The organism is Streptomyces sp. NPDC006012 (assembly GCF_042871185.1).
Classification (GTDB): Bacteria; Actinomycetota; Actinomycetes; order Streptomycetales; family Streptomycetaceae; genus Streptomyces.
The window spans coordinates 1-115343 of sequence record NZ_JBIAIE010000017.1; the positions used below are offsets into that span (position 1 = coordinate 1).

Sequence of the window (115343 nt, forward strand, 5' to 3'; positions counted from 1 at the left end):
AAAAGGCTCCCACTTCCTCGCCTTCCTCGGCCTCGCAGCCGCCCTCACCTGCTACAAGAAGCTCGCGAAACTCACCACATGAGACATCCTCTAAGCTCGAATTCAAAGGGTTCCCCTCGGTTCTTTGGCCGGGGGTTTCCTATTTGTGCCGGCGTTTGAGCGTGCAGTATTCGCTGACGCCCGCACTGACGACGAATCCATGATTCGTACAGATCGGGGACTCATCGTCCTCTGGTCAATTGAGGAGTCAGCAAGTCGGTGGGGGCCGCAGCGGGCGGCGCTGAGTCGGCGTACGGTCCGGTGCCGCTTCGTGCGTTACACGTCAGGTCGTCTGCAGTGTCACCCATCTGGTGGTCGAGCCGGTAGGCGTATTCATCGGACGGGAAGTACCAGACGGTCACTTGCTCGCGAACCCTTTTCCGGTCCTCCCTCGGGCGGCCCGGTAACCGTCCGACGGGCCGAGGCGCCGTATCGACGCAGTGGACGAGGTCGGCTGGTCTCCGAGTTTCCGCCGCCGTCCAGTAGGTCACCGCACAGGCGAGGCCGAACAGGCCCTCGCAGAAGCGCTGGCACGGCTCGTGCGTGGATAGTCAACTGCTCGGCGCGGAAAGACAAGGACGTGCCGCGGGCCTGCGGGCACATTTCGTGGTGCGGTCACCATCGTGCGGGGTGGGCTTTCGGACGGCTCGGTGGCAGTGCCGCAACCAGCATCCCGGTGGCTTGAGCCGATACGCACGTAACGGAGGGGAAGCGTGAGATATCCAGGGAAGTTCTTCAGCATCATGGCGCTGTGTCTGGTCACGGTGCTCACCGGTGCCACAGGTGCATTCGCCGATCCAGGCCCCACACCACCACCACGTACCAACAGCACCAACGAGACGCTCTACATGGTCAAGGGATACGACCCGCCGGAACTCAACGACGACGGCCCCGGGGTCAGCTGCGCGTCCCGCTGGAACACCGCCGAACGGGCCATGAAGCGCTGGGGGTGGAGAAAGTTCGTCCAAGTGGGGTTCTACAACGGCGATACGCGCTGTGACCTCACCTTGGTCAGGAAGCACGGCGGCACCCGTGACGGCACCCGTGACGGCACCCGCGACCTCCCTCTCATGGAGTTGGGGCGTCGCCTGGCGTGGAAAATCCACAACAGGGATTCCCGGTACGGACGGAGCGTCGACCTCGTAGGCCACTCCATGGGCGGCCTCATCATCCGGGCGGCTCTGACGGGCACCGAGCGCCACATGCGAGGGTGGCCGCCCTACATCTATGTCGAAGACGCGGTCACCCTCGGCACCCCCCACCACGGTGCCTGGATCTCAGATCTCATCTGTTCAGCCGTTCCGGTCAACCGTCAGTGCGAAGACATGCGCTCCGAGTCCGCCTTCATGCGCTGGCTGCATGCCACTGCACTACCGAAATCCGCACAGGGCACTGACTGGACGCTCATCGGTTCGGAAGCCGACAGCGATGTGGGCATCGGTAGCACAACCCCGGTCGTCGACAAGGCACAGCATCTGGTGCGCTATGCCAGTTCGACCAACATCGGGCACAGCCAGTTGCGGACAATCGCCTACGGTTGGTGGCCCCTGCGGTACTCCCATGACAGCGGCAGAACATGGACGGGTACGCGCAGTGGAGCGGCACCACTCCGCGCCACGTTCAACTCGCTGTACTGGCAGTCCCGATGGTGACACACCAGCGATAGCAGCACGGTTCAGCGGTGTCCGGGCAATCCTCACTCCGGACACCGCCACAGCCGTCCAGGAGCATTACCACGAGTTCAGGATGGGCACTGTCCACAGGGACGGCGGTGGGACCGCAGCAAACTCTACGCAATCACAGCAGGTACGGGCCATGTGGATTCGATGATGTGCTCATGAGTGACATGGCGCGCCATGGCGCTGCGCGGTCAACAGACGGTCGGCGTACGCCCGGGGAGAGCTGAACGTCAGCCGGCGCCGGCAGCCGTCGACGGCCAGGCAGGTGCACCAGGGGCGAGCTGGGTTGTGGCCCTCGCGCTCAACAGCCCGGGCCGCCATGGCGGTGGGTACTCAGGAGGTCCGGAGTGGGGCAAGTCGCCATTCCCCGGAATGGCCGGGTGGAAGCGCCAGGTCACGGCGGACGGCCGCGTAGTACCTTTCACGTGCGGCACGTTGGCGCTTGAGCATGGTTGACCAGGCTTGCGGGCCATGCGTCTGGTCTCGCAGGAATCCTTCCATCTCCATCACCACGACGACCCACTCACGGGCTTTCTCTACCACGTCCGGGGTGCCAAGCATCAGCAGTGCCTCCCCGGCCGGGTCCCGGGCCTCAGTGGCATCGGCCAGGTGCGGCGCCGCTTCCTCGGGCGACAGGGGGTACGGGTGAGGGTCGTTGCCGAGGTGTGCCGCGATCCGGTATGCCAGGGTGACACTCTTCTTCAGCGACCTGGCGTAGTCGGCGTAGGCCGTCAGCCGCTTCTCGTCCCAACGGGCCGCCTGCTCGCGGCGGAAGCGGGCTTGGTCGCCTCGCGTGCTCGCCAGGTACGATCCGAGGGCACCGATGACCACGCCGATCAGGGCGGGTAGCTGTTGCATGAACACCGACATGGCCACACGGTATATCGCCGTGGGAGCCCTCATGTCGCTCGGATGCTGAACACTGGATCGGCTCGTGGAATCCGCCCAGGCTCGGCGGAGCTGGGGTGTGCCGTCGACGCACTCGCCGCGTCGCCCTCGTCCGCTCCGGAGCCCGCCTCGAACGCGGCCTGCCGGCCGAGGGCCGGGACCACGTGGCGTACGGCAGCACTCGGCGTGCCGGACGGACTCGGAACGCCCGCCACGCTGCCGAAGTCGACGGGTAGGGTCCGTGCCGACAGTCACGGTTCGGCGAAGGGCAGGAGCTGGGGTGGGCGCGTCATCGTGGCGGTACATCGAGCCCTATGGCGGAGATGTCGCGGCGGCTTTGGCCACCGTGCGGCAGCGCGAGTTCGAAAAGCTGTTCGACTACGGAACCTATGGGGACGGGATGCAGCCCGCAGGCAAGCCGTTCACCTCCGTCGGAGATCTCGATGGCCTCTGGGAAGACGAGACCTTCGGCAGCGAAGGAACACACACCGTCATCGACGTGTGGGACGTGATCGACGCCGAGGCGTACGACGATTCCCACACCGTGCGCCCACTGACAGACGAGGAATCCATCGAGTTCTTCGGAACCGTGGAGCCGGCCCGAGGAGATTTCGAACGAGCCCAGGAGCGCTACGCCGCACGGCACCCCGGCTCCGAGGGACTGTGGGACATACCGCGTTGGTCGGCATGGTGCAGGCCGTTGAAGGACGCCGATGGAGCGAACACCCTGATCGCCTTCTGGGGCAGGTCTGGCGACTGACGGCCAAGACTTGCTCGTCACAGAACGAACCGCAGACGGATAAGCCGGACAACGGTCGTTCGACGCCGCTGCCACGGTGGACGGCTGCCGCCCTCCGGTCCGGCCAAAGGGTGAACTCTGCCGCCCACGTCCGCCTGGCCCCGGACCGGCCGCGGCCCGCAGTGCCTAGGCTGGCACCGTTACGGAAGGACGGTGCCATGGATGCTGACTCCCGGACCAGGGCCGCGATCGAGGAGCACTGGCGGGCCTCGGAACGCGGGAACACCGAAGCCGAACATGCCATCTACGCCACGGACGCGATTTTGGACTACCCACAGTCAGGTGAGCGGTTCCGGGGCCGCGCGGCGATCTCGGCACAGCGCGGCGAGCACCCTGCCGAGCGGCACTTCGCCGTCCGGCGGATCACCGGCCGTGCGCATCTGTGGGTGAGCGAATGCATCATCACCTACGACGGTGCGCCTTCGTACTCGGTGAGCATCATGGAATTCGCTGACCAGCACGTGGTGCACGAGACGCAGTACTTCGCCGACCCCTTCCGCGCGCCGGCCCGGCGTGCCGCGCTCGCCGAGCCGATGCCGGGCCGGACCGTTGCGGGAGGGTGATTCTTGGCCTCGCTCGAGTCAGCCCAGATGACCCGAACGAGGTCGGGCAGGGCCCGCGCGGCATGTCGCTGTCCTCGGCGCGGCGCCGTTCGACTGCCTGGTCGGCTGCCGGACACCGCACCGCGTGTGGACTCAGGTGCGGTCGGCGGCCCAGGCCGGCAGGTACTCGATGCGGACCACGGCACAGGTGATCGAGACACCGCCCCCGTGCGCCACGATGAGGATGTGGTCGTCCGCGCTCACCTGGTTCGTCTCGACGAGATGGTTGAGGCCGACGATCTGATCGTTGACCGTCATGTGCCCCAACTGTCGTCCGAAATCCAGCAGTCCCTGCTCAGCGCGGAGGCCCATGGGGGCGAGGATGCCTTTGAGGTAGCTCTCCCGACCGGTGAAAATGTGGGCCACGCGAGTGATGTCGCCCATGTCGAGGTCGGCCTCGGCCACTGTGCGCAACGCGAGTTCCGTGCGCAGTTCCCCTTGGCGGCCCACGGCTTCCGAGATCGCCTCGTCCAGGGGCTGCGGGGCCGTCGCGGGCCGGTCCTCGGTGTCCGCGGGCCCGCCGTCGGTCACCGGAGGGAACTCTTCGTCGCGGTATCGCTCCTCGACCTCCGCGGTGGACCCGCTGTTGATCGACAGGATCCTGGCGAAACCCGGCTGCTTGGTGAGCAGGACCGCGCTTGCCCCGTCGGCGACGACACCGTTGTCCAGGGAGGCCCAGCGGTTGAAGTGAGGAGAGCCCACGTTGTCAGCGCCGGTGACGAGGACAGCCGTGCGTTCGGGGACGGCCTGGAGGTAGCAGGCGGCGAGTTCGATCGAGCCGATCAGCCCGTTGCATCCCTGTCCGACGAGGTAGGAGGGGATGTCCAGGTCCGTGAGGTGGCGCAGGATGTAGTGCTGCGACGACCAGGCTCCGGGCCCCTGTCTGTGCAGGCAGGCATGGAGGTGGAGGGCGAGATCGTGGGGGTGGGTGCCGGCGCGCTCGGTAGCCTGGCGCGCTGCGTACACCGCCATGTCCGGTGCCGACAGGTCGCCGGCGACGGCCGCACCGGTCCACCCCTGGAACTCGTAGTCCTCGGTGTCGTACAGGCCCAGTTCCACCGCTCTCCTGGCGTCGAAGACGTCGGGTATGTGGACGCCGAGTCCGGCGATGTACAGATCGGGGGTCTTCACTTCGAGGACGCTCCTTCGGCCGTGGCGTCGGTCGCCAGGGCGGTCTTCGTGTCGGCGATGGCCTCGGCGAGGGATCGGACGGAACTGTCCCGAAGGATCTTGACCATCGGCAGCTTGACCTTGAACTGGCCGTCGATGCTGTTCCTCAGCTGAACCGCCATCATCGAGTCCATGCCCATCTTGTTCAGCGGGCGGCTCGCGTTGAGACGCTCCGGCTTCAGCCCGAGGACGTCCGCCACCACCTTCTTCAGTGCCTCGACGACCCCCGTGTCCGCCCTCACGGCCTCGCGTTCGGGGACGGGGGGCCCGACCGGCCGGTCAGGCTGTTCCGGCCGGGGCGCACGAGGCTCCGTGCGGGCCGTGCCTGCCGGAGCAGGTAGCCGGGCAGGGGTGTCACCTGTGGTCAGGTCGCGCAGCAGCGGGACGCGCGCGGCTTCCGGGTGGCTGCGTGCCCATGACGGCCAGTCGGCGCGCACGACGACGGGGTGCGAGGTGCCTTCGGCAAGGATGTCACCCAGGACGGCGAGTCCTTCGTCGGGCGAGAAACTCGACATGCCGTGCGGAACGGGGCTCCGGCCGTCTTCCTCCTCCTTGCGGGCGATCATGCCGGCACTGTTCCAGTAGCCCCAGTTGACCGAAGTGGCCGGGGCGCCCTCGGCGAGACGGTGATGGGCAAGGGCGTCGAGAAACGCATTGCCGGCCGCATAGCCGCCGAGAAGGGGCGAGGACAGGACCGAGGATCCGGAGGAGAACAGGACGAACATGTCCAGGGGCATGCCGAGCGTGAGGCGGTGGAGGTTCCAGGCCCCGGAGACCTTGCTCCGGAGAAGGGACGCGAGTTGCGGTGCCGTCATGTCGCGCACCGGGACCGTTTCGTAGGTCCCAGCCGCATGGAAGACCCCACGCAGCGGTGCCTTGCCGTTGCGGCGCCGTTGCTCGACCAGAGCGCGTAGGGCCTGCTGATCGGCCACGTCGACGGCCGCGTACTGCACGTCGACGCCCCGTCGGGCCAGCTCGCGCAGCACGGCGAGCTGCGCGGCCCGCGGGTGGCCGGGAGCAGCGGTTGCCGGGTCGGGCAGCGGGGTGCGACCGGTCAGCAGGAGGGTGCGGGCGCCCTGGTCGACGAGCCAGGAGGCGAGCCGGGTGCCGATGCCCCCGGTGCCGCCGGTGATGAGATAGGTGCCGTCGGCGTGCACGGGCACGGTGGCCGTGGGCGTCCGGGGTGCCGGTGCGGCGGGAAGCACGTCGTCGGTGAAGGCGAGGACGGTCCCGCCGATGCGCGTCGGCCGGTCTGTCGGCCGCGGGAGTCGCCCGGCCTCCGCGGCGCTGAGCTCGTGCTGGGGCAGTACTGCCAGCGCCCCCGTGTCCACGAGGCCGGCCGTCGCCCGCAGCACGGCACCGGCTCGGCTCGGCCGATGCCGGATCATGTGGACGATGTCGATCGTGTGGAGGGTGAGATTGGGAACGAAGGGGTTCCGGTCCAGCGACGTGTCGCCGGTCGTGTCGGGCCCGGTGAGCTCCAGGTAGTGGCCGTACGGCGCCATCAGCGAGAGGCCGGCGCGGATGGCGTCGCCCGTGAGGGTGTTCACGATGGCGTGGAATCCGGCCTCGCCAGGAGTCTTGCGGAACACCGAGGAGAACGCCGGCGGACGGACGTCCGCGACGTGCCGGATTCCCTGTTCGGCCAGCCACTGCCGCTCGTCCACGCCGGCCGCGGTGGCGTGGACGTCGGCGCCCAGCCATCGGGCCACGTGGACGGCGGCCAGGCCGGTTTCGCGGGTCGCCTCGTGGACGAGTACGCGGTCGCCCTTCTCGATGCGGGCGAGGTCGTGAAGGACGTGGTAGGCGGTGAGGTAGGCCGCGGGCAGTATCGCGGCCTCGGCGAACGTGGTGCCGACGGGTTTCGGTGCCGTCAGGACCGCCTTGGTGACGACGTGCGTGGCCGTCGCGCTCTCGGCGAGGGCGATGACCTGGTCGCCGATGGCGACGTCGTGCACGCCGTGCCCGACGGCGATCACGGTTCCCGAGCACCCGATGCCCAGCGGCCGGTCGTCCTGGGCGGGACGGGAAGCGGCAGCGCCGTGAGCGTTCGGACGGTCGAGTCCGGCGTGCGAGACGCGGATGGTCACCTCGTCCGCGGCGGGCTCGGCAAGAGTCACCGGTTCCAGTCTCGGGCCGTCCGCGGTGCCCTGCCCCAAAGAGCACAGGCGCACGGCGGACTTGGGCCCTTCACCTGCGGAGGTCTTCCGGCGGGGCGCCAGGCGGGCGACGCGGCGTACGCCGTCGCGCAGCGCGAGCTGGTCCTCGCCATCGGGTACGAGCAGGTGCGCGACCAGGGCGTCGATGCTCTTGGGGTTGCGGTCCAGGTCCACGAGTCGGGTATGCAGCGCGGGCTGCTCGGCGGCAAGGGTGCGTCCCAGTCCCCACAGCAGCGCCTGGAAGGACGCGACGGGGCGGTCGTCGGCTGCGACGCGCTGCGCGTTCCGGCTGACGAGCCACAGTGCCGGGCTGCCGGGAAGCTCCCGCGCGTCCAGGGCGTGCGCGAGGTGGACGACACTGCCGCAGGACAGGAGTTGGGCTCGTTCGATCTCCTTTCCGGTGGCGTGGAGTCCTGCCTCGGCATCCAGGGACCACAGGTGGACGATGCCGCGGAGCCTGCCCCGGCCCGCCACGTCGTCCAGCACGGCGGCGTAGTGCGCGGGGTCGGCGGGATCGATACGGAACCGGTCGACGGCTGACTGGTAGCTCGCGGCAGCGGTGACGACGACGGTGTCCTGGCCCTCGGCGGCGAGCGCTCCGACCACGGCTCTGCCGCGCGGCCCGCTGTCGGTGAAGACCAGCCATGTCCCGTGCCCGGACGGTGTGCCCGGGGCGTCCGCGTGCGGCGATGCCTTCCACTGGACGTCGTACAGCCAGCCGTCCCGGTGGTCTGCGGGCTCCGGTGCGGGGGCGGGGGTCACGGGGACCTCCTCTGGGGCAGGGGTCACGGGGGCTTTCTCCAGGGAGGGGGGCACGGGGGCCTTCTCGGGGGCGGGGGCCTGGCCGGCCAGGTATTGCAGTCGCGCGCCGCGCATCTCGGCCAGGAGCCGTCCGGAGGCGTCGCGTATGTGGATGTCGGCGGCGAAGGAGTCCGTCCGCTCGGCCGGCACCAGGCGGGCGTGGCTGAACACCTCGGTGCCGGGCCGGTGGTACGAGCGGTACTCGTCGATGCCGCCGAAGACGAAGACACCTTCCTCGCCTGCCACGGTGCGGGGGCGGGCCGCTGCCATCACGTGGCAGCTCGCGTCCAGGAGAGCGGGATGGAAGTGGTGGTCTGCGAGAGTGAGATGCGCGTCCTTGGGGCATGCGACGCGGGCCAGCGCCTCGCCGTCGCGGCGCCACAGTTCCGCCATGCTTCGGAAGTCACCGTTCCACTGGTTGCCGCGTGCGGCGTGGTAGGGGTAGAAGTCGCCGGCGCTCTGGTGTTCGGGGAGGGTGTTCCGGACGGCGTTCAGGTCGGCCGGGGCTCCGTGTTCGGGTTCGGGGAGGATGTGTCCCCTCGCTTCGGCATGGAGGACCCACAGGGCGTCGTCGTCGGACCTGCTGTGCACCTGGAACGCCGCCTGCCTCCCGGCAAGCACGGCGCTCACTCGCAGGAGGGGAGCCGGCCCGTTCTCGTCGGGGTAGAGGGCCTGTCGGTAGCGGACGTCGGCCAGGGCCACCGGCCCGTCGCCCAGGACCTGACGGGTGGCTTCCGTCAGCAACTCCAGGTAGACGGTGCCGGGCACGACGACGGTGTCCTGGACGCGGTGATCGGCCAGATAGGCATGGCGGCGGAGGTCGAGGGGGGCCTCCCACACGTGTGTGTCGCCGGTGGTGGTCCTCCTTGTTCCCAGCAGCGGGTGTACGGGCGCGGTGACGTGCTCGGACACCGGTGCCGCCGGCTCCGCGGGGGGCGTATCCGTGGAGGCGGGATCGGGCAGCCAGTGCCGGGTGTGCTGCCAGGGGTAGCCGGGCAGCGGGAGGTAGCGGCCGCCGTCGACGAGGGCGGCGAAGTCCAGCGGCACCCCGGCGGTGTGCAGAGTCCCTGCCGTGGTCAGCAGGGCGGAGCGTTCGTCTTCGTCGCGGCGGAGCGAACCCACCGCGGCGGTGTCGTCCCGGCCGGCCGCGCGGGCGGTCTCCTTGATGCTGTTGACCAGCACGGGGTGCGGGCTCATCTCGATGAAGACCGTGTCGCCGGTGTCGAGCTGGTGCCGCACCGCGCCGACGAAGTCGACGGCTTCACGGATGTTCCGGGCCCAGTAGCGGGCGTTCATACCGGAGCCGTCGATGACCTCGCCGAGCAGCGTGGAGTGGATCGGAACAGTTGCCCGGCGGGGGGTCAGGTCCTTCAGTGCCGCCAGGAGGTCGTCGCGCAGCTCGTCCATGTACGGGGAGTGGGAGGCGAGGTCGGCCTTGACGGGCCGGTTGGGTATGCCCCGCTCGTCGAGTGCCGCGCGGACCTCTGCCAGAGCGTTCACCTCGCCGGAGAGCAGGGTGGACGTCGGGCTGTTGGCGGCCGCGACGGCGACGGTGTCCTCATGGCCGACGAGGGCCTTGGCCGCATCGGCGGCGGGCAGCGCGACGAGGGCCATGGCGCCGCGTCCGGCCAGGCGCTTCGCGGTCCGGCTGCGGCGGCAGATGACGGCCGCGGCGTCCCTGAGGCTGAGCGCTCCGGCGATGTACGCCGCCGCCGTTTCGCCCATGCTGTGGCCGATGACGACGTCGGGTTCGACGTTCCAGGAGCGCCATACCTCCGCCAGCGCGATTTCCACCGCCCACAGCGTGGGCTGGATCACGTCGAGTTCGGCGAAGCGTTCCTCGGGGCCGTTGCGCAGCACTTCGATGACCGACCAGCCGGTCTCGGCCCGGACGGCCGCGTCGCACGCTTTCATCACCCGGGCGAAGACTGGTTCGCCGTCGAGCAGTTCGCGGCCCATGCCGACCCATTGGGAGCCCTGGCCGGGGAAGACGAAGGCGACCCGGGGACGCCGTGCGGGGTCGGTGTACTCCGAGAAGGACAGCGTGGGTTCGGGGTCGTCCTGGGCGAACGCGGTCAGGGCGAGCGCGGCTTGTTCGCGGGAGACGACCGGCAGTGCCAGCCGGGCCTCCAGGTGGGAACGGTGCAGCGCCGCGCTGTGGCAGATGTCGCGCAGACGGTGCGAGCCGTTCCTCAGGAACCGTGCGAAGGACGTCGCGAGCTCGGTGAGTGCCTCGGGGGTCGCGGCGGAGAGGGTGAGCAGTTCCGCGCGGTCCGGTGTCCTGCCCTGTACGGGCAGCCGCTCGGGTACGTGTTCTTCGAGCACGACATGGGCGTTGGTGCCGGACAGCCCGAAACTGCTGACTCCCGCCACGGCCGGCCGGCCTCGGTCGGACAGCGGCGTGTTCCGGGTCGCGACCGTGAGCGGAAGGGTCTCCCAGGGCACGGCCGGGTTGGGGTCCTTCAGGTGCAGGCTTGCGGGAACCATGCGGTGTTCCAGGCAGAGCACCGCCTTGATGAAGCCGGCCATGCCGGCGGCCGCCTCGGCGTGCCCGATGTTCGTCTTCACCGAGCCCACGAGGGCGGGGCGACCGGCGGGCCGGTCGCTGCCGAGGACGTCGGCGAGTGCCTCAAGTTCGACGGGGTCGCCGACGACGGTCCCCGAGCCGTGCGTCTCCACGTAGTCCACGTCCGCCGGGTCCACTCCCGCGTCCGCGTAGGCGCGGGCGATCACGTCGCGCTGGCCGCCGACGCCTGGTGTGACCAGGTATCCGCTGGAGCGTCCGTCGTTGCCCACGGCGGAGCCGCGCAGCACGGCCCGGATCCGGTTCCCGTCGGCCAGCGCCTGTGAGAGGGGTTTGAGGATCACGCTGCCGATGCCCTCGGCGCGGACGAAGCCGTCCCCGGAGGCGTCAGCGAACTTGCAGCGGCCGTCCTCGGCGAGCAGGCCCGCGTTGGAGTACGCGAGCCCTTCTTCGGGCCGGAGGACGAGATTGACCGCGCCGGCGATGGCCATCCGGCATTCGCCCAGGCGGAGTGCCTGTACGGCGGTGTGCACCGCCACCAGTGAGGAGGAGCAGGCCGTGTCGACGGTGCAGCACGGGCCGCGCAGGTCGAAGGCGTAGGACAGCCGGCCCGAGGTCGTCGCGCGCAGCGCGGCTCCCGTCATGGCGTACAGGTCGAATCGGTCGGGTGCGGTGTACTGCGTGTGCCAGTAGTCGGCGCCTGTCTGCCCAATGTAGACACCGGTGTCGGAGCCGGCGAGGGCGGCCAGCGGGACGCCCGCGTCCTCCAGTGCCTCGTACGCGACTTCCAGGAGCAGGCGCTGCTGGGGGTCCATCTTCTCGGCCTCACGTGGAGTGATGCCGAAGAAGCCGGCGTCGAAGTCCGCCACCTGCTGGACGAATCCGCCCCACCGGCTGACGGTACGGCCGGGGGTGCGGGGGGTGGGGTCGTAGAGCGGGCCGACGTCGTAGCGGTCGGAGGGTGTCTCGGTGATCGCGTCGGTTCCGCTGCGCAGGAGCGTCCACAGTTCGTCGACGGTGTCGGCACCGGCGAAACGGCCGGCCATGCCGATGACGGCGATGGGTTCGGCCGGCTTCGTCGCGGGTGTGCGGCTGGGCTGGTCGTGCACGGGCACGGTGGGTTCCTCTGGGTGGGTGGGTGGCTTCGGGTCAGCCACGGGGAGTGCTGTTCGCCGGATCGTTCGCGCGCAGGGGCGCCCGGTCACGGGGGCGTTGCGTCCGCGCGGCGCCCTCCGGCCGGAGGGCGCGGAGGGCCGGGCCTCGGGGGCGGGGAACTCCCCGCCGCCCACCGGTCACTCCGCGGCGGCCCGCAGGGGTGGCGTGCACATGCATGGCCGGACCTCATCGCGTACGGCCCGCTGCGGTGAGCCGACGGTTCGCCTGCTCCTGGACGGCGTCCAGGTCGCGTTCGGTCTCGGCGTCGGGGGTCGCGTCGGGCAGGTCGTCCTCCAGCCGCCGCAGCGGCCGGTGCAGGAGGCCGAGGGCGCCCCAGGCGACGATGCAGAGGCCGCACACGATCATCAGGAGTGCCATGCCGCGTCCGGGGCCGCTGCCGATCACGGCGGCGAGTGCGGGATGCCCGTGCAGGACGGGAGCGAACACGCCGTCGGCGAGGGGGCCCGCGGCCAGGAATCCCACGGGCTGGGTGGCGAGCGCGAGCATGACGTTGGTCGCCAGGACCCGGCCTTGCAGTTCCTGCCCCACCTTGACCTGGATGAGGGACAGCCAGTGGGCGTTCATCACGGCCATTGCGCCCATCCGCAGGGCCAGTCCGGCCGCGACCACGGGCAGGGAGGCGTGCAGGCCCATCAGGACCGTGCCGGCGCCCACGCCGAGGGTGGCGGCGATCATGCCGGTGGCACGGCGCCGGGTCCCGCCCCACGGCACCATCAGCAGTCCCCCGGCCACTCCGCCGAGTCCGCCGACGGTCGTCACCAGGCCGAGCTGGGTGGTTCCGGCGAAGGACAGCACGAGCGGCTGCACCGCGACGAACACCACGGAGGCGAACAGGTTCAGCACCGCGGCGAAGCCGGTCAGCAGGAGCAGCGGTCTGCGCTGTGCGATGAAGCGCCAGCCGCCGGTGAGCGCTTGGACGAAGGGCTCGCGCTGCCGGCGGAACAGGCGGTCGGGGAAGCGGACGGCCAGCAGGGAGGCGATGCCCGCAGCGAAGGCGCACACGCCCAGGCCGACGACGCCGGACACGCCCACGAAGGCCACGAGCGCACCTCCGAGGAGCGGGCCGACGACGGTGGCGAAGCCGAGTCCGAGCCCCACGAGCGCGTTGGCCTGCGGCAGCCAGGGCTTGGGCACCAGCTGGGCGGTGGCGGCCAGGTAGGCGGGCCGGTGGAAAGCGGTCGCGAGCGATGTGATCGTCACGATGAGGCAGACCGCCGCCAGTGACATCCGGCCGGCGGCCAGGAGCGTCGCCAGTGCCGCCATGGCGAGCGCGCTGGTGCTGTCCGCCGCGAGCATGACGCGGCGGCGGTCCACCCGGTCGGCGACGGTTCCGCCGAGGGGGGTGACCAGTACCGCGGGGAGCGTGCTGAGCATGGTGACGAGGGCCAGGTCCAGTACGCGGCCGCTGCGCTGGTAGGCCCACACACCGAGGGCGAACATGCTGAGGCTGCTGCCCAGCATGGACAGGAACTGCCCGGAGGCGACGGTGTAGAACGCCCGGAGGCCCGCGGCCCGTACCGGGATGGTGGCGACCGGCTCGGGCAGTCGTCCCGCGGTCCAGTCCGTGATCCGTTGGCTGAGCAGTGTGGCGAGGGCGGTCGCCTGATGTCGCAGGAAGTAGTGACCCGCCTTGGGGATGGTGGCGAGTTCGACCCGGTCGGCGAAGATTCCCCATTCGCGGTACCGCTCCTGGTACAGCTCGGTGGAGTGGTCGGCCTCGCCCACCACGCACAGGATCGGTGCCGAGAGGCCGGCGCGCGGCGCGGCCAGTTCCCGGGCGTACCAGGCCCGGGCCCGGGTCGAGTCGTGGCGCATGGCGCGCAGCGCGGTCTCGGTGACGGTGTCGTCCATATCGTCGAGGATTCCGCCGGTCGTACGCAGGATGTCGCGGTAGTGGCGGTTGGAGGCCCACCGTTCCAGCGGCAGGACTCGGTTGGCCCAGGCGGCCGTCCGTCCCGGCAGTCGCGCGGAGGGAAAGTTACCCGCGACGACCACACCGAGCACGCCGCGTCCACCGGCCTCCAGCCGGCGGGCCAGGGCAACGGCTGCGGCCGATCCCACGGAGTGCCCGTAGACGAGGACCGGCCCGTCCACCGTCGCCTCGATCTCCAGGGCGAGGCGTTCGGTCAGTTCGTCGAGGGCCAGGAACCGCTCCGCGGGGCGCGCCGGGTCGTGCCCGGGCAACTCGACTGCGAGAACGGCGAGTTCGTCGGGAAGTGCCGCGGCTAGCGGCTGGTAGACGGCCGCGGACCCGCCGCCGTAGGGGACGCAGACCAGGGTCGCCGTGGCCTTCTCCGACCCGCTCAGGCGGTGGAGCAGACGGCCCTGGGCGGTGCCGGACGCGTCGAGGTGTGCGGCCAGTGCACGGATGGTGGGACGGGTGAACAGGTCGATCACCCGCAGGCCGGGGTCGCAGGCACGTACGGCACGGACCGCGGTGAACGAGTCCCCTCCGAGCGCGAAGAAGTCGTCGTCGATCCCGATGCCGGGCAGTCCGAGGAGTTGCGCCCACACCCGGGCCAGGCGGTGTTCGGTGGGAGTGCGCGGCGGAGCGGACTCCTCGCCGGCCCCTGCTGCGGGGCGTGGCAGGGCGGCTCGGTCGACCTTGCCGTTCGGTGTCAGGGGGAACCGGTCCAGCACGGTGAGGGTGGCGGGCACCATGTACTCGGGCAGCCGCTCCCGCAGCCCGGCCCGGACGTCCGCGGCGTCGAGCCTGCTTGCGGGCTCCGGCACGAGCCAGGCCGCGAGCCCCTGTCGCCGCCCCTCGCCGACGGGCAGAACGACCGCCTCGGCGACGTCCGGCAGTCGCCGCAGCGCTTCGGCGACATCGCCCGGCTCCACCCGGTAGCCGCGCACCTTGACCTGGTCGTCGACCCGTCCGCGGAACTCCACCCAGCCGTCCGGGCGCATCCGCAGTACGTCGCCCGAGCGGTAGAGGCGCTGCCCGTCCACGGTGACGAACCGCTGTGCGGTCAGTTCGGGCGCACCGATGTACCCGCGTGCGACTCCGGGTCCGCCCACGAGGAACTCTCCCGGTACGCCCGCGGGCAGCGGTCGGCCCTCGCGGTCGGCGAGGAAGCCGGTGGTATTTGCCACCGGGCGGCCGAGCGGGACGATGCCGTGGCGCAGTTCCTCGGGTACGTCGTCGACGTCGCACACCATGCGGACCATGGTGGATTCGGTGTGCCCGTAATGGTTCTGTACCCGCAGGCCGGGAAGGGCTGCGCGGGCACGTTCGACGATGGACCAGGGCAGGGCCTCGCCGGCGAACATCAGCAGCTTGCGTGGCAGGACGGCGCCCACGTCGCCGTGGGCGGCGAGGAGTTCGAAGTGGCTCGGGACGAACTTGATGACGTCCATGGGGTGCTCGGCCAGGTAGCCGGCCAGCGCGACGGGGTCCATGGCCGTCTCGCGCGCCACGAAGTGCACGGTGCCGCCGGTGGTGAGGGCCGCGTGGAAGCAGGTGTGCGCGAAGTCCGCGGCGATCGTCGACATCACGGCGAACACGCCGCCGTGGACGTCGTCGCCCAGGCGTTCGAGGACGCCGTCCAGATAGTCGGTCACGGAGGCGTGCTCGACGGCGACGCCCTTGGGTGTGCCGGTGGATCCGGAGGTGAAGATGACGTGCAGCAGGTGGTCGGGCCGCACCGGCACGTCGGGCCGGTGTTCCGGCTGGGCCCGCAGCGTGGCGGGGTCGTCCAGGAGGACGAGGCGTCTGCCGCCTCCTTCGACGACTGCGGCGAACTCTCGGACGGTGACGACCGTCCGCACACCGGCGGTTTCCAGGATTGCGGCGATCCGGCCGGCGGGATGCATGGCGTCCAGCGGCAGATAGCCCGCGCCTGCCTTGAGGACGCCGTGCAGGGCGGCAGGCAGGGCGACGGAGTGCTCCAGCAGCACACCGACGGGCTCGTCGCGGGAGACTCCGGCGGCGACCAGCGCATGGGCGATGCGGTTGGCCATGCGGTCGAGTTCTCCGTAGGTGAGCCGGCCGTCGGGCGCCACGACGGCGAGCGCGTCGGGGGTGCGGTCCGCCCACCGCTCGACGAACGGGTGCAGGGTGCGGGGAACGGCCTCGTGCGCGGGGCCGCGCAGTACCGACTCGGCGGCCGGCGCCAACGTCGCGGTGTGCACGGGGCTGTCCGGGTCGGCCAGCATCTGCGCCAGCAGGTTCTGGTACCAGGAGGCGATGGCCCGCACCGTCTCCTCGTCGAAGAGGTCGCTGCGGTAGTTGAGACTGCCGGTGTAGCCGGTCGGTCCTTCCGCGACGGTGAGGTGGAGATCGGACTTGGCCGACGCCACCGGTCTGCTCACCATCTCCGCCTGGAGTCCCGGGAAGGGCGGCGGGGCGTCGTCCAGGACGAGGTAGTTGAACAGCGTCTGGACGATGGGGGCGATGGTGGCGCTGCGGTCGGGCCGTACCCGGGACACGACCTGTTCGAAGGGCACGTCGGCGTGGGCGAAGGCGTCCAGCGCCACTTCGCGGGCCCGCTGTACCGCCTGTGTCCACGTCGGATCGCCAAAGAGGTCGGTCCGCATGACGACGGTGTTGACGAAGCAGCCCACCATGCCGTCCGTGCCGGGATGGTGGCGGCCCGACTCCACCACGCCCACCGGCACGTCGGTGGTGGCGCACATGCGCGACAGCAGGGCCTGCCAGGTGGCGAGGAACACCATGAACGGGGTGCAGCCGGTCCGCGCCGCCACGGCCCGGACCCGCTCGGTGTGCTCGGCGGCGATCTCCAGGGTGACCTCGCTGCCTTCGGGGCCCGCGACCGCGGGCCGGGGCCGGTCGACGGGCAGATCCAGCTGGGGCGCAAGTCCTGAAAGCTTCTCCTCCCACCAGTCCACGTCGTCGGGCCGCTCGGGGCGGGAGACCAGCCATGCGGCGTAGTCGGTGTGCTGCGCCGGTGGTGGCGGAGCCTCGCCGAGTCCGAGTCTGGCCGTGTACAGGACCGGCAGTTCCGCGTGGATGATTCCCATGGACGTGCCGTCGATGGCGATGTGATGGAACGTCAGGGACAGTACGGAAGTGTCACCGCTGTGGAACAGCGCGGCCCGCATGGGCGGGCGCCGCGCCAGGTCGAAGGGGCGGTCGGACTCCGCCGCCAGTGCTTCCTCCAGGTGCTCTGCCGCGACTTCCCGCACGAGTACCGGAACGTCCGCGGCGCTGCCGACGACGGTGACGGGTTCTCCTCCGTGCTCTCCGACGCGGCTGCGGAGTACTTCGTGGCGCTCCGCCAGGTCCCGGACGGCACCGAGCAGAGCCGGCTCGTCCAGGGAACCGCGCAGGCGCAGGACGACCCGGGAGTGGAAGGCGGACCCGCTGGTGCCGAGCTGCTCCAGGAACCACAGTCTGGTCTGTGCGGAGGTGAGCGGGATCGGTGCGGACGGATCGGGGCGGCGTGGCAGGGTGCCGGCGGTCTTGACGAGTGCGGCAGCGAGGCGCCGTTCCAGCAGCTCACGGGAGCGATCCCGTGCGTCGGTCGTGGTCAGGCGCGCGTCTTCTCCGAGAGCCCCGGCTCCCATGGCGTTCATCCTTTGGCAAACGTTTCTGCTACGGACATGTGGCGAGAGGTCCTTCCCGTCCGGGAAGCCGGACGGCCGCCCGGACGGGTTCATGGTCCGGGCGGGCCGGATGGCGGCCGGGTGGTGATCCGCAACCGGCCGATCGCCTCCTCGGCCCGCCGCACCGCTTCCTGGGGTGTCGCCGCACAACTGATGGCGAAGGCCGAGCGGTCCAGTGAACTCCGCAGTGGCCCGACGCTGGAGCCGGGCCGCACCAGGACCTCACAGCGGATCACATCCGGTACGGCATACGTCTGCTCCAGGCCGTCGATGCTTTCCACCACGCCAGGTGCCGCGTGGGTGAACCGGACCGCGGCGGCCCGCCGCGCGCGTCGTGGCAGCGGCCGTGTGAGGGGTTCGCCTTTGAGCAGGGTCCAGTAACTGCGTACGAGTTCGATGTCGTAGGCCCACTCGATCAGGTCGACGATGCTGTCACCGGGCGGCCGGCCGGCGCATTCGATCAGGTACGGCGTGCCGTCCTCGACGATCCACTCGCAGTGGACCATTCCCGTGTCGCAGCCCGTCGCGGCCACCACCCGCTCCGTCTGCTCGCGCAGGAGGGCGTCGAGTTCCGGCGGGATGTCGGCGGGGACGAGCTGCCCGCGCTCGACCGGCCGGGGTCCGGGGAACATCACTTCCTCGGTCACGTTGCCGAACAGCACCCGACCGGAGGAGACCAGCAGTTCCACGCTGAAGGGCCGGCCGCTGACGTGTCTCTCCGCCAGCATCCGCACCGGTGCCTCCCGGTCCGGTACCCAGACCCCGTCCCTCTGGGCCGCGCATTCCGCGAGGCTCGCCGCCCACGTGTCGGCCACCTCGTCGGCGGACCGGAGGATACGCGCACCGATGGACCCCTGCAGATCGGCCGGCTTGAGCACCACGGTCCCCGGGTGGGCCGCCATGAACGCCCGGACCTCCGCCGCACTGCCTACGGCCTGCGACTCGGGGTTCGGCAGGCCGGCCGCCCCGGCGACCTCGCGCAGCAGTGACTTGTCGCGCAGTACGCGTGCTGCCCGGTGGCCGATCCCGGGCAGCCCGAAGCGCTCGGCAAGGCGTGCGGCGAAGTATGTCGCGTACTCCCCCGTGGGGCCGATCGCCACGGGTCGAAGGTCGGGGTGTGCGTCGTGGAACTCGTCAGCCGCGCCGTCGAGTTGATACGGCCACTCGATCAGTTCGCGGATCACGGGCACGGCCCGCGCCTGGTCACGGAGTCCGCGTTTGCGCACCACATCGGGCTCCTCTATGACGATGACCGAACCGTCGGGCTGAAAGTCACCGACCGCGAGCAGGGACGCATAGGTGAATCCCACCAGGACCAGGACCAGGGGCGGTGAGGGTGTCCTGCCGGACGTACCGGAGGAGGTCATATCGATTCCCCGTCCGGCCCGGCCGCGAGGCGATCGAGCATCACGCGCTCCACGTGGGCGGCGAAGTCCGCGAGCACCGGCCGGTCGAACAGCGCCCGGACCGGCAGCCGCTGGCCGAGTGCCTCGCGCAGCCGGCCCATCGCCCGGGTCGCGGAGAACGAGTCCCCGCCCAGCCGGAAGAAGTCGTCCTCCCGTCCGACCCCGTCCGTGCCGAGCACGTCGCGCCAGACCTTCGACACCAGTTCCTCCATCAGTGACTGTGGAGCCGTGGCCGCCCGCTCCGTCTCGGCGGGCGCCGGCAGGGCGGCACGGTCGGTCTTGCCGTTCGGCGTGGTGGGGAAGGCGTCCATGACGACCCAGCGGCGCGGAACCATGTAGTCGGGCAGGCGCTCGACGAGATGGCTCTCGAACGAGGTGTGTCCGGGCGTCCGGGGCACGACATAGCCCACCAGGTGCCGTTCACCGTCCGGGCCGGCGGCCACGACGGTCGCGTCGGCGACGTCCGGATGCGCGCGCAGTACGGATTCGATCTCGCCGAGTTCGATGCGATGGCCCCGCACCTTCACCTGAAGGTCGGTCCGGCCCAGGAATTCGAGGTGCCCGCCGTGCCACCGGACGAAGTCGCCGGTGCGGTAGCACCGCTCGCCGTCGGGACCGTTGACGAACCGTTCGGCGGTCAGCTCGCGCCGGTCCAGGTAACCGCGCGCCACTCCCGCCCCCGCGATCCACAGCTCGCCGGCGCTTCCCGGCAGCGCCGGTCTCCCCCGGTGGTCGATCACATGGATCCGCGTGCCGGCGATCGGGCCTCCGATGGGCAGAGCGCGGTCGCCGGCCGTCCGCTCCACCCGGCCGATGGTCGAGTAGACGGTGGTCTCGGTGGGCCCGTAGGCGTTCCACAACGCCCCGATCCGCTGCGAGAGGCCGTGTGCCAGGGCCGGGTCGATGACCTCACCGATGCTGATCACCCGCATGCCGGGCCGGTCGGACCAGGCGGCGGCGTGCAGCAGGCGCAGCGCGGTCGGTGTCGCCGTCGCGACCGTCACGCCGGTGCGCTCGATCCAGTCGGCCAGTGCGTGGCCGTCCGTGATCGTGCCCTGGTCCGCGAGCGCGAGCCGCGCTCCGCGGGCAAGGGTCACCCATAGCTCGTAGCCGAACACGTCGAAGGTGAAGGGCACCACGCCGAGCGTGACGTCGTCCTCCGTCATCCCGGGGCTTGCCGAGAGGGCCGCGACGAACGCGGCCAGGTTCGCGTGAGTGACCTGTACCGCCTTGGGCCGTCCGGTCGAACCGGAAGTGAACAGGACATACGCCGCCTGCTGTGGATCCGGTTCCGGCAGGTCGACCGTACGAGCCCGGGACGCGGCCTCGTCCACGTCGATCACGGTCACCCCGGGCAGGGCGCGGGCGACCGTGAGGGCGGTGCCGCCGGCGAGGACCACACGGACTCCCGCGTCCTGGGCCAGGCCGGCCAGCCGGACGGACGGCTGCCCGGGGTCCAGCGGCAGGTAGGCCGCGCCCGCCCACACCACGGCGAGCAGTGCTCCGGGCAGTTGCCGGTCGCGGGGGACGCAGACGCCGACCGGCTCACCGGGGCGCAGGCCCAGCCCGGCGAGCACCGCCGCGACCCGGCCTGAGCGTTCGGCCAGTTCGGCGTAGCTCACCGTACCGTCGGCGGCGAGCACCGCGAGGGTGTCCGGCCTGCGGCGTGCCTGCTCCAGGACGGCGGCCACGACCGTGGCCGGCCGGTCCTGCGGCAGTTCCTCACCCGTGGCGGCCGAGCGGAGTTCCGCGCGTTCCCCCGCGGACAGCGGGTCGATGGCGAGGATCGGCCGGTCCGGCGCGCGCAGCGCCTCATGGAGCAGCGCGACGAACCAGGCCGCCCAGCGACGCACGGTGGCCTCGTCGAACAGGCCGGTCCGGTAGGTCAGCGTGCCGGTGAACCCGATGCCGTCGTCGACCAGGGCGAGCGACAGGTCCACTTGTGCCGCCGTCCGCGGTGTGTCGATCCGCGCCGCGGCGAGGTCGGCGAACCGGTCCACGGCCGCGGGCAGGCCGATGACGTTGAGCAGCGTCTGGAACAGCGGTGTGGAGTCAGGGTCGCGTTCCGGGCGCAGGTGCCGCACGACCTGCTCGAACGGCGTCTCGGCGTGGTCGAGTGCGGCCAGCACCCGGGTCCGGGTGCGCAGCAGCGCTTCTTCGACCGTGGGATCACCGGACAGGTCGCCGCGCAGCACCAGTGTGTTGGCGAAGCAGCCCACCATGTGCTCGGTGCCGGGATGCGTGCGCCCGGACACCGGTACCCCGACCGGTACGTCCTCGGTGCCGGCGAGCCGGGCCAGCAGCGCCTGCCAGGCGGTGAGCAGCACCATGAACGGCGTGCAGTCCAGTTCCGCCGCGACGTCCCGCAGCCGTGCGGCCAGACCGGCGGGGAACACCACCGGCTCGGACGCGCCGGACCAGCCGGTCACCGGGCCGCGCGGTCGGTCCAGCGGGAGTGCGAGCGAGGAAAGTCCGCTCAACTGCGCTGTCCACCAGTCCAGGTGCGCGTCGGCGGCTTCGCCGTCGCGCCGGCCGTGATCCCATTCGGTCACGTCGGCGTACTGGGCGGTGAGCGGCTCGGGCGCCGGGCCGGTACCGCGGTGCGCCTGGTACAGGGCCGCGAGGTCGTGCAGGATCGTCCTCCAGGACCAGGCGTCGACGGCGATGTGGTGCACCGTCAGTACAAGGACGTGCTCGGCCGCCGAGGTCCGCAGCAGCAGTGCCCGCATCGGGGGCTCGCGGTCCAGGGCGAACGGGCGTGAGGTCTCGGCGCGCACCGCGGCGGCTACGCCGTCCGCCTCGGCCGCCACGACGGGCATGGCGAGGGTCTCGGGGGCGACGGGTGCGGCCAGCGGTCCCGTCTCCGTCTCGGTCACGACGGCGCGCAGCACTTCGTGGCGGGCGGCGAGGCCGCACACCGCGACGCGCAGGGCCTCGATGTCGAGCGGGCCGTTCAGCCGAAGTGCCACACCTGTGTGGTAGGCATCGTTGTCCGGGCGGAGCCGCCAGAGGAAGTACAGGCGCTCCTGTGCCGGGGACAGGCGCACCGGCGCACCGGGGTCCCCGCGCCTGGGCACGGGGCCGGACGCGGCTGCTCCTGCCCTGCGGCGTTCGAGTTCGACGGCCAGGTCGCGCAGGACCGGCTGTTCGAAGACGACCCGCACGGGCAGCCTGCAGCCGGTGGCCTCGGCCAGCATGCCCACCATCCGGGTGGCTGCGAAGGAATGGCCGCCGAGCGCGAAGAAGTCGTCCGTGGCGCCGACCCGGGGCAGGTGGAGGAGTGTCGTCCACACCCGGGCCACCGCCTGCTCGGCGGGCGTGCTCGGCGCGGCCGGGGTGGACTCCGGCTCTCTGCGCCCCGGTGCCACCCGCAGGGCCGCCCGGTCGGGTTTGCCGTTCGCGGTGAGCGGGATGCGGGTCACCACGGCGATCCCGTCGGGCACCATGTAGTCGGCCAGCGACTCGCGCAGCCGCGCGCGGATGGCCTGCGCCCGCGGCGTGTGGCCGGGGGCGGGCACCACCCAGCAGGCCAGTCGCCGCTGGTCCCCGTCGCCTTCGGGCAGGACGACGGCGTCGGCCACCTCGGGCAGCGCCCGCAGGGCGCTGGTCACCTCACCGGGTTCGACCCGGTAGCCACGCACCTTGACCTGGTCGTCGGTGCGGCCGAGGAACTCCACCGCGCCGCCCTCGCGCAGCCGGACGAGATCGCCGGTGCGGTACCAGCGTCCGCCGTCCGGGGCGTCCACGAACCGCTCGGCGGTCAGGTCCGGGCGTCCCACATATCCTCGGGTCACGCCGGGGCCGCCGAGCAGCAGTTCACCGGGGACACCGGCTGGCTGGGGGCGGCCCGCACGGTCCACGACCAGGCCGGTCACGTCGGGCAGCGGCCGGCCCAGCGGCACCAGCCCGGTCCGCGTCCGCTCGGGAACCTCGTCCACGTCGCAGACCAGCGACATCATCGTCGCCTCGGTGGGGCCGTAGTGGGTGTGCACGGCGAGGTCGGGCCGTAGTCGGCGGACCTCCTGCACGAGGGACCACGGGCAGCCCTCGCCGCCGAGGATCAGCAGCTTGCCGGGCAGGACACCGGCCAGGTCGCCGTGGCGGGCGAGCATGCCGAGGTGACTCGGTACGAGCTTGACCACGTCCACCCGGTACCGGGCGAGGTAGTCGGCGAAGGCCCGCGGGTCGGTCGCCGTCTCCCGGTCCGGCAGGTGGAGGGTGCCGCCGGTGAGCCAGGCTCCGTAGAGGCAGGCGAGGCCCAGGTCTGCCGCGAGGGTGGACACGATCGCGAAGGACCCGCCGGCGACCTGGGGCATCCGGCCGGTCAGTCCGGTGACGCAGTGGGCCAGGTTGCCGTGCCGGACCGCGACGCCCTTGGGCGCCCCGGTCGAGCCGGAGGTGAAGATGACGTGCGCCAGGTGGTCCGGGCCGACCGGCACGGCCGGCCGCGACTCGGGGCCGTCGTCGTGGTCGGCGACCGGTTCGACGACGTCGGCGAATCCGCGGACGCGCTGTGCGGATTCCCCCGCGGTCACCACCAGGCGGGCGCCGGAGGAGCGAAGCATGTCGCGGATGCGGGAGGAGGGATAGGCCGTGTCCATCGGCAGGTAGGCGCCGCCCGCCTTGAGGATGCCGAACACCGCGGTGGCGAAGTCGACTCCTGGATCCAGCAGGATCCCGACCGGCTGGTCCGGGCCCACGCCCAGCGCGATCAGGCGGTGGGCCAGCCGGTTGGCACGGTGTTCCAGCTCGCGGTAGGTCAGGGAGCCGTCGGCGCCGGTCACGGCCGTCGTCTGGGGGCGCTCGTCCGCCCAGCGTTCGATCAGCGTGTGCACCAGGACCGCGGACGGTTGCGTGACCCGGCCCGCGAACGCAGGGCCCGCAGCCGCTTCCAGGGGTATCTCGCCGACCGGACGTCCCGGATCGGCCACCATCTCTTTCAGCAGCGCGAGGTACCACCGCACGAGGTTCTCCGCGGTCTGCGGGTCGAACAGGTCGTGCCGGTACTCCAGACGGCCGTTGAACCCCGAGTCCGGGCCGCCGTCGGCCAGTTCCATGCTCAGGTCGAACTTCGCCGTGCGGGGCGGCACCTGCTGCCACTCGGCGTGGACGCCGGGCAGGGCCGGCTCCGCCACCTCGTCGTACAGGTTGAGCATCACCTGGAAGACCGGAGTCGCGGCCAGGGTCCGCTCCGGGCTGAGCCGTTTGACGACGTGCTCGAACGGGACGCGGGAGTGGCCGAAGGCATCCAGTACGCCGGCCCGGACACGGGCGATCAGGGCCCGTCCGGACGGCTCACCGGCGAGATCGGTGCGCACCACGATCGTGTCCAGGAAACAGCCGACGACCGCCTCGCTCGCTTCAGTGTGCCGGCCCGCGTGCGGAACGCCCACCGCGACGTCGTCGGTGCCGGCGAGCCGTCCGAGGAGGGCCTGCCAGGCGGCCATGAGCACCATGAACGGAGAGGCCCCCGACTCTGCGGCGACCGCGCGTGTCCGGGCCGCGGTCGCGTGCGGCACCACGACCGGCGTGGCCGCGCCCGGCCAGGCCGATTCCAGGGTCCGTGGCCGGTCGGTGGGCAGGTCGAGCACGGGGGGCAGGCCCGCCAGGTATGCGGCCCACCAGTCGAGCCCGGCCGGATCCTCCACCTCCTCGTCCGCCACATCCGCGTACTGCGGGGCCGGGAGCAGCGGCTCGCCGGCACCGCACCGGGCGGCGTAGAGAGAGCCCAGGTCGGCGAGGAGGATCCGAAGTGACCAACCGTCGAAGGCGATGTGATGCAAGGTCAGGGCGAGCGTCCACGAACCCGCCGAGCGGAACACAACGGCCCGCATGGGCGGCTCGGCGGTCAACCGGAACGGACGGCCGGTCTCCTCGGTGAGCGCCGTGTCGATCTGCTCCGCTCCCACGTCCTTGACGGACAGCGGAACCTCGGCGGCCGGGCGGATGCGCAGCACGGGCCCGGCTCCGTCCGGGTCGATGACGCCGCACAGCACCTGATGCCGCTCCGCCAGGTCCCGTAGGGCGCCGAGCAGGGCCTCCTCGTCCAGCTGACCGCCGAGCCGCAGTACCACGGGCACGTTGTACGCAGGGCTGTGCGGTTCCAGTTGCGCGAGGAACCACAGTCTGCGCTGCGCGGGCGACAGCGGGACGGGGCCTTCCGCTGCGGTGGTCACGGGCCGCGGAGTTCCCGGGGCCAGGACCTCGCGGCCGGCTGAGAAACGCGCTTTGAGCTGTTCGCGCAGGCCGTCGCCTGTGTTGGTCATCTTCCCCTTCTTCGAGGTCGTTCGGTCCGCTTGCCGAGAGAGTGCGCGGCCTGGTCGGCACCGCGTGCGCCTGCGGTTGCCGTGCCGGAGGGCGGGCGCCGTCCGGGACCGGGCCGGGAACAGTCGTGGTGAGGGTCCAGTGCCGTCCCGGGGCCCCGCGACGATCGCCGGGATCCAGGATTTCGGGAACCGCGTCCGAAGGAGAGGCCAGGAGAACGGATACCGGCCGCGCGCTTTTCCACGTAATCCCTTCCTGATGCCGGGAAGGGCATGCCCGCCAATCCCGCGTGATGCGAGCGGAATTCGGCTGCCCAGGACTGTCCCGGGAATCATCATGGGTCGGCCCGTGACCGGCCACCAGGAGATTGACGTTTCCATGACGGTTGCCGCCCCCGTCTTGATGCGATCCACACGGCCCGCCCCCATACCATCGGGTTCGGCGGATCAGCTCCTTGTCGCCCGCGGGGCCGCCGGCCGATCAGGCCCGAATATCGGCACCCTCCTTCGGCAGTCGCGGGACACCGAGAAACGGCGATGTCGGCGAGTCCGTCGATGCGCTGCCATCTCCCCTTCCAGAAAGCCGAGAGACCGTCATGATGAGCCTTGAGCCAGTGGAAGAGCTGGTCTCCTCCACCGACTCGCGATACGTCTGGACCTACCCGGTCGACCGGCCCGTTCCAGAACCGCGGACGAAGAAGATACGCACGGTCTGGTACGTGGGGCTCCCTCTCACATCCGCCCATCGCGGCAGCCATTCCGGCGGTGGGGCGCTGATCACGGAAGCGGGCGACCAGTCCCGCTACGCGAACGAGGGAACGGTCTATCCGCATTCTTCGCTGGTCGAAATGATCACCTACCAGGACGTCTGCTTTCCCCACCTGGGATGGCAGTACCTGGACATGAGCCATCTCGACTGGGAGAACGTGCGCGCGAGGATCCAGGCGGATCCGCCCGACGTGGCCGCGTTCACCGTCTATTCCTCGACGGCGATGTGGGCGTACATCGTCGCCGCCGAGATCAAACGGGTGAATCCGGACGCCGTGATCGTGTTCGGAAACGATCATCCGGGGATCCTGCATCGTGAAGTGCTCTCGGGCACCTACGGGTCGAAGATCGTGGACTTCGTGTGCACGGGGAACAACGGGCCCTACACCATGATGGGACTGCTGTCGTGGCTGGAGGGGCGACTGGATCTCTCGCGGATACCGTCACTGGCGTACCGGGACGGCAGTGGGGAGATCCGCAACCAGTCGGCGCCCACATACCCGCTGTCCGGGCGAATGCTCCCGGACTACCGGCTCATCGAGGACCAGCTGGCAGCCCATTACGACGACGCGTTCAGGGTCTGGTACGCCTCGCACTACGAGTTGAAGCGCATGGTGACGCTGCCGCTGGACGGCGGCTGCAACTGGGGGCGGCGCCCGACGCGCCGGTGCCTGCACTGCTCCATCCAGGGACTGACTCCGAAGACGACCGACGTCAGCGCGGCGGTTTCCACGCTGGAGGTGCTGGTCGGGCAGTTGAAGTCGAATGTCTACGCGGCCGGCGACTCCACCCTGGGAATGTCGAAGGCCCAATGGGGCGGCCAGACCTCGTTCCTCGACGAACTCGCCGAAGCCTGCGCTGCGTCGGAGATCCTGCGGGGGCAGCGGTTCATGCTCGCCTACGGGCTGATCTACGAGTTCCTGCAGTCGGCGGAACTCTGCAAGGGATTCGTCAAGACCTGGAACGTGGGCATCGAGGCATTCGACCCGAAACTGCTGAAGGACAACTCGAAGGGCATCAACAAGGGGCCGGACAGGGTTCTGGACGCCCTTCAGCTGGCGCAGGACCTCGATTACAAGATGTACCTCTCGGGGATCCTCGGCCTTCCCGGAACCACGTTGCGGCAACTCAAGGAGGAAGTCGACAACTGGCTCTCCATAGCGGAGACCTACGCAGGATCCATCACGACGATTTCGGTCGCAGCACCTGCCATCATTCCCGGTTCCCGCATGTACCGTGACGCCTTCAAGCAGCATTCACGCGTCCGGGAATGGCACGGTGAAATGCTCCCCATCAGGAAGCTCTCCGAACTGTATGTGCGGGAGAACACCGAAGTGGAGCTGGCGGACGTCGAAGCCGCGCTCACCGATCTGGGGCGCGGGGTCATCGCCTTGGACAACGCCGGTGCCAACATCAAGTTCGGCGGCTACATGCTGGGCGGGGTCGACCAGGAGGAGACGTACGAACGTCGGCTGCTGCAGGAGATCTTCACCCAACTCGACTGAGAGATCGCCCTTTCGCTCTCCACCGTTGACGGCCCGCCGGTTCTTCCGGCGGGCCGTCAACGCGCTCGATGGGGCCGTCACTGCACTCGACGGGCCGTCAAAACGCTCGTCACAGGCGGTCAGACGTCCGACGCCCGGGACCGGGCCGCCACGTCGTCGAGCACCAGCGCCTCGACGGCGGCCGCGAAGTCGGCGAGGACGGGGTGGTCGAACAGCAGGGCCACCGCCACCGGAATGCGCAGAGCCTCGCGCAGCCGCCCGGCGACGCGGGTGGCGGCGAGAGAGTGACCTCCCAGGGCGAAGAAGTGGTCGTCCGCCCAGATACGGGAAACACCCAGCACGGTCGCCCACACCTCGGCGACGAACTCCTCTGCCTCACCGGCGGGCGGCACATGCGACCGGCCGGAGTCCGCCGACGGCTCCGGGAGCGTCGCACGGTCCACCTTGCCGCTGGTCAGGGTGGGCAGCGCCGGCATCCTCACCCAGCGGTCAGGGACCATGTGCGCGGGCAGGCGCAGGCGGAGCCGTGCCTGGACGGCCGCGGCGTCGACGCTGCCGGGCACCAGATACCCGACCAGATGGGCATCGCCGCCCGAGCCGAACACCGCCACCGCGGCTTCGGTCACCTGCGGGTCCGCGCGCAGCGCGGCCTCGATCTCGCCCGGTTCGATGCGGTATCCGCGCACCTTGACCTGATCGTCGCGTCGGCCGTGGTACTCCAGCGTGCCGTCACTGCGCCAGCGGGCCCTGTCGCCGGTCCGGTAGCAGCGCTCACCGGGCAGGAAGGGATCGTTCATGAACGCCGTCGACGGCATGTTCCGGTATCCGCGTGCCACCCCGCTGCCCGCCACCCACAGCTCACCGGTCACTCCTGGCGGCACCAGCCGGCCCAGCGGATCCACCACGTAACAGCGCGCACCGGCCACGGGGCGGCCGATCGGGACCGGGTCGTCCGCCGTGGTCACACGGTGCATGGTGGCGGTGACGGTCGTCTCGGTCGGCCCGTAGGAGTTCCATACCTGCCCGACCCTGCTCAGCAGGTCACGGGCGAGCTGCGGGTCCAGCACCTCTCCGCCGGTGACGACCGGCATCCGTGGGTGGCCGGGCCAGCCGGCGGCGAGCAGCATGCGCATCGATGTCGGAGTCAGGTTCAGCATGGTGACACCGCTGGTGGTGATCCGCTCGGCGAGGGCGTATCCGTCCGTCGCACAGGCCCGCTCGACGACGACGCAGCGGCCTCCGACCGCCAGCGGCGCCCAGACCTCTTCGGCCGACACGTCGAAGGACAGGGGAGCCGCCGCTGCCATCGAGTCGGTGGGAGCTATTCCCAGCGCGAGGCGGAAACCCTCGACGAAGGCGACCAGGTTGGCGTGGGTCACTTCGACGCCCTTCGGCCGCCCACTCGATCCTGAGGTGTACAGGACGTAGGCGAGGTCTTCGGGGCGGGCCCCGGGCAGGGTGCGCCCGGTGCGGCACGCCAACAGCTTCTCCACGTCCAGCGGGGCGGGCAGTCCGGGCGCGGCAGGTCCCCGCGCCAGAACGGCGCTGGCGCCGCCGTCCGCGGCGAGCTGTGCCAGTCGCTCGGGCGGATAGTCGGGGTCCAACGGCAGATACGCCGCTCCGGCCCGCCACACCGCCAGCAGGACTGCGGGAAACAGCCGGTCACGGGGCACGCTCACACCGACGACGTCGCCGGGGCCGATCCCCGCGTCAAGCAGTCCTGAGGCGGCCCGGGCGGACAGGTCGTCCAGTTCGGCATAGGTGAGGGATCCGTCGGGCCCGGTGACCGCGACCGACTCCGGCCAGGTACCGGCCGAGGTGAGAACGGCGTCCACCACCGTCGCCGGCAGGGACTTCGGCAACGCGGGGCCCTCAGCGAGGGACAGCACAGCGGCACGCTCCTGCCGGCTGACCAGCTCGATGCCGGCCAGCGGCAGATCGGGATCCGCGAGCCCGGTGCGCAGGGTGGTCAGCAGGCGTGCGGCGAACGCCTCCATTTCGGACCGCGCGAAACGCCTGGTGGCGTACTCGATCTGGAGCTCCGGACCGGTGGCCGTCCGCGAGACGAAGACCGAGAGTTCGTTGGCCGCGGCGCCACTGCCCCGGTCCGAACGCAGGTCCAGTTGGAAGGCACCGAGGGACAGCGTGGCCGGTTGGTCGAACGGCAGCATGGTGATGACGACCGGAGTGCGCGACGCACCGGCCGCCGCCCGGTGGGCCGGCAGCTGGTCGATCAGCTCGCGGGCCGGAAGTTCCTGGTGGGCGAGGGCGGCGACGGTGGTCGTGGCGCAGTGCCGGACGAGGTCCCGAAAGCTCAGTTCGCCGTCCATGCGCAACCGCAGCGGCAGCGTGTCCACCAGCGGGCCGAGGAGCTGCTCGGTTCCGGCCCGGAACCTGCGGGCGGCGGCAGCACCGATCACGAGATCGTCGTGCCCGCTGAGGCCGCCGGTCACCAGTCCCAGCGCGGCCAGGCAGGCGGCGAACGGGGTCGTCCCGGTCTCGGCCGCGAAACGGCCCAACCGGGTCACCAAGGACTCCTCCAGCGTGGTGGTCACCCGCTCCGTGTCCCACCCCGGTGCCTCGTGGCTGCCGGGAAGGTCGTCGGGGATGACAGCGCCTTCCAGGGCGGTCCGCCAGAACGCGTCCAACCGGTCGTGGTGCGACGGCTCAGCGTCGAGTGCCCGTTCGTGCAGCGCCGTGTCACTCACCTGCAGCGGAGGGTCGCCCACCGGTTCACCGGCGAGTTCTCCCGCGAGTTCGCGCAGGAAGACGGCGACGGAGGCACCGTCGAAAGCCAGGTGGTCGGCGGCCACGAACAGTTCGCCCGTGTCCTCGGCGGTGCGGGCGAACGCCGCTCGCAGCAGCGGGGCTTCGGCGGCATAGTCGAAGGTGTGCCGTGCCACTTCCCGCTGCAGCATGTCAAGCCGACGCCGCTGCTCGTCGGCCGGCAGAGCACGTAGATCCGCCTCCGGGACCGGGACGGGCACCGGCGGCCCGACCACCAGATACGGCTCCGTGTCGAACCGGACGGTGCCGCGCATCACTTCGTGACGTCGCACGATGGCGTCGAGCGCCTCGCGCACGGCAGGTCCGCTCACCGGCCCCCGTACGCCGATGTGCATCGTCAGAGTGGTGACAGGTACGTCAGGGGCGAGCTGGCGCAGCAGCCAGAATTCCCGCTGCATGGCGGTGAGCGGGTAGCGGGGCAGGCCCGGCGTGCGGCGCAGCGGCGGTTCGGCGGCGATGGTCTCCAGGGCCCGCGCGAGCGACGCCACGGTGGGGTGGTTCAGGAACGTCGCGAGCGGCACCGGGGTTCTGCGACGTCGCCCGAGCTCGCTGACCACCCGGGCCGCCGCCAGCGAGTCTCCGCCCAGGTCGGCGAAACGGTCATCGACGCCGACCGGGCCGATGCCCAGGATCTCGGCGACGACGTCCGCGACGAGCTGCTCGCTCTCGTTGCGCGGCGCTGTGTACGAGGCGTCGGGCCGGCGGCCTGCCGTGATGGCGGGCAGTGCCCCGCGGTCGACCTTGCCGGTGGGGTGGACGGGGATTCGGGAGAGCACGGCGATCCGCCATGGAACGGCGTGACGCGGCAGCCGGGCGGTCAGCCAGGCGCGCAGCTCCGCCTCGGTCGACGAGTCCGACTCGGCGTATCCGACGAGCCGGTCCCCGACGGCCAGGACGACGGCGTGCCGGACAGCAGGATGAGCGGCCAGCGCGGCTTCGACCTCGCCCGGTTCCAGCCGGACGCCGCCCACCTTCACCTGCTCGTCGGCGCGTGCGACGAAGTAGTAGGTGTCCCCCGTCCGGCGCACCAGGTCGCCCGTACGGTAGCCGAAGGAGCCGAACCGCTCGGCAGTCAGTGCCGGGCGGTTGAGGTATCCGCGGGAGACACCCGGACCGGCGATCCACAGCTCGCCGGTCTCCCCTTCCGGCAGGATGTCGCCTTCCGGGGACCGGACGGTCAGCTCCGCCCCGGCCATCGGCTGTCCGATCGGAGGGTTTTCGGTGCCGTGCCGGTCCACCTCGGCCATGGTGCAGCACACGGTGCACTCGGTGGGGCCGTAGAAGTTGAGTACCCGCCGGACCTGCGGATGCGCGTAGACCCGGTCGCACAGGGCACGGGTGACCAACTCGCCCCCGGTGATGACCGTTCGCACGTTGGGCGGCAGCGCGTCGCGCAGCAGCGCCGACAGCGCGGAAGCCGCGGCGACGAGCACCCTCGCCTCGGACCTGGCCGGCAGCGTCGGTACGGCGAACACGTTCTCCGCGAGGAGCACGGTGCCGCCGGCCACCAACGGAGCGCAGATCTCGACGGTCGACGGGTCGAAACACACCGACGACGTAGCCAGCATCCCGCGCAGTTCGTCCGTGCTGAGGTGGTCAGCGAACCAGCGGATCAGATTGTGCAGGCTGCGATGCTCGACGACCACGCCCTTCGGCATGCCGGTGGAGCCGGACGTGTAGATGACGTACGCAGGGCCGTGCGGATCGGACTCCAGTCCGAGGCTGCCCGCGGGTTGCGTGTCCTCGACGGACACGGACCTGGCACCGGCCGGCACCACGTGTTCCGTGCCCGCCGAGGTGAGGACCGCCGAAAGCGAGGCGTCCTCGGCGATGAACCGGATGCGCTCCTCCGGGTAGGCGGGGTCCAGAGGCACATAGGCGGCACCTGCCTTCATCACCCCCAGGAGGGCCGGTATCAGCCACCTGTCGCGCTGAACGCACAGACCGACCCGATCGCCGCCGCGCACTCCCGCGGCATGCAGTCGCTTGGCGATGCCGTTCGCCAGCCCGTCGATTTCTGCGTAGCTGAACCTGGTCTCGCCTACCACCACCGCAGTACTATCCGGAATTCGCTTCGCCTGTTGCTCGAATTCCTTGTGGACACACGACGCCGTCGCGAAATCATCAGTTGTCATTGAGCTCTCTGCCTACCGTACGCAATGCACAGGGGAACCGATCTCCGCCGCTGCCTCAAACGTCCGCAAGCCGGCGTCCAACACACGCTCCCAGTACGTCCCTCGCCTCAAGAAGGCTGCATGAGGCTCGTCAGGGCAAGTCCTCTGTCCACAGGACAGCCACCGCCGGAGATGCACGCGGCGGCGCGAAAAGGCCACGACCACACTTTGCCCGCTTGAAGGCACTCGGTTCTCACAAATTCGAACAGTAACACCGGACCGCACCTGGGAACGGGCGCTGGAAATCAAGGCGGCGTCAGGGCTCCGTATGAATCCCGTGGGTGCCATCCGGCGTCGAGGGGGGGGGTACGGCCGCGTAGCAGCCGCAGGAATAGGTGAGGGATGAGGGGTGAGGACTGGCCACCTGGCTGCGCGATCCCCGTTCGTCTCTGCCGGCCGCAGCTCCCCCAGTTCCTTCACCGCCCTGCGCGCGTACAACCGACCGTCCGGTCCTCCGCCGTAACTCGACCGTACGCGGACCTGACGCTGAACGCCGCGGTACCGCTGGACCTTGGGACCTGCGGCAACGTGTCTGAGCTGAAGCACCATAGTTATCGGCATCTGCTTGAGCCGCCCAGCAGTCCCGGTGTCGAATTGCATTCGAGTGTGCTTCCCGGCGAGTTGCGGGCTCCGCTCGCGGGATGGAGATGTCATTCGGAATGGGGGACGGGAACGTAGTCGATTGCGGACTCGACGATCGACTCAGGTCGGCGGTTCGGGCCGGGGACGCCGAGGTCGTGCGGGAACTGCTGAACAGGGGGGTGAATCCGGACGCGTTGGAGAGTAACGGGCTGCCGGTGCTGTGCGTGGCGGTGGCGGCGTACGACAAACCGGTCGCCGAGGCGTTGGTGAAGGCCGGCGCGGACCCCGACCGGGTACTGCCGGACGGGACCACGCCGCTGTGGCGTGCCATGGACGGAGGCTCCCCAGCGGTCTTCTCGGCGGTGCTGGGCAAAGATCCCCGGCTGCGGCTTCCGGAGGCCGCCCGTGACCGGTTGCTCGCCTTGGCCCGGAGCTGGTACGAGGCGGGCGCGGCCGAAGAACTACGGCGCAGGACGGGTGCGCCGGGTCCGGCCGCGACGGTCCGGGTTCAGGACGGCGAATACGACGGGGTCGATCAGGTCTCGGTCGGCGACCTCGTCGTGCGGGCTGGGCACGGCGCCATCCTGACCTCACTGGAGTGGGCCTTCCGTGTTCTGCCCCCCGTCGACGAACTGATCGCCCGCGCTGTTGAGCAGCCTGATGAGGAGCACGTGGACTGGTCCACGGCCTGCTGGATCCTCACCCAGCGCCGCAGCTTCGAGACCTGGTCTGCCGTGGTGGCCCGTCGTCACGACCCGAACCTGGCCCTATCGCCGATTCGCGCTGGATTACCTGTGGACCCGGGGGTTGCTCGATACCGGCCCCTATTACAAGAAGAAGGAGAGCGAACTCCTGGCTGCCTGGGCAGCCGAGGAAACGGATGGCGAGATACTCGCGAAGGTGCTCGACGCGTTCACCGCGCACGCCCATCCGGACCGGGAGGCCATCGGCCTTCGCTACACCGGCCATCCCGACCCGCGCGTACGCCGCGAGGTACCCCACGCCCTCTCCGTGGACTGCTGTCCCCGCACGCCCGCGGCCAGGGCCGCCTTGCTGACCCTCATGAGTGACCTGGACGCCGAGGTGCGGCTCAGGGCCTGCACGGCGAGCATGCAGGACGGCGAACTCCTCCCGGAGACAACCAGGGCGCTGCTGATGTTGGCCGAGGCACCGGATGCCGAGGTGCGAGGTACGGCCACGGCGACGCTGGCCAACTCCCCTGACCTTAGGCCCGTCGTCGCAGACGCCCTGACAGCGCTGCTCTACGACGACGACCAACTCGTACGCTTGGAGGCCGCCTACGGTCTCGCCCGGCGTGACGACCCGCGTACCAGGGAGGCGTACGAGCGGGTCGGGCCACTCGGTGACGGCTTCGAGGACGACCATCGAGCCGACGAGCTCTGGCGGTGGGCGTGGCGGCAGAAGAACACTGCCGGCGAGTGACGACGGGGCAGCGTGAGCACCCCGCTCTGGCTGACACAGCGTTGCCGACCCGGACTCGCCCCGTAAGGGCGCGGAACGCCCCTCCTCGAAGAACGCATCGGGCGAACGCATTCGCCGAATGGGGCTCACGAACACAGCGGACGAACGGTCCGCACGAACACTTTGGCAGAAGGCGTCGAACACCGCCCGAGCGCTTCGAAGCAGCACGGTCCGGCACCCCGGTTCCTCGACCTCCGGGCTCCGGGCCCGGCCCGTCAACGCCAGGCGGTGGCCTCGGTCGCCTGGATGCAGTACCGCTCGAATGTGCTGCCGCCACCAGGCTTGGGGATCACACAGGCCGAGACGTGGAATTCGCCGTCCGGAACGGCGGCCATGCTCGTGAACTGGTCGTCGCCGTACTCAATCTCGGCACTTCGCATGGTGCCTCCGGACACCTGCACCGTGACCATGTCCCCAGGGCGGCCGTGGTCGATCTTCGCCCACACGGCGTTGCAGTCCTCGCTGTAGCGGATCTGGAGGAGGGCCGGGTTGCTCACAGCAGGTTTGAAAGTACGGGCGCCCTCACCGCAGCCCTGATTCTGCGGGTTCTTGCCCTCACACGCCTTTCCCGGACAGGTCGGCTCCTCGAAGAACGACTTCATCACATGATCCCCGAGCGGAGTCGCCACGGCGGCCACCACCGCGCTGACGACCGCAACCGCATACGCCAGCGCGGCCGGGCCACTGAACCACCTTCTCGCTCCCCGTTGCGGTGAAGGGTCGGCTGCCGGGGCGGAGTTGTCGTCGGTGCTGTTGGAGGTCATTGAGGGTTCGCCTTGGTTGTCATCGGTGCTGCTCGTGGTCATGAAGGTTCACCTTGATTGACTGGTCCTGGAGTCATGGAACGCTTCCTGTTGCGGTAGAGGAAGGCGCAGCACGGGAGCAGAGAGGCATGACGGCCTTCCTCACGTGTGCCCCTCAGTCAGGCCAACGACGGCGCCAGTCGTGGGCAACGGGTGCTCGTTCCCCGATCCTCGACGACACTGAACCGCCCCGGGTTCGGTAGAGATCTCGGATTGTGGTTGCGGCCCGGGGGTTCGTGAGTTCCGTGTAGTAGCTGGCCTCGCACTCGACAGGCGGGATTTGGCCCATCTCATCGTGGAGTCGGCGATGGTTGTACCAGTCCACCCATTCGACGGTGGCCGGCTCGACCTGGGAAAGCGCCTTCCAGGGCTTGTTGGGGTGCCTCTATGTCTTTCGTCAAGGCGTCTGGGTTCGGTTTTGGGGTGGTTTGGCTTGTTGGGTCATGCAGCGAGTTCGACGTCCTCGGGCATGCGGGGTTCGTAGAAAGCGCCGTCTCGGAGCATGGCGAACAGGACGCTGATGCGTTGACGGGCCAGGCGGAGGAGGGCCTGGGTGTGGGTTTTGCCGCGGGCTCGTTGCTTGTCGTAGTAGGTGCGGGAGGCGGGGTCGGCGTTCATGCAGGCGAAGGCGGAGAGGAACATGGCGCGTTTGAGCTGGCGGTTTCCGCCTCGTGGTGCGTGTTCGCCGTGGATGGAGGTGCCGGAGGACTTGGTGGTGGGGGCGAGTCCGGCGTAGGAGGCGAGGTGGGCGGCGGTGGGGAAGCTGGTGCCGTCGCCGACGGTGACCAGCAGGACGGCGGCGGTCCTGACGCCGACGCCGGGCATCGACGTCAGGACCGGGGAAAGAGGGTGGTCCTCCAGCAGGGCGTTGATCTGGGCTTCCAGAGCCCGCCGCTGGGTGTGGACGGCGGCGAGCGAGGCGGCCAGGGAGGGGATCACGATGTCGAGGGTGCCGGTGCCGGGCACGACGACGGTCTGCTCGTCCAGCGCCTCGAAGAGGTCGTTGATGAGCCGCTGGGCCATGCGCGGGGCCTTGGGCCGGATCAGTTCGACGAGTCTGCGGCGGCCGGCTTTGCGCAGGGCGGCCGGGGAACCGTGACGCTCCAGGAGCCAGGTGACGGCCTGGTGGTCGAGGCGGGGGCCCAGGACCCGCTCCAGCGACGGGTGGAACTGGGTGAGCAGGCCGCGTATCCGGTTGGAGGTGCGGGGTGGCCTCGGCGGCAAGGTCCTGGTCGAAGCCGACGAGCACGGTCAGCTCGGCGGTGATCTCGTCGGTGAGTTCCAGCGAGCGCAGGGTGTGCGGCATGGTGCGGGCCGCGTCCGCGATCACCGCGGCGTCCTTCGCGTCGGTCTTCGCCTCGCCCGGGTAGAGATCGGCGATCCGCCGCATCGCCAGGCCGGGCAGGTAGGCGACCTCGCAGCCCGGGTCACGGGCCACGGTCAGCGGGAGGGCGCCGATCGAGGCAGGCTGGTCCACGATGACCAGGACGTTGCCGAACTTCGCGCCCAGCTTGTCGAAGACGGCCCTCAGTTTCGGCTCGCTGTTGGGAAGCTGCTTGTCGAAGACCTTCTTCCCGGCCGGGGTCAGCCCGTGGCCGTGATGGCTGGTCTTGCCGACATCCAGGCCGAGGAACACGCCCACGTCTTCGGTGTCGAACATCGTGCCCTTTCCGGGGTGTTGACGGGGCCGGCCTCGGCAGTGGTGTCGTACGCGCGCATCCACGTTATGCAGACCTGCCATCCGCGAACTGTCCGGCGTTGCGCCGGACCGGGTGGCGGCCGGACCTCTCATCAGCGTCTCCGACGGCACCTCCCGGGCCCGGTGACACCCCCCCCCAGGTCATCGACTTCGACAGGGGGCAAAAGCCATGCCGGGCCCGGAGGCCAGCGACCCCGTTGCAGGGCCACGGAAAACATAACGGGGGTAACGCCCTAGACCGGGGCCGTCGGCCCTTACCCTGGCCGACCGCCCAACACCAACTCGCGACCCTGCTGGGGCGGGACACCGCCGTCCAGCGCACCATGACTTGCACCGAACACGGCCGGTGCGAGTCACGTTCGATCAAGACCTCTGGCATCGCGGACGATCTCGGCGGGAGGGTGAACCGGCTACCCGCTCACGCACTCACGACCGCTGACGAATCGAGGTTAAGCGCGTGGTCACGCTGCCGCCGCGGCGGCGCAAACTCGCCCACATACGACTTGAGGCGGACACGGCGGAGACGGGTCGTCCGCCATCGGAGCGCATGGAGTCATCATGGGAAGTTTCACCAGAAGGATTTTCATCGGCAGACTCGCCCTGGTCGGCGCGGCCGTGGCAGCGGGACCGGCGGTGGCGGTCCCGGTGGCGGCGGCAACGCCCGCGCAGGAGGTCGAGACGTGGGAGTTCATCGGCAAGGACGTGTTCACCGGCGAGGCCGAGCGCTCGCGCGGCCAGGGCGTCACCACTGACGGCACCCACTGGTACTTCTCCAGCACCAACGGGTTGGAGATCACGGACATGCAGTACAACACCCTCTTCAAAAGCTCGCCGGCCATTCCGTCCGTATTGGCCGATCCCTCGCCGCTCGCCTATAAGGGCCTGAACCACATCGGTGACATCGACTACGCCGACGGCAAGCTCTACATCTCGCTCGACACCAGCACGCGCGACTCGGTTACCGGCAGCCGTTACGACACACCCGTGTTCGCCATCTACAACGCAGCCGATCTGAGCTTCACCGGCCAGGCCGCTGCGCTGCACCCACCGCATGGCGTGCAGGACATCGCGAGCTGGGTGGCCGTCGACGCACCCAAGGGTCTCGCCTACGGCATGGCCTATGACAACGCGACGGAAATCGCCGTCTACAACCTGCGCGACTGGACGTTCAAGAGTTACATCCCGCTGTCGCAGACGATCGACCAGGCTCAAGGCGGCAAGATCCACGGCGGCTGGATGTACTTCGCCTCGGACGACGCCGGGAAGAACATTTCCCGTGCCAGCCTGACGACCGGCGAGGTCCAGGTCCTCTTCAGTCTCAAGGTTCCCTACGACCAAGAGGTCGAAGGCCTGTCGTTCCTGGAGACGCGGGACGGTCTGACCCTCAACATCCTCAACCGGGAGCAGCCGGATCCGAATGGTCCCGGCAACGTCACCTTCCATCACTATCGGCTGAGGGTGACGGGCACGCCGATCATCAAGGGCTCGCCGAAGGTCGGCGGGTTCGTGACGGCCGACCCGGGCAAGTGGGTCCCGGAGGCGAAGTTCAGCTACCAGTGGCTCGTGAACGGCGAGCCGGTGCCAGGCGCGAACCGGTCTCGGTTCCACCTCGCGGGAAAGTACCTCCGCGACACGGTGACCGTCCGGGTGACCGGCACGTGGGCCGACGGGGCGTCGAGCACCGTCGAGTCCGGGCCGGTTACGGTCGTATCCGGCTCCGGAGGGCAGAGGTGAAGGGTCACGACGTAGGCTGACGCTCGTCATGACCACGGTGCGCGTTCTGCACAGGGCGTTCGCCGCGGTGGGAGAGTCCGTGGCCGCGTGCTTTCGGCACCAGCGGTTGGAAAAGGCGCGGCTCGCGCTGGCCTCGCCTTCCAACGGCGTGCACATCACGAAGCGCGCCGCCTACCGGCAGTTCGCGGACAGCAGCCATTTCACGCGGACCTGCAAAGAGCGCTACCGCGAGGCCCCGACGCACTACGCCCGCTCCACCGACCCGGTCGGCAGGCACCTGCGTCCGTAGCCGCGGGCCCTGGCCGAGCCTGCCGGCGGGCGTAGCCGAGGCCCTGCCGACTGCCGCGGGCCGGGCGGGTGGGCTCCGGGGTGCGGAAGTGCGGGGGTGCGGGCAACGAGGGTGGGGATTCGTGACCACACCCCGCAGCCGCGCGCCGAATTCCGGCAGAAGGGCCCAGGCCCAAGCAGGAGCGTCGACGGCTGCGAGCAGCAGGTCACCCTCGTCGAGGTAGGAGTCGAGCAGTGGCTCCTCGATCAGCATGGCCGGACGCCGCCGGCGGTGCTGCCACATGCGGCGACAATCCGCTGTCTGGTGCGGATCAGGCCGCCGCACTGCGGGCCGGACGGGGCGGCCGAAGGATGGACGGGACTGAGCATGGCCCTCCGCCGACTCGGTCGGCCGAGCGGCCCCGACGGCACGAACGCGAACGCGAACGCCCGCCGGTACAGCCACCCGAACCACTGCGACAACCCCATCACGGGCCCCTACGGTGGGTATGGTCATAAAGCGGACGCTCTGTCATTCACAAGACTTCAGGGAGACTTGTGGACAACTTCCCGCCGTCAACCACCAAGATTCCGCGCCGTCGACCGGTGGGCGTCACGTACGTGAGGGCCTTGCGCGACCGGGACTTCACCACGGTGTTCGCCTTGACGCACGGCGTGGGCCCTGCCTGCCTGACCGCCGACACCGCCATCGCCTACCTCCTCGACGACGCCCAGCCAGAGATCGAACCGGCCGCACCCGCTGAGCAACTGCACTGGCGGACCGGCCTCTTCCACCGTGCCCTGGAGTCCCGGCCCGTCATCCTCGCCGCCTGACGCCAAGGAGACCACATCGTGTCCGAGCAACCGATCCTCGTCCTCGACCCCACTGGCTCCAACCCCCACGCCGAACATCAGGCCCTGTACGCCAGGGGCCCGGCCACCCAGGTGGACATCCTCGGCGTATCCGCCTGGTCCGTGTCCGACCCCGCGTTCCTCAAGCAGCTCCTCACCAGCAACGCCGTGTCCAAAGACGGCCGTCGGCACTGGCCTGCGTTCGACGACACCGTGACCGTATGGCCGCTCGCCCTGTGGATCGCCGTACGCAACATGTTCACCGCTTACGGCGGCGACCACCGCCGGTTGCGCCGCATGATTGCGCCGGCCTTCAGCGCACGGCGCGTCCAGGCCATGCAGCCCGTCATCGAGCAGATCGTCAGCCGCCTCCTCGACGACCTCGCCCAACTGCCTGCCGGAATGGCCGTCGACCTGCGCGACCGCCTTGCCTACCCACTCCCGATCGCGGTGATCGGCCAGCTCATGGGGGTCCCCGAGCAACAGCGTGCCGGCTTCCGTGCTGGGGTCGACCCCGTCTTCGACAGCACCCTCACCACCCAGCAGGCCACCGCGAACACCGCGGCCCTTTACCAGGCCCTGGACGCGCTCATCACGGCCAAGCGCACCGCCCCGGGCGACGACATGACCTCCCTGCTCATCGACTCCCGCGACGACGAGGGCGACGGCACGGGCCTGACGAACGAGGAACTCCGCGACACCCTCGTGCTGATGATCAGCGCCGGGTACGAGACCACCGTCAACGTGATCGACCAGGCCGTCACCGCCCTGCTCACCGACCCCGACCAGCTCGCTCACCTCCGTGCCGGCCGAGCCGACTGGGACGACGTCGTGGAAGAGACCCTGCGCGCCCACCCCGCGGTCAAGCACCTCCCCCTGCGCTACGCCCTCACCGACATCCCCCTGCCCGACGGCCGGATCATCGGCGCAGGCGAAGCCATCCTCGCTTCCTACGCCGCCGCCAACCGGCACCCCGACTGGCACGACGACGCAGACCGGTTCGACATCACCCGCCCCTCCAAGGAACACCTCGCGTTCGGACACGGCGTGCACTTCTGTCTCGGGGCGCCTCTCGCCCGCCTCGAAGTCGCCACGGCCCTCCGGATGATCTTCGAGCGCTTCCCCCACATGGAACTCGCCGTCCCCGACAGCGACCTCAAACTGCTCCCCACCCTCATCAGCAACGGCCACCAGACCCTGCCCGTCCGCCTCCGGCCGGCCACCGACTGACCCGCTGGATCTCCCACGCAAGCCACCACTCCCTCTGGAACGTTCCTCCAGGCACGTTCCACGCAAGACCCTTCTCACTTTTCGGCCACGGCGCTCCTTTCCGCAGCCTGACATTGGTTCTGGCGAAGCGTCCGTAGCGGCCGTCACACACTCTCTGTAGCTGGGCTGTCCGCTGCTGCACGTCACCGGCCACGACGAAGCCACGGTGCTCGTCGTCGACGAAGCCGGCGACGTGAGAAGAGGACGTCACCACGCGCACCGGCGCTGACCCGCGCACCATGGCCGCGAGCACCCGGAAGCCATCGACGCACCCGGACCAACACCGCCCGGGGAGCAGTCACCCCCGGTCAGTTCACTCCGTACGGATCAACGACCCTCGTAGTACGGGTCTAGGGACCTCACGGGCGCCTCGTGCATCATTGAACCGACTGCTTCTTCACCTCCGATCGAAATCCTTCTGCCGCAACACCTCTTCCGACCGCGGAGGTTCGCGATGACGTCGATGCGCGTCCACCTGGTGCTCGTGCACGGTCTGTTCTCCTCCGCGAAGGTGTGGGACACGTTCGCCACGCTCATCCGAACCGATCCCGAACTGGCCGACCGGGTCGACGTCCACCCCTTCGAGTACGACTCCCCGCTCGTCCGGCTCCGGCCGGACCGCCGGGTCGCCGAGACCGACGACATCGCCGACCAGCTCGGGACCTTCCTGGAGACCCGGCTCCGGGACGCCGAGCGGATCGTGCTCGTCACCCACAGCCAGGGCGGCCTGGTCGTCCAGCGCTTCCTGGCACGCAAGCTGTGGCACGGCGAGGGCGCCGACCTGACCCGTATCAAACACTTCACCATGTTCGCCTGCCCCAACACCGGTTCGGGCTTCTTCCTCACCGTCCGCAAATGGCTCAAGATCTGGCACAACCCACAGGAGCAGCAGCTCAGGCCGTTCGACCGAGCGGTGACGGAGGCTCAGCGCACCGTCCTGAGCGCGGTCGTGCACGCCCGAGGCCACAGCGACCAGGAGTGCCCCATACCCGTGCGGGCCTACGGCGGGACCGCGGACGACATCGTGCCGCCCGTCGTGGCCCGCGGTGTCTTCCCCAAGGGCGGTGTGATCACCGCCGACCACTTCTCCATCGTGCAGCCCGCCGACCGTGCCTCCGCCTCCTACCTCGCCGTCCGCGCGGCCGTGCTGGAGGCCGGACGGGACGCCGCCGAGCCGGAGGACCACGCCACCGCGCCGGCGGACGCACGTCTCCTTGTCGTCCCCCGGCCGGGCACCGGCGCCGACGACATCCCGGGCGGGACCGGCACCCCTGCCGTCGAGGACCCGGACCTCGCCCCGTTCCCTCCGCCGCCGTACGCGCAACTGGAGGACGGCCAGCTCAAGGGCGAGGACCGGCGCAGGCTGGTCGCTCACCTCCTGTCCGGGCAGGCCCGCAGGAAAGTCCACGTCGTGGCGGGGCTGGGCGGGTCGGGCAAGAGCCGCATCGCCCTGGAGGCGGCCGACCGCGCCCGGCACGCCGGACACCGCGTCTGGTGGGTGTCCGCGCCCGAACTCAACCTGCGGATGCGCATGATCGCCCGTGATCTCGGTGCCCCGTCGATCACCGTGGAACGGGCCTGGCTGATGGGCACGGCCATGGACCTGGTCTGGACCCTGCTGGACGCCTGCCCCGACCCCTGGCTGCTGGTCTTCGACAACGCCGACGACCCCGAGCGGCTGGAGCCCCGCGGCGGTCCCGTCGTCGGCGGCACCGGCTGGCTGCGCACCCCGCGCAATGCGCAGGGCACCGTGATCGTCACCAGCCGGGTGCGCAGCAGGTCCGCCTGGGGTGACGCCGCGTACATCCATCAGGTGCTGCCGCTGGACGAGGACGACGGTGCTTCCATGCTGCTGGAGCGCACGGGCGGCCTCGGTGGCACCAACGAGGAAGCGCGGGGGCTGTCCCGGCAGCTCGGCGGGCTGCCGCTCGCCCTTCGCCAGGCCGCCGACGTGATCAAGGCGGTCCACCAGAGCAAGGTCTCCCTGGACAGTGACATCAGGGACTTCGAGGCGTTCCGCCGTACCGTCGCCCCGCGCGAGGACGCCGTAGCCGACCAGGACGGTCCGCACCTGAGCGAACTCCTCGGCAAGGAGATCGTGGAGAAGGTCTGCGGGGTCGGCCTGGACCTGCTCACCCAGCACGACCTGCCGCAGGCCCCCGCCCTGCTGAAGGTCCTCGCCTGCCTCAGCGTCGCCCCCGTCCCCTACCGCTGCCTGCTCACCGACACCGTGCTCGCCCAGTCCCCGCTCTTCCCCGGTGCCACCCCCGCGAGCATCAGCGCGGCCCTGGCCGGTCTGGAGGAGCTGGGCCTGGTCGACGCCTACGAACGCGAGGGTGTCACCGACCGCAGGCTGGCCGGCCTGCTGACGCTGCACCCCGTCGTGCACGGCGTCCTGCGCGAGGACGAGGAGGTGCAGCGGCGCCCGGCCGACCACTACGGCCTGGCCGTACGCATGCTCCGGTCCGTCACCCTGCACTGCAATCCCGACCACCCCGCCAACTGGCCCCTGTGGGAGGCACTCGGCCCGCACGCCCTTGAGGTGTCCCGGGCCTGCCTGCTCGGCGACCTCAAGCTCTCCGACCGCACCGTGCGCACCGAGGCCCTGGAACTGGCCCGGCTGACCGCCCGCTACCTCATCGCCACCGGACTGCTCGGCCCCGCCTACGACCTCGTCGTGCCGCTCGTCGAACGCTGCACCTCCTACGGCTTCGACGGCGACGACCGCGAGATCCTCGGCCTGCGCCACGAGCAGGGGCGCATTCACCTCGACCGGGAGCAGTTGCCCCAGGCCGAGGAGGTACTGGCCCTGGTGGTGCGGGCGCGGACCCGGATCCTCGGCGAGGACCACGCCGACACCCTGGCCAGCAGGCACAAGCTCGCCCGCGCCATCAACGAGCAGTCAGGCCGGGAGCACGAGGCCGAGGTCATGCTGCGCTCCATCGTCGAGGCGGAGAACGAGGTGCGCGGCCCCGAGCACTACGACACCCTCGTGGTGCGCCATACCCTGGCCCGCGCGATGCTGGCGCTCGGATCCCACCAGGAGGCCGAGACGGAGGCGCGGAAGATCCTCAGCATCAGCCGCCGCAACCACTGGCCGCCCGCCACCCCCGAGACCCTCCGCGTGCAGGAGACCCTGACCCACTCCCTGCTGGGCCAGGACCGCGCGGTCGAGGCCGAGCAGGTCATCCGCGAAGCGCTGCGGGACGCCTCCCAGCCGGTGGACTCCAACCTCGTGATGCGACTGCGTTTCACCTTCGTCCTCGTACTCCTGGGAATACGCGGTCGTACGCCCGAAGCGGTGAACGAATTGCGCACCCTGGTGCGCGATCTGGACCGGGTGGTGAACACCGAACACCCCTTGTTGGTGCAGGCCAGCGGGCTCCTGGAAAGGACCGTACGGGAGATGCCGACCTGAAACCCTTTTCCTTCAAAGAAGTTGGGACGAATTACCCCGTGGGCGGTGGGCTTGCGCGTAGCCTGACGGTGCCTCACCCTGTGTGACGCGTCCCCTACCGAAGCGCGCGGAGGTCCGCCGATGTCTTCTCTTCCCCCTGACACCCACGACGAGCAGGCCCTCACCTGGGGTCCGCCGGGCAGCGAGTTGGAGGAGATGCAGGCGGAGTTCGGGCGGCGTATCGCGATGGAGGCGCTGGAGGCCGGGCGCCAGGCACTCGAATTCGACGCGAAGACCGCGTTCCGCAGCACCAGCGGAGCGCATCCGGGATAGGCGCCGCGGTCCCGCCACCGTCGTCCACACATGCCAGGGGGCTCACGAATGGCATCAGGGAACTCCGTCCAGGATTTAGCGGCGACGCCGTCGCACGACCCCTTCTTCCGTGTCGCCAGCGCGTCCGCTTTTACCCACGAGTTGCTCGCCGGCCTCGCCGCAGGACGGCACGCGGCGATCCGGGTGCCTGGCTTCCTGCCTCGCGAGCGGTGCGATGAAGTCCTCTCCGCCCTGGAGGAGCGGGCCTTCGACTCCTATGGCAGCGCCCGTGTGCAGCCGCAGGTCATGCGATTCGGCGTGGGCGTCAGCGACCACATGGCGAACGGCGGGGTCGCCGACGCCTACTGGAAGGCCCTGGAGGAGCATCACGCCGCCTGGCGGGGGCTCGGCCTGTCCTTCGACCCGTTCCTCGTCTGCCGGGAGGGACTCGGTGCCGACTGGCCCGGTGGCGTGGCGGTCGGCCGCAGGGGCGGACGCGAGCTGGGCGACGGCGTCGCCCGGGAACCCAACCAGGGCTTCCTGGTCCACTTCGACGACGCGCTGCGCGAGTACGCCGACGACCTGCTGGACACCCCCCTGATCGGCCAGTTCGCCTTCAACCTCTACCTCACCGTGCCACCGTCGGGTGGCGAGACGGTCCTGTGGCGGCACCGGTGGCGCCCCGAGGACGAGGCCCACCGACGACCCGACTCCTACGGGTACGACGAGACGGTGGTCCGTGGGTCCGAGTCCCTGGAGATCACCCCGCGGGTCGGTGAGGCCCTGCTGATCGACCCGCGCTGGTTCCACGCGGTCCGGCCCAGCCGGGGCGGCCGCAGGATCGCACTAGGGTTCGCGGTGGGACTCACCTCCTCGGGCCGCCTGCTGACCTGGGCCTGACCACCGCGTCCGCCGGCGAGGGACTCGACGTGTCGTCGGCTGCTCACGACTTTTGACGTCTCAGTGACCGAGTGGATACGTTGTGTCGATGGACATCCTGCGGTACGTGGCGTTCAGCGCCGATCCGGCCGGCGGCAACCCGGCGGGCGTGGTATTGGACGCCTCGGGCATGGACGAGTCGACGATGGGCACCGTCGCGGCGGAGGTCGGGTACTCCGAGACGGCCTTCGCCACACCCCGCCCGGACGGCGCGCTCGACGTGCGCTACTTCAGCCCGAAAGCCGAAGTGCCCTTCTGCGGCCATGCCACCATCGCCACCGCCGTCGCCTACGCCGACCGGCACGGCGTAGGCGACCTGCTGCTGCACACCATGGCCGGACCGGTCCCGGTGACCACCTCGGCCCGCCCCGACGGCTCGCTGGTGGCCACCCTGGTGAGCGTCGAGCCCCGGACCGCGGAGATCGCCGACTCCGATCTGGCCGAACTGCTGGACGCGCTGCGCTGGTCCGCGACCGACCTCGCCCCGGCCCTGCCGCCGCGCGCCGCCTACGCGGGCGCCTGGCACCCGGTCGTCGCGGCGGCCGACCGCGCACGCCTCGCCGACCTCGACTACGACATGCCCGCGCTCGGCGCCCTCATGGCCCGCCGGGACTGGGCCACCGTCGCACTGGTGCACCGCGAGACGGACACCGTGTTCCACGCCCGCAACCCCTTCCCGCCCGGTGGCGTCGTAGAGGACCCGGCCACCGGCGCCGCCGCGGCGGCCCTCGGCGGATACCTTCGCGACCTGGGTCTCGTCGACCCGCCCACGGTGCTGACCATCCACCAGGGCGTCGACATGGGCCGGCCGAGTCTGCTCACGGTGGGCATCCCGGCGAACCCGGGTAGCGGCATCGAGGTGACCGGCACGGCCATCCCCATCGCCTGACCGGGAACGGACCGCTACCGTCCGCTCTCCTCGGCGATCTCCAGCACGACCTCGATCTCCACGGGTGCGTCCAGCGGCAGGACGTCCATGCCGACCGCGCTGCGCACCGGGCGGCCCGCCGCGCCGAACACCTCGACGAGCAGTTCGCAGGCCCCGTCCACCACCGTGGCCTGCCCGACGAAACCGGGCGCCGAGGCCACGTACCCGACCACCTTCACCGCCCGGACCACCGCCCCCAGCGGGGCGACCGAGTCCGCGGCGGCCAGTGCCGCCAGCACGCACTGCCTGCTCAGCTCCCTCGCCCGCTCCGGCGACACCTCCGCGCCGACTCTGCCGGTCGCCGTCAACTCCCCACCGGTCAGCGGAATCTGGCCGGCGACGAAGACGTACCTGCCGCTGCGCACGGCGGGCACGTAGGCGCCTTTGGGGGCACTCACCTCGGGCAGTCGCAGCCCCAACTCGGCGAGCCGTGCGCGGACGTCGGTCGGCATTGTCCCCTCCTGGCAAGCTGGACGAAGGAGGCCATAGTCCCACCGCCCGCGTCGCGCCGGGACGGACTCGCCGCTTGCGCCGACGGCGGCGGCGCGGCTCTGCTAAGCAGACCTCCGGTCCGGGTCAGTTGAATTCCTTTGGTTCGCGCGAGCCTGAGGAGAACGCGAGTGTCTGACCTGCTGCTGGCTCAGGCTGTCAGTCCAGGTCGGACATGTCGAGCACGAAGCGGTAGCGGACGTCGTTGCGTTCCAGGCGTTCAAGGGCCATGATCACCTGAGACGACGGCAGCAGTTCTTTGTCAGCGGTGATGCCGTGTTCGGCGCAGAAGCGCAAGACGGCGGCAGTGGACGGGCGACCGCCGCGGCCGGCGGAGCTGAGCTTGCGCGGCGCCCGATGGGGCATCTCGTCGCGGAGCACGAGCGCCACGACGATCACAAGATCCGCGCCATCACCGAGGCCCAGAGCGCTGGGCGCATCAGGCAGGACGACCCCTTCGACGTGATGGCCATGGTCATCACCATGTCCATGGACTGGTCGCCGGTGAGCCATGTCCACGCCGCTGCCGCAGCGGAGCCCCCGGAGGTACACGATCAGCGGCGCGCTCTGTTGCGGGACTGCGTTCGCCGCGCCGTCGCCCCGGGATGAGCAGCACTTGTCGCGCCGTGAGCCGTGAGCCGTGGCACCTTCCAGGCGAGATCAGCTCTTGTCATCGGTTCTTCGAGCGGCGAGTTGACGACCACGTCGAGAGTCGAGTTGAGGCTAGAGGTCGAGGACGACTTCGGTGGTCGGGGTGCTGCAGCAGACGAGGACGGTGCGGGGCTCGGGCAGTTCGAGGGGCGGGGTGGTGTAGGTGATGTCGCCTGTGACGAGGGGGGTGGTGCACGTGTGACAGACGCCGGTGCGGCAGGACCAGCGGGTGGGGATGTCGCAGGCTTCGGCGAGTTCGAGGAGTGAGGAGTGGTCGGGGGACCACGGGGTGGCGATACCGCTGCGGGCGAAGGTGACGAGAGGGCCGGTGCCGGTGGGGCCGGGTGGCTGGTGCGGCCGGACCGAGCCGGTGGGCGTGACGCCCGGGTTGATGGCGGGCAGGGCGCTGAACTGCTCGGTGTGGATCTGCTCGGGTCGCAGGCCGCGTTCGAGCAGGAAACCGCCGAGGTCGTCCATGAAGGCGGGCGGTCCGCACAGGTAGGCGTCGGCGTCGGCGGGAATGCCCAGAGCGGTCAGCGATCGGGCGGTCGGGCGGCCCCGGGTGATGTGGTGGTCCTCGGGAGGCGGTGTTTCGGACGTGTAGTAGATGTGCTCGTGGCCGTCGGGGAGGTGTGCGAGGAGGTTGTGGGCCTCGTCCGCGAAGACGTGGCCGGCGCGGCCGTGGGCGGTGTGTATCCACCAGACGGGGCGGGGGTCCCGCACCGCGGCGAGTCGGTGGAGCATGCCGAGCACCGGGGTGGCGCCGATCCCCGCGGAGATGAGGACGACGGGGCGGGTGCCTTCTTGGAGTACGAACGTTCCGCGGGGGCTGGCGATGTCCACGAGGTCTCCGGGGTGAAGCCGGTCGTGGATGTAGCCGCTGGCCTTCCCGTGCGGCTCGTGCTTCACGCTGATCCGGTAGGTGCCGGCCGCCGGCGCGGAGGACAGCGAGTAGGAGCGCACCGTGGGGGCGGTGTCGTCCACGGGGAGGCGAATCGACAGGTACTGGCCCGGGCGGGCCTCGGGCAGCGGCGTGCCGTCGGTGGTGTCCAGGTAGACCGACCGGACGCTGGGGGTCTCGGCGACGATGCGGGCGACGCGCAGGGTCCTGAAGCCCGGCCATCCCGGCTCCTCTCCGGGCTGTCGGCTGCCGGCCCGCTCGCCGGGCCATCCCGGTTCCTTACTGGGGTTCTGGGCGACTGCGAGTTCACGGAAGGATTGCTGCCAGCCGGGGCTGAGGGCGGGGATGTTCAGTGCTGTGCGCAGCTTCGCGGGATCGCGGCCGGGAAGGTAGAGCAGGGCGTCGATGTCGGCGACGCTGAGCCCCTCCGGCCCCCTCCGGGTGAGGGTGATCTCGTCACCGGCCTGGACACGGCCCTCGGTGATCACCCGTAGGTAGAAGCCTGGGCGGTGGTGGGCGACGAGGAGGGCGGCCATGGTGGGTTCGCCCAGGCGCATGCCGACGCGGTAGCAGGTGACGCGGGGCTGGGTGACCTCGAACTCGGCTCCGCCGATGCGGTACCGGTCGCCGATGCACACCTCGTCGTCGGGCAGTCCCTCGACGGTGAAGTTCTCCCCGAAGATCCCGAACGTCAGGTCGTCGCGGCCGAGGTGCTCTTTCCAGTACTGGTAGGACTCCAGCTGGTAGACGAGGACGGCGCGGATTTCGCCGCCGTGGCCGGCCAGGTCGCCCTGTCCGTCGCCGTCGACGTTCAGCCGCCGTACCATTCGCGGGCCGTCGACGGGGGATTTCCACGCCCCGGTGTGAACGGTCTTCCCCTGCCAGGGGACGTCCTCGGGCATTCCCACGTTGAGGGACAGCAGTGTCGCCATCATGGATCTCCCTGTGTGGTCGGCCGAACGCGGCCCCTCGGAGCGCCGTGATGCGCATGTGCGGGGGTGATCCTGTGCGGTTTCCGGTACCGGTGGAGTCCGTCACCATCAACGGTGGTGCATGTGCGGGGAATGTTCGAACGGAGGACCTGCGGGCCAGGTCGTCCGACCCGTTTCCGGACGCATCCGGGTACCGGCGGGTGCGCTCGGCAAGTGGCGGGAGACCGGGCACCGCTCTGCCCTGCCCGGGACCTGGCTGCTGAGGTGGCGGGCCCGGCGCCCGCCGACTGTGACCGTCTTGCCGCGTCGGCCTTCACCGTCGGAGAGTTCGGTGACTGCCTGTATCCCCTTACTCTCATTTGCCCCTTCGGTGAGCAGGGAATTTGTGTTACTCATGAGATGTGCGGTGCGGGATCTCGGGGCCTGACCGCACGGACTCGGGAGTGTCTTCCGGCATGTGCCGGAGCCAGCGAGCTGGGTGAGCTGCATGGACCCACACCCTCCTCTTCCTCTGCGTCGCCGTTCGAGATGGTCAGCGGCGCGCTGGCGCATTACATCCCGAGAGCCGGGACGACGGCCGCCCCCGGTCCTGCCGCCTCGCCGGGCGGGCACCACACCGGTCGGCCCACAGGTGCCGACCGGGAGACCGGAGGCCGGGAACAGATCCTCGGGGCGGTCAACCTCGACCGGGACCTGAGGATCACCAGCTGCAATCTGGACGCTGCTCCTTTCACGGGGGTGAGTGTCGGACCAGGGGCCGCCTTCGCCGATCTCCTGCCACCCGGGGACCAGCCGACGGTGATGCAGCGGGTTGCAGCGGGTCATCGAGACCCGAGAGGCGCATGTCGCCCGGGTCCAGCACCTGCGGCGGGACGACGGGGCCGAGGTGGTGGTCTCGATGAGCATCCTCCCGGCCGCACCACCGCGGGAAGGTCTGACGGTCTCCCTGATCGCCTTGGCCAAGCGGCTGCACCTGTACGCTGCCGCGACCGCGATCGGGACGTCATTGGACATCGGGGAGACCGCGCAGTCCCTGGCCCAGTCCCTGCTGGCCTGGGGGGCCTGGCCGCCGTCGACCCGCTGCCGGAAGCCGATAGATGGCACCGGCCGGCGTGTCACTCCTCGCCGCGCAACCGGGCCGCCAAGGAGACGAGCGCTTCGCTCTCCTCGGTGTGCCCCAGTGCGGTCAGGCGGGCCACCGCCGCATCCAGGCGGGTGAGAGCGGGGGCCGGGCGTTCCAGGTAGAGGCCCTCCACCGCACCGGCGAGGCGGGTGCACTCGGCCCACTCGCCGACTCGGTCGTCCTCCGCTTGCGGCTCGCCGAGCAGAGCGAGGGCCCGCTCCAGAGCGGCCAGTGCGTCCTCGTACTCGTCGGCGTAGGCGTTGACCCGCCCGTGTTCGTAGGCCAGTGCCGTCTCCAGGGAACGGCCGCGGGCCTCGTATTCGGCGGCGCGGGCCTCCTCGGCGATCCGGCCGGCGTCGGCGAGGAAGGCGCGGGCGCCGGCCAGGCCGTCGGGGCCCTGCTGCTGGGCCTGGAGGCGGGCGAGTTCGCGAAGGCAGTTGCTGAGCTGCTCGTAGCGCGGGGCCCGGTCGTGCACGGCGAGTGCCTGGTCCGCGGCCTCGCGGGCCCGGCCGAACTGGCCGGACTCTCCGAGGAGTACGGCCGTCTCCGCAGCGATCATGCCGTGGCCGGCCGGGTCGTCGTCCCAGCCGGCCGACTCGGCGGCGAGCGCGACGAACTCCGCCGTGGCGGCCTTGAGGTCCTCCCCCGCGTGCAGCGCCCGGGCGCGCGTCAGGCGCAACTGGGCGACGAGCCGGTCGTCCAGCTCTCCGGCGGCGACGTCCGGTTCGGCCAGCAGGGAGTCCAGCAGAGCGATGCAATCCTCGACACGGCCCAGGTCGAGACTGAGCTGGGCCGCGTTGCTGTAGGCGCAGAACGCGTCCGTCCGGCTGCCGTGGCGCAGGTCGAGCTCCGCCGAGCGGGTCAGGTGCCGCAGTGCCTCGTCGGGTCGGCCCAGGTGCATGCACACCTCGGCCAGATCACCGTGCAGGCGCGCGGTGCCGACCGTGCCGGCCGGCCACTCGGCGGCCAGTCGCAGGCCCTCCGCCAGGTCCGCGTGCGCGGCCTGCACGTCCCGGCCGAGCTGGAGTCGGCCACGCAGGCCGAGCGTGCGGGGCAGATGCCAGGCAGGGCCGTGCGCCTTCAAACGGTCCACGAGGGCGTCCAGTTCAACGACCGCGGTGGGCAGGTCGCCGGAGAGGGCGTACGTGCTGGCCCGCAGCAGCAGGGCGCCGGAGATCTGCCCGACGACCTCGTGCCGGGTGGCGAACGCGTGCAGCAGGTCCACCTCGGCGAGGACCGGTGCGGTGTGCTCCTCGCTCCTTGAGGTCTGCAGGCGCAGGCCGAGCGCGGTCGCCCGCAACCGCAGCAGGCGGGCCTCCTGGTACGGCGCGAGGCCCGGCGTTTCCTCATGCAGGCGGACCAGGGACGCGTGCGCGGCGGTGAGTGCGGCGACCTTAGCTTCCGTCGCGTCCGGGCCTTCCGCGGGGATCTCGGCGGAGGCGAGCAGGGCGCAGGCACGGGCGACCGCCGCATAACCCGGCATCCCGGCATCGTCGTACAGGCCCCCAGCCTCGTCGTGCAGAGCGGCGGATTCGGCCGGCTCGTCCTTCTCTCCGGCCCGGCTCGCCTCGTCGGCCAGCAGGTCCGCGCGCAGTTGCACGAGCGGGCCCACGGCCGGGTCGTCGGGATGGGTGTAGCCGCGGGCGGTGACGAGCCTGCGCAGCCGCGCCCAGCAGGCTTGTGTGTCCGGGTGTCCCTGTTCGTCCAACGACCTTGCCCGGATGATGAGTTCGGGAAGCGACTCGGGGACGGCGGCGGCCGGACGGGCGGCGGGTGCGGCGGCCGGGGACGCCTGGGCCGCGTCGTCGAGGCTGCGGGTGCGCAGGGTCAGTTCCAGCGCGTCCAGGAGCGGGGAGCGGTCCAGGCGGGCCCTGCGGCGTTCGGTGTGGGCCGCGGTTCCGTTGCAGGCATCGAAGCGGGCGGCGAGGTCGTCGGCGCGGCGTGCCACCTCGGCGCGCAGACCTTAGCGGCGGGCGTTGTCCACGCACAGCGCGGCCCGCGCGGCCACCGTCCAGGTGCGCCCTGCGTAACCGGCGGCGGGCAGTTCGCCATGGCCGAGGAACTCGACGCGCTGGAGGAGCACCTCCACCCTGGTGAGGAAGTCGCACAGGTCCAGTGGCGAGTCCACCTCGTCGAACAGGCTGCGGTTCTCGGCGAGCAGTTCCAGGCCGCGTGCTTCGTTGCCGGTCAGCGCGCAGAACTCCAGGTGCCGGCCGACCTCCCGGGACATCGAGGGGTTGCGGCGGCAGCCCCGGTACCCGGCCAGGCGCAGTTCGCGGGCGCGGTCGGTGCGGCCGGTACGCAGCAGGGGCAGCAGTGCGTACGAGAGGGAGCGGGCCGGTTCTTCCTGGCAGGACTCCTTGCCGCCCAGGACGGGTTCCCAGACGCGCAGCGCTCGCTCGTCGTCGCCCGAGACGAGGTGGTACAGGGCACGCTCGCAGGTCTCGCACGCCTCGCAGTCGCTGAACCGGGTGCGGCCACGGCTCGCCCACAGCTCGTAGGCGAGGGTGGTGTCCTCGACGACGTGGGCGGCGAGCTGATACGCCTGTCCGTAGTACGGCTGGAGGCCGAGACCTTCCTTCTCGTACCGGTCGCGCATCTCCGTCAGCCACTGGCGCAGGCCGGTCAGCGGCATATCGGGCACCGCGCGCAGGGCGTTGGACACCCACTTGAACCGCCAGGGGTGCGGTCGGCATCGTCAGCTGTCCTTGCGGAGGGCGTGGGCGAGGAGGTCGAGGAAGGAGCGGTTGATCAGGCTCGATTCGGCGGGCCTGAGCGGGCGCCGGGACAGCAGCACAGCCTGCCCGTAGAGGGCTTCGGCGCTGGTGCGGGCCAGTTCGGGCTCGTCGATGGCGACGGCCGTACGTACCAGCGGGTTGAGCTGGTTGAGGATCAGCTGGGCCCGCGGGGCCTCCTGGCGCAGGGCGCCGAGGATGTCGCCCCACAGTCCGCCCTCCTGCTCACGGGCGAGCCGCGCGCGCAGCCGCTCGGCGAGGGCGTCACGGACGGCGGCGAGCGTGTCGTCCTCGTACAGGGACTCCCGGGACGCCGTCGGGCGCAGGCTCTCGGCGTCGACGACACAGCGGACGAAGAACGCCCACTCGGGCAGGATCTCCTCGGCCTGCTCGGACAGCAGCATGCCCTTGACGTGCACGCGGTGGCCTCGGCGGCGTCCGGCCGGCACCGCCTCGGGCAGCACACACGCGATGCCCTTCAGGCCCACGGCCGGCAGGTCCAGCTCGACGGTGTCCAGCGGTGTGAACCCGAAGACCTCCTCGCCGTACGCGGCCAGCGCCCGGGAGCGGGCTCCCGGCGTGGTATATATGCGGGCCCAGGGTGCGGGCTCCGGGTTGACGGACGCGCCCGGGCCGCCCTCACCGTCGTCGAAGGTCACCGGGTGGCGCAGCAGGGAGCCGAAGTGGCGGGCCAGGTCGTGCACCTGCGCCGGCCGGGTCCACTCGCCCGCGTCGGCGCGCGGCGTCAGCGTGACGGTGGTGCCGGGCCGGGGGCGGCCGGAGGCGGGCAGCGTGCGGACGGTGTAGCTGCCGTCGCCGCGTGCCCGCCACTCGACGGCGGGTGCGTCGGGGGTGCGGGCGGAGCGGCTCAGGACGTGGATCTCGTCCGCGACCAGGAAGCAGGAGAGCAGACCGATGCCGAACTGGCCGATATAGTCACCGCGTTGCTCAGCGATCCGCTCGGCGCGCTTGCTACTGCGGCCGATCGTGGCGAGGAAGATGTGCACGTCGGCCAGGGTGAGACCGATGCCGTCGTCCTCGACGCGCACCACCGCGCCGTCGGCGTACAGCCGGACACCGAACGTGTCGGCAGGGACGGCCGGTTCCAGGCGGTGCCGGGCGGTCAGTGCGTCCACCGCGTTCTGCATCAGCTCCCGCAGGTAGACACGGGGGCTGGAGTAGAGGTGGTGGGAGAGGAGATCGACGAGGCCGCGCAGCTCCACGGCCACTCGGTGTAGGCGCCGTCCAGCGCCAGGAAGACGCGACGCACCGCGTGCCGCTCGTCGGCCAGCGACAAGGCCATGGCGAACATGTTGAAATCCCACTGCCGGCCCGGATGCCGCGTGTAGTCGGGGTGGAGGATGCTGTGCTCGGCCACGTTCCGCAACTCGGCCTGGATCTCGGGAGTTTCGAGGCACTCGGCACGGTCCGATGCGAACCAGTCCTCGATGTGCGCCATGGCAAGGACACAGCCGAGGCGGTGACCCTGCGGGGCGCGGGCGAGCGCGTCGCGGGCGAACGCCAGTGCCTGGCCCGGCTCGCCGCCCCAACGGGGCTGCAACTGCGACACCCACGCGAGATGGGGCTCCAGGTCCAACGGGTCGCGGCGCAGGGCGGCGTCGAGCCGGGTCTCGTTGATCGTGAGGCCCAGCGACATGCCGCGGCCGGAGGTGAGGAGGCGGCTCCACGGAGTGACCCAGTCCGGCCGCAGCTCGGCGGCCTCGAACAACTGCTCCTCGCCGGTGTGGAGCCGCTCGTGGAAGACCCGCCACTGCTCCTGCGTGACGTGCACGGCACGCGCGTTGGTGCGCGCCTCCCAGCCCCACCGGATGTGCCGCGCACCGGATATCAGCAGGGCCGTCGCCCGGTGCTGCTCGTCCTGCTCGACGGCCCGGCCGATCCACTCCTCCACGCCGTCCAGGCCGGCGATTTCCCCCAGCACTTGGTGGTCCTGGCCGAGATCGAAGGGGGCAAGTGCCGCCTTGACCTCCTCCCAGTCACCCCCGTCGGCCGCCTCCACCAGCGCGAGCACTCGGGTGTCCCCGAGCGCGCGCAGCCGGTACGTCCCGTTCTTCTGCCTGCGCGGCGCGGGAAGGGCATGCGGATCCGTCGCCGGTCCTACCGCACCCCTGCCGAACAGCTTGCCGAACATGCCGCGTCCTTCCCTGGTCCCGCATGATCGTCCGTGCAGCATAAGGGGCCCCACCGACACTACTTGCACAGGGTTTTCACCGACACTTCACGTACTCGCGCCCCATCTGGTCGCCAAGCGACCGCCGGTGACGTCGCACGTCACAGCGAGTTCGCGCAGGCGGTGCCGGTTGGTGTCGTAAGGCTTGCAGCGCCCGGTGGCGCCGATGAACCAATGAAAGAAATCTCCCGAGGTAACCGCCCGAGCCGGGGTCGGCAGCAGGACTACGGTGAGGTATCGCCCGACGGGGTGGCGAGCGGCGTCGTCCTGGCAGACTCCGCTGCGGGCCGCTGGGTCCGACAAGACGGTTCCACGAAGAAGAGTGAGGAGCCATGGCACCTGAAATCTCTGCCATGCAGGACGTAAAGCACGAAGCTTGGGCGGAAATGGCAGAATTCGCAATTTTTTCTCATTGGATTCCGGAGCGCTTGGACAGCATTGGCCCAAAGGTCAGGCCCCGTCAGAAGCAAGCGACATCCGACTGCGTGGCTACTGGATTCGCACGAGGTACATTGGCCAAGACGGGGTCCCTCGGCTCAGCCCTGCAGAACTAAAGTACATCTCTGATGAAGAAATCCGCCAGCGCCGCCAGTATGCCTGTGATCGCGTTTCGGAACGTGCTGAACCCGAGAATCGTCAGTTTGAAGAGTGGTTCTTGCCGGACCTCCATGGGGCCGCTGAGCGATTGGGTTCCCTTAAGAAGGAGTATGGGGAATCCAGTGCGGCTCGTGAGCGTCTGCGGGACCAGTATCGTGACAATGGTCGTTTTCTCGGTCCCCGAAGTGACTCGCCGCCGCCACAGCCGCTCCCGTCATCGCCGATTTCAGGAGTAGCCGTGAATACGTCCCTTCTGCTGCCCATGTGGCAAGCATCCGGGCTTCAGAGACGTGCCGCCGGCTCTGGCGCCGGACCTGGTCAGCCCGGTGCAGGCCGGTACAGTCCGCCGCCAAGCACTGCCGGCGCATCGCGGCAGGGCCATCGGCGCTGAACGATCCTCGATGCTGCGAGGGCCAGTCGCGGGCTTTCCTGACCACCAGTCGGACAGCCCGCCTCGTGGAAGTGCGGGGCTATTGGCCCCGATCGGCCATCAGTTCTTCTTCAACTCCTGGGCGAGCATGACAAGGATGCCGCTGGGACCACGGACGTACGTGAGCTTGTAGACGTCCTCATAGGTCGCCACACCGCGAAGCGGACGGCATCCGTGCTTTGCGGCTGTCTCAAGTGCTTCGTCGATGTCGTCGACTGAGAAGGCGACGCGATGCATGCCAATCTCGTTGGGACGCGTGGGCTTCGTCTCGATCGCTTCGGGGTGGATGTACTCGAAGAGTTCAAGGCGACCGTGGCCGTCTGGCGTCTGGAGCATCGCAATGTTGGCGTGATTGCCATCAAGGCCGACGGCGGTGTCGGTCCACTCACCACTGACCGTGTCACGACCGACGACCGTGAGACCGAGGTCGGTGAAAAAGGAGATCGCTGCTTCGAGGTCGCGCACGGCGATGCCGACGTTCTCAAGTCTGATGGCCATGCGGTGCATGCTACCGAGCCAGGCCGATCGGGCGCTTCCGGCAAGCACGCAGCCGCGTACCAGGCGCCGTCGAGGTCGACCGTGACCTGTCCACCGGTGTCCGTACCCAGACAGGTTGAGGCAACTTCTCCCCGGGGGTGGGTTCGGTCTCGGCCTGAGCGGCCTTGCGGGCCTCAACTCGACCACGTCGGCGGTCCTGGTCCCGGCCCGCAGGGCCGCGGCCGGGCCGGCGATGGTCCGTCGCCGGCACCGCCGGCTACGCCTGGGCCTGGCCCACCGGGCCAAGGAAGATCCGGTCCAGGTGATAGGAGAGGACCGCGGCAGCGGACTCCGCACTGCGCTGACCCACCAGGACGCTGGTCCCCAGTCCTGCGGACATGGCCAGCAAGCTGATCGCCTCCGTATCCGGATCCGCTCCGGGCCGCAGCAGCCCATCCGTCGCCGCCTGCGTGAGCAGCTCGGTGACGGTGGTCTCGGCGGTGTCGGGTTTCTTGATGTACGGCTGGGCCGCGAGCGTCTTGTCGGTGACCGCCAGGACCGCGTAGGCGGTGTACAGGTGGTGGAACACACGACTCTCCTCGTCGGTGGGCAGTGCAGCCCAGAGCAGGGCCTCGACGACCGCGCGCGGTCCCGGATCGTCTCCGGCGGACCGGACGCGGTCGGCCACCCGCTGCCCGAACCGCTCCGTGACATGCCTCAGCCCGAACAGGAGCAGCTTCTCCTTGGACTCGAAGTAGTACTGCACCAGCCGTAGGGACACCCCGGCTTCCGCTGCCACGTCACGCATCCCCACTGCATGGAGGCCGAGCCGTCCGGAGGCGCGGACCAGGGCCTCCGCGATCTCGGTCCGCCGTTCCGCATGGTCCACCCGCTTGGGCACTGTCCGCTTCTCCACTTCCGTGAGCCGGCGCTGTCGAGGCGGCACCACAACCTCGTTCTGATACAGCAGTACCATAATCATAATACGTTCGTACCACGAACGATCCAGCCCCTTGGAGGTAGCCGTGCCCGAGTCCGCGACACCGCGCCCCCCAGTTGATGTCGGCCGCTACGTCAGCGACGTCCGGCGCGAGCGCTACTTCGCAGCCTGCGACGTGGTCTACGCGCTGGGAGCAACAGCGTCCGCAGAGCAGGACGTGGAAACGTCTTCTGGCACCACGCACGTCTATCGCTACGTCCCCGCCGATGCGGCCGCCCGCGACCGCACTCCCGTCGTCCTCCTGCACGGCGCAGGCTCCTGCTCCGCCATGTGGTACCCGAACACCCCCGCTCTGAGTGCCGCGCGCCCCGTCTACGCGCTCGACACTCCGGGCGACCCCGGCCGCAGTGTGCAGCGCGCCCCGATCCACCAGCCCGAGCACGCCGCGCAATGGCTGGACGAAACCCTGGCCGCGCTCGGACTCGACCAAGTGCACCTCGTCGGCTCCTCCTACGGCGGCTGGCTCGCCCTCAACCAGGCCCACCACAGGCCCGGGCGTCTCGCTTCGGCCACGCTGCTCGACCCCGGCGGCCTGGAGAAAGTGGGGCTGCGCTTCTTCGCCTGGATTTTCGTCGGCCTCTTTGCAACCTTCGCTCCCACGGCACTGCGGCCCCGGCTCGCGGCCTGGCTGGACCAGCCCGTACTGGTGATGCCAGAACTGCGCGCGATGGTCCGGACAGCCGTGCGCGCCTTTCGTATCCGCCGCCCCTCGCCGCTGCCCCTGTCCGACGCCGAACTGGCCGGCATTCGCACGCCGCTGTACCTGGTACTCGGAAAGCACAGCCTCATGGTGCATCCGCAGCGGCAGGCCGAGCGCATTCCCCGGCTGATCCCGGGCGCCCGTGTCGAGGTCGTCGCCGGCACAGGTCACGGGCCGCAGATAGACCATGCCGAAAAGGTGAACCACCTCATGCGGGAATTCATGGAGTCCGTCGGACGCGATCAGTCGAAGGCCGGCCAACGAAAGCTCTAGGGACGCGGCCTCGCTGCAACGGGAAAGCCGCGGAACGGACACGTACCGGCACCGGCAGTCTGACTCTCCATGGTCGTGCCGCAGAGAGTGGACCAGAGCCCCAGTAGCGGCCCTGGCACAGATCTTGGGGAGCTGTTTCGGCAAGTGATATTGCCGTTCGATTCGCAGGCGTCGCAGGGTTGTCGGCCAGGAGCCGGTTCGTACTCGGGGTGCCCCGGTGCCGGTGTGTGATCAGCTCCGCTGCCGGACATGGCAGCCGGGCCCGACAGCCCGGGTTGCCGGGGCTCAGCCCGGCGTGTCGATCAGGGCGGTGACATAGGCGTTCAGCCTCTCCACCACGGCCCGCGTCGTCAGCTCTCCGCGCTCCATGCCGCCGCGTCGGCGCCCTTCGGAACCACGACGGTATCGGCGGTCGTCAACGCCACGTAATCGCGGGGCCACTCGGCGGGTCGCAACCCGTGGATCGCCACGAGTTGACGGGCCAGCAGAGGAACGCGCGTCTCCAATCCCTCATCGTCGAGAACCGTCCGGCCCGCCAGATGTGTCATCAGGAGCGACGGATACTCGCCATGCGCGGCGGTCGGATCAACCGCGACCAGTCCAGGAGCCGGCACGCCGGTCCCCGTGAGCAGGGTCAGGGCGTCGGCCTCCCTGCTCAGCCAGTCCTCGGCGTGCTCCACGTTGACGAAGGTCCGCAGCACCAGGTCACGGGTGCCTCCGTCCCGCGTGCCGATGGTCAGGCGCCGCATTTCGGCAGTGATTCCGCCGTGCAGCGCCTCCGCTTTCACGATCCGTTCGCCGACCTCCAGGTGCCGCCTCACCCAAGCCAGGGTCAGCGGTCGGACAGCCGCCGCCTCGTCGTGGTTGGTCACCGTGCCACCTCACCATCCGAACGCCGGCACCCGCAAAAGCCAAGGCACCGAGGACACCATGCGCGCGATCTTCTCGCTGGCCGGCGCCGCGCCGTCCAACTCCAACGCCCAGCCGTGGCGGGTCGAGGTGGCCAGCGGTGCCAGGCGCGAGCGTCTGGCGGACGCCTTGCAGGCGGCCCATGCGGAACGGCGCACCTCGGCCGCCGTCCCGTATTCGGAGGGCATGTACGCACCCGTCCACCAGGAGCGGCGGGCGGCGTTCGGAGCCGGCCTGTACGGAGCGCTGAATATCGCTCCCGACGACCACGTGGCCCGCGCGGCCTACGACGCCCAGAGCCTGCGCTTCTACGACGCACCACATGCCGCGTTCCTGTTCGTCACCGGCGACGGCGGCGCACGACTGTCCGCCGACGTCGGCGCCTACCTGCAGACGCTGCTCCTCGCCATGGCCGCATACGGCGTGGCCAGTTGCCCGCAGGGCCTGCTCAGCTTCTGCGCCGACACCGTCCGTGCCGAACTCGGCGTGACCGGAGGGAAGCTGCTGGTGGGCATCTCCTTCGGTTACGCCGACGAGAGCGCGCCGGTGAACCGTGTGACGACCGAGCGGGCCGCTCTCGAAGCGACCACCGCCTTCCACTCTTGAGGACTCCTGTCCGGTTCGGCGGGCGAACCGGGGGAGGACGCCCGCGACGTGCGGTCCGGACTCGGAGGCCGGGCCGGACAGTTCACAGCAGCCCTCAACAAAGCTGGTCCGGGCCGCCGAACGGCCATTCCCTGAGGCCGGATGTGGCTGTACGGCCCCGCATGGGGCTACCCAGTGAGCTGCTCGCGTCTTCGCCTTGCGGCCCCCCGGCCGGCTGGAAGGGCCCCGCCTACTGGCTGCCGTGCACGGTACCGCCGCCGTCTCGTGTCCTTGGGGGTCATAGCCTTTCGGAGACATCTCTCGGCAAGGTACGGAGGAACACCTGTGATCCGCGTAGTGGTCGTGGACGACGAGGCACTCGTGCGGTCCGGGTTCGAGCTGATACTCAACGCCGCTGACGATGTCGAGGTCGTCGCGACGGCTGTCGGCGCCGACGCGGTCGACACAGTGCGCAAGGCATCCCCGGACGTCGTGCTGCTCGACATCCGCATGCCCGACGTCGACGGGCTCACGGTGCTGCGTGCCGTACAGACCCTGCCCACCCCGCCGGTGGTCGCCATGCTGACGACGTTCGACACCGACGACTACGTACTGACCGCACTGCGGTCCGGCGCGGCCGGGTTCCTGCTCAAGGACACCGATCCCGCGCAACTGGCCCAGCTCGTGCGCACGCTCGCGGCGGGCGGTGTGGTCATGTCGCCCCGGGTGTCCCACGCGGTGCTGCGTGGCCACTCCGCGTGGGACAGAGCCACTGATGAGGACGTGGCCCGGATAGGCCGTCTCACAGAGCGCGAACGCAACGTGCTGGTGCTGATCGCGGAGGGCCTGTCCAACGGGGAGATCGGGGCCCGTATCCATCTGAGTGTGGGCACCGTCAAGGACCACGTCAGCGCGATTCTGAGCAAATTGCGGGTCGGCAGCCGTATTCAGGCCGCGCTATTGGCTCAACGGGCCGGACTGCTGAAACCGGGCGGTGGCCGAGGCGGGCAGTGACCCGCTGGGCGATTCCCCGTCGAGGCCATCGGCGCGGTGCCGGTGGCCTGGCCGGTCTTCGCCGTCTGAGGGAACCGGGACGCGCAGGACGATGTCAGCGCCGCACGCAGGACCGTCGCCGCCCTCGCCACAGATGACAGGCCACGGACGACAGACCGAGTCCGACGCCACGACCGACGCCCGGACCGGGGAGCCTGCGAGCCTGCATGCACGCCCCCGGCACCGTACGGCCGACCCGGTGCCCGACGGCGGATTCCGCGTCGCCCTCAGGCTTCCACCCCGCACCGGGCATGCGTCAGCGGATGAGTTCGGCCGGTTTGGTGACCAGGCTCAGCAGCCATTCCAGCGGCCCGCGCCGGAACAAGCGTGACCAGAGCATGGCGAAGGCGGCCATCGCCACGGTGAAGGAGAGGAGTACGTACAGCGAGGAGCCCGGCAGTTCCTCGATGCCCAGCATGCCGATGGCGATCACGTGCAGGACGTATGCGGTCAGCGACATCGAGCCGACCGCCATCACCGGGCGGGCAAGGCGGCGGAAGCGGGGGAAGGCGTCGGTGGCGGCGATGCACCCGACGAGGACGGCGATCGCCACACCGGTGTTGGCCAGGATCGACAGGGTTGTCTCGCTGTGCGGAGAGGCCACCAGCAGGGTCTGCGGGGTGCCGACGACCGGGTAGCCCCACGTGTCGGACCACCAGGCCGAGCTGACCGGGCCGCCCACGGCGCCGTCCGACCAGGCGATCGCCGTCATCGCGCCCGGGACCACGTGCAGCGCCAGCCAGGAGCCCCCGTGGCCCAGGACTGCGAGGCCGAGGCCGGTGACCGCCAGGCGGATACGGACTGCGGTGGCAGCCAGGTCGAGGCGGGCCACGGCCATGCCGGCGACGACGAAGGGAATCCAGGTCAGGGCCGGGTAGGCGCCGGTGAACAGGAGCGAGACGAGGCCGTCGGCATCTGCGGGCCAGGTCCAGATGCCGCCGGGCTCACTCATGACCAGGAAGTGCTGGACGGCGTACAGGAGCTGCGGCAGGAGCAGCGCGCCCACCCCCGCGATGACCGCGAGCGGGCCTGCGCTCAACCGGTACAGCGGCAGGACGAGCAGGAAGTACAGGCCGTAGAACGCGAGGATCACCTCTACCGGGGTGCCGTAGAGCGTGAGCGCGGTGCCCACGGCCAGCAGGACCACGGCCCGGATGACGACCTTGGCGACCGCCTGTCGGCCCGCGCGGCCCGTCTTCGGGGTACGGCGGCCGGTGAGCAGCATGACGGAGAAGCCGGCCAGGAAGGCGAAGAGGGCGGAGGCGCGGCCGTGGCCGAGTTCCATGACGAAGCCGGTCGTGCCGCCCTGGGCGGGGTCCGGTCCGACGTGTGCCGCGTACATGCCAAAGACGGCAAGGCCGCGAGCCAGGTCCACACCGATCAGGCGGCCCGTGGAGGGCCGCACGGCGCTCCGGTTCTCCGTTGCTCCGACGGGTTCCGGGCGGGCAGGCGCCGCGAGGGCGCACGGTGTCTCGTGTGTGTTCTGGCTCATGTCTCCACGCTGGGCAAGAACCGGGACCGTGCGTATCCGTCGGTCGTCCGGATCACCCCTCCACCTGGCCGGGATCGACCCCCCGACCGGCGGCACGCGGTGCCGTCCGGCCTGCTCGCCAGGCTACAACATACGGTAGGAGCAACGTGCGGCCACAGACGCGCTGCCATGAGAGCGAGGCGGAACAGACGTGATCCGGGCCACGGGTGGCACGCGCCTGTCCACGCCCCGCGCGGAGCCGGGGACGATGACCACCCGCAGGCCGCGGGGTGCACGGATCACGGCCCCGGTCGTCGACGGCCTGGTCGTCGTGATCGCCGCCGCGGACATGGCGGTGACCCTGTGGGGCGAGCACGCAGCCGTGCTCACTGAGACGGCGGCCGCGCTCGCCTGTGCCGTGCTCGTGGTCCGCCGGCGCTTCCCGCTCTCGGTGTTCTGGCTGACCCTGCCCGCGAGCCTGATGCTGGACATCGCGTTCGCGCCGTTCGCGGCCCTGTTCACGCTGGCCGAACGGTCCCGTGACCGGCGACTGCTCGCCGTGTGCGCTCTGCTGTTCGCCGCTGCCTCCGCCGCACCCTGGCCCTTGGACGGCAGCGAGTCGGACGGCCGTGCCTGGACAACGGTCTACTTCTGTTACGCCCTCGCCACCGCGGCCGCCCCGGTCCTGTTGGGCCAGCTCGTCCAGGCACGCAGGGATCTGGGCCGTCGCCTGGTCGAGATCGAGGAGGCCCGCGAACACGAACGGATGCTGCACGCACAGGCGGTCCTGGCCCGCGAGCGCACCCAGCTCGCCCGGGAGATGCACGACGTCGTCTCCCACCAGGTCAGCCTGATCGCCGTGCAGGCGGGCGCCCTGCAGGTCGCGGCGAAGGACCCCGCCACCCAGGACGGTGCCCGCACCATCCGCTCCCTCAGCGTGGACACCCTCAACGAGCTGCGTCACATGGTCACCCTGCTGCGCGCATCCGGGAGCCATGCCACCGAACTGACCCCGCAGCCGACCCTGGCCGACCTGCATCGACTCGTCGCGAGCAGCGGCATCGAGACCGAGCTGACCGGAGAATTCCCTGCGGACGTCAGCATGCCCGCGCAGCGTGCCGTCTACCGCACCGTCCAGGAAGCCCTGACCAACGTCCGCAAGCACGCCCCCGGCGCCAGAGCCACCGTCTGCCTGTGGCACGCCCCGGACGAGTACGGCGTGACCGTCACCAACACTCCCCCGACCCGCCCCTCGCTCTCGTTGCCGGGCTCCCGTCAGGGCCTGGTCGGCCTGAGGGAACGCGCCGAACTCCTGGACGGCACCCTCGAATCCGGACGTACTTCCCAGGGCGGCTACGAGGTAACTCTGCGTATCCAGACTGGCGGCATCGCACTCTGACGTGCGGAACGCCCAGCCCGAATGGCGGAGGCCATTGAGGGCATACCTATCACGATCTTCACCCATTACCCGAAAAACTTTACCGGACGGTCGTGAATGCGAATTCTTTGAACACGAAAAACTACCTGCCGGAAGCCTCGCACACGATAAAGCCAGAAGACGCAGAAAAGATTGTCCTGCCATCTCTCGCTGACACCCAACGCAAGCAAGCAAGCAAGCAAGGAAAATGGTGGACCGGATTTTCTCGCTTTTTGATGACTGGTCCGGTTCACTCCTGCAGTTCGGTATGGACGTCCGCACCTGGACGTCGGGCCCGTGGGCATGCGCCGACTCATGTGCCATCGCTGACTGGCCGTCACATCTCCGGAACGCCGATGGCGAGCACATGTGTGTGCTCGCCATCGGAGAGACCGCCAGGTGCGTCGGACCTCAGGAGCCGGTCCGAGCGGGCGCGAGGCCCGGATCGGTCGCGGTCACCGTTCGCCGCGCCGGGGCGGCTTCGAGCCGTGTGCGGCCGGTACGACGCTGATGGTCTTCGAGGTCGTCACCGGCGCGAGCGAGCTGTTGTCGGTGTAGGCGCGCATCGAGTCGTTCGTCACGGATACGGTCACCGAGCCGGGGCGCAGCGCGGTGAGCGTGCGGGTCCGCGGGTCGAGAATGGCGACCTTGCCCTTGTGACGGGCCTCGTCGACGGCCGCCTTGCCGCTGCCGACGGCCAAGTCGGACGAGCCGCCCCAGCCGACCGACATCGGGTACTGCAGTGGCACCGTACGCGTACCGGTCGACACGCCCTCCGGCTGCACGATGCTGCCCGAGAGCTGCGCGGTCCTGCCGGCCTCCAGCGAGTCCGGGGTGTTGAGCGTGATGGACTGCGCGAAGGCACGTACGTCTGCCTCCAGCCACTGCTGATCGGCGCTCCGTCGCGAGTCGACCGACCAGTCGACCCATCCGGTGAAGCCACCGCGGTCCGGCGTGCCGTACGGGTCCTTGCCCGACGAAGGCAGCACCGTGTACGGGACGCCCTCGATCCGGTGGACGTCGGCGATCTGGGCGTGGGATCCGGCCATCGCCGCGCCCTTGCCCGTGGAGGCGCGGAAGTCCGTGAGCATCCTCTCGATGAGTGCGGCCTCGTCGCGGTCGCCGAGTTGGCTGGACTTCCCCTCACCGGGGTCGTCCACCGGGTGGTGCGCGAACACCATGACGTTGTGCACCGACCGGTCCTTCTCCGCGTCGGCCAGCGCCTTCTGCATCATCGGCAGTTGGTCCCACGCCGTCTGGCGCAGCGACCCGAGGGAGCTGGCAAGCAGGATGAACCGCGTGCCCTTGTGGTCGAACGTACGGTACGGCCGCCCGAACTCCGCGGTGAAGTTCGTCAAATCGCTCTGGACGTTGTTGAGGCCGTAGGACTCGTGGTTGCCCGGCACGTAGTAGCACGGGACCGAGCCGGCCTTCGGATCCGGCGTGCTGTTCTCCGACGGCTCCTGACCCACCGGTACGAGATCGCATCCTGCATCGGTGAGCACCTTGCGGGCGAGGGCGAGGTCCTGGGGCAGGCCGCGGTCGGTGACGTCACCGTTGAGGACGATGAGGTCCGGACGGGTCTTGCGGATCCGCTGGACGGCGGCCGTCGCGACCTGGGTCAGCGCCGGGTTGTCGGCGGTGAACTGCACGTCCGACAGCGTGGCGAACCTCCAGGTGTCGCGGCCCTGGAGCAGGGAGCCGTCGTCGGAGACGAGCGGGTCGGGCTGCAGGCCGGGCTGGGCGGGCAGGTCGACCGGCGTCGGAATGTCGGCCTCGATGCGGTCCAGGACGAGCGTACCCGCCTTCTGGTCGGCGACGTTCGTGTTGATGCCCTGGAAGCTCGAAATCGAGATCGGGAACGCCGTGCTCGCCGGCAGCGTGAAGGTCGCGTACTGCCAGTCGTCACCGGCTTTCAGGCCGGTGCCGTAGCTGCCGCCGCTCTTGCCGGCCGCGTCGGCGTAGCCGAGGTAGGTCAGGCCGTTCGGCACACTGATGCTCGACTTGATCCGCACGCGCACGCGCAGCGGCTGGCCGGGCACCGGGATGCGCTGGGCCGACGACGCCGCCGCGATCCCCACGTTCCGCATCGCGTTGAAGTCGACCCGCAGGCCGTCGGGGGCCGCCGAGAAGGATGTGGCCGCGGTGCTGTTGTTGCGCCAGCGGGCCAGCACGTCGTCGTCGAAGTCGTAGACCGTCCTGGTCTGCACGCCGACGGTGATCGGAAGCTGGATCGACCTGCCTGCGACCGAGACCGTGAGAACCGTGCTTGAGCTGCGCAGCGGAGTGATCTTCAGCTTGCCGTCCGCGGGCCGGATGTCGACGACGCTGTGGTCGTAGTCCAGGGACAGGTCCCGCGGGTCGACCGGGGCCGTGAAGCCCTGCCCGTCGCGGCCGGTCACGGAGACGGTGGCCGCGGCGTCGGGTGTCGCGTCGGGGATCGACAGGAGCCGGGAGGACAGCTCCACGCTGGTGAGCGGGCCGAGGACGGTGACCGTCTGCCGCGCCTTCTCACGGCCCACGTGCGCGTCGACCGTGATCGTGCCGTGCGCCCTGGCCGACGTTCTGAGGGTGCCGTCCTTGACGGCTCCTCCTGGCGCGGACCAGCGCACGGACTTCGGGTCGACCGCCACCGGCGCCTCGTGGTCGTCGACGCCCTCCGCGACGAGCGTGCGGCTCAGCCCGGGGAAGACCTTCACCCCACCGTCGGCCGCCGCCGCACCCGGCGCCGGCTTGACGAGGAGTTGGTGCAGCTTGCCGTCGCCCTTCGCGACGAACACGCCGACGCCGTTGGGGTCGTTGCGCTCGTGGCCGTCGGAGGGGACGTTGCGGAGGGTCGCGTCGTCCTCGCCGAGCGCGCGGGCGACCATCGTGGTGGAACCGCCTCCGTCGAGGTTGACGGCCGTCTCCACGCCCATCGCCGCGAGGTCACGCGCCTCCTTGTCGATCCCGATGCCGCCCTTGCCGGTGCCGCCCGGTCCGTCCCAGGTGGCGAGCACCAGCGTCTTGCCGCCGTCCTTGAAGCCGAGAGCGGTACGCGGGGCGATCGAGGTGTCGAGGCCCTTGACCACCTGGCCGTCGGCGACGACGGTGCCGCCGTGGCCGAGCGCGAACTTCATCTTCTTGGCCGCCTGGTCGGCGAGCGTGTAGCTGAGCGCCGCCGGGTCGCCGGGCTGGAGCGCGCGCAGCGCGGTCGCCGCGGCGCCGCGCCCGACGAGCACGAAGCCGTCGCCCGGTACCGTCCCCGAACCGGCAGGGCCGGTCGGCTTCACCGACACGACCTTGCCGTTCTCGACGGTCACCTCGGCGATCTGGTCGTCGGCCACGCCCGTCAGCCCGCGGTTGCGGCTGTAGTCGCCCCACGCGGAGGTGAACGCGACCATGCCGTCCGCGGGGATCCCGCCGCCGTTCGCGGCGTTGATGGACAGCACCTTGTGGTCCGTGTCCGCGAACTTCGCGGTGGCGTCCACCGTGAGGTCCACGAGCTGGGCGATGCCGTCATCGCTGACACCGACGTGCTTGCGGCCGCTGATGTCAGCGGTCTTGAGGAGCTTGCCGTCCTGGACCTCACCGCCCAGTGCCGCGTTGGAGCTGCCGATATCGAAGAACTCGCCATTGACGCCCGCGACCGCGCCGGCCTTCTCGGCTGCCGCGCTGAGCGGGCCGCCGGACGCGACCGGTCCGGCGGTCAGCAGGTCGGTGCTGACCGCCCTGTTGGACAGGTCGACGGTCAGGAACCGCCCGTCGCTCCAGCCCTTCTGGTCGAGCGCCTTCACGTGCTGAAGGCTGATCCCAGGACCGATCTTCTCAGTCGTGTCGATCAACGGTATTCCGCCGGTGACCGGCACGGGCGAGGCGGTCGCCAAGGGCGCGTGCGGTCGGCTGTCGTCAGCGTAGGCGGCGGCAGGTGCGGCCGCCAGCGCGGTCGCGGTCGCCAGCACCAACAGCATTGATGTTCTGTACAGATGGTTCGAAACCATCAATCTCATCGGAACCTCGGGTCAGGAGTGGATGTGAGGCGACGCCTCCCACCACGCCCATTTCGGCCTCAGGGCGCGCACCCGATTGGAAAGATCAACAAAAAAGTCTGGATGACTCCGTGACGAGCGCGTGGTAAATCTTCGTTGTCGTTTGACTCTCGCTGTCCGGACCAGCCGGTTGCAGCAGTTGGCGGTGCGCGCCGTGCAGGTGACGGGCTGTCGGGTCTGACCGACGGTCTGTGCTGCTCCGTCGTGGTGGGTTTCCGGGCTGCGTCAGGTCGCTGAGGTTCCCGCCGGCCGGCGCTCCTTTGCACAAGCCGTCCTGCGGGCCCTGCCCTGTTCCTCACGGGTGCGCCGGTCGTCCTGTCCGGGCGGCGCGGCGCGCTGCCCAGGCCGACTGGGACGTCCAGGACGGGTGGGACGGCTGGGACGACTCACGGCCGACGGTCCCCGTCGCCGCGCGCCGCCGGAGGTGACGATCTCCGTCCCGTCGCGGTGTGGCGCGAGCCGGGGGCCGCCGGTCACTGATCAAATAAGGAGAAAGTCACACCGCCGCCACATCGATCTCCCAGAGCGAGGCTCTGACGCCCATCTGTCAGCCCAGGTCAAACGGAGTGACAGGAGGAACCGCCGAGCGTCATCGCCCTGTCCGATCACCGACAACAGGTGCACCGCCGATGCTGCACAATGCCAGCCCACCGCTGAGCCCCGCCTTCGACGGCGCTGGTCACACGTATGCGCCCCGCCGGGCGCGGAGACGGCCATGAAGCGCTTCCTGCGCGCCACGTACCGCGGATGGGACCGGTTGAAGGCGTACGAGCTGATCCGGCGGGGCCGTGACATCGAACTGATGCACAGGGCGCTCGGGTTTGCCACCCTGTCCCTGGTGACCCTGGCCCCCCTGCTCATCGTGGTGGCCGCCGCGGACCCACTGGGGCGCGGAGGTTTCGCGTCCTGGCTGGCCGACGGCATGGGACTGACCGGACGGTCCGCCCACGCGGTCACCGACATCACCACCCCGCCGCCCAGGGTCCTCAGCACCACCAGCGTGTGGGGTGCGGTCCTGCTCGCCGTGTTCGGAGTGGCCTTCGGCGGGAGCGTGCAGAACGGCTACGAGCGGATCTGGAATCTTCCTCCCGGCCCGTGGCACCGGGTCTGGCGCCAGGCCACCTGGCTGCTCGTGCTCACCGCTTACCTGTACCAGGAGGTGCAGAACCACATCGCGCTGCACGGATGGCTGCGCGTCACCGTGTCGCTGGCCACCGGAGCGCTGTTCTTCTGGTGGGGGCAGCACTTTCTCCTCGGTGGTCACATCCGCTGGCGTGATCTGCTCCCCGGTGCGGTCGCCACCATGGCTGGGCTGGTCGGCCTGCGGGTCTTCTCCTCCCTGGTCTTCATGCCGCTCATCGTCACCAACGCGGTCAGTTACGGGGCGGTCGGGGTCGTGCTCATCATCGAATCGTGGCTGACCGGGGTCGGGTTCGTGGTCTACGGCGGTGCGCTGTTCGGCCGCTGGATCTGTGCACACCATTTCCATCGGAAGCCCGCATAGCAGCGAACCCCGGGCCGGTCGAGGGTGTTCGGCGGTGTCTCACCCGTACGCCGTAACCTGGCGGCATGCGTATGCGTCCCACGCTGAGCTGGACCCCCACCGACGACCTGCCGCCGGGCGGCACGGACCCGGGGCCGGTCGCCGATGCGCTGAGTGCCGGCGGTGTGCTGGTGCTCAGCGGGGCTGGAATCTCCACGGAATCGGGCATCCCCGACTACCGGGGCGAGGGCGGGAGCCTGAGCCGTCACTCCCCGATGACCTACCAGGACTTCACCGCCGACGCCCGGGCCCGGCGTCGGTACTGGGCACGCAGCCACCTCGGCTGGCGCACCTTCGGCCGTGCCCGTCCCAACGCCGGGCACCGGGTCGTGGCCGCGTTCGGCCGGCACGGACTGCTCTCAGGTGTGATCACCCAGAACGTGGACGGCCTGCACCAGGCAGCCGGCAGCGAGGACGTCGTGGAGCTCCACGGCAGCCTGGACCGGGTCGTCTGCCTTTCCTGCGGCGCCGTGAGCCCCCGCCGGGAACTCGCCCGACGGCTGGAGGAGGCCAATGCGGGCTTCGATCCGGTGGCCGCCGGACTCAACCCGGACGGCGACGCGGACCTCACCGACGAACAGGTCGGAGACTTCCGTGTGATGCCCTGCGCGGTCTGCGGGGGCATCCTCAAACCGGACGTCGTGTTCTTCGGTGAGGCCGTTCCGCCGGGGCGGGTCGAACACTGCCGTCGCCTGGTCCGCGAGGCGGCCTCGCTCCTGGTCCTCGGCTCCTCCCTGACGGTGATGTCCGGACTACGGTTCGTCCGCCAGGCGGGCCGGGCCGGAACACCGATACTGATCGTCAATCAGGGCCCGACCCGGGGTGACCGCCACGCCACCACGCGGATCGCGCTCCCGCTCGGAGCAGCGCTCACCACGGTGGCCGACCAGTTGGGCATCCCCGTCGACAGCTAGGGTCCTCCGCGCGCGGGTGCGTCGTCGGACAGGCGCCGGCGGCGTCCCGGACAACGGCCCAGAGGATCTGGGCCCGTGCCGTCCGCTTCGTCGCTCCGGAGGCGGATCCTCCCGCTGTCGGCGGCTGCGCCGAGCGCATTGGCTCGGGATCGTCTCCGACCGGCCGTCGCCCGGCTGCTTCAATCGGGACGGACGACGACGGTAGCCGGGCCCGTCCCGGCGGGGAGGGCGGATCATGAACATCGGCAATCCACTGGACTTCACGGACCGGGTCGTGGTGGTGACCGGCGGGACGAAGGGCATCGGGTTCACCATCGCCGAGACGTTTCTCGACGCCGGGGCGCACGTCGTGGTCTGCGGGCGGGGCGAGCCGCGCTCGCTGCCGTCCGCGGGCACCCGGCAGGCGGTGTTCCTCGCCGCCGACGTGCGTGATCCAGAAGCCGCGAGCGGGCTGGTGGACGGGGCGGTCGCCCGGTTCGGGCGCCTGGACGTGCTGGTCAACAATGCGGGCGGCTCCCCCGACGCCGACGCGGCGACCGTCTCGCCGCGCTTCGTCGAGAAGATCGTGGCGTTGAACCTGCTCGCGCCCTTCTACACCGCCCAGGCGGCGAACCGTGTGATGCGGGACCAGGACGAGGGCGGCTCGGTCATCAACATCGGCAGTGTCTCCGCGCACGACCCGCAGCCAGGTACCGCCGCCTACTCGGCCGCGAAGGCCGGGCTGCTCGGCCTCACCCGGGCCCTGGCCCTGGAGTGGGCGCCCAAGGTGCGCGTCAACCACATCACCACCGGTCTGATCCGCACCGAGAGCGCCGCCTCCGTGTACGGCGAGGACGGCGGGGCCGCCGTCGCCGGCGTGATCCCGATGGGCCGGATGGCCCTTCCCGAGGACGTCGCCCTGACCTGCCTGTACCTGGCCGGGGATCTGGCCCGCTATGTCAACGGCGCCGACGTACCGGTGCACGGCGGTGGTGAGCTGCCCGCCCGTTACCTCGCGGCGAAGTCCTCCGGCGCGCTGTGAGCACGCGGGCCGGGGACGTCCCCGGCCCTGCCCCGCGGGCGCGTGTCCGGTGCCGGGGCATGCGTACGGCACCGGAGGCCGGCACCCGGGAAACCGGAGGCCGGTACCGGCGACGCCGCAGCCAGGACCCGGGACACCGGAAACCGGGTCCCGGGCGGGCTCGGGTCCGTCGGCTACCGGGCGCCGTACACCGGCTGCGGGGGTAGGGCCTCCGCGAGGAGTTTCCGCGCGGCCTCGCCCGCCTCGGCCGGGGACCAACGGGCTCCCCGGTCGGCGGCCGGGCCGGGGCGCCAGCCCTCCATGACGGTGATCCGCCCGCCCTCGGCCTCGAACACCCGGCCCGTCACCCCGGACGAGGCGGCGGAGCCCAGCCAGACGACGAGCGGCGAGACGTTCGCCGGGGCCATGGCATCGAATCCGCCGTGTCCGGGCGCGGCCATGGTGTCAGCGAAGGTCTGCTCGGTCATGCGGGTGCGGGCGGCCGGGGCGATGGCGTTGACCTGGACGCCGTAGCCGCTCAGTTCGGCTGCGGCGACCAGGGTCAGGCCGAGGATCCCGGCCTTGGCCGCCGAGTAGTTGCCCTGGCCGACGCTGCCCAGCAGCCCGGCCCCGGAGCTGGTGTTGATCACGCGGGCCTCGGGCGCGCGGCCGGCCTTCGCCTCGGCACGCCAGTGCGCGGCGGCGTACTTGAGCGGGAGGAAGTGGCCCTTCAGGTGGACGCGCAGGACGGCGTCCCAGTCGTCCTCGTCGAGGTTGACGAGCATGCGGTCGCGCAGGAAACCGGCATTGTTGACGAGGGTGTCGAGGCGGCCGAAGACGTCGACGGCGGTGGCGACGAGGGAGGCCGCGCCGTCGGCGGTTGCGATGTCGCCGCCGTGGGCGACGGCCTCTCCGCCGCGTGCCCGGATCTCGTCGACGACCTCGTGGGCTGGCCCGGCGGCGGCGCCGGTGCCGTCCGCTCCGACGCCGAGATCGTTGACGACGACCTTGGCCCCCTCGGCCGCGAAGGCGAGCGCATGGGCACGCCCGAGTCCGCGGCCCGCTCCGGTCACGACGGTGACGCGTCCGCTGCACAGTCCGGTCATGTGGGGTGAGGTCCCTTCTCGTCGAGGCATCAGGATGCCTTCCCGCGGTGTGTGTACCGCTGCTACATTCACCTAACAAACGTTTGGTGGAAAGGTAGCTGATCTGCTCATGGGTGTCTCCACCTCCGCCCCGGACAAGGGCGTCGCCGTCATCACCGTGGACTTCCCCCCGGTCAACGCCCTGCCCGTACAGGGCTGGTACGACCTGGCCGCCGCGGTCCGGGCCGCCGGAAGCGACCCGGACGTGCGCTGCGTGGTGCTCACCGCCGCAGGCCGGGGCTTCAACGCGGGCGTCGACATCAAGGAGATGCAGCGCACCGCCGGCCACGAGGCACTCATCGGCGCCAACCGCGGCTGCGCCGAGGCGTTCGCCGCGGTCTACGACTGCCAGGTCCCCGTGGTCGCCGCGGTACACGGCTTCTGCCTGGGCGGGGGAATCGGCCTGGTCGGCAACGCGGACGCGATCGTCGCCGCAGACGACGCGACCTTCGGCCTGCCGGAGCTGGACCGGGGCGCGCTCGGCGCCGCCACCCATCTGGCCCGGCTGGTCCCGCAGCACCTGATGCGCACGCTGTACTACACCTCGCGCACCGTGACCGCGCGGGAACTGCACCGGTACGGCTCCGTCTGGCAGGTGGTGCCGGACAAGCAACTCCTCGGCGCCGCGATGGAGCTGGCGCGCGAGATCGCCGCCAAGGACGGCTACCTGATCCGCCTGGCCAAGGCCGCCATCAACGGCATCGACCCGGTGGACGTCCACCGCAGCTACCGCTTCGAACAGGGCTTCACCTTCGAGGCCAACCTCAGCGGTGTCGCCGACCGTGTGCGCGACACCTTCGGCACGGACCGGGAGAGGCAGTCATGAGCAGGGACAAGACCATGACCGCCGAGGAGGTCGTCGGCCGGCTGCGCAGCGGCATGACGATCGGCGTGGGCGGCTGGGGGTCGCGGCGCAAGCCGATGGCCCTGGTCCGGGCGCTGCTGCGCTCCGACATCACCGATCTGACGGTGGTGTCGTACGGCGGTCCCGACGTGGGTCTGCTGGCGGCGGCCGGCAAGGTCCGCAAGCTGGTCGCGGCGTTCGTCACGCTCGACTCGATCCCCCTGGAGCCGCACTTCCGTGCGGCCCGGCAGCGCGGCGAGCTGGAGTTGGTGGAGCTGGACGAGGCGATGTTCATGTGGGGGCTGACCGCCGCCGCGCACCGGCTGCCGTTCATGCCGATCCGCGCGGGACTCGGCTCGGACGTCATGCGGGTCAACCCCCGTCTGCGGACGGTCACCTCGCCGTACGAGGACGGCGAGGAACTCGTCGCCGTGCCCGCGCTGCGCCTGGACGCCGCCCTCGTCCACCTGAACCGCGCCGACGTGCACGGCAACGCCCAGTACCTCGGTCCCGACCCCTACTTCGACGATCTGTTCTGCGAGGCCGCCGACGCCGCTTACGTCTCCTGCGAACGGATCGTGGACAGCGCCGAACTCCTCAAGGCGGCCGGCCCGCAGACCCTCCTCGTCAAGCGCGCGTTCGTCGACGGCGTGGTGGAGACCCCGAACGGCGCGCACTTCACCTCCTGCGTCCCCGACCACGAACGCGACGAGGCGTTCCAGCGCGCCTACGTCCGCGCCGCCGCCGACCCGGAGTCCTGGGCGGCCTTCTCCGAGCGGTTCCTCGTGGGCGACGAACAGGCGTATCAGGCCGCGGTGACGGCGTTCCACGAGAAGGAGACAGCGGCATGAGTGATGCCGGCACGACGACGGTGACGCGGGCCGAGTACTGCGTGGTGGCCTGTGCGGAGGCATGGCGCGGTGCCGGCGAGGTGCTGGCCAGTCCGATGGGCACGGTCCCGACGGCCGGGGCCCGCCTTGCGAGGCTGACCTTCTCCCCCGGCCTGCTGCTCACCGACGGAGAGGCGCTGCTCATGGCCGACGTGCCGGCGGTCGGCGCCCGCGCGGAGGTCGTGGAGGGCTGGCTCCCCTACCGGCAGCACCTGGCCCTGGTGGCGAGCGGGCGGCGGCACGTGATGATGGGTGCCTCCCAGATCGACCGCTGGGGCAACCAGAACATCTCCTGCATCGGCGACTGGGCCCGGCCCGAACGGCAGCTGCTCGGGGTGCGCGGAGCGCCCGTCAACACTCTCAACAATCCGACGAGTTACTGGGTGCCCCGGCACTCGCCGCGGGTGTTCGTGGAGCGGGTCGACATGGTCTGCGGCGTCGGCTACGACCGCGCGGCCGCCGCCGGGCCCTCCGCCACCCGCTATCACCGTGTTCCCGAGGTCATCAGCGACCTCGGAGTCTTCGACTTCGAGACGCCCGACCACGCGATGCGGCTGCGTTCGGTGCACCCCGGTGTCACGGTGGAGCAGGTGGTGGCGGCCACCGGGTTCCCCCTCGTCGTCCCCGACGAGGTGCCCTTCACCCGGGACCCCACCGCCGAGGAACTGCGGCTGATCCGCGAGGTCGTCGACCCGGCGGGGGCCAGGGACCGCGAGGTCCGCTCGTGAGCGGCGTGCGCGGCGTCGCGTTCGCCACACCGCTGACCGAACTGGTCGGTGTGCGGTACCCGATCGTGCAGACCGGCATGGGCTGGGTGGCCGGCCCCCGGCTGGTCTCGGCCGCGGCCGAGGCGGGCGCGCTCGGGATCCTGGCCTCGGCCACGATGCCAGTGGACGGGCTGCGTTCGGCCGTGCGCGAGGTCAGGTCCCGTACCGACGCGCCGTTCGGCGTCAACCTGCGGGCGGACGCCTCCGACGCCTCCGAACGGGTGCGGGTCGTCATCGAGGAGGGCGTGAAGGTCGCCTCGTTCGCCCTCGCGCCCTCCCGTGAGCTGATCGCCCGGCTCAAGGACGCCGGTGTCGTCGTCATCCCCTCGATCGGTGCCCGCCGGCACGCCGAGAAGGTCGCCGCGTGGGGCGTGGACGCCGTGATCGTCCAGGGCGGCGAGGGCGGCGGCCACACCGGGGACGTGGCGACCTCGGTGCTGCTTCCCCAGGTCGTCGACGCCATCGACATCCCGGTCGTCGCCGCGGGCGGTTTCCACGACGGCCGCGGCCTGGTCGCGGCGCTCGCCTACGGTGCCGCCGGCATCGCCATGGGCACTCGCTTCCTGCTCACCTCCGACAGCACCGTCCCCGACGCGGTCAAGGCGAAATACCTGGCCGCCACCGTCAAGGACGTCACCCTCACCACCAAGGTGGACGGGCTGCCGCACCGGATGCTGCGCACCGAGATGGTCGACGGCCTGGAGCGCTCGGGCCGGGCGACGGCCCTGCTGCGGGCGGTGCGGCACGCCGCGGCGTTCCGGCGGGAGTCCGGCATGAGCTGGTCGGGCATGATCCGTGACGGTCTCGCCATGAAGCACGGCAAGGACCTGACCTGGGGCCAGGTCCTGCTCGCCGCCAACACCCCCATGCTGCTGCGGGCGTCCATGGTGGAGGGCCGCACCGACCTCGGTGTGATGGCCGCCGGACAGGTCGCGGGAGTCATCGACGACCTGCCCTCGTGCGCCGAACTGGTCGACCGTGTCATGGCCGAGGCCCGCGCCGCCCTGCACAGGCTGCCGCCCGTGGACTGAGCACCGTGCACCCTGCCCCGGACCGCGGGGCATGCGCGGCCCGCCGTCCGGTGCCCGGCCGTGCGCTCCACCGTTGTGCGCTTCTGCAGGCCATACGTCAGGCACTCGTGCGGTCGCGGTGCCACGCCCCGTTACCCCGGCCCCGTCGCACGTGAACCGGCCCGGATCCGGTCCAGGATCCGGGCCGTTCATGCGTCACGGCATGTCAGGGAAGTTAGGGTGACGTCATGTCAGAGGCGTTCGATGACGGTGACGTTGGCCTGGCCGCCGCCCTCGCACATGGTCTGCAGCCCGTACCGCCCGCCGGTGCGCTCCAGTTCGTGCAGCAGTGTGGTCATCAGCTTGGTCCCGGTGGCGCCCAGCGGATGGCCGAGGGCGATGGCGCCTCCGTTGACGTTGACCTTCGCGGGGTCGGCGCCGGTCTCCTTCAGCCAGGCCAGGACGACGGATGCGAACGCCTCGTTGATCTCGATGAGGTCGATGTCGTCGAGGGACATGCCGGCCTTCTTCAACGCGTACGCCGTGGCCGGGATCGGCGCCGAGAGCATCCGGATGGGGTCCTCGCCACGCGCCGAGAGGTGGTGGACGCGGGCCCGGGGGGTGAGCCCGTGCTCGCGCACGGCCCGCTCCGAGGCGAGCAAGAGCGCCGACGCCCCGTCGGACACCTGCGAGGAGACCGCGGCGGTCAGCCGACCGCCTTCCACGACGGGTTTGAGGGAGGCCATCTTCTCCAGCGTGGTGTCCCGGCGCGGGCCCTCGTCGGCGGTCACGTCGCCGTAGGCGACCAGTTCGCGGTCGAAGCGGCCGTCGTCGACGGCGCGCACGGCCCGCTGGTGCGAGCGCAGCGCGAACTCCTCCATGTCCTCGCGGGTGATCCCCCACTTCTCGGCGATCATCTCGGCGCCGGCGAACTGGTTGACCGGCTGGTCCCCGTAGCGGACCCGCCAGCCCTCGGAGCCGGCGAAGGGCCCCTGGGTGAGGCCCAGCGGCTCGGCGGCCTGCCGGGAGGCGAAGGCGATGGGGATCATCGACATGTTCTGCACGCCTCCGGCGACCACCAGGTCCTGGGTGCCCGAGAGGACTCCCTGGGCGGCGAAGTGCAGGGCCTGCTGGGAGGAGCCGCACTGCCGGTCCACGGTCACCCCGGGCACCTCTTCCGGCAGACCCGCGGCCAGCCAGCAGGTGCGGGCGATGTCGCCGGCCTGCGGTCCCACGGTGTCCAGGCAGCCGAGGACGACGTCCTCCACCGCCGCCGGGTCGATGCCCGAGCGCACCACCAGTTCCTTGAGCACGTGGGCGCCCAGGTCGGCCGGGTGGACGGCGGACAGCCCGCCGTTCCGGCGGGCGACCGGGGTGCGGACCGCTTCGACGATGTATGCCTCGGCCATGCCTGCTGCTCCTTCTGTGACGTCTACCGTGTCATGTCCGTACGGCGATGCCCTCCAGCACCATCGACAGGTACTGGCGGGCGATCTCCTCCGGACTGTGCTGTCCGCCCGGCCGGTACCACGACGCGGCGACCCACACGGTGTCGCGCACGAAGCGGTAGGTGAGCCGTACATCCAGGTCGGCGCGGAACGTGTGGGTGGCCACACCGCGTTCCAGCGTCCCGAGCCAGGCATGCTCGAACTTCTGCTGGGAGTCGGCGAGATAGGCGAACCGCGGCAGGCTCTGCAGGTGCTTGGACTCCTTCTGGTAGATGGCGACGGCGGCGCGGTGCCGGTCGATCTCCCGGAAGGACTCGGTGACGAGGGCCTCGATGGTCTCCCGCGGCCCCGAACCGGCGGCCAGCACGGCGTCGTAGCGTTCCCAGAGTTCGTCCAGGAAAGTGGTGAGGATCTCGTCGACCATCGACTCCTTGGAGTCGAAGTGGTAGTAGAGGCTGCCCGCCAGCATCCCCGCCTCGTCCGCGATCCTGCGTACGGTGGTGGCGTTGTAGCCCTGCGCGGCGAACACCTCGGCGGCGGTGGCGAGGATCTCCTGACGCCGCTCCGGCGGCGGTGGTGTCGCCTTCTTCTTGCTGCTGTTGACTTTCGGCACCCGCTCATCCTCGCTCAGGCGTGCTGGCTGCTGACGGACAGGACCTCGCCCGTCAGGTACGAGGAGTAGCCACTGGCCAGGAAGACGATCGTGTTCGCGACCTCCCAGGGCTCGGCGTGGCGGCCGAACGCCTCTTTTGAGGTCAGCTCCGCCAGCAGTTCGGGGGTGGTGACCTTCACCAGGTGGGGGTGCATGGCCAGGCTCGGCGCGACGGCGTTGACCCGCACCCCGTACTCGGCCGCCTCCAGGGCCGCGCAGCGCGTGAGCGCCATGACCCCGGCCTTGGCCGCGGCGTAGTGGGACTGCCCCTTCTGCGCCCGCCAGCCGATCACCGAGGCGTTGTTGACGATCACCCCGCCGCTCTTGTCCGCTCTCATCCGGCGCAGCGCGGCGCGGGTGCAGCGGAAGGTTCCGCCCAGGGTGACGTCGAGGACCCGGCCCCACTGCTCGTCGCTCATGTCGGCCAGGTCGGCGGTGCCGCCGAGCCCGGCGTTGTTGACGACGACGTCCAGCCGGCCGTGCCGCTCCGCGGCGAGGTCAAAGAGCGCGCCCACCTGGCCCTCGTCGGTGACGTCGCAGGCCAGCGCCGTGACCCGGTCCGCCCCGAACTCGTCGGCGAGCCGTGCCTGTGTCTCCTTGAGCCGGCGGGCGTGAGCGTCGGAGACGAGCACGTCGGCGCCTTCTTCGAGCAGCCGCCGGGCGGTGGCGCCGCCGATGCCCGCGCCCGCGGCGGCGGTGACGACGGCGGTCCGGCCCGCAAGGAGGGCGTGGCCGGGGACGTAGGCGGGTTCGGTGGTCATGGGCGGACCTCTTTCGGAAGACCGAGCACCCGCTCGGCGATGTCGTCGCACCGGATCTCGTTCGAGCCGGCGCAGCCGGTGCCGGCTCGGGAGAACAGGAACAGCCGCTGCCGGTCGTCGAGGTCGCAGGGCTCGCCGGCGGTCAGCATCCCGTCGGCGCCGCGGACGTCCACGGCGAGTTCGCCGGGTTCCCGGTGCCAGGTGGACCGGCAGGTCTACCCGATGTGCGGACCCCCCTGCGGAACTCCTCGACGCTGGTCATGCCAGTACGTTAACCTACCAAACACTTGTTAGGGAAGGAGGGACGGATGTCCGCTGCCCACGAACAGGCGGCCGAGCGCCCGCAGGCACAGGACGGTCCGGTGCGCCACCACCGGCACGGAACGGTCGCGACGATCACCATGAACCGGCCCGAGTACCGCAACCCCCAGAACTCCGCGACGGCCTACCCCCTGGACCGGGCCATCCACCGCGCCGCCGAGGACGACGAGACCAAGGCCGTGGTGCTCGCCGGCGCGGAAAGGCACTTCTCGGCCGGCCGGTCCGAAGTCGCAGTCCGGGCCGCTGCGCAGGCACTGGCAGCCGACCCGCTCGGCGGCACGGACATGCGCGCCATGAAGGAGGGCCCGGCCTGATGGACCTCGACCTCACCGCCGCCGACTACGCCTTCCGCCGCGAGGCCCGCGACTGGCTGTGCGCACACGTCCCCGCCGAACCGCTGCCCTCGCTGGAGACGGCGGAGGGCTTCACTGCCCACCGGAAGTGGGAACGCACGCTGTTCACCGACCGCTGGTCGGTGGTCTCCTGGCCGACGGAGCACGGCGGGCGCGACAGCTCGCTCCTGCAGTGGCTGATCTTCGAGGAGGAGTACTACGCGGCCGGTGCGCCCGGCCGGGTCAGCCAGAACGGCATCAACCTCCTCGCCCCCACCCTCTTCGAGCACGGCACCGACGAGCAGCGCGCGCGGATCCTGCCGCCCATGGCGAGCGGCGAGGTGATCTGGGCCCAGGCGTGGTCGGAACCGGAGTCGGGCTCCGACCTGGCCTCGCTGCGCTCCACGGCCGTCCGTACCGGGGGCGGCTGGCTGCTCAGCGGCCAGAAGACCTGGTCGTCGCGGGCCGCCTTCGCCGACCGCGCCTTCGGCCTGTTCCGCAGCGACCCGGACGCGGACAGGCCGCACCGGGGCCTGACATACGTGATGTTCCCGCTGGACGCCGACGGTGTGACCGTACGGCCCATCGGCCGGCTCGACGGCAAGCCGGCCTTCGCCGAACTCTTCCTCGACGAGGTCTTCGTGCCCGACGAGGACGTGATCGGCGAACCCGGTCAGGGCTGGCGGGCCGCGATGAGCACGGCAGGCAACGAACGCGGCCTGACCCTGCGCAGTCCGGGCCGCTTCACGGCCGCCGCGGACCGGCTCACCGCACTGTGGCGCTCCGCCGCGGACCCGGCCGACACCGCTCTGCGCGACCGGGTGGCCGACGCCGTCATCGCGGCCCGCGCCTACCAGTTGTCCGCGTACGCGAGTGTCTCCAGGATCGCGGCGGGAGAGGCGATCGGCGCCGAGTCGAGCCTCAACAAGGTCTTCTGGTCCGAACTGGACATCGCGCTGCACGAGACCGCCCTCGACCTGCTGGGTTCTGGCGGCGAGCTGTCCGACGGGGCCGCAGACGCCCCGGCGCACGGCGGCTGGGCCGAGGGACACACCTTCTCCCTCGCGGGCCCCGTCTACGCGGGCACCAACGAGATCCAGCGGGACATCATCGCCGAGCGGCTGCTCGGCCTGCCGAAGGGACGCCGGTGATGCGGTTCCTCCTGACCGACGAGCAGCGGGAGTTCGCCCGAACGCTGGACGGCATGCTGGCGGCGTCCGGGACTGCCACCGTCGTACGGGCCTGGGCCGCCGGTGACACCGCGCCGGGGCGTGCGCTGTGGTCGAGGCTCGCCGCCACGGGCGTCTTCGCCCTCGCCGTGCCGGAGCGGCACGGCGGAGTCGGCCCGCTGCCGGTCGAACTGGCCGTCGCCTTCACCGAACTGGGCCGTCACGCGGTGCCGGGTCCGCTGGTCGAGACGGTGGCGGCAGCGGCCTTCCTGGACCGGCTCGACGACGAGGCGGCCGCCGCAGCCTGGCTCCCGGCCATCGCCACGGGAGATTCGGCCGTCTCCTTCGCCCTGCTCTCCCCCGGCGCTCCCTACGCGCTGGACGCCGCAACAGCGGACGGTGTGTTCGCCGTCGACGGCGGCACCGTCCGCCTCGCGGGGTCGACGGGTGCCGTCCAGCCGTCCTCCGACCCGGCCCGCCGACTCGCCCGGCCGCTCGGCGGAACCGTCCTCGCCCAGGGCCCCGCCGTGACGGCAGCCGCCCGGCACGCCACGCACGTCGCCAGGCTGGCGACCGCCGCGCAGTCCCTCGGGGTGGGCCGCACGCTGCTCGCGCACACCGTCGCATACGTCAGGCAGCGCACCCAGTTCGGGGTCGCGATCGGTTCCTTCCAGGCGGTCAAGCACCGGCTGGCCGACACCTTGATCGCGCTGGAGTTCGCCGAGCCGCTGGTCCGCTCCGCCGCGCTCGCCCTGGCCGCGGACGATCCGTCCGCCGACCGCGAGATCGCCGCGGCGAAGGTCGCGGCGGGCGAGGCGGCCTACGGCGCCGCGCTCACGGCCCTGCACCTGCACGGCGCCCTCGGCTACACCGACGAACTCGATCTCTCCCTGTGGATCCGCAAGGCACGGCCCCTGCGGGACGCCTGGGGAACCCCCGCCGTATGCCGCGGCCGGGTCCTCGCCGGGCTCGCCCCCGCCCGAGCCCGGACCCGTACCGCACCACCGGCTACCACGTCAGGAAACACGCACCCATGAGTTTCCTCGGCTTCCGGGGCGACGCGGCCGTCGCCACCGGCGGTGCCGCAGGCGTCAGCGGGGCCCGTCGCCAAGATCTCCACGGCCGCGGAAGCTCGCCGGCCTGACCCCTGACTCACCCACCGGGTGAGGAAGGCGAAACGGAGACGGGCGGTTCGGGGGGCGGGGTGAGCCGGATCGCGCCACCCGGCTTCGTACAGCCGTGGGTGCCGGAGGTGAGGACCGTGCAGGCTCTGGCGTCGGACGGGGTGTCGGCCCCGACCATCGGGCTGTACACGTCGGTGTCGTAGTGCACCCTGTCCTGCTCCGTCGCGCCTTTCGCACCCATGACCCGCGCGATGTCACCCACGCCTCCCCAACTGATCCGCGCCCAGGCCGCCTTGCAGGAGTCGCTGTACCGCAACTCCACGTAGACGCCGTCGATCCTGGTGAGGGCGGAGGTCCAGGGGTCACCACACCCTTGCGCCTTCGGGTCCTTGCCGGTGCAGCTCTGCTCGAAGCACCTGACGTGGAGCGGCTTCGCGCCGGCTTCGCCCGTGGTTGCGGACCGTTCGGAATCCGCCGAGGCGTTCGTACGGTGCGTCGTCCACAGCGCGACGGCGACCCCGCCGACGACGAGCGCCATGGCAACGGCAAGCACGATCCAGTTGCGTGTGGCCCTGTCGGTCCGCGGCTCACGCGACTGGGCGGACCCGGGCGGCGTGACGGAGGCGGGGTCTGCCCGCCGCGCCGGTGCCGCCTCCGGCGAGTCCTGTCGGCTCCAGGCCCGTGCCGCCAGTTCCCACTGCGCGGCGAGCCGGGCCGGATCCGCGCCGACCAGCCGGCCCAGCGCCTCCACGGCCTGCCGGGGAGGCAGCGACTTGCCGTTGAGATACCGCTCCCAGGACGACTTGCTGTGCAGCGTACGCTCGGCCAGCGCCGCCAGGCTCAGACCGCTGCGGTCCTTGAGCCGGCGCAACTGCTCGACGACGGCCCGTGCGTCCGGTTCAAGAGTGTCGGGCAGGGGTTTCCAGTCAGCCATGTTCTCCCTCGGTCACTCTCCCCGCCCTGGCCAAGCCCCCAGCGCAGCCACCAGAGCCGGATCACGCCAAAGCCGTAAGTGTCGGCAAAACCATGACAGAGTATCGGCGATCGGGGTATTACTCAGCCATGAAATCGTCCGGCGGTACCAGCTGGCGGGCGGTGCTCTCGGCCACCGTCAGCCTGACCGCCTTCGCGGCGACGTGTGCCGCGAGCGCGCCGCCCACCACGAGCGCACCCACCGCCGATCGCCCGGTATACGTCACCGGTTCCGGTGCCTATGCCGACGATTGGAGCGACGAACCGCTCCTGGAGGCGGGTGGGAGCCCGCACAGCGATCTGATCGGGCTGTGGCAGGCGATCCTCTGGGCGGACGGCTACCTGCCCGGTTCCGGGATCACATGCGCGTTCGACGCCGTCACGAGCGGCGCGACGCAGACGTGGCAGGCGAACCACGGCCTGGGCGCCGACGGGATCGTCGGCGCGGCGACGTTCGGCTTCGCGGCCCGGCGGCTCGTCTCGACGCCGCCGTGGACGGCCTACCGCGGTGAGAAGTACGCCCTGCCCCTGCGCCGCGGTCGCGGTGGGGTCTACGAGGTGTACGACGCCGGCCGCTTCCACGGGGTGCGGACGGACGCCGTCACCCTGGCGCGTTGCCGCCGCTGACCGACGGGTTCCACCCAGCTGTCGTGCTCCGTCACACAGAGCTGGTGACGGTTCGCGATGACCAGGCAGGCCAGCGCTCCTGCCGGAGCGGCCACTGTCATCGCGGTGCGTGAGGAGCCGGGGCGCGCCTGCTGGGGCACGGCGCCCTGGGCGGTGACGAGCAGCCGCTCCGTTCCCCGGGCCGGCTCCGCCTCGGCCCACACCGCGTGGCAGGGCAGGCTGTGCCGGAGGATGAGGACGGTGCCGTAGGCGCGCAGTGTGTGCACGACCGTGCTGAAGCGGTCGCACCCCTCCCGGTAGGGGTCCCGCCCCTGGCAGCCGCGGCCGCGGCAGCCCACCCCCGCCGACGTCGCCTCCAGCGACCGCAACGGCCACGGCCACGTCGGCGCACCCGGGGGTGCCCCACGCGGTACGGCCGCTCCGCCGGTGCCACCGGTCCACTGCTGGATGAGTGCCAGCACGACGAACAACGCGCCGGCCCCGAGGACCGCACCGGCGATCACGGTCCTTCGGCTCACGACGGTGGCGACCGCCTGCCGGAAACCACCGGAACCCCCCGCGCTCTGCGTCAGCGCGCCGGCCGCCGGTCCGGCGGGGAGCACCTCCCCGCCGGCGGTCTCACCTCGTTCACCGGTCCCGTCCTGCCAGGCGATCGCCGCCGACTCCCACAGAACGCGCAACCGCCCGCGATCGGCCTCGGCAAGCTGGCCGAGCAGTTCGACCGCCCGCCACGGGGGCAGCTTGCGCCCGTTGAGGTAGCGGTGCCAGGAGGTCGTGCTGTACGCGGTCTTGACGGCGAGCGAGGCGAGGCTCAGTCCCGCGCGGTCCTTGTACAGCCGCAGCTCCTCGACCAGCCTTGCTGCCTGGGGCGGGAGTCCACCTGGGAGTTGCTGCCACCGGCCCATGATCGCCCCTCACCGGCTCGGACTTCCCGACCCCACCAATGTCCCACCCTGCGTCCCGCCACAACCCCGCTCTGCGCATCGGCGTCCACCGCAACAGCACCGATGTTCTCCGCGGTGGCAAGGCAATGGCCGCCGGAGGCCCATGGATCGGGCCGTGACTCGGAGAGGCGTGCGGTTCTGGTCCTCACTCGGACGGTGCCCTCGCCTGGAAGCCAGCAGCCGAGTCCCTGCTATGGTGCGCCGATGTCGTCGCCCAGGAAGTTCCAAGTCACCTTCGACTGCGCGGAACCTGAGCGCGTCGCTCGCTTCTGGTGCGAGGTGTTGGGGTACGTCGTACCGCCGCCGCCGGAGGAGTTTGCCACGTGGGACGATTTCGATCGCTCTCTGCCGCCTGAGCGGCAGGGTTCGGCATTCGCCTGCAGTGACCCCTCAGGCGTCGGCCCGCGGCTGTACTTCCAGCGCGTTCCCGAAGGCAAGGTCGTCAAGAACCGGGTGCATCTTGACGTGCGGGTCGGCACCGGGCTCATGGGTGTGGAGCGCCTCGCCACGCTTGAGGCCGAGTGCACACGACTGGTCGCGCTCGGCGCGGTACGCGTGCAGTTGCTGCCTGCTGATGAAGACAACGAGTCGTGCATCGTGATGCAGGACATCGAGGGCAACGAGTTCTGTCTCGACTGAGCTTCCTCCGAGACCGCGAGGTGCAGCCGCCGCCCTTGGGCCTCTCTCACACCCCGGGCTGACCTCGGATGCGTCCGTGAGCACGTCCATTGTCAGTGCGGTGCGCTTCACTGTCCGCCATGGAGCTCACGCAAGCGACCCTCAACGACCTGCTGGCCCGGCTCGGCCCGGCGGACGGCTACATGTACCTGCCCAGCGACCTGGACTCGCGGGATCTGACCGCACTGCTCGCCGACAGGTACGGTGCCCCGCGCACCCTCGTCCTCGACGGCTTCACCGACCCGACGGTCGACGCGTCCAAGGGCGCGGCTCTCCTCGTCCCCTTCGAGGACCGGGCCGTGCGGATACGGGCGTGGGCGCACGGGGATCAGTGGGTCGGCACGGGTACGGCGCGGGACGCGGAGGGGATCGAACGGCCGGTGCTGGCGGTCGCCCGCAGAGAGATGCCCGAACTCCTGGCGGTAGCTGCGGACGCCGACGTCGACTGGGTGGAGCGGCTGGTACGGATCACCGGCTGGACGCAGCCCGCCCAGCGGCCGGACGTGGCCTGGGCCGAGGTGGAGTCGCGCCTGGGCATCGCGCTGCCGAGCGACTACAAACGCATGGTCGAGACGTTCGGCGCGGGCGCCTTCGACGGATACCTGGACCTGAACCAGCAGCCGTGGACGGATCTCAGCAATGACGGGCTGCTCATCTGGGCGGGCACCGAGCACGAGGACCTGTACTGCTGGAGGACCGACGGCGACGACCCCGACCGCTGGCCCGTCGTGGTCCGGTCCTTCGACGGCGAGGACGTCCCCTTCGACTGCCAGGCCGCACAGTTCGTGTGCCGCATCCTCATAGACCCGCACCACCGGTTCACGATGGCCCGCTACTACGCCACCCACTGGTTCATGAACTACCGGGAGGATCACTGACCAGGCCCCGCTGCCAACGGCATCCGCAGCCCGGCCGGCCGACGCTTTCGATTCTCCTGTGGGCTTCCACGGGAAGTGTTCCGCCAGCGACAGCGCTGCCGAACCGGACGGCCATGCGGCGGGCTTGGTCACCCCGGAGGGAGATGCGCCGAGTGACGGGGCTATTCCTTGACCGGATCGGCGCCCGGCCGTTTGACGATGCGGTCACCGACCGCGATCGACTTCCAGAGCCGACCGTCGATCCGGACCTTCGTGGACTGTCCGTCGGACAGGCGGACTTCGAGGAAGTGGTACATGTTCGAGCCGTCGAGCATGCCCCGGGACTTGTCGGTCACGACGCCTTCCCAGGATTCGTTCCGCCCTGCTTTGCGGGATGTGAACATGGTACGAAGTCTACGAGGATCGGCAGCCGACCCCGCAGTGCCTCAGCGCATGTCCTGGGGATGACACTTGTCATGCCGGCGGCCTGAACTGCTTGGGTGTGCGCCCTGTGAACTGGGCGGCGACAACCGCGCGCCTGTCGGGCCAGGGCCTTGCGGATATTCGGACCTGCGCCATCCTCGTATTGTTCTGAGCGTTAAGATCCCGGCGCTCCTCGCCATGCTGGGCATCGGTTTCGTCGGCGTCACCATGAACCCCGCCATGATCAGCAGGGTGCAGCGCATCGCCAACGCCCGGCCGCTGGTCAACACCATCCACTCCTCCTTCATCACCCTCGGCGTGGTCATCGGTTTCTGGATCGGCGGCATCGGCATCAACCACTACGGGCTCACCGCGCCGCTCTGGCTCGGTGCCGTCCTCGCCGCCCTCGCCCTGGCCGCCCTGCTCCCCGGCCTGGGGCAGCTGCGCCGTGCCGACAAGCCCGCCGAGACTCCGCTGCCCGCCCCGGAGCACCAGGTGGAAAGCGCCTGAGGGGCTGGCGGTCCATCCTCTGCGCGGGGGTCAGGCTTCGGCCAGCAGGGGGTCGTACGGCGTCGAACGACCGCGACCGGACATGAAGGTCAGGAAGTCCCGTACGAAGGCGCTGCGGGTGTAGGTGCCGTCGGCGTCGGTGAGGTCGCGGTGAAACGCGGTCCGGAACAGGGCGCGGTATTCGTCCGCGTCGATGCGCTGGTTGCCGTCCTTGTCGGTGACGTCGAAGAGAACCTCGGAGAGCCTGATCAGTGCGGGGCCGGCCATGGCCGGAACAGCCTCGACGTACTCCACGGCGCTGATCCGGCCGTCGCCGTCGCCGTCGAGTTCCGCCTGGAGTTCGCGCCACCAGTCGGCGAAGGCGTTGTAGAGACTTGTCTCCTCGGGTTCGTCCAGGTCGAGGCGGCCGGACAGTTCGCGGGCCATGGCGGCGAGGTCCGGCCAGTCCAGATAGCCGTCGCCGGTCTGGTCCAGCACGTCCTGGAAGAACTCCTCCGCACTGCGCCGCGTACCGGTGCCGGCGGTGGGTTCCGGTGGCGGGGGAAGGGGTGTGACGAGCCTGAGCAGGGCACCGGCTCGCTGCATCCTGTCGCGGAGATCGGTGAGCTTTCTCGCGCGTGGGTCGTCGCTCTCGGGAGAGAGGGCCAGCAGGTCGGCGATGCCTTCTGCCTGGATCCACCCGTCGGGGAGGAAACGGGCCAGGCCGACGGCCAGGTACGCGCTGTGCATCAGGGTCTGAGCGCCGGGCAGGTCCGGCAGTCCGGCCCGTCGGCGAAAGGACTCCGGGAGGGAAGCCACGGTGATCGCACCGACGACCGGGCCGGCGACGGCGCGGCCGGCCGCCCACAGCGTGGGCAGGCCGTTCAGCAGAGGGGGAACGGGGAGATGGTCGAAAAGCTTGTAGAGAATGATCCGCATCGCATCCGTGTTCTCCAACTCCTCCTCGACCACGCGGTCGTAGTACCGCCAGAAGTCATGGAGGGTGGGCGGCAGGTGACCGGGCTCGTCTCCCATGGCCGCGAGGAACGCCTGAAATTCCAGGTACAGGCGCTCCATGACGCTCTGCTCAAGGGGCTGTCCGCTGAGCCTGCACATGGTCACAGCGCTCTCGAACAGCGTCGCGACCACCCAGGCCCGAGCATCGGGGTCCATCGCGTGGTACGGCCGGTTCTGTGCGTCGGTCCCGTTCAGCCGTGCGTGCAGGCGGTTGAGCCGCCCCGCCTCCTTGAGCCGCACCTGGTCGTCGGCGCCGAACATGCGCTGCAGGCTCAGAAAGGTGTTGCGCAGCCGCCGCCAGGGGTGGGCCACGAAGGTGGAGTTCTCGATCAGCGCCGCGCCGATCTGTGGGTGGGCCGCTTCCAGTACGGTCGCCCGGACCATCGCCAGCGCCCAGCGCGGGTCGTCGAAGAACTCGTCGAACTGCGAGCCGGGGCCGAACAGGGGCCTCTGCCCATCGGCGGCGTCGGGCCGTTCGGAAGTACCGTCGCGATCGGCGGCGCCGACTCCGGCGCCGCTCGGGGGGACGCCGTCTGCGTGGGTCAAGGTCGGGTTTCTCCGTCCTGGTCGGGCAGCACGCCGCCGAAGCGGCGATCGCGTTGCTGATAGGCGTGCAGGCACTCGATGAAGTGCGGAGCGCGGAAGTCCGGCCACAGCACCGTGGGGAAGACCCACTCGGCGTAGGCGACCTGCCAGAGCATGAAGTTCGAGATGCGCTGTTCACCCGAGGTCCGGATCACCAGGTCCACATCGGGGGTGTCAGGAAAGGGCAGGTGAGCCGCGAAGCTCTGCTCCGTCACGGCCTCGGCCGGCACTCCGCTGCGGATCAGTGATCGCGCGGCCTCGACGATGTCCCTGCGCCCGCCGTGGTCGAAGGCGACCGTCAGCGTCATCCCCCGGTTGCCGCCGGTCACGGTCGTCAGGTCGGCGAAGTCCCGGGCCAGTTCCGAGGGAATCCGTGGGTCCGTCACGCCGAGGAAGCGGCATCGGATCCCACGGGCGTGCAGGAGCGGAGCGTGCTTGCGCACGACCCGGCGCACCAGTTGCAAGAGAAAGTCGACCTCAGTGCTCGGCCGACGCCAGTTCTCGGTGGAAAACGCGTACAGGCTCAGCCATTCGACGCCCGCAGTCCTCGCCGCCTCGATCACGTCGATGACTGTTGTCTCCGCGGCACGGTGACCCGAGGTCCGGGGCAGTGACCGCTGCGCCGCCCAACGGCCGTTTCCATCCATCACGCAGGCGACGTGACGCGGCACTCCACGTGGACCCCGGTCGTCCTGGCAACGAGGAACAGGGGAACCGGCCGCACCCTCGGCGGCCTCCTCAAACGCCAAGTCCACCTCCTCCGCACGCGCTGGACGCCTTGCCCTCTCGCATGAGCCTGCCCCAACGCCGCCCACGACCGTTCACGGGCTGCCCGCCGCTCGACGTCACGTCCGTCGCTTCGCCCTCCCTGGCGGCCGACTCAATGCGCTGACCCGATTACCCCAACAGGGTGACAGCACCAGATCCCGCGTAGCCGGCAAGTCGCATGGTTTCACCCTTCGCATACATGTGCTATTTGCACCTCGTGGGAAGTGTTGAACCGGTCCCCGTCGGGCCACTGGTTCCTGCGCCGCGCGCATCAGTCGGGCAGGCCCCGGGCAGGCGCGTGCACTGTGCCAGGGCCACCGGTTCGGAGCCGCCGTCGACAGCGGCACCACCGGCTCGCTCATCGACGGGCCGTCCGTACCGCCACCGGCTCGAAGATCATCCTCCAGCAGGGGCAGGGCGTCGCGCCCCTTCGGCCACGGACTTCGCACCCCTCGACCAGCGAGGAGGCGGACGACACACAGGAATCGGACGAATACGAGTCACCCGGTTGCAGCTCTCCGCTGAGGATCTTCGGCCGCTGTGCGGAGGCGACGGCCTCGGCCGTCCTCGGCAGCCGTCCATGCTCTACGAGAGTTCACCGGCGAAGGGGAGAAGCTACGCTGAGTTCATGCCATCGTCACGTCGTACCGCGCGCCAGACCGATGTGCTGGAGCGACTGGTCGCGCTGTTGACTGCCGAGGGCTTCGCCTCGTTCACCCTCGACGAGCTGACCGAGCGGCTGCACTGCTCGAAGACAACGCTGTATCAACTGGCGGGCAGTAGACCGGAGTTGGTTCGGGAGGCGGTCAAACATTACTTCCGGAAAGCCACCGAGGTGATCGAGAAGCGGGTGGCGGACGCCTCGGAGCCGTCGGACCGAGTGATCGTCTATCTGAACGCGGTCGCCGAGCAGCTCAAGCCGCTCTCCAGGCAGTTCTTCGACGACATGGCGCATTTCGAACCGGCCCGCGAAGTGTACGAGGCCAATACGCGCATCGCCGCCGGCCGGATCAGGAAGCTCATCACCGAGGGCGTGGCCGCCGGCGCCTTCCGTGACGTCCACGCGGCGTTCGTGGGCGAGGTCGTCGCCGCCACCATGCAGGAGATCCAGCGCGGCGAGATCTCCACCCGAACCGGGCTGTCCGACTCGGAGGCATACGCCGAGCTGGCGTCGCTCATCGTCCACGCGGTATCACCCTGACCTGACCGGTCACAGTTCGGCGCCCCAGTCCCGCAGCGCCTCCTCGATGTGCGCTCACGGCGCTCGCGGGGCCGACGTCTGCCCGCCGGGACTGCGGGAGAACCGCGGATCCGACGCGTCCCGGAAGTACGCCGTCGGCCTCCGGCGGGCCACTGGATGCGGATGCGCGTCCCCGCGACGAAGGCGAGCAACAGGGTCACGCAGGCGCGCGTCCCGGCGGTGTGCGCGGCCCGCGCCTCGCGCGTACGGGAGGCGAAGCAGTTCCGTGAACCGTGCCCGCAGGCCGCATGCGGGGCAGGCCCGAGCCCGAACGGCTCAAGAACACGCAAGCCGAAAGCGGAGCAGGCCCGGCCCCGGCCGGGGTCAGAACCACGAAGACCGACGAGCGGACCAGCAGATCCGCCTCCGGGAAACATGGCGCTAACGTACCTGTGACGATACTGTTGTATCGCTTGGCGTATCAATATTCCCCAGTGTCAGGACCGAGGGATCCGCATGCCCGCTACCCGAACGCTTCCCACAGCGGAAGCCGCCGACCTCATCACCCTGACCCGCGAGCTCGCCGACAAGGAACTCGCTCCGCGCGTCAGCGAGGCAGAAGCCGGGGAGCGGTTTCCCCGTGAGGTCTTCCGCACCCTCGGCCGCGCCGGGCTGCTGAGCCTGCCCTACCCCGAGGAACACGGTGGTGGTGGCCAGCCGTACGAGATCTACCTGCAGGTTCTCGAAGAGATCGCGGCAGTGTGGTCCAGCGTCGCCGTCGGTGTCTCGGTCCACGCGCTGTCCTGCTTCGCGCTCGCCGCGTTCGGTACAGAAGAGCAGAAGAAGGAGTGGCTCGGCGGCCTGCTCGGCGGCGACCTGCTCGGCGCCTACTGCCTGTCCGAGGCGCACGCCGGTTCCGACCCCGGGGCGATGCGCACCCGGGCCGTCAGGGACGGCGACCACTACGTGCTCAACGGCGCCAAGGCGTGGACCACGCACGGCGGGTACGCGGACTTCTACACGGTCCTGGCGCGCACGTCCGACGACCGCACACACGGCATCTCGTGCTTCCTCGTACCGGCCGACACCCCCGGGGTGGTCGCGGACCCTCCCGAGCGGAAGATGGGCCTGACCGGTTCGGCCACCGCCACCGTGCGCCTGGAGGAGGTACGTATCCCGGCGCACCGCAGGCTGGGTGAGGAGGGCCAGGGGCTCAAGATCGCCCTGGCCGCGCTGGACTGCGGACGGCTCGGTATCGCGGCGGTGGCCGTCGGCCTCGCCCAGGGGGCGCTGGACCACGCCGTGGGCTACGCGCAGGAACGGGAGACCTTCGGCCAGCCCATCATCGAGCACCAGGGCCTGGCCTTCGTCCTCGCGGACATGGCCGCGGCGGTCCAGTCCGCCCGCGCCACCGTGCTCGCCGCCGCGCGGCTCAAGGACCAGGGGCTCCCGTTCGGCAGTGAGGCGTCCGTCGCCAAGCTGGTGGCCACCGACAACGCCATGAAGGTCACCACCGACGCGGTCCAGGTGCTCGGCGGCTACGGGTACACCCGCGATTTCCCGGTCGAGCGCTACATGCGCGAGGCCAAGGTCATGCAGATCTTTGAAGGCACCAACCAGATCCAACGCCTGATCATCAGCCGTGCGCTGAAGAAGGACGACCGCGGCACCCTCAGGGTGCGGGACCAGGAGAACTGATGCGCATCGACAGCACCGCCGCGATCGTCACCGGCGGAGCCTCCGGCCTCGGCGCGGCGACCGCGGCAGCCCTCGCGAAGCAGGGCGCGCAGGTCTTCGTGCTGGATCTTGAGGCAGGCATCGAGCGCGCCGCGGACGTCGAAGGCATCACCTGCATCGCGACCGACATCACCGACCGCGCCGCGGTGCAGGCGGCCGTCACGACGGCAGCCGCGGGCGATGCACCGCTGCGCACCGTCGTGAACTGCGCCGGCATCGGGCCCTCGATGCGGATCCTCGGCAAGAAGGGCGTGCACGACCTGGACCTCTACGCCAAGGTCGTACAGGTCAACCTCATCGGCACGTTCAACGTGCTGGCGCTGGCCAGTGAGGCCATCGCGCAGACCGACGCCGACGAGAACGGCCAGCGCGGGGTGATCGTCAACACCGCCTCGGTCGCCGCGTACGAGGGCCAGATCGGGCAGGCCGCCTACGCCTCGTCCAAGGGCGGCGTGGTCGGCCTCACCCTGCCTGCCGCCCGTGATCTCGCCCAGTACGGCATCCGGGTGTGCACCATCGCGCCCGGCATCGTGGAGACACCGATGCTCGCGACCGTCTCCGAGGAGTTCCGCGCCGGGCTCGCCGCCGGCGTTCCCTTCCCCCGGCGTCTGGGCCGCCCTGACGAATACGCCCGGCTCGCCCTGACGATCATCGAGCACGACTACCTCAACGGCGAGACCATCCGCATGGACGGAGCCCTCCGCATGGCGCCGCGCTGACCCGGGCCGGCGCGCAAGCACTACCGGCTGGCCCGTCCGGACCGGCCGGCCCCGGCGTCGGTGGGGGCGTTCTGGACGACGGCACCCGACGAGCCTCACCACCACATGCTGGTCGTCTCAGCGCATCCGGAAGGGTGAGCCGAATGTGTCCCGGTCGCCTCGGACCGGGTGCTTCACTCCTCGTCGAGGATCTTTCACAGGTTCCGCTCCACCGCCGTGCCCGCCGGCTGCTCCGCGTCGCGGTCCGTGCCGGGCACACAGCCGCTCACGCGGCCGCGTCTGCGGCGGACTCGTCGGCCTGACGCCGCCGAGAAAGCGGTGGGCCATTCCGGGCCCACGCCGTCGTGAACCGGACGCCAGGTACCCAGCACCGAACGCGCAGCAGCACGGGATGCTGGTCCAGCGCGGTGCTCCCTGGCGTCCCGATGGCCCGAAGTCCGGCGCCCGACCGCCGTCAGTGGTGTTCCCAGTGGCGGTGTGGGCGGACCTCCAGCGCGGTCCGGTCCCATCCGCCCAACCTGGCCGTCGCCTCATAGGTGCTGTGCAGAAAATCGCTCAGCGCCCGATCCGGGGCGGCGGAGCCGGCAACCGTCTCGTAGGGCAGTACGAACTCACCGCTCTCCTTTAGGTATCGGGCCCCTTCGGAACGGACCGGGCTGTCGGCGAAACCGGCCGGCTCGGGATAGGCGTAGGCATAGAAGGCGCCCTCCTCACCGCCGCCGGGCCAGAACCCGTAGCTGGACAACTCGACGGAGTACGCCTCCCCTGTCACCCAGTCCGGAATGTTCGGGATGCCGCCACCGGGGTGTGGTGGCGCGGGCCGCCCGGAAAAGCGGGTGTAGGCCAGATCCATCGATCCCCAGAAGAAGTGCACGGGGCTGTTCTTGCCGACGAATGAGGACCGGAACTCTCCGAACACCCGGCTGGCCTGGACGAGTTGGCCCCAGAACAGCCGCGCCGCGTGCGGGTCGTAGGAGGCGTGCCGGTAATCGTCCGCGAACGGGATGGCCGGTTCCACCTCGTTCGGCCGCGGGTATATGCGCGTCCGAATGCCCAGCTCCCCCAGCGCGCCCATGGTCTCGGCGTAGAACTGGGCGACGGGTTTGGGCTCCAGCGTCACCTCACGCCGGTTTCCGCCGCTGGCACGGATGACCAGCCGCTGGTCGACGAAGTCGAACTCGATGTCGAATGAGCCAGTCCGGTACGGGATGGCGGAAGTGGTGAGCCCCCGCGGGGTGACGTAAAGGGTGACCTGCCACCAGTGGTTCACCATGGGTGCGTGGGCCAGTCGGATCTTGCCGACGATCTGGGTCCACATGTGCAGCGTGTCCCGGGCCTCGGTCCAGTCCGCCACCCGCAGCCGCGGCCAGCGCCCGACCCGCTGTGTTCTCTGCCTGGTCATCGTGCCTCCCACGGGCCTCGCCGCTCGGGCAACTCACCATCGCCGACTCCGGCGCCACCTACCCCTGGCACCGCGCCGATCAGCGGACGGAAATATCCCAGACACCCCAGATTACCCCCGCATACCGGGGCCGACCAGACAGGACCGACCCGGCCGACGGCAGACTGCGGGCCATGCCCCACTGCCGGCTCCGAGACCGTCACGAGGATCACCCGTCATCGGCCCGTCTGCACTCCCCCATCGGCCCGTCGTCGACGACAGCGTCGGCATGCCGCCCTCCGGGCAGACCGCCACCGCTGGAACTGCTCACGCGTCAGGTCGAGTTCAACACCGCTGGACGGCGGGTACCCGCCGGTGAATCCTTACTGGGCACCGACGAGGTGTGTCTCTCCGCAATTACGTGTGCTCATGACTGGGGCCTGCTGCGACAAGCGCACGGCATGGAGCGGGGATGGACGGCTTGGAGCCTGCCACCGTTGTTCCCCATCGGTGCCTCCGCTCTGCCCAGGCCGCCCAGAACAGTGCCGAGTCACTCGGCAACCTCACTGCCCCGACGGACGTCTGACCTGCGCCACCACCATTGTTGAGCGGCGGCCTCGGTGACCTTGGACTTCTGAGTGGTCAGCTTCACAAGCCCGTCGGGGGCTGATTCCGGGAAGCGGTCGCTGATCACCTCCGACGCGCGACCGGGCGAATCCGTAAAAGCGCCGCTCGCGGTGCCCGTTCAGCCCGATCTTGCAAGGAACCCGGGTCGTCACCTCAGGACCCGGTAGGCGACGGGAAACCCTTGTCCTCGTCCTCGGTCAGGCGCCGGGCCAGCTGGGTGTGGGAGGTGACTCCGAGTTTGTGGAACGCCTTGTGCAGGTGGTACTGGACGGTCCTGAGGCTGATGAACAGCCGGGTGGCGATCTCGTTGTTGGTCTCGCCCTGGGTCACCAGTCGGCAGATCCGCAACTCCTGCGCGGTGAGGTCGCCCTGCGCGCCGGGGCCGGGTCTGCGGGTGCGCACCCCGGTGGCGGCCAGCTCGGTCCGGGTCCGCTGCGCGAATCCCGCCATGCCGATCTGGGTGAACAGGTCGAGTGCGCACTGCAGTTGGCCACGGGCGTCGGCCTGCCGCCGCTGCCGCCTGAGCCATTCGCCGTACTGGAGGTGGGCGCGGGCAAGGTCCGGGCGGAGGCGGGTGCGGCCGAGGCGGTCGATCGCCTCCCGGTACAGGTCCTCGGCCTGGTGGTCGGCGGTCAGCAGCGCCCGGCACCGTGCGGTGAGACCCAAGGCCCAGTCGCTCGTACCGCCGGCCGCGGTGAGCTGTTCGAGCGCCTCCGCGTCCTCGTCGCGCAGCCCGCGCACTTCCAGTTCCGGCAGGCCGTCCAGAACGGCTTCCCCACCGCGGGTGGCGAACAGTACGGCGACCGGTTCTGCCTGCAGCCGCCGTGCCACGAAGGCGAGCACCTGCAGGGAGGCCGCATCAACCCATTGCGCGTCGTCGATCAGGCACAGCGGCGGCCGCTGTGTGCTCGCCTCCGAGAGCAGTCCCAGCACGGCCAGCCCGAGCACGAAGCGGTCGGGCACGGGGCCCGTGGTCAGCCCGAGCGCCACGCCGACGGCATCACGCTGCCGCCCGGGCAGCCGCCGGCCCAGGTCCAGCATCGGTGCGCAGAGCTGTTGCAGTGCGGCAAAGGCAAGCTGCTTCTCCGGCTCCGCTCCGGAGAGCCGGACGACCCGTAACTCTCCGTGACTGCGACAGGCACTGGGCACCCGCTCGGCCGGCGTCCGGAAGGGACTGGGGATTCGACGGATTCGTGCGGCGCCGGGCCGCGCCCACAATCAAGAGCAGATTTCGGGCTACCCGGCCTTAAATATCGAAATTCTGTCCGTACAGAGAACGGCTGGCCATGAACACTTCACCCACGGAGAGTCCTCGCAGGGACTTCCGCCGCTGGGCCGGCGGCATCCTCGCCCACCACAGCGCCGGCACCGCGTCCGGCGCCCCCCGCGAGGTGTTCCAGACGTCGACGATCGGCGCGCTCCTCGCCGGTGTCTACGACGGCGATGTCACCATCGGCGAACTGCTGGAGCACGGCGACTTCGGTCTCGGCACCTTCAACCGCCTCGACGGCGAGATGCTCGTGCTTGACGGAGTCTGCTACCACCTGCGCGCCGACGGAAGCGTGCGCCCCGCCGGTGACGACGAACTGACCCCGTTCGCCGCCGTGACACGTTTCGCGCCCGACATCCGCCTGAAGGTCACCGCCCCATGCTGTCGGGAGGCGCTGGTCAAGCGGATCGACGAGGCGATCACGAGCGAGAACCTCCTGTACGCCGTCCGCGTGACCGGAGAGTTCCGCGCCGTGCGCACCCGGACCGTGATGGAGCAGGAACCCCCGTACCCGCCGCTGACCGAAGCCACCGCCGGGCAGCAGGAGACCGTCCTGCACGACGTACTGGTCGACGGCGGCCCCCGGCTGGTCGTCTGCCGGCACGAGTGCAACGCCGCGCTCATGGCCGCGGCGGCCGGGCGGCTCACCGGAATCCCGGGCGCCACGATCGTCACCTCCGGCCCCGGCACGACCAACACGTTCACCGGCCTGATCACCGCCACCACAGAGCAGTACCCCGTGATCGCGCTGTGCGGCGCCGTACCGCGCCGGGACCGGCTCAAGCGAACCCACCAGTCGATGGACGCAACCGCCGCGCTCAAGCCGTTCACCAAGTACGTCGGCGAGGTCAACGACCCCGACAACGTTCCGGAGACCGTCGCCAACGCCCTGCGGGCCGCGGTCACCGAGCCGCGTGGTGCCACCGCCGTCGTCCTGCCCTCGGACATCGTGGGCGCCCCCACCTCCGCGAGCGTCACCCGTCCGCAGCCGGTGCCCGCTCTCGGCCCCGCCCCGCAGTCCGGGATCCGCAAGGCAGCGGAGCTGATCCGCAACGCCAGGCGCCCGGTGGTCCTCGTCGGCATGCGCGCGGCGGACGCCGAACCGTGTGCGGCGCTGCGACGGTTGCTCGCCGGGACCGAACTTCCGGTCGTCGAGACCTTCCAGGCGGCCGGAGTCGTCTCCCGCGCGCTGGAGGACCACTTCGTCGGCAGGGTCGGGCTGTTCCGCAACCAGCCCGGTGACATCCTGATCTCGCACGCCGATGTGCTCGTCACCATCGGGTACGACGCGGTGGAGTACGACCCCGGACTGTGGAACACCGACCCGGCACGCACCGTCGTGCACATCGACTCGGTGCCGGCGGACGTCGACAACCACTACCAGCCCACGGTCGAACTGCGGGGCGACATCGCCGCCACCGTCACCGCGCTGGCGGCGTCGGTCTCCGGCCTGCGCCTTGACGACGACGCGAAGGCGGCGGTCGGCGAACAGCGTGCCGCCCTCGAACGCATCGACCGCGAGGCGCGCAACGCCGCGATGACCGAGGAGGGACTCGACCCCGCCGCCGTGGTCCTCAAGCTGCGCGAGCTGGTGGACGACGACGCCACGGTGGTCAGCGACGTCGGCTCGCACTACATCTACATGGCCCGGCACTTCCGCGGGTACGAGCCGCAGCACGTGGCGCGTCATACCGGAGGCCCGGCCCCTGCAGCGGTCTCACCCAGACTGGCGGGCGTCCGCCGGCCCGGGCCGCCGGGACGGCGAGTACGACGCCGAAGCGCGCGCCCGGAGATGTCCTGCGCGGTGTGACCCGGTCGCTCCGCCGCTGCACCACCGCTTTCCTGGTCCGACCCGGGATGATGGCCTTGAAGATCATGGCCTTCGACGGGAAGGCCACCGTGCAACCCACCACCGAAACGCTGACCGAGGAGGCCGTCCGCACCTTCCGGGCCCGCCAGGCCCCTGCGCCGGACGTCCCGGCACGGCCCGCGTGTCCTGCCCGCAACCCCGTCAGCGCACGTGTATCCGGACCCGGCCCGCACTCCCAGGAGGACCCGTTGTGCCCGCAGACAGCCTCTCCGTCGGCGATGTCGAGATCACACGCGTCATCGAATGGTCCGGTCCCGTCCGTGCGGCCCGCGCCGTCATCCCGTGCCGACACTCTCGGTCAAAAGCCCGATCCCTCATGTGTCCGGTTCAGGAAGGACATTGGAGTGTTGGGCGCATCCCGACTTACGGTGACGCCATGAGCGATCACTCGGAAGCACCTGTCGCACCGGTCGAGGCCTATGAACCCCCCTACTACGTGGCTGTCTTCACTACGGTGCGAACCCAGGAGCAGAGCGGCTACAGCGAGACCAACGGACGCATGGAAGACCTGGTGAAGGACGTCCCTGGGTTCCTGGGGATGGACCACGCGCAGACTCCTGGCGGGCTGGGCATCACCGTCGGGTACTTCCGCGACGCCGACGCCCTCACGGAGTGGCGGAGCAACGCCGAGCACCGCGCGGCGCAAAAGCGCGGGCAGGCCGAGTGGTACCAGAGCTACACGCTGCATGTGGCGAAAGTGGAGCGGAGCCACGGGTTCGTGCGAGCAAAGGTCCCGCAGGACCCGACGGCAGGCTGACCGACGGAAGTCACCTCCTGGTCCGGCAGGCGCCGTCGCTCCGCGCTGTCTGGGGGGGCGATACGAGTACGCGTCCGCGAAATCGAGGACGACGGGGGCAAGCGCCTGCTGCGGATCATCCGCAGGGGCGCCGGCTCAGTGGTGAACTGGCCGCGGGCCCATATGGTGCTGCTGTCCGCCCACGGCATGCCGGTGGTGAAGATGGCCGGACTGACGTTCACCAGCGCGGACCGGTTCCGGAACGTGATCCACAACTTCAACACCGACCGGAGCCCCGGTCGGACGACCGGAGCCCCGCCACGGACCACAGGCCGTCAACGCACCGAGAAGCTGATGAGCCCGGCGTCGTTCTTGCCCACCGCGTCGGTCGACAGCGCCACGTAGCGTGCGGTGGCATCAGTGGTGAGCCCGCGGGCGCGGCCGTGGCCGGTGAGCTCGCCTGCCGGGGTGTAGGCCAGGCCGTCGCCGCTGAACTCCGCTCGCAGGCCGGGCACTCGGCCGCCGCTCCACTCCGTGCGGAGGTCGTGGACGCGGAACTGGGCGCCGAGGTCGACGACCATGCGGCCGTTGGGCCCGGGCGTCCACGCCGTCGCCGGATCGCCGTCCACGGCGGCTGCGGGGTCCGACATGCCGGGCGGTAGCGGGTTGGTCGGGAAGACGACGCTCCCCAGGGCCAGGTCGTCCAGGGGATAGGCGGCCGCCCGGCTCAAGGTGACTGTCGTCGTACGGCCGCCGCGGACCACCGCGAACTCGGTCTGTCCCTGGCCGGTCACCTGAATGCGGCAGGCCGGGCCGGTGAGCCGCACGGTGGCGCCGTCGACAACCTCGGCCTGGAGGCCCACGGGCAGCCGCCCACCGGACACCGGGCTCAGCGTCAGCCGTGGGGGCTCCAGGCGGGCGGTGGCGGCGTCCAGTTCGGCGTCATAAGCGCTGCCGGAGGCGGTCACCGTCTGCCGGCCCTCGAACAGAACCAGGCGGGCGTCAGGTTGCGGAATGTCGACGCGGGTCGTGACCTGCCGGTCGGACAGGTTGAACAGGCTCAGGTGATCGTCGGTGAGTGCGACGCCGACGGAGCCGCTGTCAGCCTGCGGGACGTCGGCGGCGGCTCGGTCGCGCAGGGTGTCGGCCGACGCGTCGGGGAGTCCCTCGACCAGGAGGGGTGTGGCCGGGCCGTCGGCCAGGACGATGGTGTCGTCGTACACCCTGAGCGGCTGCTTCGAGCCGCGCACGAGCAGTCCCGCACGGCCGTCGACGTCCAGCCAGCCGCCCTGGCTGGACACGTCGGGCACCGGCCAGGAGACGAGGTCGCTCCACTGCTGCCCGTCCGTCGACCCCTGCACCGTGTAGGCACGGCCTGCGGCGGCCTCCCAGCGCAGGGTGACGCGGTCCACGGCGTGCGTGGCCCCGAGATCGACGGCGAGCCAGCTGTCCGCCCGGGGACGGTCCGCCCGTGACACCGCCCAGCGGGTCGTGGCATTCCCGTCGACGGCCAGGGTCGGCTCCTTGCCGGGATCGTAGGAGGAGGCGGAGGCCGTCCCGCCCCGTGCGAGGTCGGCGCCTTCTCCTCCGTCGCGCGCCTCGAAGGCGTAGAGCGAATAGCCGTACGTGGGATCGGGCCGGACGCCCAGCATGCGCAGGTGCCGGACGGCGGTACGGGGGAAGGTCACTTCGTCCACGCGGGGAGTGGCGGCGGGCCCCCGGGAATCCTGGGCGGCCACGGTGGCGCTGCCCTCCGCGAACCGGAAGGTCCGCGACCCCGTCAGGCCAGGCACGCCCGGCATGGTGAGGTTGTAGCACTCCAGACGCCCTTCACCTGCGGCGATGCCGGTCGTCGCGTAGACGACGGCGCCGGTGGGCAGGGTCGTGAAGCCTGCGTACCCGGACGCCACAACCAACATCGTCGCGCTGCCGTCGAACCCGTCGCGGTGCTTGGTGTACGTGCGCACCTGGCGGTTCTTCACCTGTGCCGCGACGGTGGGGAGGAACATGGGGGTGGCGCCGCCGACTTTGAACAGCCAGTCGTCATGGGCCGGTTGCCAGGAGAACTTCACGAAACCCGGCTTGGTGACGGCGCCCGCCCAGGCAGCGGCCGACTGGTGCGACACGAGGCCCGGTCCGGTGCCGAAGTCGGTCACTCCCGACGCCTGGCGGAACAGTTCGTCGGGGGACAGCGGACGGGTCGTACGGCCCTGCACCGCGGCCCATGCGTGCAGGAGATAGCTGATGGCGAGTTCGGCGCGGGCTTCCGGCTCGTACTTCGGCTCGCCGGAGAACTTCGCGAGGCGGTACTCCGGGGGGTATTTCTGGTACGCCTCCAGTCGTTCCGCCAGGGCCACCTCCGCTCGGGCCGCGGCGCGGTCGCCGACGACCTGGGCGAGGAAGGCGAGCGGGATCACGTCGCGGCCGTAGAGGTGCTCGCGATCGTTGACCATGGGCATCAACGGCTCGCCGGCGTCGCTCATCACGCCGAGGAGGGTGCGCCACAGCGCGTCGGCGTTCGGCTGGTCGGTCAGCACCTGCGGCAGCGGCCGGCCCGCGGTGATGAAGTGGGCGGCGTTCCGGCCTGACGTGCGCCACAGTTCTTCCTGGTAGTGCGGCGCGAAGGACCCGTGGTTCTCGACGATGAAAGTGTCGTACAGGTTGCGGGCGGTGTTGGCGGAGACGGGAACGCCGTCGACGAGCGCCGGATTCGCCCGGTCTGCCTGCGGCAATCCGGTTTCGTTGCGGGACCAGGCACCGAACGCCTCGTCCCAGGCGGTGTGCCGTGGATCGTCCGTGGCCCAGGCGAGTCCGGGGGCCAGGGACTGTGCGTAGACACCCATTTCCTCCAGCTTGGTGTCTCCCTGGTAGCCGCCGAGCAGGCCGTGCGGGGTCCAGCTACCGGAGTTCGGATCGTCGCCCGTGCCCAGGTTCACGGTGTAGGCGGCCTGTTCGCGGGCGATGGTGTCGACGTCGGTCCTGGTGGCCTCGTCGAGGTCGTCCCACAGCAGCCGGGCAGCGAGTACGAAGTACAGCTGGAAGGTGGTGTCGAAGAACAGGGTCCGGCCCCATTGAGTGCCGCCAGTCAGGCGGTTGGAGGCGGCGAAGTGCTGGATCGTGGCTATGGTCCGGGCCTTCAGCGTCTGTTCGTCCGTCCCGGCACGGTCGCCGTCGTAGCCGCCGTGGGTGAGCAGCACGGCGTTGCCGAGCACCACGGCGAAGCCGAAGTCCTTGTCCGTGTAGTAGCCGCGAGCCGGGTCCCACTGCGTTTCGGACCAGCGGGTGTGGTTCAGCAGAACGCGGTAGTAGGTCTCCGCCACCGCGTCGCCGGCCGTGTGGGGGTTGCCTTGGGCGCGGGCGGCGCCGCTGCCGGCTGCGACGGGAAGCGTCGCCAGAGCGGTGGAGGCGCCGAGGAGTTGGACGAAGCGGCGGCGGTTGATCGGCGGGGGACCCTGGTGCACTCTCGGCGCCTCTCTGAACACTGACGACAACGTTGTCAATCGGACGGCGGCAATTCTTCGTCCCTGTTTGTCGGTACGTCAAGGGGTGCGACGCGCCTAAATGCCTTGACGGGACTGACCAATGAGGCGGATGGATCTGATGGGGCGGTTGGGGTGCGCACCCGCTGCACGCACCCAGCTCCCACAGTTCCGCTTCCCGGACGAGGCGCAGGAGACCGCAAGACCCGGCCGGACTGATGCGCTTGCTCGGAATCACCTCACTGCACCGCGATCCACTACGTCCGCGCCGTCCATGCCGAGCGCTTCACCATCGGCCCCAACCTGGTCTAACCGGCGCTGGACGAAAGCCAGTCATCGGTGCTCCGGTGGCGGTCCAATCCCACCGCTTGGCATTCGTCCTCGCCCAGGCCCTTTCGTGCGCCAAGCCGTCGCAGCGCCTGAGAGATCGGGCTGACCGACCGCGAGAACCGCTTCTTTGCGGGCGTCTCCAGTGGTCCCAGCACGAGTACTCCGCCTGCCCAGACGGCGGCTCGCTGCCCGCCGGCTCCCCCGAAGTAGTCGGCTTCCACATAGGTGATCGGCCCGGCGGAGGACCACCGAGCGAGCAACGTAGCGAAGCCCCCCGGCAGCCGATGGAACCCCAGGTCTCCTCCGTCGCTGCCGTCCGTGACGGCAGCGACGACCTCATCGGTCATCGGCATCAGCGACAGGCTCTGGCGCACGGACACCACCCGAGCTCCAGGAACCTCCCGTGAGGCGACGCGAAGCAGTTCGTCCCCCCGCGATCACCGCCTGCAATTCGTAACTCACCCCGAGCCCTCCCCAACCGATCGAAGCCTCATCTCGCCTGACACATCGCGCATGAACCCACGTGCCTACCCGCCGCAGAACCCACAGCTCATCAGCGAATTCCTGCCGCGTTGACCTTCAGGTTCTGCGAACTCACCGGTTTCACGCAACAGAGCCGCGAAACACTCCCCCGGCTTGCCACACCTCGGCACCCTACGAGCCACGTGCTCAGCTGGTGTGCTGCTCCACGGCATCGATGATCTCGGGCCAGAGCTCGCGGGGGCGGTCGTGTCCCATGTCGAGGATCAGTCGGAGTTCGGCTCCGGGTACCAGGACCGCCGTGCGTTGCCCACCGCTGGGGTCGATCAGGGTGTCGTCCAGGCCGTGGATCACGAGCGTCGGCACCCGAAGCTCGCGGAGTGCGTCCGCGCGTGAGCCGCTGAGGATCATCGCCCCGAGCTGACGTCCGACCCCGGCCGGGTAGTAGGCACGGTCGTAACTGTCGGCAGCCAGCTCCCGAAGGACCGCGGGGTCGCCGTAGCGCTTGGAGGCCCACACCAGTTCCCGGTCCGCGGCCGCGATGTACGCCTCGCGGTCTGACGGCTTCGGGCTGAACAGCACCGCCTGGGCCTCGGGACTGGACCGGCCGTATTCGCTTTCGCCGGTCGAGGACATCATCGACGTCAGCGTCATCACCCGCTCCGGGTGGGAGATGGCCATCGTCTGGGCGATCATTCCGCCCATCGAGGCTCCGACCACGTGTGCCTGCTCGATACCGAGCGCGGTGAGCAGGCCCAGGCCGTCGTCGGCCATGTCCTGCAATCTGTAGGGGACCATCGCGAGGGCGGAAGAGATGTCTCCTGTGCTCACAGCGTTGATGAACTGACCGATGTCGACGGGGTGATCGTCGAACTTGGTGGACAGGCCGCAGTCCCGGTTGTCGTATCGGATCACGTAGCGACCACGGTCCGCCAGCGCACGGCAGAAGTCCTCGTGCCAGGCAATCATCTGAGCACCGAAACCCATCACGAGCAGCACAGGAGGGGCACTGGGATCACCGAAGCCCTCGTAGGCGATGGACACTCCGGGCGACACGTCGGCAATCGGCATGCATGGATCTTGCCAGCGCGGAGCGGCAGCGCGCACCTGTTAACCCAGCACCCGGGCTCGGCGTCACAGAGTGCTCGCTGGTCTGCGCAGGGCGCGGCCGTCCAGGGGACATGATGGGCGGCCCGCGGGATCTCTGCCCCCAGGTGCGCTGACGGGGCCGCAGGCCGGGCTGGGAGGAAGGGTGTGTGTCGGTGCCCTGCGCTGGCCCGGGTCGGCTCTCTGGTGCTTTGACCGCATAGGTTCGCCGGGTTGGGGTGGGCGTGACGGTTGAGTGTGCGGTGACGTCCGCACCGACCGCTGGAGGCGCGGTGGTCGAGACTGCGTCCGTGTGCTCAGACCGACCAGGAGAAAGAATCCGCAGCAGATCCCGCGTCGGTGGCAAGCACCAGGTCGGCGCGCTACCGGCGGGTGCTGATGCCGCCGGTCTCGGCGGACGGAGGCCGTCCCCGCACGGCAAGAGCCTTCGCGATGTTCAGCGACACCTCAAACGCAACGTCTGCCGCCGGCCTTCAGGCCCGCGAAGAGAGAAGCGATCGAACGAGGAAGAGTTCCCTCAAGCGACTTGACGCCGTGCTGTAGTCCCGGGGACGTCCGCAACTGCCGGAAGACCGCGCCTACGGAAGAGATCTGCGATTAAGGAACGATCGTTCTTGACTAATCGTTCCTTAACTGCCTACCGTAGTGGCCATGGGCAGGCCGAGAGCATTTGACGAGGACGAAGTGGTGCATGCGGCCGTGCGTCTGTTTGGCGGGCGCGCGTCTGTTTGGCGGGCGCGCGTATGACGGTGTGTCCGTCGACGATCTCGTCACTCACCTTGGCGTGCACCGCAACAGTCCGTACAAGACGTTCGGCAGCAAGCGCGGCCTCTACCTGATGGTTCTGCGCCGCCACCTTGCCGACGACGTTCGCCCTTTGCTCGACGCCCTCGCCGGCGCAACGGATGCCGCGGCCGTGCTGCGGCTCGTCACGTCGGCCGACCTCGACCTGCTTCTCCTCGCGGCGATCGAACGCGCACCGGTCGACGAGGAGGTCGCCCTTGAGGTGACGGCCGCGTTGGCCACCGTCGACCGGGCGATCGCCGATGCGCTCGGTATTTTCCCCCCCGACCTGGCCGCCGCTCTCACGGCCGCCGCGCTGGGCATCCCTGTGCGCGGCGACCCCGACAAAGTCGCCACCGCGCTGACCCACCACCTCGGCCCTCTTATCTGAAAAGGGAACCTGACATGGCACTGATACGTATCCTCGGCGACGACCTCGTCGTCGTGATGGAGGGTCTCGACAAGCTCTGGGCCTTCAAGGGCCGCCTGACCATCCCGCTGGCCAACGTCCGTGGCGCGACCGCCGATCCCGGTATCACCACCGCCCTCAAAGGAATCCGCGCGCCGGGCTCCCACGTACCCGGTGTGATCACCGCGGGCACATTCCATCAGGATGGTGACAAGGTCTTCTGGGACGTCAGGGATCCGTCGAAGGCTGTCGTGGTCGAACTCGCCGACGAAAAGTACGCACGCCTGGTTCTCCAGGTCGACGACCCCCGCGCGACTGTTGCCCTGGTCGAGAATGCCCTTGTCTGACGGAGGAAGGCCCATGATTCGCCACTTGGCAGCGGCTTTGATGGCCCTGGCCGTCGGCACCGCCACCCCGGCCGAGGCGACGCCCGGTCTCGTGCGTGCCGCCGACCGCGAGGTCGTCTTCACGGCCGACGGAACAACCACGTACGGCACCCTGCACATTCCCGAGCATCGTGCAGGGCAACGGCTGCGGGCGGCTCTGCTGCTGCCGGGCAGCGGCCCCACCGACCGCGACGGCAACCAACCGCCCGGGGCGGCACCGGATACCCTGGCGCAGTTGGCCGACACGCTCGGCGGGGACGCAATCGCCACGCTGCGATTCGACAAGTACGGCACCGGCCGCACCGGACTCGGCGCCTACCGGGACCACCCGGAAGAACTCGACTACCCGGCATTCGTCCGCCAGGCGCAGGCCGCGTACGAGTCATTGCGCGATCAGCCGGAGACCGACCCACACGGCCTGCTGGTCGTTGGGCACAGCGAGGGCGCGATGACGGCACTGCTGCTGGGCGGTACCGTCCGCCCGTCCCCGGCCAGTCTGGCGCTTCTGCAACCGCAGGCGATCCGCCTGCTGGACCTGATCACGCTCCAGCTCAAGGCCCAGGTCGCCGAAGCGACCCGGCAGGGCCAGTTCACACCGGAGCAGCAACGCGTGGTCAACGCGGCCATCGACGCAGCCGTCGCCTCCCTGCGCGAAAACCGACCGGTCGACACCACCGACCTGCCCCCGCCGCTCGCCCAGCTCTTCGAGGCGTTCCAAGGCCCCAATTCCCGGTTCGTGAAAAGCGACGACGCCATCTACCCACCGGACACCACCGCTGCACTCCGGCCAGGGACGAAGGTGCTGCTGACGTGCGGCACGAACGACGCCCAGGTCCCCTGTGTCACAACGAACGCCCTGACGACCGCCCTGCGCCACGCGCATGTCGGTGGACCGGGCCGAGTGGCGCTGCCGGGAGTGGACCATCTGATGCACGACGTCGACCATCCGAACACGCTCGCGCCGCCCGTACTCGTCGCCCTGCGCCGGTTCGCTCGGCACTGACGCCGACCGAGCACGTCCCTCAACGTCTGGTGCTCTGACCGCACAGGCCCGCTGGGTCGTTCAGGCCGCAGCAGCGAGGGGGCGTTCGCCCCAGCGGATGCCCCTCTCGCTGCGGATGCGAGGGCGTTCCCTGCGTTCATCCAGGACGTCGCGATGGCGGGCAGAAGGTCGGTCAGTCTGCGCACACGGACGGTCTCGGCCACCCCGCCTCCAGCGGTCGGTTCGCACGTCACCGCACATCCAACCGTCATGACCCGCCAACCCGGCGAACCCATGCGGCCAAAGCACTGGGGTGCGGGGCATGGCGAGACTGTGGCGGTGTGTGACGGCGGCCGCGGTGGCGGCCCTGGTAGGGCAGAACACGGGGACGGCCGGCGCGGCCGATGGCTGGGCGCCGGTGGGCGACGGCATCGTGTCCGGGGGCAGCGGTGCGGCATACCTGCCGGGCGGGGCCGATCTGGCGGGCAGGACCAGGACCCTGCGGTCCTGCACGCCGCCCGCCTGGACTGGACCGGCCTGGCATTCGGGCCGGTGCGCACCGCGGCGCTGCGGGTGCCCTACCCGCGGCAGAACGTACGCCATGTCAGTGACCTGGCGGTGTCCCCCACGGGCAGGATCGCGATCACGTCCGCGTCGGACGCGGGGGACGACGGGCCGTTCGACTCGGCCGTCTACGACGCCGGCACGCTCCGGCAGGGACCGCTCCTGCTGTCCGGAGCCGCCCCGCTGCTGACCGTGCGGCCCCAACCGGACGAACTCGCCCGCTTCGAAGGGCACAAGGTCGAAGCCCTCGCCTGCCCCACCACCGCGCGGACGGGTGTCCTCGGCACCGACGACGAGAACCTCGGTGGCGCGATCCGCACCGCGGACAGCTGCCCCGCCTGAGCCCGCCGTGTCACTTCCTGAGGCGTTCGTCGATCAGGCGGAGCGCTCTCAGCAGCACGTCCGCGCCTTGCGTCAGATGGTGGTCGTGGGAGTTCTCCTGCGGGGCATGGCTCACTCCCCCGATGCTCGGAACGAAGATCATCGCGGTGGGTGCCGACCGGGCGACCAACTGGGCGTCGTGTCCCGCCCCGCTCGGCATGCGCAGCGACGGGAGCGACAGTTGGCCGGCCGCGTCGCTGATGCAGTCCGCCAGCTCGGCGTCCATGGCCACGGGCAGCACCTCGGGCCCCTGGCGCACGTCGACGACGGCTCCGGTCGTCGCGCCCAGGTCGCCCGCCAGGCGGCGGATGTGCGCGGTCGCCGCGGTGATGCGGCTCCGGTCCTCGTCCCGGAGGTCAACGGTGAGCTGGACCGATCCGGGCACGACGTTCCACACGTTCGGTGAGCAGGTGATGCGGCCCGTCGTGGCGACCCGGACAGCGCCCTTCTGAGCAAGTGCGTCCACCTCCCCGATGAGGCGCGCGGCGACGACGAGCGCGTCGCAGCGATTGGCCATCGGGGTGGTGCCGGCGTGCTGCTGCTGTCCGGTGATGCCGATGACCAGGTTGGACCGGCCGGTGATGGAGGTGACGATGCCGATGTCGGCCCGTTCGTCCTCCAGCACCGGGCCTTGCTCGATGTGCATCTCGACGAACGCGGCGATGCTGTCGTCCGCCCAGACGGCCCCGGCGAGTGCCGAGGCGTCTCCGCCCACGTCCGCGATCCGCCTCCACAGTGGGACACCTGTGTGATCGACCTGGTCGACGTCGACGGGGGCGCCGGACACGATGTGCGAGCCGACCATCCCGGGGGTGCCGTTCGCGCCTTCTTCGTTGGAGAAGACCACCAGGGACACGTCGTGCCACAGCGGTGTCCCCGACTCCGCGATCCGGATCACGGCTTCCAGCGACGCCATGACGCCGTAGGCGCCGTCGAATCTGCCGCCCTGGACCACGGTGTCGAGGTGGCTGCCGGTGGCCAGGGTGCGCCGGGAGCCGCCCAGGCCGACGACCCGTGCGATCAGGTTTCCTGCCGCGTCCACCCTTGAGTGGATGCCGGCCTCCGCGAGCCAGTCCGCGACGGCCGAACGCGCCCGTATGTCATCTTCTGAGTAGGCGAGCCTGGTGACTCCGCCGTCGCCGGTGGCTCCGAACTTCGCCAGTTCCTCGATCCGGCGCAGCAGTCGCTCGCTGTTCACCCGCTCCGACGCAAGGTTGTTGGAAGACGCCTTCGGCACGTTCGGCACCTCACTCCGTGTCGGGTTCTACGAGCAAGTGGAATCGTCCGACGTTGACGGCCAGGTCGTTGACGGCGAACGGCAGCAGGTACTCGGCCTGCGCCCGGGTGTCGGACGACACGGCCAGCTCGAAGTGAGCGGTGCCGCGGCCCTGTTGGTCGATCGCCACCCGGCAGGCGGCGGGCCGGGCCTCGGCGCGCAGCGATGCCCGCAGGCCGAGGCCCGCGACGGGCACCGTCCCGGGCGCCGCGGTCAGTTCCACCGCGATCTTCGCCGTTTCGCCCTTCCGCATCCGCCGGGGGCCCCGCACGCGGACCTCCGGGGCGCCCAGCATGGCGTTCTCGATGTCGCCGCACCTGTCGCACACGGTCTGCGAGACGGGCACCAGCGGGGCCGGCACAGGGAGTCGTACGAAGACGGAGGCGGGCTCGCCGCACGGGCAGGGCGGTGCCTGTTTCATCGGGCCCGGCTGGACCGTGCTGCGATCGCCGAAGAAGGTCGGAAAGCGGGAGATCGCGCTCTCGGTGAACAGGCTGCGGGCGATCCGCGCGTCCAGTGCGGCCGTCTTGACATCGCATTGTTCGCGGTGGAGCCGGGTCAGGTCCGGATCGCGCAGGGCGTCGCGGACCGAGATGGCGGACAGGAAGCGGTCGAGATCCGCAAGCTCGGTGGCGATGGGATGGTTCTCCGGTACCAGCCCCGACCGGCCGATGGCCATCGAGCGGGCGGACAGCATCCGGATCCGCTCGGCGAGGGAGCCGCCCTGTCCGGTCCCTCCCGCTGCGGAGGCCCTGTGCGACGGGCGGGCCGGCCCCGGCTGCCTCGCGCCCGCGGGTGCCGTGGCCTGCGTCGCCTCGGTGCCGCATTGGAAGAACACCGGGTACGGGTTCGCGTCCGCCACGCTCTGGTTCATGGCGGTGGCGGGGTCGCCGGGACGGTCGAGCCATGCCTGGATCTCCGGGCGCCCCGCGTCGCAGGCGGTGGAGGTGATGACGATGGAGCGGGCCGGGCCGTCGACGGCGGCCAGGAGCAGCTGGTAGTCGTCGTGGTAGGTCGCGAGCCGGCCCGACGGCCCGCTGAAGCAGTTCAGCAGCGTCAGGGACCCCGTGGGAATGCCGCCGACCGGGATCAGGCCCCGTTCGGGTTTGTAGCAGCCCTGGCCGAAGTGGCAGGACGGTCCGTATCCGCTCGGCTCGTAGGCTCCCTGGCGTCTGCCGCAGATGGTGTGCCGGCCGAGGTTCAGGCTGTCGTCCTGGCCGTTGCCGTGCAGCAGCACCCGGCGCCAGGGCCGGTCGCGCAGGAGCTGGATCCGGTCGCCGCGGGCGATGTCGTCGGGGTCGATCCACTCGGCGCCGCCCAGTGCAGGACGGTGGTCGAGGTCGGTCACCACCAGCTCCCCCGACAGCTCCTCGGGGTCCGCCCACTGCTTGGCCACCATCCAGCTGAGCGAGTGCACGTCCCGGCCGGTGAGGAACACGGCCGGCTCCGCACCCGACGCCTGGGCCTGGTCCCGCCCCCAGGCCGTGCGGTCACCGAACCGCAGGTCCTGGTAGAGCCCCACGGTCGTCGGGGAACGCCGGCCAGGGGCGGACGGCAGCGCGCGGATCATGTCCCGGAGCGCGTCGGGGAGCCGTTGCGGTCGCACGATGTGGACATCGGTCACCGTGGCGGTGTGCGAGGAGATCCGATACAGCCTGTTGGCCGCGTCGATCGAGGCCATGAGGTCGGTCCGGTCGCCCACCCACACCGGAACGGGTGCCGGTCCGTCACCGGCCAGGAAACGGGCGACTGCCGCGGCGTAGTCGCAGGCCTCCCGGTGGCCCGCGAACGCGGCGTCCGGCTGGCGGGGGGAGCCCGGATCGTGTTTCCCCGTCATCGCGCGTCCCGGGCGGCGTCGGGCGTCCCGGTCGTGAACCGGTAGCCGCTGAGGATCTTCCGCATCCGGTCGGTCACTTCGGCGGAGTCCTGCCCGGTGACCTGGACCACGCCGCTGCAGGCGAAGGAGGCGCGCGGCGGATCCACCAGATCGCCGACGGCCGCGCGCATACGGCAGGAGATCACCCCTTCCTGCGCGAGCAGTTCCTCGGCGGACGTGATCTCGGTGACCACGCCGGGCGCGGTGGGCAGGAGCAGGTCGCCGACGGCACGGTCGCGGGTGTACTCCAGCGTCGGTGTCCTGCCCACGTACAGGTCGGTGATGGCCTGCATGATGTCGAAGCCGTACGACAGACCGTGGTTGAGGGGGACTTCGCAGCCGCTGAGCCGAGCGGCCAGCTCACCCATCACGAACTCCCCGGTATCGGTCATCCAGAACTCCGCGTGCAGGTAGCCACTGCGGTACTCCACGCCGTCCACCAGCTGCTGCGACAGCGCGACCGCGTCGATCGGCTTGGGTTCGGAAGGGGCGAGCGTGATGTTGGCGTTGATCGCGCCCTCCAGGACGTCGAGGATCGGCGCCGGGTTGCTGGAGACGTAGGCGTCGAGCACCCGGCCGTCCGCGACGAGGGCGCACAGCTGGTGCTCGTGGCCTTTGATGTACTCCTCGACCATCCAGCGGTGGCCGTCTCGCAGGAGCTGTTCGGCGTGCGGCAGGTCCGCCTCGCGCAGTTTCCAGGTCCCGATGCACGAGTCGGAGTCGACCGGCTTCAGGATCAGCGGCCAGCCGTGGACGGCCGCGAACCGCTCGATCTCCCCGACGCCGTCGACGAGTTCGTACGCCGCCGAGCGCAGCCCGATGCGGTGGTACAGCTTCTTCATCGCGGGTTTCTCGTGGACGAGCAGCACCTGCTCCTGGGTCAGGTGCGGCAGTCCGACGGCGGCCGCGAACGCCTGGGCCTGGGGCTGGACGGCCTCGTTCGGATTGCAGAAGTACTCGGGGACGATGCCGATGTGCCCGATCCACTCCCGGTAGCGCGCCGCCTCCTGGTCGATCGACCGCGAGGAGTCCAGGACGAACATGTGCCGGGTGTTCTCCGCGTTCTGGCCGTCCGGTCCCGAACCGTGCGAACGGGTGGAGCTGTCACCCAGACGCAACAGCACTGTGGTCACGTCTGGCCTGGCCAGCAGGCTTTCGTTGAAGGTCGCGCGGCGGCTTTCCACCAGGAGGAGCCTGCGCTGCCCGGCGTCCGTGGAACTGTTCATGATGAGGGTTCCCCTTGCTCGGCGGGATGCGGGTGTGAACGCGTCCGTTCACGGATCTGTGGTCACAGGCTGCGCAGGACGCGGCGGCTTCCGCCGATCCGGCCGGGGCGGGTACGGCGGATGTCCCTGACCACGTTGACGCGCTTGAGCCACCGTTCGGTGGGCGAGTAGGTAGCCTGGAAGGAGCGCCTGCCGTGGACGAAGACGTTGTTGTCGATGAAGGCCATGTCTCCCGGCCCCAGGACGACGTCGGTCAGCCGGTCGTCGAGATGCTGGATCAGCTGCTTCAGCGCCTGGGCCGCTTCGTCGTCGTCGGGGACGGCCCGCATGTAGTCCCGGTCGGCACGCAGCGTCGGCGCGTCCGGCGGGCCCGTCAGGAGCGCGACGGGCAGGCTGTCCGGAGCGGGGCCGTCGTCGAGTTCGTGGGCCGGATCCGGGTCCAGTACGAACCGGGGTTCCCGCAGTACGCGTTCGGCGGGTTCGGGTAACTCCCCCACTGTCAGCCGGGACACGGTGGTGGCCACGGCGTGCGGATTGCGCAGGCACAGCAGGCCCACCCAGTCGGCACGGTAGGGGGAGAAGGCGTCCTCGGTGTGCCAGCTCAGCTCTCGTGCGCTGGACGCGCTGATGTCGCTCTGCTCCATGCCCGGTGAGGGCAGCACGTCGGTGACGACGCGGCCGCTCTGCTGGGCGGACCATCCGATGGGATCGCCGAGGAGCGATCCGAGCAGCAGTGCGGTGAAGGCGTCCAGACGGCTCTCCCGGATGTCGGCGTCCCGCCAGTTCCGCGGAGTGGGCCCGACGTTCTGGGCCACGGTGAGATTGCTGAGCACCGTGACACCGGTCGGTGATTCGGCCAGCCGCTCCCGGTGGAGGAAGGCGCGCAGGCTCAGCGGGAGATCGCCTGCGAGGGCGGCCAGCGCGCCGAGGGTGTCGTCGTCGTTCGGATCGGCGTGTTCCCGGCTTACCTGCTGGGACAAGTGTCGTACTTGCGCGGCCTCATCAGGTGTGAGGATGTGCTGTGAGGTCCCGGAGGGCCGGGAGAAGTCGTTCGAGGGCGCCGTTTCACTCATGTGTGGACTCCATACGTCGGTCGGACTCGCCGTGTGCGGGGTCGCGTACAGGGTTCAGTTGCTGGAGGGCTGCTGTCCTGGACGTGGGGGCGATCTCGGCCCCCCACCCCGCCGGCACGGCGATACTCATGGGCCACAGTGATCTCTCGCCGGTCCCGTTCACGAGGACGGTGAACATTTCCAGCTCGTCGTCGAACACATCCGGCCCGGCCGGAGACTGGTGCAGGGCCGGCTCCTCGGCGGGCTCGGCCTCGGCCGCCGCATCCGGAGCCAGGAGTTCCGCCCCGGCCGCCCGGTGCCACCGGGCCGTCGCGGCGGTACGTATCATGACGGCCCCCGCCCGCAGCGGGTCCGCGATCATCCGGTCCGCCGCCGGGTGGCCGTCGCGCGCGGCCGGCCCCGTGGTGTCGAGGGAGGCCATGGGCACGTGCAACCGCCCGGGCCGGCCCTCCGGGACCGGCTGGTTGGCCTGGTCCAGGACGTAGACGGGGACGGCGTCGCCCGCGGCCGGCCGCACTCCGCCGGGAAGCAGCGGGGCAAGAGTCCCGGTCCGCATGACGAGCCGTTGCCCCGCCATCACCTCCCGCACCTCCGGCAAGAACGATTCACTCGCGGCCGCAGGACACTCCGGGTCGTGCAGACCCGCGCGGATCCACGCGTTCCAGTCGGTGGCCAGACGCTCCGTGGTCAGTCCGGAGTAGGCGGGCCGCGCGTCGTGCCACAGACGCGCCGAGGTGCCGTGCCCGGTCTGGGATTCCATCACCAACAGGCCCGTTCCGGTCGGGAGTTCCCCGCCCGGCTCCGGCAGCAGGGCGGCCGGGCCGTACAGCAGGACCGGCAGGTCCGCCGGGATGTCCCGTTTGTGCTGCGGATCACTCAGCGCCGGTTCTTCGGTGAGGCTCCGGGCTTCGGCCCGGACCAGGGCGAAGGACAGGGGCCGCAGCCCGTGGCCGGGGTCGGGAGTCACCACCCACGCGGCGACGCCGCGGCTGGTCCGCCAGGACCGGACGTCCTGCGGGGCCAGTCGGTGGTTGGGCCGCAGCATGACGACGGCCCCGGCGCCGGTCAGCCGGGCGAGGGAGGCGACCAGGGCCGCCGTGGTGAGGTCGTGCCGTGTGACGTCGGCCGCGGCGGCGAGCCGTGACAGGGCGACATCCTCCGTGTCGGTCAGGGCCGCGTCCACGGCGGCGGGTACGTCATTCGCTTCTCCCGGTGCGGACGGCACCTCGGGTGCGGGCGTCCGCGGGCGGGGTTCGGCTGCGGACTCCCCCACCCCTTGCCGAGCCGCTCGCGCCTGCGGCGGGTCCTGCCGTTCGGGGAAGATGCGGGCGGCGATCTCACGGACGGTGCGCGCCTCATAGATGTCGCCCGTCGAGACGTCCACGCCCAGCCGGCCGCTGAGCCAGTGGGCCAGACGGACAGCCGCGATCGAATGGCCGCCCAGATCGAAGAAGTCGTCGCCCGGTGCGATCGTGTCCTTGTCCACGCCGAGCGCGGCGGCCACCGCGGACCGCACCGAGGCCTCGCGGAAGGTCGCGGGCGACTCGGCCGGTTTCTGCGCGGGCGTGTACCGCTCGGCCAGGTCTGCCGCCGCGCGCCGGTCGAGCTTGCCGTTGGCGTTGCGGGGCAACCGGTCCTCGACGATGACCCGGCTGGG

General features: G+C 70.4%; 75 protein-coding genes and 10 pseudogenes (1 of these 85 running past the window's edge). 44 read left to right on the forward strand and 41 right to left on the reverse strand.

Annotation, left to right across the window (positions count from 1 at the left end; genetic code table 11):
• Window positions 1-782: 782 nt before the first annotated feature.
• The gene (locus tag ACFYPJ_RS25675; protein WP_389021584.1) at window positions 783-1691 is read left to right on the forward strand and encodes an esterase/lipase family protein; all 909 of its coding nucleotides are present in this window, start codon (window positions 783-785) and stop codon (window positions 1689-1691) included.
• Between the two features lie 360 nt (window positions 1692-2051).
• Here the strand turns inward: ACFYPJ_RS25675 and ACFYPJ_RS25680 are convergent, their stop codons facing one another.
• Window positions 2052-2588, reverse strand: coding sequence for a hypothetical protein (locus ACFYPJ_RS25680; RefSeq protein WP_389021586.1), 537 nt, complete (start codon window positions 2586-2588; stop codon window positions 2052-2054).
• Between the two features lie 298 nt (window positions 2589-2886).
• Between ACFYPJ_RS25680 and ACFYPJ_RS25685 the strand changes: the two genes are divergently transcribed.
• A complete protein-coding gene (locus ACFYPJ_RS25685) occupies window positions 2887-3366 on the forward strand; it encodes a hypothetical protein (RefSeq protein ID WP_389021589.1) in 480 nt (159 codons plus the stop codon).
• 197 nt (window positions 3367-3563) lie between these two features.
• Window positions 3564-3968 (forward strand): nuclear transport factor 2 family protein, encoded by a 405-nt coding sequence (locus ACFYPJ_RS25690; RefSeq protein WP_389021591.1) that lies wholly within the window; start codon window positions 3564-3566, stop codon window positions 3966-3968.
• 132 nt (window positions 3969-4100) lie between these two features.
• On the opposite strand, the gene ACFYPJ_RS25695 is transcribed toward ACFYPJ_RS25690, so the two are convergent.
• The 5 genes from ACFYPJ_RS25695 to ACFYPJ_RS25715 all read right to left on the reverse strand — a co-directional run bounded on the left by ACFYPJ_RS25695 (window position 4101) and on the right by ACFYPJ_RS25715 (window position 25077).
• Window positions 4101-5138, reverse strand: coding sequence for a ketoacyl-ACP synthase III family protein (locus ACFYPJ_RS25695; protein WP_389021593.1), 1038 nt, complete (start codon window positions 5136-5138; stop codon window positions 4101-4103).
• Window positions 5135-11776, reverse strand: a complete 6642-nt coding sequence (locus ACFYPJ_RS25700) for an SDR family NAD(P)-dependent oxidoreductase (RefSeq protein ID WP_389021595.1) — start codon at window positions 11774-11776, stop codon at window positions 5135-5137. The genes ACFYPJ_RS25695 and ACFYPJ_RS25700 overlap by 4 nt, the downstream gene beginning before the upstream one ends.
• Window positions 11777-12002: 226 nt before the next feature.
• Window positions 12003-17366, reverse strand: a complete 5364-nt coding sequence (locus ACFYPJ_RS25705) for an amino acid adenylation domain-containing protein (protein ID WP_389021598.1) — start codon at window positions 17364-17366, stop codon at window positions 12003-12005.
• Between the two features lie 89 nt (window positions 17367-17455).
• Window positions 17456-18772, reverse strand: coding sequence for an ATP-grasp domain-containing protein (locus ACFYPJ_RS25710; RefSeq protein WP_389021601.1), 1317 nt, complete (start codon window positions 18770-18772; stop codon window positions 17456-17458).
• On the reverse strand, window positions 18769-25077 hold the full coding sequence (locus ACFYPJ_RS25715) for an amino acid adenylation domain-containing protein (RefSeq protein ID WP_389021603.1): 6309 nt from the start codon (window positions 25075-25077) through the stop codon (window positions 18769-18771). The genes ACFYPJ_RS25710 and ACFYPJ_RS25715 overlap by 4 nt, the downstream gene beginning before the upstream one ends.
• Window positions 25078-25688: 611 nt before the next feature.
• Here ACFYPJ_RS25715 and ACFYPJ_RS25720 point away from each other — a divergent pair.
• Window positions 25689-27347, forward strand: coding sequence for a B12-binding domain-containing radical SAM protein (locus ACFYPJ_RS25720; protein WP_389021606.1), 1659 nt, complete (start codon window positions 25689-25691; stop codon window positions 27345-27347).
• A gap of 119 nt (window positions 27348-27466) precedes the next feature.
• On the opposite strand, the gene ACFYPJ_RS25725 is transcribed toward ACFYPJ_RS25720, so the two are convergent.
• Window positions 27467-32269, reverse strand: a complete 4803-nt coding sequence (locus ACFYPJ_RS25725) for an amino acid adenylation domain-containing protein (protein ID WP_389021609.1) — start codon at window positions 32267-32269, stop codon at window positions 27467-27469.
• Window positions 32270-32967: 698 nt separating this feature from the next.
• Here ACFYPJ_RS25725 and ACFYPJ_RS25730 point away from each other — a divergent pair.
• Window positions 32968-33198: pseudogene (locus ACFYPJ_RS25730) on the forward strand (ankyrin repeat domain-containing protein); the annotation flags it as partial.
• A gap of 499 nt (window positions 33199-33697) precedes the next feature.
• Window positions 33698-34333: a HEAT repeat domain-containing protein gene (locus tag ACFYPJ_RS25735; RefSeq protein ID WP_389021924.1), complete on the forward strand. Its 636-nt coding sequence runs from the start codon at window positions 33698-33700 to the stop codon at window positions 34331-34333.
• 254 nt (window positions 34334-34587) lie between these two features.
• Here ACFYPJ_RS25735 and ACFYPJ_RS25740 read toward each other — a convergent pair whose 3' ends face one another.
• The 3 genes and pseudogenes from ACFYPJ_RS25740 to ACFYPJ_RS25750 form a co-directional block, all read right to left on the reverse strand.
• Window positions 34588-35178 carry a DUF2690 domain-containing protein gene (locus ACFYPJ_RS25740; protein ID WP_389021612.1) on the reverse strand — a complete coding sequence of 197 codons (591 nt, stop codon included), beginning with the start codon at window positions 35176-35178 and terminating at the stop codon, window positions 34588-34590.
• 112 nt (window positions 35179-35290) lie between these two features.
• Window positions 35291-35503: pseudogene (locus tag ACFYPJ_RS25745) on the reverse strand (hypothetical protein); the annotation flags it as partial.
• Window positions 35504-35616: 113 nt separating this feature from the next.
• Window positions 35617-36835 (reverse strand): annotated as a pseudogene (locus tag ACFYPJ_RS25750) (IS110 family transposase).
• A gap of 654 nt (window positions 36836-37489) precedes the next feature.
• On the opposite strand from ACFYPJ_RS25750, the gene ACFYPJ_RS25755 reads away from it, so the two are divergent.
• The 8 genes from ACFYPJ_RS25755 to ACFYPJ_RS25790 all read left to right on the forward strand — a co-directional run bounded on the left by ACFYPJ_RS25755 (window position 37490) and on the right by ACFYPJ_RS25790 (window position 46533).
• Window positions 37490-38608 carry a hypothetical protein gene (locus ACFYPJ_RS25755; RefSeq protein WP_389021615.1) on the forward strand — a complete coding sequence of 373 codons (1119 nt, stop codon included), beginning with the start codon at window positions 37490-37492 and terminating at the stop codon, window positions 38606-38608.
• Between the two features lie 28 nt (window positions 38609-38636).
• Window positions 38637-38897, forward strand: coding sequence for a helix-turn-helix domain-containing protein (locus tag ACFYPJ_RS25760; RefSeq protein ID WP_389021618.1), 261 nt, complete (start codon window positions 38637-38639; stop codon window positions 38895-38897).
• Window positions 38898-39496: 599 nt separating this feature from the next.
• Window positions 39497-39709: a hypothetical protein gene (locus tag ACFYPJ_RS25765; RefSeq protein WP_389021620.1), complete on the forward strand. Its 213-nt coding sequence runs from the start codon at window positions 39497-39499 to the stop codon at window positions 39707-39709.
• 18 nt (window positions 39710-39727) lie between these two features.
• Window positions 39728-40957, forward strand: coding sequence for a cytochrome P450 (locus ACFYPJ_RS25770; protein WP_389021623.1), 1230 nt, complete (start codon window positions 39728-39730; stop codon window positions 40955-40957).
• Window positions 40958-41450: 493 nt separating this feature from the next.
• On the forward strand, window positions 41451-44414 hold the full coding sequence (locus ACFYPJ_RS25775; protein ID WP_389021625.1) for an alpha/beta fold hydrolase: 2964 nt from the start codon (window positions 41451-41453) through the stop codon (window positions 44412-44414).
• A gap of 120 nt (window positions 44415-44534) precedes the next feature.
• Window positions 44535-44726 (forward strand): hypothetical protein, encoded by a 192-nt coding sequence (locus tag ACFYPJ_RS25780; RefSeq protein WP_389021628.1) that lies wholly within the window; start codon window positions 44535-44537, stop codon window positions 44724-44726.
• Between the two features lie 48 nt (window positions 44727-44774).
• Complete coding sequence (locus ACFYPJ_RS25785; protein WP_389021631.1) at window positions 44775-45605, forward strand: proline hydroxylase; 831 nt, start codon at window positions 44775-44777, stop codon at window positions 45603-45605.
• Window positions 45606-45693: 88 nt separating this feature from the next.
• Window positions 45694-46533: a PhzF family phenazine biosynthesis protein gene (locus ACFYPJ_RS25790; RefSeq protein ID WP_389021634.1), complete on the forward strand. Its 840-nt coding sequence runs from the start codon at window positions 45694-45696 to the stop codon at window positions 46531-46533.
• Between the two features lie 14 nt (window positions 46534-46547).
• On the opposite strand, the gene ACFYPJ_RS25795 is transcribed toward ACFYPJ_RS25790, so the two are convergent.
• Both ACFYPJ_RS25795 and ACFYPJ_RS25800 read right to left on the reverse strand, forming a co-directional pair.
• Window positions 46548-47024 (reverse strand): RidA family protein, encoded by a 477-nt coding sequence (locus tag ACFYPJ_RS25795; RefSeq protein WP_389021637.1) that lies wholly within the window; start codon window positions 47022-47024, stop codon window positions 46548-46550.
• 196 nt (window positions 47025-47220) lie between these two features.
• Window positions 47221-47409: pseudogene (locus tag ACFYPJ_RS25800) on the reverse strand (NAD(P)-dependent alcohol dehydrogenase); the annotation flags it as partial.
• Here ACFYPJ_RS25800 and ACFYPJ_RS25805 point away from each other — a divergent pair.
• Window positions 47398-47670, forward strand: a pseudogene (locus ACFYPJ_RS25805) (TetR/AcrR family transcriptional regulator); the annotation flags it as partial. The pseudogenes ACFYPJ_RS25800 and ACFYPJ_RS25805 sit on opposite strands and share 12 nt — an antisense overlap.
• 114 nt (window positions 47671-47784) lie before the next feature.
• Here the strand turns inward: ACFYPJ_RS25805 and ACFYPJ_RS25810 are convergent.
• Entirely contained in the window at window positions 47785-49545 is a 1761-nt protein-coding gene (locus ACFYPJ_RS25810) for an MOSC domain-containing protein (RefSeq protein ID WP_389021910.1), read from the reverse strand.
• 528 nt (window positions 49546-50073) lie between these two features.
• On the opposite strand from ACFYPJ_RS25810, the pseudogene ACFYPJ_RS25815 reads away from it, so the two are divergent.
• Window positions 50074-50605 (forward strand): annotated as a pseudogene (locus ACFYPJ_RS25815) (PAS domain-containing protein); the annotation flags it as partial.
• Between the two features lie 55 nt (window positions 50606-50660).
• On the opposite strand, the pseudogene ACFYPJ_RS25820 reads toward ACFYPJ_RS25815, so the two are convergent.
• From ACFYPJ_RS25820 to ACFYPJ_RS25840, 5 genes and pseudogenes are all read right to left on the reverse strand, one after another.
• A pseudogene (locus ACFYPJ_RS25820) lies at window positions 50661-53348 on the reverse strand (hypothetical protein); the annotation flags it as partial.
• An 18-nt stretch (window positions 53349-53366) separates the two neighbouring features.
• The gene (locus ACFYPJ_RS25825) at window positions 53367-54632 is read right to left on the reverse strand and encodes an HSP90 family protein (RefSeq protein ID WP_389021640.1); all 1266 of its coding nucleotides are present in this window, start codon (window positions 54630-54632) and stop codon (window positions 53367-53369) included.
• Window positions 54551-55555 (reverse strand): hypothetical protein, encoded by a 1005-nt coding sequence (locus ACFYPJ_RS25830; protein WP_389021643.1) that lies wholly within the window; start codon window positions 55553-55555, stop codon window positions 54551-54553. The genes ACFYPJ_RS25825 and ACFYPJ_RS25830 overlap by 82 nt, the downstream gene beginning before the upstream one ends.
• Window positions 55556-56681: 1126 nt before the next feature.
• Entirely contained in the window at window positions 56682-57119 is a 438-nt protein-coding gene (locus ACFYPJ_RS25835; protein WP_389021645.1) for a VOC family protein, read from the reverse strand.
• A gap of 256 nt (window positions 57120-57375) precedes the next feature.
• Window positions 57376-57999, reverse strand: coding sequence for a TetR/AcrR family transcriptional regulator (locus tag ACFYPJ_RS25840; protein ID WP_389021648.1), 624 nt, complete (start codon window positions 57997-57999; stop codon window positions 57376-57378).
• Window positions 58000-58123: 124 nt separating this feature from the next.
• On the opposite strand from ACFYPJ_RS25840, the gene ACFYPJ_RS25845 reads away from it, so the two are divergent.
• Window positions 58124-59071, forward strand: coding sequence for an alpha/beta fold hydrolase (locus ACFYPJ_RS25845; RefSeq protein ID WP_389021651.1), 948 nt, complete (start codon window positions 58124-58126; stop codon window positions 59069-59071).
• Window positions 59072-59430: 359 nt separating this feature from the next.
• Here the strand turns inward: ACFYPJ_RS25845 and ACFYPJ_RS25850 are convergent.
• A pseudogene (locus ACFYPJ_RS25850) lies at window positions 59431-59943 on the reverse strand (phosphotransferase family protein); the annotation flags it as partial.
• Between the two features lie 58 nt (window positions 59944-60001).
• Between ACFYPJ_RS25850 and ACFYPJ_RS25855 the strand changes: the two are divergent.
• The gene (locus ACFYPJ_RS25855; RefSeq protein ID WP_389021654.1) at window positions 60002-60586 is read left to right on the forward strand and encodes a nitroreductase family protein; all 585 of its coding nucleotides are present in this window, start codon (window positions 60002-60004) and stop codon (window positions 60584-60586) included.
• A gap of 324 nt (window positions 60587-60910) precedes the next feature.
• Entirely contained in the window at window positions 60911-61579 is a 669-nt protein-coding gene (locus tag ACFYPJ_RS25860) for a response regulator (protein ID WP_389021657.1), read from the forward strand.
• 295 nt (window positions 61580-61874) lie between these two features.
• Here ACFYPJ_RS25860 and ACFYPJ_RS25865 read toward each other — a convergent pair whose 3' ends face one another.
• Window positions 61875-63110 carry a DUF418 domain-containing protein gene (locus ACFYPJ_RS25865; RefSeq protein WP_389021660.1) on the reverse strand — a complete coding sequence of 412 codons (1236 nt, stop codon included), beginning with the start codon at window positions 63108-63110 and terminating at the stop codon, window positions 61875-61877.
• A 247-nt stretch (window positions 63111-63357) separates the two neighbouring features.
• On the opposite strand from ACFYPJ_RS25865, the gene ACFYPJ_RS25870 reads away from it, so the two are divergent.
• On the forward strand, window positions 63358-64488 hold the full coding sequence (locus tag ACFYPJ_RS25870; RefSeq protein ID WP_389021663.1) for a sensor histidine kinase: 1131 nt from the start codon (window positions 63358-63360) through the stop codon (window positions 64486-64488).
• A 473-nt stretch (window positions 64489-64961) separates the two neighbouring features.
• Here ACFYPJ_RS25870 and ACFYPJ_RS25875 read toward each other — a convergent pair whose 3' ends face one another.
• Window positions 64962-68456: a phosphodiester glycosidase family protein gene (locus ACFYPJ_RS25875; protein WP_389021666.1), complete on the reverse strand. Its 3495-nt coding sequence runs from the start codon at window positions 68454-68456 to the stop codon at window positions 64962-64964.
• A 793-nt stretch (window positions 68457-69249) separates the two neighbouring features.
• Between ACFYPJ_RS25875 and ACFYPJ_RS25880 the strand changes: the two genes are divergently transcribed.
• The 3 genes from ACFYPJ_RS25880 (at window position 69250) to ACFYPJ_RS25890 (ending at window position 72012) form a co-directional block, all read left to right on the forward strand.
• Window positions 69250-70038 carry a ribonuclease BN gene (locus ACFYPJ_RS25880; protein WP_389021668.1) on the forward strand — a complete coding sequence of 263 codons (789 nt, stop codon included), beginning with the start codon at window positions 69250-69252 and terminating at the stop codon, window positions 70036-70038.
• A 65-nt stretch (window positions 70039-70103) separates the two neighbouring features.
• Window positions 70104-70991, forward strand: coding sequence for an NAD-dependent protein deacetylase (locus ACFYPJ_RS25885; RefSeq protein ID WP_389021671.1), 888 nt, complete (start codon window positions 70104-70106; stop codon window positions 70989-70991).
• Between the two features lie 235 nt (window positions 70992-71226).
• A complete protein-coding gene (locus ACFYPJ_RS25890) occupies window positions 71227-72012 on the forward strand; it encodes an SDR family oxidoreductase (RefSeq protein WP_389021673.1) in 786 nt (261 codons plus the stop codon).
• A 173-nt stretch (window positions 72013-72185) separates the two neighbouring features.
• On the opposite strand, the gene ACFYPJ_RS25895 is transcribed toward ACFYPJ_RS25890, so the two are convergent.
• Window positions 72186-73097 carry an SDR family oxidoreductase gene (locus tag ACFYPJ_RS25895; protein ID WP_389021675.1) on the reverse strand — a complete coding sequence of 304 codons (912 nt, stop codon included), beginning with the start codon at window positions 73095-73097 and terminating at the stop codon, window positions 72186-72188.
• Between the two features lie 109 nt (window positions 73098-73206).
• Between ACFYPJ_RS25895 and ACFYPJ_RS25900 the strand changes: the two genes are divergently transcribed.
• From ACFYPJ_RS25900 to ACFYPJ_RS25915, 4 genes are read left to right on the forward strand one after another with little or no spacing between them, the layout of a single operon-like run.
• On the forward strand, window positions 73207-73962 hold the full coding sequence (locus ACFYPJ_RS25900; protein WP_389021678.1) for an enoyl-CoA hydratase family protein: 756 nt from the start codon (window positions 73207-73209) through the stop codon (window positions 73960-73962).
• Entirely contained in the window at window positions 73959-74831 is an 873-nt protein-coding gene (locus ACFYPJ_RS25905; RefSeq protein ID WP_389021681.1) for a CoA transferase subunit A, read from the forward strand. The genes ACFYPJ_RS25900 and ACFYPJ_RS25905 overlap by 4 nt, the downstream gene beginning before the upstream one ends.
• Window positions 74828-75598: a CoA-transferase subunit beta gene (locus ACFYPJ_RS25910; protein WP_389021683.1), complete on the forward strand. Its 771-nt coding sequence runs from the start codon at window positions 74828-74830 to the stop codon at window positions 75596-75598. The genes ACFYPJ_RS25905 and ACFYPJ_RS25910 overlap by 4 nt, the downstream gene beginning before the upstream one ends.
• A complete protein-coding gene (locus ACFYPJ_RS25915; protein WP_389021686.1) occupies window positions 75595-76668 on the forward strand; it encodes an NAD(P)H-dependent flavin oxidoreductase in 1074 nt (357 codons plus the stop codon). Before ACFYPJ_RS25910 ends, ACFYPJ_RS25915 begins: the two co-directional genes overlap by 4 nt.
• A gap of 230 nt (window positions 76669-76898) precedes the next feature.
• Here the strand turns inward: ACFYPJ_RS25915 and ACFYPJ_RS25920 are convergent, their stop codons facing one another.
• The 4 genes and pseudogenes from ACFYPJ_RS25920 to ACFYPJ_RS25935 all read right to left on the reverse strand — a co-directional run.
• A complete protein-coding gene (locus tag ACFYPJ_RS25920) occupies window positions 76899-78056 on the reverse strand; it encodes an acetyl-CoA C-acetyltransferase (RefSeq protein ID WP_389021689.1) in 1158 nt (385 codons plus the stop codon).
• A gap of 31 nt (window positions 78057-78087) precedes the next feature.
• Window positions 78088-78708 carry a TetR/AcrR family transcriptional regulator gene (locus tag ACFYPJ_RS25925; protein WP_389021691.1) on the reverse strand — a complete coding sequence of 207 codons (621 nt, stop codon included), beginning with the start codon at window positions 78706-78708 and terminating at the stop codon, window positions 78088-78090.
• Between the two features lie 14 nt (window positions 78709-78722).
• Window positions 78723-79508: an SDR family oxidoreductase gene (locus tag ACFYPJ_RS25930; protein WP_389021693.1), complete on the reverse strand. Its 786-nt coding sequence runs from the start codon at window positions 79506-79508 to the stop codon at window positions 78723-78725.
• Window positions 79505-79714, reverse strand: a pseudogene (locus ACFYPJ_RS25935) (acyl-CoA dehydrogenase family protein); the annotation flags it as partial. The pseudogene ACFYPJ_RS25935 and the gene ACFYPJ_RS25930, both read right to left, overlap by 4 nt.
• A 102-nt stretch (window positions 79715-79816) precedes the next feature.
• On the opposite strand from ACFYPJ_RS25935, the gene ACFYPJ_RS25940 reads away from it, so the two are divergent.
• From ACFYPJ_RS25940 to ACFYPJ_RS25950, 3 genes are read left to right on the forward strand one after another with little or no spacing between them, the layout of a single operon-like run.
• Window positions 79817-80143 carry an enoyl-CoA hydratase-related protein gene (locus ACFYPJ_RS25940; RefSeq protein ID WP_389021696.1) on the forward strand — a complete coding sequence of 109 codons (327 nt, stop codon included), beginning with the start codon at window positions 79817-79819 and terminating at the stop codon, window positions 80141-80143.
• A complete protein-coding gene (locus tag ACFYPJ_RS25945) occupies window positions 80143-81312 on the forward strand; it encodes an acyl-CoA dehydrogenase family protein (protein WP_389021699.1) in 1170 nt (389 codons plus the stop codon). The genes ACFYPJ_RS25940 and ACFYPJ_RS25945 overlap by 1 nt, the downstream gene beginning before the upstream one ends.
• Window positions 81312-82367 carry an acyl-CoA dehydrogenase family protein gene (locus ACFYPJ_RS25950; protein ID WP_389021701.1) on the forward strand — a complete coding sequence of 352 codons (1056 nt, stop codon included), beginning with the start codon at window positions 81312-81314 and terminating at the stop codon, window positions 82365-82367. Before ACFYPJ_RS25945 ends, ACFYPJ_RS25950 begins: the two co-directional genes overlap by 1 nt.
• Before the next feature lie 115 nt (window positions 82368-82482).
• Here ACFYPJ_RS25950 and ACFYPJ_RS25955 read toward each other — a convergent pair whose 3' ends face one another.
• The gene (locus ACFYPJ_RS25955) at window positions 82483-83388 is read right to left on the reverse strand and encodes a helix-turn-helix domain-containing protein (RefSeq protein ID WP_389021704.1); all 906 of its coding nucleotides are present in this window, start codon (window positions 83386-83388) and stop codon (window positions 82483-82485) included.
• 128 nt (window positions 83389-83516) lie between these two features.
• On the opposite strand from ACFYPJ_RS25955, the gene ACFYPJ_RS25960 reads away from it, so the two are divergent.
• On the forward strand, window positions 83517-84053 hold the full coding sequence (locus tag ACFYPJ_RS25960; protein ID WP_389021707.1) for a peptidoglycan-binding protein: 537 nt from the start codon (window positions 83517-83519) through the stop codon (window positions 84051-84053).
• Here the strand turns inward: ACFYPJ_RS25960 and ACFYPJ_RS25965 are convergent.
• Window positions 83978-84958: a helix-turn-helix domain-containing protein gene (locus tag ACFYPJ_RS25965; protein WP_389021710.1), complete on the reverse strand. Its 981-nt coding sequence runs from the start codon at window positions 84956-84958 to the stop codon at window positions 83978-83980. The two genes, ACFYPJ_RS25960 and ACFYPJ_RS25965, sit on opposite strands and share 76 nt — an antisense overlap.
• Window positions 84959-85201: 243 nt before the next feature.
• Between ACFYPJ_RS25965 and ACFYPJ_RS25970 the strand changes: the two genes are divergently transcribed.
• Both ACFYPJ_RS25970 and ACFYPJ_RS25975 read left to right on the forward strand, forming a co-directional pair.
• On the forward strand, window positions 85202-85636 hold the full coding sequence (locus tag ACFYPJ_RS25970; RefSeq protein ID WP_389021712.1) for a VOC family protein: 435 nt from the start codon (window positions 85202-85204) through the stop codon (window positions 85634-85636).
• A gap of 119 nt (window positions 85637-85755) precedes the next feature.
• Window positions 85756-86553, forward strand: coding sequence for a hypothetical protein (locus tag ACFYPJ_RS25975; protein WP_389021715.1), 798 nt, complete (start codon window positions 85756-85758; stop codon window positions 86551-86553).
• 161 nt (window positions 86554-86714) lie between these two features.
• Here the strand turns inward: ACFYPJ_RS25975 and ACFYPJ_RS25980 are convergent, their stop codons facing one another.
• Entirely contained in the window at window positions 86715-86936 is a 222-nt protein-coding gene (locus ACFYPJ_RS25980) for a hypothetical protein (RefSeq protein ID WP_389021717.1), read from the reverse strand.
• 217 nt (window positions 86937-87153) lie between these two features.
• Here ACFYPJ_RS25980 and ACFYPJ_RS25985 point away from each other — a divergent pair, with 217 nt between their 5' ends.
• Window positions 87154-87465: a hypothetical protein gene (locus ACFYPJ_RS25985; protein ID WP_389021720.1), complete on the forward strand. Its 312-nt coding sequence runs from the start codon at window positions 87154-87156 to the stop codon at window positions 87463-87465.
• Between the two features lie 30 nt (window positions 87466-87495).
• Here ACFYPJ_RS25985 and ACFYPJ_RS25990 read toward each other — a convergent pair whose 3' ends face one another.
• Both ACFYPJ_RS25990 and uppS read right to left on the reverse strand, forming a co-directional pair.
• Complete coding sequence (locus ACFYPJ_RS25990; RefSeq protein WP_389021913.1) at window positions 87496-88905, reverse strand: oxygenase MpaB family protein; 1410 nt, start codon at window positions 88903-88905, stop codon at window positions 87496-87498.
• Window positions 88906-89003: 98 nt separating this feature from the next.
• Window positions 89004-89717, reverse strand: coding sequence for a polyprenyl diphosphate synthase (gene uppS / locus ACFYPJ_RS25995; protein ID WP_389021722.1), 714 nt, complete (start codon window positions 89715-89717; stop codon window positions 89004-89006).
• Window positions 89718-90442: 725 nt separating this feature from the next.
• Between uppS and ACFYPJ_RS26000 the strand changes: the two genes are divergently transcribed.
• The 3 genes from ACFYPJ_RS26000 (at window position 90443) to ACFYPJ_RS26010 (ending at window position 93450) form a co-directional block, all read left to right on the forward strand.
• Window positions 90443-91015 (forward strand): TetR/AcrR family transcriptional regulator, encoded by a 573-nt coding sequence (locus ACFYPJ_RS26000; protein WP_389021724.1) that lies wholly within the window; start codon window positions 90443-90445, stop codon window positions 91013-91015.
• Between the two features lie 495 nt (window positions 91016-91510).
• Window positions 91511-92692, forward strand: a complete 1182-nt coding sequence (locus ACFYPJ_RS26005) for an acyl-CoA dehydrogenase family protein (protein WP_389021727.1) — start codon at window positions 91511-91513, stop codon at window positions 92690-92692.
• Window positions 92692-93450, forward strand: coding sequence for an SDR family NAD(P)-dependent oxidoreductase (locus tag ACFYPJ_RS26010; protein ID WP_389021730.1), 759 nt, complete (start codon window positions 92692-92694; stop codon window positions 93448-93450). The genes ACFYPJ_RS26005 and ACFYPJ_RS26010 overlap by 1 nt, the downstream gene beginning before the upstream one ends.
• Window positions 93451-93904: 454 nt before the next feature.
• On the opposite strand, the gene ACFYPJ_RS26015 is transcribed toward ACFYPJ_RS26010, so the two are convergent.
• Both ACFYPJ_RS26015 and ACFYPJ_RS26020 read right to left on the reverse strand, forming a co-directional pair.
• Window positions 93905-94852: a DUF5996 family protein gene (locus ACFYPJ_RS26015; protein ID WP_389021733.1), complete on the reverse strand. Its 948-nt coding sequence runs from the start codon at window positions 94850-94852 to the stop codon at window positions 93905-93907.
• Window positions 94853-95611: 759 nt separating this feature from the next.
• Entirely contained in the window at window positions 95612-96499 is an 888-nt protein-coding gene (locus tag ACFYPJ_RS26020) for a LuxR C-terminal-related transcriptional regulator (RefSeq protein ID WP_389021735.1), read from the reverse strand.
• A 245-nt stretch (window positions 96500-96744) separates the two neighbouring features.
• Here ACFYPJ_RS26020 and ACFYPJ_RS26025 point away from each other — a divergent pair, with 245 nt between their 5' ends.
• The 3 genes and pseudogenes from ACFYPJ_RS26025 to ACFYPJ_RS26035 all read left to right on the forward strand — a co-directional run.
• Complete coding sequence (locus ACFYPJ_RS26025; protein WP_389021738.1) at window positions 96745-98538, forward strand: acetolactate decarboxylase; 1794 nt, start codon at window positions 96745-96747, stop codon at window positions 98536-98538.
• 436 nt (window positions 98539-98974) lie between these two features.
• Entirely contained in the window at window positions 98975-99355 is a 381-nt protein-coding gene (locus ACFYPJ_RS26030) for an antibiotic biosynthesis monooxygenase family protein (protein ID WP_389021741.1), read from the forward strand.
• 45 nt (window positions 99356-99400) lie between these two features.
• A pseudogene (locus tag ACFYPJ_RS26035) lies at window positions 99401-99679 on the forward strand (IS630 family transposase); the annotation flags it as partial.
• Here the strand turns inward: ACFYPJ_RS26035 and ACFYPJ_RS26040 are convergent.
• The 3 genes from ACFYPJ_RS26040 to ACFYPJ_RS26050 all read right to left on the reverse strand — a co-directional run bounded on the left by ACFYPJ_RS26040 (window position 99670) and on the right by ACFYPJ_RS26050 (window position 104694).
• The gene (locus tag ACFYPJ_RS26040) at window positions 99670-102795 is read right to left on the reverse strand and encodes a discoidin domain-containing protein (RefSeq protein WP_389021743.1); all 3126 of its coding nucleotides are present in this window, start codon (window positions 102793-102795) and stop codon (window positions 99670-99672) included. The pseudogene ACFYPJ_RS26035 and the gene ACFYPJ_RS26040 sit on opposite strands and share 10 nt — an antisense overlap.
• Before the next feature lie 326 nt (window positions 102796-103121).
• Window positions 103122-103517: a hypothetical protein gene (locus ACFYPJ_RS26045; protein WP_389021746.1), complete on the reverse strand. Its 396-nt coding sequence runs from the start codon at window positions 103515-103517 to the stop codon at window positions 103122-103124.
• Between the two features lie 295 nt (window positions 103518-103812).
• Window positions 103813-104694 (reverse strand): alpha/beta fold hydrolase, encoded by an 882-nt coding sequence (locus ACFYPJ_RS26050; protein ID WP_389021749.1) that lies wholly within the window; start codon window positions 104692-104694, stop codon window positions 103813-103815.
• A gap of 787 nt (window positions 104695-105481) precedes the next feature.
• Here ACFYPJ_RS26050 and ACFYPJ_RS26055 point away from each other — a divergent pair.
• The 4 genes from ACFYPJ_RS26055 (at window position 105482) to ACFYPJ_RS26070 (ending at window position 108196) form a co-directional block, all read left to right on the forward strand.
• Window positions 105482-105904, forward strand: a complete 423-nt coding sequence (locus ACFYPJ_RS26055; RefSeq protein ID WP_389021752.1) for a TetR/AcrR family transcriptional regulator — start codon at window positions 105482-105484, stop codon at window positions 105902-105904.
• 14 nt (window positions 105905-105918) lie between these two features.
• A complete protein-coding gene (locus tag ACFYPJ_RS26060; RefSeq protein ID WP_389021755.1) occupies window positions 105919-106269 on the forward strand; it encodes a hypothetical protein in 351 nt (116 codons plus the stop codon).
• A gap of 13 nt (window positions 106270-106282) precedes the next feature.
• Complete coding sequence (locus ACFYPJ_RS26065; protein ID WP_389021758.1) at window positions 106283-107311, forward strand: alpha/beta hydrolase; 1029 nt, start codon at window positions 106283-106285, stop codon at window positions 107309-107311.
• Window positions 107312-107842: 531 nt separating this feature from the next.
• A complete protein-coding gene (locus ACFYPJ_RS26070) occupies window positions 107843-108196 on the forward strand; it encodes a hypothetical protein (protein WP_389021761.1) in 354 nt (117 codons plus the stop codon).
• Between the two features lie 10 nt (window positions 108197-108206).
• On the opposite strand, the gene ACFYPJ_RS26075 is transcribed toward ACFYPJ_RS26070, so the two are convergent.
• The 5 genes from ACFYPJ_RS26075 to ACFYPJ_RS26095 form a co-directional block, all read right to left on the reverse strand.
• A complete protein-coding gene (locus ACFYPJ_RS26075) occupies window positions 108207-109472 on the reverse strand; it encodes a Zn-dependent hydrolase (protein ID WP_389021763.1) in 1266 nt (421 codons plus the stop codon).
• Between the two features lie 10 nt (window positions 109473-109482).
• Complete coding sequence (locus ACFYPJ_RS26080) at window positions 109483-111348, reverse strand: hypothetical protein (RefSeq protein WP_389021766.1); 1866 nt, start codon at window positions 111346-111348, stop codon at window positions 109483-109485.
• A complete protein-coding gene (locus ACFYPJ_RS26085) occupies window positions 111345-112613 on the reverse strand; it encodes an ATP-dependent carboxylate-amine ligase (RefSeq protein WP_389021769.1) in 1269 nt (422 codons plus the stop codon). The genes ACFYPJ_RS26080 and ACFYPJ_RS26085 overlap by 4 nt, the downstream gene beginning before the upstream one ends.
• A gap of 62 nt (window positions 112614-112675) precedes the next feature.
• The gene (locus ACFYPJ_RS26090) at window positions 112676-113686 is read right to left on the reverse strand and encodes a TauD/TfdA family dioxygenase (RefSeq protein WP_389021772.1); all 1011 of its coding nucleotides are present in this window, start codon (window positions 113684-113686) and stop codon (window positions 112676-112678) included.
• Window positions 113679-115343, reverse strand: partial view of an amino acid adenylation domain-containing protein gene (locus ACFYPJ_RS26095; RefSeq protein WP_389021775.1) — the final stretch only. Its footprint extends 2538 nt past the window's final position; 1665 of the gene's 4203 nt are visible here — the last part of the coding sequence; its start codon lies beyond the right edge, outside the window; it ends in the stop codon at window positions 113679-113681. Before ACFYPJ_RS26095 ends, ACFYPJ_RS26090 begins: the two co-directional genes overlap by 8 nt.

Excerpts from the sequence above, each read along its gene's own strand:
- ACFYPJ_RS25675 (WP_389021584.1), top strand. The coding sequence starts at position 783 with ATGGCGCTGTGTCTGGTCACGGTGCTCACCGGTGCCACAGGTGCATTC.
- ACFYPJ_RS25680 (WP_389021586.1), bottom strand. The coding sequence starts at position 2,588 with ATGTCGGTGTTCATGCAACAGCTACCCGCCCTGATCGGCGTGGTCATC.
- ACFYPJ_RS25690 (WP_389021591.1), top strand. The coding sequence starts at position 3,564 with ATGGATGCTGACTCCCGGACCAGGGCCGCGATCGAGGAGCACTGGCGG.
- ACFYPJ_RS25705 (WP_389021598.1), bottom strand. The coding sequence starts at position 17,366 with ATGGGAGCCGGGGCTCTCGGAGAAGACGCGCGCCTGACCACGACCGAC.
- ACFYPJ_RS25710 (WP_389021601.1), bottom strand. The coding sequence starts at position 18,772 with ATGACCTCCTCCGGTACGTCCGGCAGGACACCCTCACCGCCCCTGGTC.
- ACFYPJ_RS25715 (WP_389021603.1), bottom strand. The coding sequence starts at position 25,077 with ATGACCAACACAGGCGACGGCCTGCGCGAACAGCTCAAAGCGCGTTTC.
- ACFYPJ_RS25725 (WP_389021609.1), bottom strand. The coding sequence starts at position 32,269 with ATGACAACTGATGATTTCGCGACGGCGTCGTGTGTCCACAAGGAATTC.
- ACFYPJ_RS25740 (WP_389021612.1), bottom strand. The coding sequence starts at position 35,178 with ATGACCACGAGCAGCACCGATGACAACCAAGGCGAACCCTCAATGACC.
- ACFYPJ_RS25760 (WP_389021618.1), top strand. The coding sequence starts at position 38,637 with ATGACCACGGTGCGCGTTCTGCACAGGGCGTTCGCCGCGGTGGGAGAG.
- ACFYPJ_RS25775 (WP_389021625.1), top strand. The coding sequence starts at position 41,451 with ATGACGTCGATGCGCGTCCACCTGGTGCTCGTGCACGGTCTGTTCTCC.
- ACFYPJ_RS25780 (WP_389021628.1), top strand. The coding sequence starts at position 44,535 with ATGTCTTCTCTTCCCCCTGACACCCACGACGAGCAGGCCCTCACCTGG.
- ACFYPJ_RS25785 (WP_389021631.1), top strand. The coding sequence starts at position 44,775 with ATGGCATCAGGGAACTCCGTCCAGGATTTAGCGGCGACGCCGTCGCAC.
- ACFYPJ_RS25790 (WP_389021634.1), top strand. The coding sequence starts at position 45,694 with ATGGACATCCTGCGGTACGTGGCGTTCAGCGCCGATCCGGCCGGCGGC.
- ACFYPJ_RS25795 (WP_389021637.1), bottom strand. The coding sequence starts at position 47,024 with ATGCCGACCGACGTCCGCGCACGGCTCGCCGAGTTGGGGCTGCGACTG.
- ACFYPJ_RS25810 (WP_389021910.1), bottom strand. The coding sequence starts at position 49,545 with ATGGCGACACTGCTGTCCCTCAACGTGGGAATGCCCGAGGACGTCCCC.
- ACFYPJ_RS25830 (WP_389021643.1), bottom strand. The coding sequence starts at position 55,555 with ATGTTCGGCAAGCTGTTCGGCAGGGGTGCGGTAGGACCGGCGACGGAT.
- ACFYPJ_RS25835 (WP_389021645.1), bottom strand. The coding sequence starts at position 57,119 with ATGGCCATCAGACTTGAGAACGTCGGCATCGCCGTGCGCGACCTCGAA.
- ACFYPJ_RS25855 (WP_389021654.1), top strand. The coding sequence starts at position 60,002 with ATGCGCGCGATCTTCTCGCTGGCCGGCGCCGCGCCGTCCAACTCCAAC.
- ACFYPJ_RS25865 (WP_389021660.1), bottom strand. The coding sequence starts at position 63,110 with ATGAGCCAGAACACACACGAGACACCGTGCGCCCTCGCGGCGCCTGCC.
- ACFYPJ_RS25870 (WP_389021663.1), top strand. The coding sequence starts at position 63,358 with ATGACCACCCGCAGGCCGCGGGGTGCACGGATCACGGCCCCGGTCGTC.
- ACFYPJ_RS25875 (WP_389021666.1), bottom strand. The coding sequence starts at position 68,456 with ATGCTGTTGGTGCTGGCGACCGCGACCGCGCTGGCGGCCGCACCTGCC.
- ACFYPJ_RS25880 (WP_389021668.1), top strand. The coding sequence starts at position 69,250 with ATGAAGCGCTTCCTGCGCGCCACGTACCGCGGATGGGACCGGTTGAAG.
- ACFYPJ_RS25885 (WP_389021671.1), top strand. The coding sequence starts at position 70,104 with ATGCGTATGCGTCCCACGCTGAGCTGGACCCCCACCGACGACCTGCCG.
- ACFYPJ_RS25890 (WP_389021673.1), top strand. The coding sequence starts at position 71,227 with ATGAACATCGGCAATCCACTGGACTTCACGGACCGGGTCGTGGTGGTG.
- ACFYPJ_RS25895 (WP_389021675.1), bottom strand. The coding sequence starts at position 73,097 with ATGACCGGACTGTGCAGCGGACGCGTCACCGTCGTGACCGGAGCGGGC.
- ACFYPJ_RS25900 (WP_389021678.1), top strand. The coding sequence starts at position 73,207 with ATGGGTGTCTCCACCTCCGCCCCGGACAAGGGCGTCGCCGTCATCACC.
- ACFYPJ_RS25905 (WP_389021681.1), top strand. The coding sequence starts at position 73,959 with ATGAGCAGGGACAAGACCATGACCGCCGAGGAGGTCGTCGGCCGGCTG.
- ACFYPJ_RS25910 (WP_389021683.1), top strand. The coding sequence starts at position 74,828 with ATGAGTGATGCCGGCACGACGACGGTGACGCGGGCCGAGTACTGCGTG.
- ACFYPJ_RS25920 (WP_389021689.1), bottom strand. The coding sequence starts at position 78,056 with ATGGCCGAGGCATACATCGTCGAAGCGGTCCGCACCCCGGTCGCCCGC.
- ACFYPJ_RS25930 (WP_389021693.1), bottom strand. The coding sequence starts at position 79,508 with ATGACCACCGAACCCGCCTACGTCCCCGGCCACGCCCTCCTTGCGGGC.
- ACFYPJ_RS25940 (WP_389021696.1), top strand. The coding sequence starts at position 79,817 with ATGTCCGCTGCCCACGAACAGGCGGCCGAGCGCCCGCAGGCACAGGAC.
- ACFYPJ_RS25945 (WP_389021699.1), top strand. The coding sequence starts at position 80,143 with ATGGACCTCGACCTCACCGCCGCCGACTACGCCTTCCGCCGCGAGGCC.
- ACFYPJ_RS25950 (WP_389021701.1), top strand. The coding sequence starts at position 81,312 with ATGCGGTTCCTCCTGACCGACGAGCAGCGGGAGTTCGCCCGAACGCTG.
- ACFYPJ_RS25955 (WP_389021704.1), bottom strand. The coding sequence starts at position 83,388 with ATGGCTGACTGGAAACCCCTGCCCGACACTCTTGAACCGGACGCACGG.
- ACFYPJ_RS25960 (WP_389021707.1), top strand. The coding sequence starts at position 83,517 with ATGAAATCGTCCGGCGGTACCAGCTGGCGGGCGGTGCTCTCGGCCACC.
- ACFYPJ_RS25965 (WP_389021710.1), bottom strand. The coding sequence starts at position 84,958 with ATGGGCCGGTGGCAGCAACTCCCAGGTGGACTCCCGCCCCAGGCAGCA.
- ACFYPJ_RS25970 (WP_389021712.1), top strand. The coding sequence starts at position 85,202 with ATGTCGTCGCCCAGGAAGTTCCAAGTCACCTTCGACTGCGCGGAACCT.
- ACFYPJ_RS25975 (WP_389021715.1), top strand. The coding sequence starts at position 85,756 with ATGGAGCTCACGCAAGCGACCCTCAACGACCTGCTGGCCCGGCTCGGC.
- ACFYPJ_RS25980 (WP_389021717.1), bottom strand. The coding sequence starts at position 86,936 with ATGTTCACATCCCGCAAAGCAGGGCGGAACGAATCCTGGGAAGGCGTC.
- ACFYPJ_RS25985 (WP_389021720.1), top strand. The coding sequence starts at position 87,154 with ATGCTGGGCATCGGTTTCGTCGGCGTCACCATGAACCCCGCCATGATC.
- ACFYPJ_RS26000 (WP_389021724.1), top strand. The coding sequence starts at position 90,443 with ATGCCATCGTCACGTCGTACCGCGCGCCAGACCGATGTGCTGGAGCGA.
- ACFYPJ_RS26005 (WP_389021727.1), top strand. The coding sequence starts at position 91,511 with ATGCCCGCTACCCGAACGCTTCCCACAGCGGAAGCCGCCGACCTCATC.
- ACFYPJ_RS26010 (WP_389021730.1), top strand. The coding sequence starts at position 92,692 with ATGCGCATCGACAGCACCGCCGCGATCGTCACCGGCGGAGCCTCCGGC.
- ACFYPJ_RS26015 (WP_389021733.1), bottom strand. The coding sequence starts at position 94,852 with ATGACCAGGCAGAGAACACAGCGGGTCGGGCGCTGGCCGCGGCTGCGG.
- ACFYPJ_RS26020 (WP_389021735.1), bottom strand. The coding sequence starts at position 96,499 with ATGCTGGACCTGGGCCGGCGGCTGCCCGGGCGGCAGCGTGATGCCGTC.
- ACFYPJ_RS26025 (WP_389021738.1), top strand. The coding sequence starts at position 96,745 with ATGAACACTTCACCCACGGAGAGTCCTCGCAGGGACTTCCGCCGCTGG.
- ACFYPJ_RS26030 (WP_389021741.1), top strand. The coding sequence starts at position 98,975 with ATGAGCGATCACTCGGAAGCACCTGTCGCACCGGTCGAGGCCTATGAA.
- ACFYPJ_RS26050 (WP_389021749.1), bottom strand. The coding sequence starts at position 104,694 with ATGCCGATTGCCGACGTGTCGCCCGGAGTGTCCATCGCCTACGAGGGC.
- ACFYPJ_RS26060 (WP_389021755.1), top strand. The coding sequence starts at position 105,919 with ATGGCACTGATACGTATCCTCGGCGACGACCTCGTCGTCGTGATGGAG.
- ACFYPJ_RS26065 (WP_389021758.1), top strand. The coding sequence starts at position 106,283 with ATGATTCGCCACTTGGCAGCGGCTTTGATGGCCCTGGCCGTCGGCACC.
- ACFYPJ_RS26080 (WP_389021766.1), bottom strand. The coding sequence starts at position 111,348 with ATGACGGGGAAACACGATCCGGGCTCCCCCCGCCAGCCGGACGCCGCG.
- ACFYPJ_RS26085 (WP_389021769.1), bottom strand. The coding sequence starts at position 112,613 with ATGAACAGTTCCACGGACGCCGGGCAGCGCAGGCTCCTCCTGGTGGAA.
- ACFYPJ_RS26090 (WP_389021772.1), bottom strand. The coding sequence starts at position 113,686 with ATGAGTGAAACGGCGCCCTCGAACGACTTCTCCCGGCCCTCCGGGACC.